Source organism: Pseudoalteromonas sp. NZS11_1 (assembly GCF_015864275.1).
In the GTDB taxonomy this organism is placed as follows: domain Bacteria; phylum Pseudomonadota; class Gammaproteobacteria; order Enterobacterales; family Alteromonadaceae; genus Pseudoalteromonas; species Pseudoalteromonas arctica.
In genome coordinates this window covers 1-99,866 of sequence record NZ_JADYXK010000015.1, presented here as the reverse complement: position 1 = coordinate 99,866, position 99,866 = coordinate 1, and the positions used below count along the sequence as shown (strand labels likewise).

The 99,866-nt window shown below is 39.1% G+C and carries 88 protein-coding genes, 11 tRNA genes and 1 other RNA gene; 40 read left to right on the top strand and 60 right to left on the bottom strand.

All coding sequences use genetic code 11. The features are described 5' to 3' along the window. Positions 1 to 303: 303 nt before the first annotated feature. Positions 304 to 1,539 carry a TMEM143 family protein gene (locus I6F44_RS12195; protein ID WP_197173849.1) on the top strand — a complete coding sequence of 412 codons (1,236 nt, stop codon included), beginning with the start codon at positions 304 to 306 and terminating at the stop codon, positions 1,537 to 1,539. Positions 1,540 to 1,625: 86 nt separating this feature from the next. Here the strand turns inward: I6F44_RS12195 and I6F44_RS12190 are convergent, their stop codons facing one another. From I6F44_RS12190 to I6F44_RS12170, 5 genes are all read right to left on the bottom strand, one after another. Continuing rightward, complete coding sequence (locus I6F44_RS12190) at positions 1,626 to 4,772, bottom strand: efflux RND transporter permease subunit (RefSeq protein ID WP_197173848.1); 3,147 nt, start codon at positions 4,770 to 4,772, stop codon at positions 1,626 to 1,628. An 8-nt stretch (positions 4,773 to 4,780) separates the two neighbouring features. Continuing rightward, complete coding sequence (locus I6F44_RS12185) at positions 4,781 to 6,028, bottom strand: efflux RND transporter periplasmic adaptor subunit (RefSeq protein ID WP_197173847.1); 1,248 nt, start codon at positions 6,026 to 6,028, stop codon at positions 4,781 to 4,783. Further along, entirely contained in the window at positions 6,025 to 7,278 is a 1,254-nt protein-coding gene (locus I6F44_RS12180) for a TolC family protein (protein ID WP_197173846.1), read from the bottom strand. The genes I6F44_RS12185 and I6F44_RS12180 overlap by 4 nt, the downstream gene beginning before the upstream one ends. 149 nt (positions 7,279 to 7,427) lie before the next feature. Then, a complete protein-coding gene (locus I6F44_RS12175) occupies positions 7,428 to 7,748 on the bottom strand; it encodes a hypothetical protein (RefSeq protein WP_008135125.1) in 321 nt (106 codons plus the stop codon). 80 nt (positions 7,749 to 7,828) lie between these two features. Beyond that, positions 7,829 to 8,647 (bottom strand): AraC family transcriptional regulator, encoded by an 819-nt coding sequence (locus I6F44_RS12170; RefSeq protein WP_024594100.1) that lies wholly within the window; start codon positions 8,645 to 8,647, stop codon positions 7,829 to 7,831. Positions 8,648 to 8,759: 112 nt separating this feature from the next. On the opposite strand from I6F44_RS12170, the gene I6F44_RS12165 reads away from it, so the two are divergent. Continuing rightward, positions 8,760 to 11,846, top strand: coding sequence for a beta-galactosidase (locus tag I6F44_RS12165; RefSeq protein ID WP_197173845.1), 3,087 nt, complete (start codon positions 8,760 to 8,762; stop codon positions 11,844 to 11,846). Positions 11,847 to 11,907: 61 nt separating this feature from the next. On the opposite strand, the gene I6F44_RS12160 is transcribed toward I6F44_RS12165, so the two are convergent. Both I6F44_RS12160 and I6F44_RS12155 read right to left on the bottom strand, forming a co-directional pair. After that, positions 11,908 to 12,354, bottom strand: coding sequence for a DoxX family protein (locus I6F44_RS12160; protein WP_165743284.1), 447 nt, complete (start codon positions 12,352 to 12,354; stop codon positions 11,908 to 11,910). Between the two features lie 217 nt (positions 12,355 to 12,571). Then, the gene (locus tag I6F44_RS12155; protein WP_007587207.1) at positions 12,572 to 13,717 is read right to left on the bottom strand and encodes an iron-containing alcohol dehydrogenase; all 1,146 of its coding nucleotides are present in this window, start codon (positions 13,715 to 13,717) and stop codon (positions 12,572 to 12,574) included. 184 nt (positions 13,718 to 13,901) lie between these two features. On the opposite strand from I6F44_RS12155, the gene I6F44_RS12150 reads away from it, so the two are divergent. After that, on the top strand, positions 13,902 to 14,786 hold the full coding sequence (locus tag I6F44_RS12150; protein WP_024594102.1) for an AraC family transcriptional regulator: 885 nt from the start codon (positions 13,902 to 13,904) through the stop codon (positions 14,784 to 14,786). Between the two features lie 22 nt (positions 14,787 to 14,808). Here I6F44_RS12150 and I6F44_RS12145 read toward each other — a convergent pair whose 3' ends face one another. Both I6F44_RS12145 and I6F44_RS12140 read right to left on the bottom strand, forming a co-directional pair. Then, a complete protein-coding gene (locus I6F44_RS12145; protein WP_197173844.1) occupies positions 14,809 to 15,627 on the bottom strand; it encodes a hypothetical protein in 819 nt (272 codons plus the stop codon). 193 nt (positions 15,628 to 15,820) lie between these two features. Then, positions 15,821 to 16,240 carry a VOC family protein gene (locus I6F44_RS12140; RefSeq protein ID WP_007587216.1) on the bottom strand — a complete coding sequence of 140 codons (420 nt, stop codon included), beginning with the start codon at positions 16,238 to 16,240 and terminating at the stop codon, positions 15,821 to 15,823. A 273-nt stretch (positions 16,241 to 16,513) separates the two neighbouring features. Here I6F44_RS12140 and I6F44_RS12135 point away from each other — a divergent pair, with 273 nt between their 5' ends. The 4 genes from I6F44_RS12135 (at position 16,514) to I6F44_RS12120 (ending at position 19,775) form a co-directional block, all read left to right on the top strand. After that, entirely contained in the window at positions 16,514 to 16,819 is a 306-nt protein-coding gene (locus I6F44_RS12135; protein ID WP_166378174.1) for a hypothetical protein, read from the top strand. Further along, on the top strand, positions 16,816 to 17,205 hold the full coding sequence (locus I6F44_RS12130) for a hypothetical protein (RefSeq protein ID WP_007587227.1): 390 nt from the start codon (positions 16,816 to 16,818) through the stop codon (positions 17,203 to 17,205). The genes I6F44_RS12135 and I6F44_RS12130 overlap by 4 nt, the downstream gene beginning before the upstream one ends. Positions 17,206 to 17,374: 169 nt before the next feature. Then, positions 17,375 to 17,857, top strand: a complete 483-nt coding sequence (locus I6F44_RS12125) for a DUF3015 domain-containing protein (protein ID WP_024589733.1) — start codon at positions 17,375 to 17,377, stop codon at positions 17,855 to 17,857. Positions 17,858 to 17,936: 79 nt separating this feature from the next. Then, positions 17,937 to 19,775: an Lnb N-terminal periplasmic domain-containing protein gene (locus I6F44_RS12120; protein WP_197173843.1), complete on the top strand. Its 1,839-nt coding sequence runs from the start codon at positions 17,937 to 17,939 to the stop codon at positions 19,773 to 19,775. An 11-nt stretch (positions 19,776 to 19,786) separates the two neighbouring features. Here the strand turns inward: I6F44_RS12120 and I6F44_RS12115 are convergent, their stop codons facing one another. Then, positions 19,787 to 20,608, bottom strand: coding sequence for a sterol desaturase family protein (locus I6F44_RS12115; RefSeq protein WP_024605805.1), 822 nt, complete (start codon positions 20,606 to 20,608; stop codon positions 19,787 to 19,789). Continuing rightward, on the bottom strand, positions 20,605 to 21,051 hold the full coding sequence (locus tag I6F44_RS12110) for an SRPBCC family protein (RefSeq protein ID WP_197173842.1): 447 nt from the start codon (positions 21,049 to 21,051) through the stop codon (positions 20,605 to 20,607). The genes I6F44_RS12115 and I6F44_RS12110 overlap by 4 nt, the downstream gene beginning before the upstream one ends. A 97-nt stretch (positions 21,052 to 21,148) precedes the next feature. On the opposite strand from I6F44_RS12110, the gene I6F44_RS12105 reads away from it, so the two are divergent. From I6F44_RS12105 to I6F44_RS12095, 3 genes are all read left to right on the top strand, one after another. Continuing rightward, positions 21,149 to 22,162 (top strand): AraC family transcriptional regulator, encoded by a 1,014-nt coding sequence (locus I6F44_RS12105; protein WP_024605807.1) that lies wholly within the window; start codon positions 21,149 to 21,151, stop codon positions 22,160 to 22,162. Between the two features lie 92 nt (positions 22,163 to 22,254). Beyond that, positions 22,255 to 23,028, top strand: coding sequence for a substrate-binding periplasmic protein (locus tag I6F44_RS12100; protein WP_197173841.1), 774 nt, complete (start codon positions 22,255 to 22,257; stop codon positions 23,026 to 23,028). Between the two features lie 358 nt (positions 23,029 to 23,386). Next, on the top strand, positions 23,387 to 24,484 hold the full coding sequence (locus I6F44_RS12095) for a polysaccharide lyase family 7 protein (protein ID WP_121955074.1): 1,098 nt from the start codon (positions 23,387 to 23,389) through the stop codon (positions 24,482 to 24,484). Here I6F44_RS12095 and I6F44_RS12090 read toward each other — a convergent pair whose 3' ends face one another. Then, on the bottom strand, positions 24,485 to 24,886 hold the full coding sequence (locus I6F44_RS12090; protein ID WP_024589726.1) for a nucleotide triphosphate diphosphatase NUDT15: 402 nt from the start codon (positions 24,884 to 24,886) through the stop codon (positions 24,485 to 24,487). A gap of 186 nt (positions 24,887 to 25,072) precedes the next feature. Between I6F44_RS12090 and I6F44_RS12085 the strand changes: the two genes are divergently transcribed. From I6F44_RS12085 to I6F44_RS12070, 4 genes are all read left to right on the top strand, one after another. Then, positions 25,073 to 26,956, top strand: coding sequence for a propionyl-CoA synthetase (locus I6F44_RS12085; protein WP_121955075.1), 1,884 nt, complete (start codon positions 25,073 to 25,075; stop codon positions 26,954 to 26,956). A 135-nt stretch (positions 26,957 to 27,091) separates the two neighbouring features. Beyond that, on the top strand, positions 27,092 to 28,174 hold the full coding sequence (locus tag I6F44_RS12080) for a methyl-accepting chemotaxis protein (protein WP_121955076.1): 1,083 nt from the start codon (positions 27,092 to 27,094) through the stop codon (positions 28,172 to 28,174). Positions 28,175 to 28,293: 119 nt separating this feature from the next. Next, on the top strand, positions 28,294 to 29,151 hold the full coding sequence (locus tag I6F44_RS12075; RefSeq protein ID WP_197173840.1) for an MBL fold metallo-hydrolase: 858 nt from the start codon (positions 28,294 to 28,296) through the stop codon (positions 29,149 to 29,151). Positions 29,152 to 29,332: 181 nt separating this feature from the next. Further along, complete coding sequence (locus tag I6F44_RS12070; RefSeq protein WP_121955078.1) at positions 29,333 to 29,566, top strand: hypothetical protein; 234 nt, start codon at positions 29,333 to 29,335, stop codon at positions 29,564 to 29,566. Between the two features lie 541 nt (positions 29,567 to 30,107). On the opposite strand, the gene I6F44_RS12065 is transcribed toward I6F44_RS12070, so the two are convergent. The 3 genes from I6F44_RS12065 to I6F44_RS12055 all read right to left on the bottom strand — a co-directional run bounded on the left by I6F44_RS12065 (position 30,108) and on the right by I6F44_RS12055 (position 33,001). Continuing rightward, on the bottom strand, positions 30,108 to 31,346 hold the full coding sequence (locus I6F44_RS12065) for a tetratricopeptide repeat-containing diguanylate cyclase (RefSeq protein ID WP_197173839.1): 1,239 nt from the start codon (positions 31,344 to 31,346) through the stop codon (positions 30,108 to 30,110). Positions 31,347 to 31,450: 104 nt separating this feature from the next. Further along, a complete protein-coding gene (locus I6F44_RS12060) occupies positions 31,451 to 31,939 on the bottom strand; it encodes a hypothetical protein (protein ID WP_197173838.1) in 489 nt (162 codons plus the stop codon). A gap of 144 nt (positions 31,940 to 32,083) precedes the next feature. Then, positions 32,084 to 33,001 carry a LysR family transcriptional regulator gene (locus tag I6F44_RS12055; protein ID WP_197102782.1) on the bottom strand — a complete coding sequence of 306 codons (918 nt, stop codon included), beginning with the start codon at positions 32,999 to 33,001 and terminating at the stop codon, positions 32,084 to 32,086. Between the two features lie 80 nt (positions 33,002 to 33,081). Between I6F44_RS12055 and I6F44_RS12050 the strand changes: the two genes are divergently transcribed. From I6F44_RS12050 to I6F44_RS12035, 4 genes are all read left to right on the top strand, one after another. Further along, positions 33,082 to 34,221, top strand: a complete 1,140-nt coding sequence (locus I6F44_RS12050; protein ID WP_197173837.1) for an alkene reductase — start codon at positions 33,082 to 33,084, stop codon at positions 34,219 to 34,221. A 378-nt stretch (positions 34,222 to 34,599) separates the two neighbouring features. Next, on the top strand, positions 34,600 to 34,857 hold the full coding sequence (locus tag I6F44_RS12045; protein ID WP_197173836.1) for a hypothetical protein: 258 nt from the start codon (positions 34,600 to 34,602) through the stop codon (positions 34,855 to 34,857). A 379-nt stretch (positions 34,858 to 35,236) separates the two neighbouring features. Next, positions 35,237 to 36,001, top strand: a complete 765-nt coding sequence (locus I6F44_RS12040) for a DUF6515 family protein (protein WP_024589716.1) — start codon at positions 35,237 to 35,239, stop codon at positions 35,999 to 36,001. Between the two features lie 171 nt (positions 36,002 to 36,172). Then, a complete protein-coding gene (locus I6F44_RS12035) occupies positions 36,173 to 36,673 on the top strand; it encodes an RDD family protein (protein ID WP_024589715.1) in 501 nt (166 codons plus the stop codon). Positions 36,674 to 36,774: 101 nt separating this feature from the next. Here the strand turns inward: I6F44_RS12035 and lptG are convergent, their stop codons facing one another. Both lptG and lptF read right to left on the bottom strand, forming a co-directional pair. Then, entirely contained in the window at positions 36,775 to 37,842 is a 1,068-nt protein-coding gene (gene lptG / locus I6F44_RS12030) for an LPS export ABC transporter permease LptG (RefSeq protein ID WP_007587278.1), read from the bottom strand. Continuing rightward, complete coding sequence (lptF, locus tag I6F44_RS12025) at positions 37,839 to 38,951, bottom strand: LPS export ABC transporter permease LptF (protein WP_007587281.1); 1,113 nt, start codon at positions 38,949 to 38,951, stop codon at positions 37,839 to 37,841. Before lptF ends, lptG begins: the two co-directional genes overlap by 4 nt. Before the next feature lie 309 nt (positions 38,952 to 39,260). On the opposite strand from lptF, the gene pepA reads away from it, so the two are divergent. The 3 genes from pepA to I6F44_RS12010 all read left to right on the top strand — a co-directional run bounded on the left by pepA (position 39,261) and on the right by I6F44_RS12010 (position 44,278). Then, the gene (gene pepA, locus I6F44_RS12020) at positions 39,261 to 40,772 is read left to right on the top strand and encodes a leucyl aminopeptidase (protein WP_007587283.1); all 1,512 of its coding nucleotides are present in this window, start codon (positions 39,261 to 39,263) and stop codon (positions 40,770 to 40,772) included. 150 nt (positions 40,773 to 40,922) lie between these two features. Beyond that, on the top strand, positions 40,923 to 41,369 hold the full coding sequence (locus tag I6F44_RS12015; RefSeq protein ID WP_197173850.1) for a DNA polymerase III subunit chi: 447 nt from the start codon (positions 40,923 to 40,925) through the stop codon (positions 41,367 to 41,369). A gap of 53 nt (positions 41,370 to 41,422) precedes the next feature. Further along, entirely contained in the window at positions 41,423 to 44,278 is a 2,856-nt protein-coding gene (locus tag I6F44_RS12010) for a valine--tRNA ligase (RefSeq protein ID WP_197173835.1), read from the top strand. Positions 44,279 to 44,391: 113 nt separating this feature from the next. Here I6F44_RS12010 and I6F44_RS12005 read toward each other — a convergent pair whose 3' ends face one another. Continuing rightward, a complete protein-coding gene (locus I6F44_RS12005) occupies positions 44,392 to 45,654 on the bottom strand; it encodes an outer membrane protein transport protein (protein ID WP_197173834.1) in 1,263 nt (420 codons plus the stop codon). Between the two features lie 294 nt (positions 45,655 to 45,948). On the opposite strand from I6F44_RS12005, the gene I6F44_RS19620 reads away from it, so the two are divergent. Then, positions 45,949 to 46,272 (top strand): hypothetical protein, encoded by a 324-nt coding sequence (locus tag I6F44_RS19620; protein ID WP_024600722.1) that lies wholly within the window; start codon positions 45,949 to 45,951, stop codon positions 46,270 to 46,272. Here I6F44_RS19620 and I6F44_RS12000 read toward each other — a convergent pair. Beyond that, a complete protein-coding gene (locus I6F44_RS12000) occupies positions 46,232 to 47,446 on the bottom strand; it encodes an HD-GYP domain-containing protein (protein WP_007587289.1) in 1,215 nt (404 codons plus the stop codon). The genes I6F44_RS19620 and I6F44_RS12000 overlap by 41 nt on opposite strands. 352 nt (positions 47,447 to 47,798) lie before the next feature. On the opposite strand from I6F44_RS12000, the gene I6F44_RS11995 reads away from it, so the two are divergent. After that, complete coding sequence (locus I6F44_RS11995; RefSeq protein ID WP_101216773.1) at positions 47,799 to 49,562, top strand: lysophospholipid acyltransferase family protein; 1,764 nt, start codon at positions 47,799 to 47,801, stop codon at positions 49,560 to 49,562. Positions 49,563 to 49,670: 108 nt separating this feature from the next. Here the strand turns inward: I6F44_RS11995 and I6F44_RS11990 are convergent, their stop codons facing one another. From I6F44_RS11990 to I6F44_RS11980, 3 genes are all read right to left on the bottom strand, one after another. Further along, complete coding sequence (locus I6F44_RS11990; RefSeq protein ID WP_101216774.1) at positions 49,671 to 50,375, bottom strand: NRDE family protein; 705 nt, start codon at positions 50,373 to 50,375, stop codon at positions 49,671 to 49,673. A gap of 1 nt (position 50,376) precedes the next feature. Continuing rightward, positions 50,377 to 50,910, bottom strand: coding sequence for a hypothetical protein (locus tag I6F44_RS11985; protein ID WP_024589710.1), 534 nt, complete (start codon positions 50,908 to 50,910; stop codon positions 50,377 to 50,379). A gap of 214 nt (positions 50,911 to 51,124) precedes the next feature. Beyond that, a tRNA-Arg gene (locus I6F44_RS11980) sits at positions 51,125 to 51,199 on the bottom strand. 246 nt (positions 51,200 to 51,445) lie between these two features. Between I6F44_RS11980 and I6F44_RS11975 the strand changes: the two genes are divergently transcribed. Next, positions 51,446 to 51,628: a hypothetical protein gene (locus I6F44_RS11975; RefSeq protein WP_007587299.1), complete on the top strand. Its 183-nt coding sequence runs from the start codon at positions 51,446 to 51,448 to the stop codon at positions 51,626 to 51,628. 3 nt (positions 51,629 to 51,631) lie between these two features. Here the strand turns inward: I6F44_RS11975 and I6F44_RS11970 are convergent, their stop codons facing one another. The 3 genes from I6F44_RS11970 to I6F44_RS11960 all read right to left on the bottom strand — a co-directional run bounded on the left by I6F44_RS11970 (position 51,632) and on the right by I6F44_RS11960 (position 53,512). Then, on the bottom strand, positions 51,632 to 52,438 hold the full coding sequence (locus I6F44_RS11970; RefSeq protein WP_197173833.1) for a phosphotransferase: 807 nt from the start codon (positions 52,436 to 52,438) through the stop codon (positions 51,632 to 51,634). A 3-nt stretch (positions 52,439 to 52,441) separates the two neighbouring features. Next, entirely contained in the window at positions 52,442 to 53,059 is a 618-nt protein-coding gene (gene pnuC, locus I6F44_RS11965; RefSeq protein WP_101216777.1) for a nicotinamide riboside transporter PnuC, read from the bottom strand. Between the two features lie 201 nt (positions 53,060 to 53,260). Further along, positions 53,261 to 53,512, bottom strand: a complete 252-nt coding sequence (locus I6F44_RS11960; RefSeq protein ID WP_007587304.1) for a hypothetical protein — start codon at positions 53,510 to 53,512, stop codon at positions 53,261 to 53,263. 107 nt (positions 53,513 to 53,619) lie between these two features. On the opposite strand from I6F44_RS11960, the gene I6F44_RS11955 reads away from it, so the two are divergent. After that, positions 53,620 to 53,859 (top strand): DUF2960 domain-containing protein, encoded by a 240-nt coding sequence (locus I6F44_RS11955; protein WP_007587305.1) that lies wholly within the window; start codon positions 53,620 to 53,622, stop codon positions 53,857 to 53,859. 19 nt (positions 53,860 to 53,878) lie between these two features. Here I6F44_RS11955 and alr read toward each other — a convergent pair whose 3' ends face one another. The 9 genes from alr to rpsF all read right to left on the bottom strand — a co-directional run bounded on the left by alr (position 53,879) and on the right by rpsF (position 60,277). Further along, the gene (alr, locus tag I6F44_RS11950; protein ID WP_007587306.1) at positions 53,879 to 54,958 is read right to left on the bottom strand and encodes an alanine racemase; all 1,080 of its coding nucleotides are present in this window, start codon (positions 54,956 to 54,958) and stop codon (positions 53,879 to 53,881) included. After that, the gene (gene dnaB, locus I6F44_RS11945) at positions 54,958 to 56,337 is read right to left on the bottom strand and encodes a replicative DNA helicase (RefSeq protein WP_007587308.1); all 1,380 of its coding nucleotides are present in this window, start codon (positions 56,335 to 56,337) and stop codon (positions 54,958 to 54,960) included. The genes alr and dnaB overlap by 1 nt, the downstream gene beginning before the upstream one ends. 113 nt (positions 56,338 to 56,450) lie before the next feature. Next, positions 56,451 to 57,389 (bottom strand): DUF4097 family beta strand repeat-containing protein, encoded by a 939-nt coding sequence (locus I6F44_RS11940; RefSeq protein WP_197173832.1) that lies wholly within the window; start codon positions 57,387 to 57,389, stop codon positions 56,451 to 56,453. Positions 57,390 to 57,398: 9 nt separating this feature from the next. After that, on the bottom strand, positions 57,399 to 57,881 hold the full coding sequence (locus I6F44_RS11935; RefSeq protein WP_010554893.1) for a hypothetical protein: 483 nt from the start codon (positions 57,879 to 57,881) through the stop codon (positions 57,399 to 57,401). After that, the gene (locus tag I6F44_RS11930) at positions 57,868 to 58,416 is read right to left on the bottom strand and encodes an RNA polymerase sigma factor (protein WP_101216067.1); all 549 of its coding nucleotides are present in this window, start codon (positions 58,414 to 58,416) and stop codon (positions 57,868 to 57,870) included. The genes I6F44_RS11935 and I6F44_RS11930 overlap by 14 nt, the downstream gene beginning before the upstream one ends. A 430-nt stretch (positions 58,417 to 58,846) precedes the next feature. Next, positions 58,847 to 59,299: a 50S ribosomal protein L9 gene (gene rplI / locus I6F44_RS11925; RefSeq protein ID WP_002962755.1), complete on the bottom strand. Its 453-nt coding sequence runs from the start codon at positions 59,297 to 59,299 to the stop codon at positions 58,847 to 58,849. 35 nt (positions 59,300 to 59,334) lie between these two features. After that, positions 59,335 to 59,562, bottom strand: coding sequence for a 30S ribosomal protein S18 (gene rpsR / locus I6F44_RS11920; RefSeq protein ID WP_007378475.1), 228 nt, complete (start codon positions 59,560 to 59,562; stop codon positions 59,335 to 59,337). Between the two features lie 12 nt (positions 59,563 to 59,574). Next, positions 59,575 to 59,892, bottom strand: a complete 318-nt coding sequence (gene priB, locus I6F44_RS11915; protein ID WP_004588456.1) for a primosomal replication protein N — start codon at positions 59,890 to 59,892, stop codon at positions 59,575 to 59,577. A gap of 43 nt (positions 59,893 to 59,935) precedes the next feature. Further along, entirely contained in the window at positions 59,936 to 60,277 is a 342-nt protein-coding gene (gene rpsF / locus I6F44_RS11910; protein ID WP_007378473.1) for a 30S ribosomal protein S6, read from the bottom strand. A gap of 377 nt (positions 60,278 to 60,654) precedes the next feature. On the opposite strand from rpsF, the gene I6F44_RS11905 reads away from it, so the two are divergent. Then, a complete protein-coding gene (locus tag I6F44_RS11905; RefSeq protein WP_197173831.1) occupies positions 60,655 to 61,854 on the top strand; it encodes an alpha/beta hydrolase-fold protein in 1,200 nt (399 codons plus the stop codon). Between the two features lie 128 nt (positions 61,855 to 61,982). Next, on the top strand, positions 61,983 to 62,642 hold the full coding sequence (locus tag I6F44_RS11900) for a hypothetical protein (protein WP_197173830.1): 660 nt from the start codon (positions 61,983 to 61,985) through the stop codon (positions 62,640 to 62,642). 112 nt (positions 62,643 to 62,754) lie between these two features. Here I6F44_RS11900 and I6F44_RS11895 read toward each other — a convergent pair whose 3' ends face one another. Genes I6F44_RS11895 through I6F44_RS11880 form a run of 4 tightly spaced genes read right to left on the bottom strand, consistent with a single transcriptional unit; the run spans position 62,755 to position 67,040 of the window. After that, on the bottom strand, positions 62,755 to 63,924 hold the full coding sequence (locus tag I6F44_RS11895; protein WP_197173829.1) for an FAD-dependent monooxygenase: 1,170 nt from the start codon (positions 63,922 to 63,924) through the stop codon (positions 62,755 to 62,757). Beyond that, a complete protein-coding gene (ubiH, locus tag I6F44_RS11890) occupies positions 63,921 to 65,108 on the bottom strand; it encodes a 2-octaprenyl-6-methoxyphenyl hydroxylase (protein WP_197173828.1) in 1,188 nt (395 codons plus the stop codon). The genes I6F44_RS11895 and ubiH overlap by 4 nt, the downstream gene beginning before the upstream one ends. A gap of 15 nt (positions 65,109 to 65,123) precedes the next feature. Continuing rightward, positions 65,124 to 66,446: a Xaa-Pro aminopeptidase gene (gene pepP / locus I6F44_RS11885; RefSeq protein WP_197152617.1), complete on the bottom strand. Its 1,323-nt coding sequence runs from the start codon at positions 66,444 to 66,446 to the stop codon at positions 65,124 to 65,126. Positions 66,447 to 66,476: 30 nt separating this feature from the next. Next, positions 66,477 to 67,040, bottom strand: a complete 564-nt coding sequence (locus tag I6F44_RS11880; protein ID WP_197173827.1) for a UPF0149 family protein — start codon at positions 67,038 to 67,040, stop codon at positions 66,477 to 66,479. Positions 67,041 to 67,233: 193 nt separating this feature from the next. Here I6F44_RS11880 and ssrS point away from each other — a divergent pair. Continuing rightward, positions 67,234 to 67,416, top strand: a non-coding RNA gene (gene ssrS / locus I6F44_RS11875) — 6S RNA. A gap of 186 nt (positions 67,417 to 67,602) precedes the next feature. Here the strand turns inward: ssrS and I6F44_RS11870 are convergent. The 13 genes from I6F44_RS11870 to I6F44_RS11810 all read right to left on the bottom strand — a co-directional run bounded on the left by I6F44_RS11870 (position 67,603) and on the right by I6F44_RS11810 (position 75,791). Then, on the bottom strand, positions 67,603 to 70,686 hold the full coding sequence (locus I6F44_RS11870; RefSeq protein WP_007587324.1) for an efflux RND transporter permease subunit: 3,084 nt from the start codon (positions 70,684 to 70,686) through the stop codon (positions 67,603 to 67,605). Further along, positions 70,683 to 71,999 (bottom strand): efflux RND transporter periplasmic adaptor subunit, encoded by a 1,317-nt coding sequence (locus I6F44_RS11865; protein WP_010554901.1) that lies wholly within the window; start codon positions 71,997 to 71,999, stop codon positions 70,683 to 70,685. The genes I6F44_RS11870 and I6F44_RS11865 overlap by 4 nt, the downstream gene beginning before the upstream one ends. Further along, positions 71,989 to 73,404, bottom strand: a complete 1,416-nt coding sequence (locus tag I6F44_RS11860) for an efflux transporter outer membrane subunit (protein ID WP_197102764.1) — start codon at positions 73,402 to 73,404, stop codon at positions 71,989 to 71,991. The genes I6F44_RS11865 and I6F44_RS11860 overlap by 11 nt, the downstream gene beginning before the upstream one ends. Before the next feature lie 544 nt (positions 73,405 to 73,948). Further along, a tRNA-Thr gene (locus tag I6F44_RS11855) sits at positions 73,949 to 74,024 on the bottom strand. A gap of 102 nt (positions 74,025 to 74,126) precedes the next feature. After that, a tRNA-Phe gene (locus I6F44_RS11850) sits at positions 74,127 to 74,202 on the bottom strand. 213 nt (positions 74,203 to 74,415) lie between these two features. Then, a tRNA-Thr gene (locus tag I6F44_RS11845) sits at positions 74,416 to 74,491 on the bottom strand. Positions 74,492 to 74,593: 102 nt separating this feature from the next. Further along, positions 74,594 to 74,669: transfer RNA gene (locus tag I6F44_RS11840), tRNA-Phe, on the bottom strand. Between the two features lie 55 nt (positions 74,670 to 74,724). After that, a tRNA-Thr gene (locus tag I6F44_RS11835) sits at positions 74,725 to 74,800 on the bottom strand. Positions 74,801 to 74,857: 57 nt separating this feature from the next. Further along, positions 74,858 to 74,933, bottom strand: a tRNA-Phe gene (locus I6F44_RS11830). Positions 74,934 to 75,146: 213 nt separating this feature from the next. After that, positions 75,147 to 75,222 (bottom strand) — tRNA-Thr (locus tag I6F44_RS11825). Between the two features lie 57 nt (positions 75,223 to 75,279). Further along, positions 75,280 to 75,355: transfer RNA gene (locus tag I6F44_RS11820), tRNA-Phe, on the bottom strand. 213 nt (positions 75,356 to 75,568) lie between these two features. Continuing rightward, positions 75,569 to 75,644: transfer RNA gene (locus tag I6F44_RS11815), tRNA-Thr, on the bottom strand. A 71-nt stretch (positions 75,645 to 75,715) separates the two neighbouring features. Next, a tRNA-Phe gene (locus I6F44_RS11810) sits at positions 75,716 to 75,791 on the bottom strand. A 341-nt stretch (positions 75,792 to 76,132) separates the two neighbouring features. Between I6F44_RS11810 and I6F44_RS11805 the strand changes: the two genes are divergently transcribed. Beyond that, positions 76,133 to 78,910, top strand: a complete 2,778-nt coding sequence (locus tag I6F44_RS11805) for a hybrid sensor histidine kinase/response regulator (RefSeq protein WP_197173826.1) — start codon at positions 76,133 to 76,135, stop codon at positions 78,908 to 78,910. A 52-nt stretch (positions 78,911 to 78,962) separates the two neighbouring features. Here the strand turns inward: I6F44_RS11805 and I6F44_RS11800 are convergent, their stop codons facing one another. Both I6F44_RS11800 and mutY read right to left on the bottom strand, forming a co-directional pair. Continuing rightward, positions 78,963 to 79,235: an oxidative damage protection protein gene (locus I6F44_RS11800; RefSeq protein ID WP_007582954.1), complete on the bottom strand. Its 273-nt coding sequence runs from the start codon at positions 79,233 to 79,235 to the stop codon at positions 78,963 to 78,965. A 35-nt stretch (positions 79,236 to 79,270) separates the two neighbouring features. Further along, entirely contained in the window at positions 79,271 to 80,332 is a 1,062-nt protein-coding gene (gene mutY / locus I6F44_RS11795) for an A/G-specific adenine glycosylase (RefSeq protein ID WP_024594521.1), read from the bottom strand. Positions 80,333 to 80,493: 161 nt separating this feature from the next. On the opposite strand from mutY, the gene trmB reads away from it, so the two are divergent. The 4 genes from trmB to arcA all read left to right on the top strand — a co-directional run bounded on the left by trmB (position 80,494) and on the right by arcA (position 85,276). Then, complete coding sequence (gene trmB / locus I6F44_RS11790) at positions 80,494 to 81,219, top strand: tRNA (guanosine(46)-N7)-methyltransferase TrmB (RefSeq protein ID WP_007582957.1); 726 nt, start codon at positions 80,494 to 80,496, stop codon at positions 81,217 to 81,219. A 66-nt stretch (positions 81,220 to 81,285) separates the two neighbouring features. Beyond that, positions 81,286 to 82,311: a methyltransferase gene (locus I6F44_RS11785; protein WP_165722087.1), complete on the top strand. Its 1,026-nt coding sequence runs from the start codon at positions 81,286 to 81,288 to the stop codon at positions 82,309 to 82,311. Positions 82,312 to 82,462: 151 nt separating this feature from the next. After that, positions 82,463 to 84,067, top strand: a complete 1,605-nt coding sequence (locus tag I6F44_RS11780) for a sensor histidine kinase (RefSeq protein ID WP_007582962.1) — start codon at positions 82,463 to 82,465, stop codon at positions 84,065 to 84,067. A 492-nt stretch (positions 84,068 to 84,559) separates the two neighbouring features. Beyond that, the gene (gene arcA, locus I6F44_RS11775) at positions 84,560 to 85,276 is read left to right on the top strand and encodes a two-component system response regulator ArcA (RefSeq protein WP_002962549.1); all 717 of its coding nucleotides are present in this window, start codon (positions 84,560 to 84,562) and stop codon (positions 85,274 to 85,276) included. A gap of 16 nt (positions 85,277 to 85,292) precedes the next feature. Here the strand turns inward: arcA and arcB are convergent, their stop codons facing one another. Continuing rightward, a complete protein-coding gene (gene arcB, locus I6F44_RS11770; RefSeq protein WP_165722089.1) occupies positions 85,293 to 87,611 on the bottom strand; it encodes an aerobic respiration two-component sensor histidine kinase ArcB in 2,319 nt (772 codons plus the stop codon). 232 nt (positions 87,612 to 87,843) lie between these two features. Here arcB and folE2 point away from each other — a divergent pair, with 232 nt between their 5' ends. The 4 genes from folE2 to I6F44_RS11750 all read left to right on the top strand — a co-directional run bounded on the left by folE2 (position 87,844) and on the right by I6F44_RS11750 (position 91,252). Continuing rightward, entirely contained in the window at positions 87,844 to 88,764 is a 921-nt protein-coding gene (gene folE2 / locus I6F44_RS11765) for a GTP cyclohydrolase FolE2 (RefSeq protein WP_024589695.1), read from the top strand. A 116-nt stretch (positions 88,765 to 88,880) separates the two neighbouring features. Then, a complete protein-coding gene (locus tag I6F44_RS11760) occupies positions 88,881 to 89,477 on the top strand; it encodes a DUF2726 domain-containing protein (protein WP_007582968.1) in 597 nt (198 codons plus the stop codon). Between the two features lie 122 nt (positions 89,478 to 89,599). Beyond that, entirely contained in the window at positions 89,600 to 90,307 is a 708-nt protein-coding gene (gene mtnN, locus I6F44_RS11755) for a 5'-methylthioadenosine/S-adenosylhomocysteine nucleosidase (RefSeq protein ID WP_024594517.1), read from the top strand. Beyond that, entirely contained in the window at positions 90,308 to 91,252 is a 945-nt protein-coding gene (locus I6F44_RS11750) for a cobalamin biosynthesis protein CobD/CbiB (RefSeq protein WP_197173825.1), read from the top strand. A gap of 96 nt (positions 91,253 to 91,348) precedes the next feature. On the opposite strand, the gene tyrS is transcribed toward I6F44_RS11750, so the two are convergent. Beyond that, positions 91,349 to 92,548: a tyrosine--tRNA ligase gene (tyrS, locus tag I6F44_RS11745; protein WP_007585427.1), complete on the bottom strand. Its 1,200-nt coding sequence runs from the start codon at positions 92,546 to 92,548 to the stop codon at positions 91,349 to 91,351. 322 nt (positions 92,549 to 92,870) lie between these two features. Here tyrS and I6F44_RS11740 point away from each other — a divergent pair, with 322 nt between their 5' ends. After that, positions 92,871 to 94,184: a peptidoglycan DD-metalloendopeptidase family protein gene (locus I6F44_RS11740; RefSeq protein WP_007585425.1), complete on the top strand. Its 1,314-nt coding sequence runs from the start codon at positions 92,871 to 92,873 to the stop codon at positions 94,182 to 94,184. Positions 94,185 to 94,258: 74 nt separating this feature from the next. Here I6F44_RS11740 and I6F44_RS11735 read toward each other — a convergent pair whose 3' ends face one another. The 5 genes from I6F44_RS11735 to I6F44_RS11715 all read right to left on the bottom strand — a co-directional run bounded on the left by I6F44_RS11735 (position 94,259) and on the right by I6F44_RS11715 (position 98,742). Next, on the bottom strand, positions 94,259 to 94,435 hold the full coding sequence (locus I6F44_RS11735; RefSeq protein ID WP_007583822.1) for a hypothetical protein: 177 nt from the start codon (positions 94,433 to 94,435) through the stop codon (positions 94,259 to 94,261). A gap of 13 nt (positions 94,436 to 94,448) precedes the next feature. Then, entirely contained in the window at positions 94,449 to 95,420 is a 972-nt protein-coding gene (locus I6F44_RS11730; protein ID WP_007583820.1) for an aldo/keto reductase, read from the bottom strand. 142 nt (positions 95,421 to 95,562) lie between these two features. Beyond that, complete coding sequence (locus tag I6F44_RS11725; protein WP_002961942.1) at positions 95,563 to 96,693, bottom strand: sodium ion-translocating decarboxylase subunit beta; 1,131 nt, start codon at positions 96,691 to 96,693, stop codon at positions 95,563 to 95,565. 13 nt (positions 96,694 to 96,706) lie between these two features. Further along, complete coding sequence (gene oadA / locus I6F44_RS11720; protein WP_197173824.1) at positions 96,707 to 98,488, bottom strand: sodium-extruding oxaloacetate decarboxylase subunit alpha; 1,782 nt, start codon at positions 98,486 to 98,488, stop codon at positions 96,707 to 96,709. 11 nt (positions 98,489 to 98,499) lie between these two features. Continuing rightward, positions 98,500 to 98,742: an OadG family protein gene (locus I6F44_RS11715; RefSeq protein ID WP_007583814.1), complete on the bottom strand. Its 243-nt coding sequence runs from the start codon at positions 98,740 to 98,742 to the stop codon at positions 98,500 to 98,502. 519 nt (positions 98,743 to 99,261) lie between these two features. On the opposite strand from I6F44_RS11715, the gene I6F44_RS11710 reads away from it, so the two are divergent. Together I6F44_RS11710 and I6F44_RS11705 are read left to right on the top strand one after the other, a co-directional pair. After that, on the top strand, positions 99,262 to 99,435 hold the full coding sequence (locus I6F44_RS11710) for a DUF1328 domain-containing protein (RefSeq protein WP_002961939.1): 174 nt from the start codon (positions 99,262 to 99,264) through the stop codon (positions 99,433 to 99,435). A gap of 58 nt (positions 99,436 to 99,493) precedes the next feature. Continuing rightward, positions 99,494 to 99,685, top strand: coding sequence for a hypothetical protein (locus tag I6F44_RS11705; protein WP_007378921.1), 192 nt, complete (start codon positions 99,494 to 99,496; stop codon positions 99,683 to 99,685). Positions 99,686 to 99,866 lie beyond the last annotated feature (181 nt).

The following is a 99,866-nucleotide window of genomic DNA, read 5'->3' as shown; positions in this document are numbered from 1 at the left end:
TGTACTTAATGTTTTTCTTAAGTACCTACCTATGACATCCATGTAGGCAACAAAGAGTTAATCGTCCCTAGAAAGAACCCAGAGGGCAGCGCATGTTTGGTATTTATGCTGCGTTATCGCCTTATTTATGGGGAATAACCACACTACATAGGCTCTGCCTTGCCTAAAAACCAAACACACAGCTGCAAATTCAACCACCAATGATCAATACGCCCTACTGCATTAACAAATTAGTAATATCCATAAGAATATTTTATTATGTGCCCATGCAGTTAGATTCCCTATCACAGTAGTTATTAATTTATGCAAAGTGCGCGTTTTATTCCCTTTAGAAAGCAAGATATTGTTGATATGTGTAGCGAAGAGCTTAAAAGCAGTACACAAAAAACATCGTTTAAACAATTTTGCGATTTACTAGCAAGCCTTATTCATTACGATTACCACTCAACACTTGAGTCACTTAAAAACAACTACGCCCCTTTTGATCCCAACAGTGACACGCGATCGTTAGCGCCAGTATCGGCGGATCAAAAAGCGCAGTGCCAACATGAGTTTGCTAAAGATTTTGCTAAGGTGCTTAATGCCGCTAATTTTGAAGTGATCACCAATGAAGACTTACAAGATGCATTAAACGAAGAGTCACTATTTAAGGTGCGCCTTGAAGTTGAATTTGACGACTTTGAAGAAGTGGTTTTTTATCGCCGTGGCGAGTCGCAACTCACTGAAACCATTACCAGCTTTTGGGGCTTGCGTAAAAAGCCGCTGCACTTTACTAATTACGACCGTGTTGCCGTGTTTATTCGCTTTAAAGACAGCGCTTATTTTGAAACTAAAAATAAAACGCCAATGGGATTTGAGCCAAGCTCAACCATAGTAAAGCTGTTTCAAAATGTGCCAAAGGCCGATCTCGAAATGCTATTTCCTAATAGCGAAGTACGCATGCGCCCTATTGATAAAGCAATTATTGGCTCATCGGCTTTAGTTGGCGGTGCAGTGGTACTTATAACTAAACTTGGCGCATCAATCGTATTATTGCTTGCTTTGTTTGCTTTTTGGGGTGGTTTTAGAAGTGAAGCTGTAGAAATGACCCAACAACATTTTATTACCTTTGCTATTGGCATGGGAGTATTTGGCAGCTTTATTTTTAAAGAATGGAGTAAGTTTAAAAACCGTAAAATTAAATTTATGAAAGCGCTTAGCAATAACCTCTACTTTAAAAACCTTGATAATAACGCGGGTGTTTTTCACACGCTTATTGACGCTGCCGAAGAAGAAGACATAAAAGAAGCCCTGCTTGCGTATACCTTTTTACTAAAATCAGAAAGCGGCTTAACCGCCCAAACGCTTGATGAACAAATAGAGCATTGGTTTAAAAGCAAATACCAGTGCGATCTTGATTTTGAAATTAGCGACGCACTTGAAAAGCTGGTACGTATGCGTTTGGTAACGTGCACTAGTGATGTGTATAGCGCAATAAATTTAGAACACGCAAAAACGATATTAGATGAGCGTTGGGATAATCTGTTTCAATATAATTAATGTAGTATTTTTGCTAAATAATACCCAAATAAAAAAGCAGCTGTAAGTACAGCTGCTTTTTTTATTACATTATCAATAGCTAGTATTTAAACTAATTCAGCTTCTGCTTTTTTAGTAAATTTAGAATGTACTAACTTATAAAGCGCGGGCAAAATTAACAGTGTTAGTAGAGTTGATGAAATAATCCCGCCAACCACTACTGTCGCGAGAGGTTTTTGCATTTCAGAACCCGTTCCCGAATTAAGCGCCATAGGTATAAAGCCTAAACTTGCCACCAGCGCAGTCATCAATACTGGGCGCAGGCGCTGTAATGCACCGCTGTGAATTGCATCAAACAAGCTTAAACCATCGCTTCGTAATTGCTTAATAAACGACAGCATAACCACGCCGTTTAATACCGCGACACCGCTTAGGGCAATAAAGCCGACACCCGCTGATATTGAAAGCGGCATATCGCGCAGCAATAACGCAAGCACACCACCCGTTAATGCCAGTGGCACACCACTAAATATAATCAATGAATCACGAAGCGATCCAAAGGCGCTATACAGTAAGCCAAATATAAGCAGTAAAGTGACCGGCACAACCAACGACAATCGCTTACTTGCCGATTGTAGCTGCTCAAACGTGCCGCCGTATTCAAGCCAATAGCCACTTGGTAAATTAAGTGATTCATTCATGCTCGCTTGCGCATCACTTACAAAGCTTGCTAAATCGCGCCCCTCTACATTGGCAGTTACTACTACATTGCGCTTACCACTTTCGCGGTTTATTTGATTAGGCCCTTTTTCAATGCTGATTGTTGCTACTTCGCCAAGCGGTACAAATGCAAGTTCTGGGTTACTATCTTTAGGTAAAGCAACTGGCAAACGAGCAAGTGCTGATACATCGCTAGACCAACGCTTATCAAGGCGCACTAATAACGAAAAACGTTTATCACCTTCGTAAATTAGTCCGGTTTGCACACCACCAACAGCGGCGGCAAGTGTTTGTTGAATATCGTTTACACTTAAACCCAATAACGCCATATGGTCGCGCATTGGTGTTACCGAAAGTGTTGGCAATCCTTCCATTTGCTCCAAACGTACATCGGTAGCGCCTGCAATATTACGCATTAGCCCTGTGGCTTTTTCGCCAAACTCTTTAAGTACGCTTAAGTCGTCACCATAAATACGCAGTGCCACATCGGCGCGCACGCCAGCAATTAACTCGTTAAAGCGCATTTCTATTGGTTGTGTAAATTCGTAATTATTACCCGGTACATCGTTAACACGGGTACGAATTTGCTGAACCAATTCTGCTTTAGTAAGTGCTGGATTAGGCCACTCATCTTGCGGTTTGAGTATTAAAAAGGTGTCGGCCACATTAGGCGGCATAGGATCGCTTGCTACATCGGCAGTACCAATTTTTGAAAATACGTTAGCAACCTCAGGCTGATCTAATATGGCTTGCTCAAGCTCTTTTTGCATTTGCACAGATTGCTCAATACCGGTGCCAGTAATGCGCAGCGCGTGCATAGCAATATCGCCCTCATCAAGTTTTGGTAAAAATTCTGCGCCCATGTTTTTAACTTTAAAACCAAGCACCAATACTAATGCAGTGGCTATACCCACCATCAACCACGGTAATTTAAGCGATATACCAAGTAATGGCTTATACACTTTTTTAACGCCGCGCATGACTGCGTTTTCGGTTTCATCAACCTTACCGCGAACAAACACTGCAATAGCAGCCGGTACAAATGTAACGCCAAATATAAGCGCGCCAATTAACGCCGCAACTACAGTAAACGCCATTGGCTGAAACATTTTGCCTTCAACGCCGCTTAGTGCAAATAAAGGTAAGTAAACCAGCATAATAATAACAATACCAAATACAGCCGGTGTAAATACTTCTTTGGTGGCTGCGGTCACTACATTTAAACGCTCGTTTAAAGTAAGTAGCCTGCCATGTTTATGCTGAGCTACACCGAGTTGGCGCAGGCAGTTTTCAACTACAATTACAGCACCATCAACAATTAAACCAAAGTCGATTGCGCCTAGGCTCATTAGGTTACCCGATACGCGATTACCTACCATACCTGTAACGGCAAACAACATACTCAACGGAATAACCATTGCCGTAATAAGCGCGCCCGTTACATTACCCAGCAGTAATAGCAAAATTACTATCACTAAAATGGCACCTTCAAATAAGTTGGTTTGCACGGTTGCTATGGTTTTATCAACAAGAGTAGTACGGTCGTAAACTGCCTCAACAATAACGCCAGCGGGTAAGCTTTTTTGCACATCAATTAACTTATCAGCCATAGCTTTTGCCACTACGCGGCTGTTTTCGCCAATTAGCATCATGGCGGTGCCGAGCACGGTTTCTTCGCCGTTATAAGTGGCCGCGCCGGTTCTAAGCTCTTTGCCTAAAAGCACGTTAGCCACATCTTTAATGCGTACAGGTGCATCGTCGCGCTTAGCTATAACGGTATTGGCTATGTCTTCTAGCGTTTTAAGCTGCCCAGGCGAGCGTACTAAATATTGCCCGTCAAAGCGCTCAATATAACCTGCGCCTCGGTTACTGTTATTAACCTCAAGTGCACTAATTACATCGCTAATAGTAAGCTTATAGGCAATGAGTTTTTCGGGCACTGGCGCTACTTGGTATTGGCGCTCAAAACCACCTTGGCTGTTTATTTCGGTAACGCCTTTTACTTTTAAAAGCTGCGGACGAATAACCCAATCTTGCAAAGTGCGTAAGTCTTCGGCGTTGTAAGCAGTGCCATCTTCTTTTAACGCATTAGGCGCGGCGTGCACACTATAAGTAAATATTTCGCCTAAACCACTGGCAATAGGACCCAAGTTTGGCTCTACGTTATTAGGTAAGTCGGAGCGAATACTTTGAATACGCTCACCAATTTGCTGACGCGCCCAATAAATATCGGTGCCTTCATTAAAAATAACCGTTACTTGCGAAAGCCCATAACGCGAAAGCGAACGGGTGTAATCAAGCTTAGGTATGCCCGCCATGGCGGTTTCTACCAAATAAGTAATGCGTTGCTCTACCTCTAATGGCGTAAAACCCTGCGCTTTGGTATTAATTTGCACTTGTACGTTTGTTATATCGGGTACTGCGTCTACTGCTAAATTTTGAATGTTGTATACACCAAATCCAGCAAATAAAAATGTAAGCGCAAGCACCAGCATGCGGCGTTTAACCGCAAAAGAAACTATCCAATTAATCATGGTGCCTCCTAGTGAGCGTGGCTTGCGCCGCTTTTTAAAATATCAGCTTTAATGACATAACTATTGTCTGTTACGTATTCGCTACCTGCGTTTAAGCCTGTAAGTACTTCTACCCACTCGCTATTTTTTGCACCTAAGGTAACGGGGCGCACTTCAAATACATTATTTTTACGAACAAACACACTGGGTTGACCGTTAAATTCTTGAATTGCTTGTGGCTTTACACGCACGCTGGCATTTATTTTAGCCACACTTACATCGCTATTTATATGCATGCCTGGGCGCCAATGCCCGTCTGGGTTATTAAGCTCTATACGGGCACGCGCTATGTGCCCGCCAGTCATCATTGGGGCTATAAAAAACACTTTGCCTTGCGTATTTAAATGGTGATGCAAGTCGTACACTTTAGCGCTTTGACCAATGGCTAGTTTTTCAATGTTTTCAGGAAAAGCCGATAACTCAACCCATACTTTATCAAGGTTAACTACCTGCATTAGTGCGCTGGTGCTTGCAAGCTCGCCACGCTTTAAGTATTGCTCGGTTACAACGCCACTAATTGGGCTTTTAATAGGGTAGTTTTGCAGTGTTTCCCGGTTGGTTACATTGGCAAGTACTTCGCCTTTTTTAACGTTTTGACCAATGCTTACAAAAATATCACTGATCAATCCTGTATACGGCGCCATTACTTCTACCGTGCCATGTTGTGTTGGTGCAATAACGCCAAAAAGCGTATCGGTAATATCCACTTCACCACTTTGCGCTATCTCGGTTTTAATACCTGCGCGCTCAATAGCTCGCTCTGTTAGCGTAGTTTGCCCTTCGTGTTGATCGTATTCATAGCTAATGCTCTCGCCTTTATAATTAGCAGTAACGGCAAGTGCAAACGAATGCGGTTCGTTAATTGATTGCGTGCTCACAAGGTAGTCGCCCTCAGCTGCAAACTGTATATTTTGCGGCGCTTCAACTAAGCGCTTTAAACTCATTGTTATGTTTAAGTCGTTTATATTAATTGGCTTATTCTGTTTATAGCCGTATACGCGCAGCTCAACATTACCTGCAAATTCTTGCAATTTAAGCTCAAGGGTTAATTTAGGATCAGTTAATAAAAAGCCGCCGTGTGGACCTTGCTTTTGCTCGTCTTGTTCTGTTTCTTTATGACCTGACTCGCCATGCTCAGCAGAGGCAAATGCATGTGTACTTACAAAGCTGCTGGCAAACGAAAGTGATACTAGTAATGCGATTATATTTTTATTCATGATTGATGAGTCTCAATTAAAGATTGGCCTGTTAAACGCTCAAGAGTAAGTAGCACTTGGTACAGCTCTGCGTGAGTGGTAATAAGTGTGCGTTTAGAATCAAAAAGTGCTTGTTGAGCATCAAGCAATTGCAACACCGAAATTTGTCCGCGTTGATAACTTTTTAAGCTTTGCTCAATCAATGTTTGTGCCTGAGGAATAATTTGATCAGATAATAGCTTTGCCTGATTAGCTCGACCTTGATAATAAGCGTACAAAGTACGTACTTGCTGGCGTAGCTGGATGCGCAATTGCCCTTGCTGCTCATTTAAAAGCATGAGCTGACTATTTGCAGCTGCAATATTTCCGCTATTTGAATTACTTAATTGCAGTGGCATAGAAAACGAAAACACTAATGAGCTGGAGTCGCTTTGTTGGTTATAGCGCACGCCTCCCCCTACATTAATATCGGTTTGTCCGTTTGCTTTTTGCAGTGTTAAATTAGCTGTTTGCTGTAAATATTGCTGTTGTAATAATGCAAATTCAGGGGCTTGGTTAACCGCATCTAAAAGTGCTTGCGCTGATTTAAGCGCAGTAATTGCATTAATATTGCCAGCAAAAGTATCGTAGGATTGCTCCTCACTCCACAGCTCGTTAAGCGATAAACTTGCTCGCTCAAATTCACTATTAAGCATGGCTTTATCAAGCTCTACTTGGCTAAGTGCATAACGCATGCGCGTTACATCAGCTTGCGACGCAGCACCCGCATTAGCTCTTTGTTCAATCGCTTTAAGCGCTTGAGTAACTACCTGTTTACGTTCACTATTTAAACTTAATAATGTTTGAAATTTAAGCCCTTGGTAGTATCGCTCAGCAGTGGTTGCTAATAAGGCTAAACGGGTATTTTGATACTGTATTGCTTGGGCTTTAATATTGGCGGTTGCGTAATTAATACGGCTTTGGCGCTTATCGCCCAGCTCTATTAGTTGGCTAAGCCCAAGTGTTATTTCAGCGCCTTGAATGCCACGCGCCTTGTTTGTGCCCAGTAAGTTTTCAGCTTCAATATTCAATACAGGATTAGGCGAAAGAGCAGCTTGAGATTTAAGCGCACTCAATATTTTTTGATGATACGGGTAGCGTTTTAATACCAGATTTTGTTGTTCGGTATTACTCAGTGCCTGCTTAAGGGTTAATGTTTTAACATTCGCCAAAGTACTAAAAGCAGGTAGCGCGCACATTAGCGCCACCAGCATAATTGGTTTTTTATTCATATAGCGTGTCCGTTTTTTAACAAACAGAGTTAACTTAATCACTACGCCTATTTTAAAAACAAGCGCGATCAAGCAACCTAAATATGTAAATAACTAGCCTAATAGCGCACAAGCGCAGGCAGTTTTTACAAAGTATTTAAAATTAAAAGCTAGCTATAAAAATTTGGTGGCGGTACATCTGGCGGGTAATTTAACCCGTTATAGCACGCAGGCGAAGTTGCTTTACTTTGCTCTGGACTTATTGAATGGCTAGAGGTGCTGTTGTAGCCACAATGGCAATGTTGGTGGGCATGAATCTCGGTAGTTGATGTCTTATCGCTTTGGTTATCATCGGCTGTGGAGTCGCCTTGCGATAACGAACTGGTTACGTGATCAACGTCTTCTTGCAAATGATACGCAGCACCATCACAGCTAATAAAGCTATGTACAAGCACTAATAATATCACTATTAAAAAACGGTTTGAGCGCATTACCTACCTAAAACTCTAAAATGCAATTTAAGAAATCGCACAATACCTTAAATTTATTCAAATGTAGAGAGCCGCTAACGTTATTTTCTAAATTCGCTTGGCGACACACCTACCGACTTCTTAAAACGTTTGGAAAAATTAAAAATATTAGAGTACCCCACATAACTTGCCACATGCGAAATTGGCCAAGCCGTGTTTAACAGTAAGTTTTTAGCTCGCTCAATGCGTAAATAAATAAGTTGTTGTATTGGGCTTTTACCAAATTGGGCTTGGCATAAACGGTGTAAATGCGGCGATGAATAATGCACATGTTCGCACATTACCTCTATTGTCCAATCAAACTGCAAGCGCTTGTCTACCTCTTCAAACAGACTAATTAAACGGTTATGCGCCGCACCCTGTGAGTTATTTTGCAGCGTAGCATTTAAGTAATGACTTAAAATAGGCGTTACGCTTTCGCGTAAATTAGCATTAGGCTCGCTGTATAAAAGCTCCATAGCAAGGTGTAACGGTTCAAGTTTTTGCTCGGTTAGTACCAGTGCTTGCGCTAAGTTTAAATGCTGCCAACGTTTAGTATTTGCAAGGTTTAACCAAATAACATCCCAATGTTCAGCATCAATTTTCACTTCAAAGCTTTGCTTTGCTGGTAGCACAATAAGTGTATTGGCATTAAGTGTATACTGCTCATTTTGTGTTGTTAATTTACCCTGCCCTGCAAGCGTATAAAAAAGTGTATGTTCTAGCGGTGCTGAGCGTGCTACGCAATAACGACCCGATAGGTTTGAGCAACCCGCAAGTGCTATTTCAAGGTTTGCCATTTGCGCGAGCGTTTGTGAATCAATAAAGCGCTCTATACAACGCGGACCAATATCGAGTATGTCTTTAATGTTATAGCGCATAATTACAATGATAGTTTTGGACAAATAAAGGAGAGCTTTAAGCATAACCCCTGCGATTATTTTTAGCTATATTTAGCGCATTATAATTGCCCGCTTATGCAATAGGATAAACATGACCTCTTTACAGCACATAATTAATCGCCGAGATTGGGAAAACCCAATTTCAGTACAAGTTAATCAAGTAAAAGCGCACAGCCCACTCAATGGTTTTAAAAGCGTTGAACATGCTCGCACCAATACACAGCCACAAAAACAGTGTTTAAATGGGCAATGGGACTTTAAATTATTTGATAAACCCGAAGCGGTTGATGAGTCATTGCTAAGTGAAACACTAAACAGCAACTGGCAAAGTATTACAGTGCCTTCTAACTGGCAATTACACGGCTTTGATAAACCTATTTACTGTAATGTTAAGTACCCATTTGCAGTTAACCCGCCTTTTGTACCAAGCGACAACCCTACAGGCTGTTACCGCACTGAATTTAATATAAGCGAAAGTCAGCTAACTCAGCGTAATCATATTATTTTTGAAGGCGTTAACTCGGCGTTTCACCTGTGGTGTAACGGACAGTGGGTGGGTTATTCACAAGATAGCCGTTTACCGAGCGAGTTTGATTTAAGCGAACTGTTAGTTGCAGGCACTAACCGTATTGCCGTTATGGTTATTCGTTGGAGCGATGGCAGTTATTTAGAAGATCAGGACATGTGGTGGCTAAGCGGTATTTTTCGCGATGTTAACTTACTTACAAAACCACAAAACCAAATACGTGATGTGTTTATAACCCCCGATTTAGACGCTTGCTATCGCGATGCAGCACTACATATAAAAACGGCGATTAATGCGCCGAATAACTACCAAGTAGCAGTGCAAATTTTTGATGATAAAACACCACTATGTGAGCCACAAATTCAAAGTACTAACAATAAACGTGTTGATGAAAAAGGTGGCTGGAGCGATGTTGTATTTCAAACAATTGATATACAAAGCCCTAAAAAATGGACCGCCGAAACCCCGTACTTATACCGCTGCGTTGTAAGTCTGCTTGATGAGCATGGCAATACCGTCGATGTTGAAGCCTACGACATTGGCTTTAGAAAAGTAGAAATGCTTAACGGGCAACTGTGTGTAAACGGCAAGCCGCTACTTATTCGCGGTGTTAACCGCCACGAACACCACCCAGAAAACGGTCATGCAGTTACTACCGCCGATATGATTGAAGATATTAAGCTGATGAAGCAAAATAACTTTAACGCCGTGCGTACTGCTCACTACCCTAATCATCCCCGTTTTTATGAGCTATGTGACCAGCTAGGTTTATACGTAGTTGATGAAGCAAATATAGAAACCCATGGCATGTTTCCTATGGGCAGGCTTGCAAGCGATCCGCAGTGGGCTGGTGCATTTATGTCGCGTTATACACAAATGGTTGAGCGCGATAAAAACCACGCCTCAATTATTATTTGGTCACTGGGTAACGAATGCGGGCATGGTGCAAATCATGATGCTATGTACGGTTGGTCAAAAATCTTTGACCCTTCGCGCCCTGTGCAATACGAAGGTGGCGGCGCAAACACAACGGCTACCGACATTATTTGCCCTATGTACTCCCGTGTAGATACCGATATTAAAGACGATGCGGTACCTAAATACTCTATTAAAAAGTGGCTAAGCCTACCAGGTGAAACTCGCCCGCTTATTTTATGTGAATACGCCCATGCAATGGGTAACAGCCTAGGTAGCTTTGACGATTACTGGCAAGCATTTAGAGAATACCCACGCCTGCAAGGCGGCTTTATTTGGGATTGGGTAGATCAAGGTTTATCTAAAACAGACGAAAACGGCAAGCATTATTGGGCTTACGGCGGCGACTTTGGTGATGAACTAAATGACCGTCAATTTTGTATAAACGGGTTATTGTTCCCAGACCGTACGCCGCACCCTAGCCTGTTTGAAGCTAAATACAGCCAGCAACATTTACAATTTACATTGCGTGAGCAAAATCAAAACCAATACACCATTGATGTATTTAGCGATTACGTATTTAGACATACCGATAACGAAAAGCTTATTTGGCAGTTAATGCAAAATGGCATCTGTGTTGAGCAAGGCGAGCATGTACTTAATATTGCTCCGCAAAGTACACACACGTTAACTATTAAAACTGAAACAGCGTTTGAGCAAGGTGCGCAATATTACCTTAATTTAGATGTAGCATTAGTTAACGACTCACACTTTGCAAACGCTAATCACGTTATGGATTCAGAGCAGTTTAAGCTTATAAATAGTAACAATTTAAGCAGTAAGTTATTTGTATCATCATCTGAGCAAAACGCTATAAGTGTTAGCGAAACCGACTCTCAACTAAGTATTGAAAACGATAAATTTAAACTGATTTTTAATCAACAATCAGGGCTTATAGAGCAGTGGTTACAAAACGATACTCAGGTTATTAGTAGCCCACTGGTTGATAACTTTTATCGTGCCCCACTTGATAACGACATTGGTGTAAGCGAAGTAGACAATCTAGACCCCAATGCATGGGAGGCTCGTTGGTTACGTGCAGGTATAGGGCAATGGCAGCGCACATGCAGCTCAATTCACGCAGTGCAATCAAGCGTTGATGTACGTATTACTTGTGTATTTAATTACGAATTTAATGGCGTGCTACAGGCTCAAACACAGTGGCTATATACACTAAATAATACCGGCAATATTAGCTTAAATATTGACGTGCACTTAAACGATACTCTGCCACCAATGCCGCGTATAGGGCTAAGCACAACACTTAACAAGCAAAGCGATACAAAAGTAAACTGGCTAGGTTTAGGGCCTTTTGAAAACTACCCAGATCGCAAAGCCGCCGCACGTTTAGGTTATTACAGTTTGTGCTTAAATGAGCTACATACACCGTATATATTCCCAACTGATAATGGCCTGCGTAGCGATTGCCAATTGCTGAGTATTAATAACTTAACCGTAACTGGCGCGTTTTTGTTTGCAGCCAGCGAGTATTCGCAAAGTACGCTAACGCAAGCAAAACACACTAACGAACTAATTGCTGATGATTGCGTACATGTACACATTGATCATCAACATATGGGTGTAGGTGGCGATGATTCATGGAGCCCAAGTACTCATAAAGAGTATTTACTTGAGCAAAAGCAGTACAGTTATTCTTTAACTTTTTCAGCTAAATAATTTAGTAGTTAACCTACAAAAATAGCGGCCAAATTGGCCGCTATTCTTCAATTAATAAACTCTATTTATTAGCTAGTTTTTTAGCTAATACGTTATCAAGCGAAAAGCTTCCCGCTCCTTGAATTGCTAAAACTACAGTTACTACAAGTAACGTTAATGCGTATTCGTAGCCATTGTTTGCCATAAATAAGCCATTACTAATATGTACGCTAAAAATAGCAATCAGCAAAGTAAAGCCGGCAACTACAGCAGCTGGGCGAGTTAACAAACCAATTGCTAATGCAATGCCACCAAAAAACTCAGCGCTACCTGCCATCATTGCTAACCAATAGCCAGGCTCTAAACCAATACTCGCCATCCATTGACCTGTACCTTCAAGCCCGTAACCGCCAAACCAAGCAAATAGTTTTTGTGCACCATGCGCCGCTAAAATAAGGCCAACTGGTACTCGTAAAATTAATGCTGCTACGCCTGCTTTTGAGCTAAGTAATGTGTTTAGTAATTTCATGAGTTTAGTCCTGTTTTAATTTATTTAATCGTTAGATTTTTCCTAACCGTTGAGCACAGTTTACTATCATCATTAAAAAACATTAATACAGACTTTATTGGTTAATTAGCAACACAGTATTTATAATAAACCATAAAAAAACCGCCAACCTAAAGGTCGACGGTTTTTTATTAACGCTAAAACTTAGTATATTTAAGTAAGCGCTTAGCTTTGAAAATTAAGCAACTGCTTGCTCTAAAATTTCGCGGCTTTCTTTAAGCGTAATAGCTTGGTTTTCACCAAGTGCCAGCATGCCGTGTGCTTCAAGTTTGCCAATAATATTGTCAATAGCAGCGGCTTTATCATCGCCATGCTCAGTAAGCTGGGTCGCTACGTCAAGGCTGTGGTAAAACGCTTCGATTGCTAAAATTGTTTTCTCAGCTAAATCGTCAGATTGCTCAAGACCAAATACGTTTTTACCCATTTGCTCTAGTTTTGCTTTTTTAACTGCAAATTGGTTGCGTAGTAAAGAAGGCTGAACAATAGCAAGTGAACGAGCATGATCAACGCCGTAAGCGGCTGTAAGCTCGTGGCCAATCATGTGTGTTGCCCAATCTTGCGATACACCAGAACCAATCAAACCATTAAGTGCTTGGTTAGCTGCCCACATAAGGTTTGCACGCCATGCGTCGTCTTGGTTTTCAAAGTTATCGCCCAGTGTTTTAAGCGTTCTTAAAAGTGCCTCTGCGTAACCTTCTTGAACCAATGCTGTTTCAGGGAATGTTAGGTACTGCTCACAGGTATGAACCCATGCATCTACTAATCCATTCACAAGTTGGCGCTGTGGTAATGTTTTCATTACATCAGGGTCCATAATCGCAAATTTAGGAAGTACTTCTGGTGATGCAAACGGTAGTTTTTGCTTTGTTGCTTCTTTGCTCACAACTGAGTTTTGGTTAGACTCTGAACCCGTTGCAGGCAATGTTAATATTGCACCAATTGGTAATGCGCTAGTAATAGTGTGCTTACCAGTAGGAATATCCCAACCTTCGCCATCATAAACTGCAGATGCTGCAATGTATTTAACGCCGTCGATTACTGAACCGCCGCCTACACCTAGTACAAAGTCGATGCCTTGTTCTTTACAAATTTTTACTGCTTGGTCTAGTACTTCTATAGTTGGGTTAGCGCCAACACCCGAAAACTCAACCCAGTCAAAGCCTTCAAGTGCTGCTGCAACTTGGTCGTACACGCCGTTCTTTTTAATTGAACCGCCGCCGTACACTACAAGTACTTTTTGATCCTTTGCGATCAAATCAGTTAGTGAGGCAATTTGTTCTTGGCCGAACTGGATAAGTGTTGGGTTTACGTAGCTAAATTTCATTATTTTGCTCCTAGGTGACGGTTAAATACTAAATATAATGCTTAGTTACTAACTAAGCTAAACTTCAATGAGTGCATATTAGTGGCAAAACAAACATAAAAAAAGCCCAATAACTCGCAAAAGCTTGCCTAAAACTGTCAAGATTGATATTTTACGCAAAATTCGTACGATAGTAGAAGTTTTAATGTCCTCAATAGCCAACATGATGCAAAAATTTGCAGAGCACAATAATTTACTTAACTTTGAAGGCAACATGGAAACCATTATTCCAGGTGTGTATTTTCATCGTGCAAGTAAAAGCTCGCCGCGCCAGCCACTTATATATAACTCAGGTATTATTATTGTTGGGCAAGGACATAAGATAATTCATTTTCCTGATCATCAAATAAAATATGGTGAAGGCGACTACCTTGTTTTAGGTGTACCAGTGCCACTTGAATGCGAAGCTTTTACCGATAACAACCAGCCTGTTATGGGTATTGTTATAGATATAAACCCGGTAATGTTACATAAATTAGTAAACCAAATTGGTACACATAAGCCATTCACCACTGGGCAAATGAGTGGCGTTCAATCGGCTAAAATAGATGGCGCAATGGAGCAAGTAACCCACCGTTTACTTAGCGTGCTTAATAACCCCATTGAGGCTGACGTTTTTGGCGAAGATATAGTAAAAGAATTGGTATATCGTGTACTTTGTGGTCCACAAGGACATACTTTAATAGGGCTTGCTATGCATGATGGGCATTATGCGCGTATCGCCCGTACGCTCTCAACTATGCACAGTAGTTATGCCAATCAAATTACAGTTGAGGGGTTGGCTGAAGATGTAAACATGAGCGTATCGTCGTTCCATCGTGCTTTTAGGCAAGTAACGTTTGAGTCACCTTTGCAGTATTTAAAAAAAGTACGCTTAGCTAAAGCTAAAGAGCTTATAACCAGTAGTGGAAGCAAAGCCAACGAAGCTGCATTAAAGGTTGGCTATACCAGCCCATCGCAATTTAGCCGCGAATTTAAACGCCACTTTAATAAAACCCCCAGTGAAATGTTAATTCAACTACATAACTAGGTAATGGCTTTAGATATGTAAGTTAACCGAGCGAGTCAATCTTAAGCACTGCTTTTTTGGTGTTTAGCATAGCTTGCTTGGTAAATTGGCGATTAATAAATTGGCTAAAAATAATAGTAAATAACGTTGAGAAAATGGCAGCTGTTGCGTACACCTGCCAAATCATAAAGTTATGTTTTAACATAAACGCAATCACCGCAAAAAATACACATCCACCTAATGAACCAATAATACCGCCATTAAGAATTTTAAACGTTGAGGCTTGTTTGTCACTAAAATGGGCAACACTGCCCATTACCGCCAAAATAACCGAAAAGGTAGATATTAACCCGCTCCATGCAGACCCTATATGCTGCGATATAAACGTAACAAGCACGATAAAGCTCGTCACTAATATCATTTTTACCGGAAGCTCCCAGCGGGCATTTAATGGTTTTGCATCAACTGATATATTTAGCTTTGTAGAGATAATAGTTAAACCGAGTAAAATACAAAGCGAAACCACACTCGCCACAATAATATTCACTGGTAAAAATAAAGTAATAACGCTAAATACACACCAAATACTCAACGCTGTAAAAAGCGATTTAAGCATTCCAAACCTTCGTGATACAACCAAGTAACTAAAACAAAATAAGCCTATACCGCTCATACCATAAAGAGAGGCCACCGCTGAGTTAGCTGCAAATAATTTACCTTGCTCTAATGCTATAAAATAAGAAATAGGCCCAGAGGTAATAGGCAAGCCAGGAATTATGCCGCTAACAAAACTACCAAAGCGTTTTTGGGCGAATGTTATTAGTAAAATAAGCAAAGGTGCAATTATGAGTTTAAGCAGCATAAATAACAATAAAGTATGAGAGTTGAAATTAAGTCTACGTGTCTATACCTACATTGTAGAGTGAATAAAAATCATGCATGTATTGTAATTTTTTTCACCTGTAAATATTAACTAATTTATCAAAACACTGATTAATAGTTATAAAAAAACCACTTATTAAAGTGGTTTTTTAGCTTAACTTAAACAACAGCATTTATACTTTTTTAAATAAAACCTCTGGGTTTACCATGGTTTTCATTTCAAGCACATTGCCATTTGGATCTTCAATAAAAAACGTTTCTTGCTCAAACTCATCACCAATAAATCGGCGGTATGGTTTATCTAAGTATTCAATACCCGCATCTTCAATACGTATTTTTAACCCGTTAAATTCATCTTCAGATAAGTGAATCCCAAAGTGAGGTACTGCCACAGCTCCCATATCTACATCATGGCGAACTGTTGGTAAGCGCTCAACACTCTGGTGCAAGGTAAGTTCATTACCCCAAAAATCTATATCTACCCAGCGACCTTCTTCACTGTTACCCGTTTTACAGCCTAGTACGTCACAATAAAACGCTTTAGCCACTTTTAAATCGCCAGCCGGAATAGCCAGATGTAAACAGTTAGACATAAATAACCCTTGGTTAACACTTTAATACATTAAATTATCGCCATTATACATAACTTGTGATTTATAGAACATTAACAGCGGCACTATTAAGCATATTTAATACCTAAAAGCCGTTTAAAAAACACGCTTTTAAAGTTTGTAATTACTTATAACATTTATTTGTTAGAGAGTATTAGAAAGCGCAAAAGGATTAGTTTAAAATGCGCCGCTATGATTAAATTCTTATTTTTAAAATTCATCACTTTCTTTTTAGGCTTTGTAGCTTGCTTTGCTATGCACACTACTTTTGCATTACCTTTAGTGATTTCTGCTGCGCTAACGGGGCTTATTGGCTCGTTTATTCCTTTTCCTGCACATTATAAAAACCATCCGTATGCTGCAATTTATGCTGGTAGCTTTGCAGGCATGTGTTCAACTCATTTAATTACCAGTTACTGGGAAATTGCTATTATTTCGCTTATTGGCTCAAGTTTGTATGTGCTTACTATAAATATGTTTACAGGTTTTGGTGGCAAGCTTGGCAGTGTTGCCTTTGCAAGCGTGGCACTTTTTGTATTAGCCAAAGGAATTGTATTATGAGTATTGAATACCCATTACTTGTACTGCTTGGGGCTTTTTTAACATTTTATTTAGCTAAGCATAGTCGCTTTGACGGGGTTAGAGCGTCGTCTTCACTTTCTATTATTGCTTATTTAATTTTTAGCGCCTTAAATTTGAACCCCGATTTATACGCAATTGTATTTTTTGGCGGCACATTCATAGGTATGAGCGCCCCACATCGATTTGGTATTTATACTGTAGCAAGCTCATCTATTTTGTTTTCAATCTTATTTGAATTCCTTGTACCAAAACTTGACGGCTATGGCGGTGCATTGGGTATTAGTGCATTTTTATCTGTATGTATTTGCCATACTTGTATTTTATTAGGTGCCCCAAGAAGTAAAAAACCGCCACCAGTTCAATAAAAAGTGGAAACTAGGCTGATTTTTATCCTGACATTAACTTTAATATATTTAAAAATTAGAGTGTAAAATATTCATGTTTTAGCCTGTTCCTTTTTTCTGCAAGTCTGTTAGAATCTTCCGCGAACTTTATTTACCCTAAATAAAGACAATCATATATGGATTTATGAAAATGAAAAAACTAATCGCAGTAGCAGCTCTATCTTTACTTCCTTTCTCAAACGCAATGGCTGACCAAGATATTGGTTGTGGTCTTGGTTCTATGTTATTTGCTGGTCAGCAAGGTAAAGGCGTTAAAATTTTAGGCGCTACAACAAATGGTACATCTGGTAACCAAACTTTTGGTATCACTTTTGGTACTCTTGGTTGTGATGGTACTGGTACAGTAACTTCTTCAGAAAAAATTGCTTTATTCATTGACGGTAACATGGAGCAACTTGCTCGTGATATGTCAAAAGGTGAAGGCGAAACTTTAGCTACTCTAGCTGAAGCTTGGGGTGTTGCAGATCAAGATAAAGCAGCGTTCAATAAGCTTGCTCAAGCACAGTTTTCTTCAGTATTTACTTCTGAAAACGTGACTTCACAAACAGTTTTAGAAAACCTAAACACTGTTCTTGCAAGTAACGCACAACTTGCTTCTTATACTCTTTCTTAATCAGCTAAATTAGCCGGTTTTATACGTATAAATAAAGCCGCTGGAGTATTTCTCTAGCGGCTTTTGTAATTTAGTGATTATGAAAAAAATATTATTTGGTTTACTGCTCGCTCTTTTTAGTACTTACTCAAACGCTCAAAGTATTGAAACAAATACATTAGCAACACACCCTTACTGGCTTAAATTAGGTCACTACCGCTTGGCCACATTAGGTGATTGGAAAAGTGAAGTAGACAGTGCTGAGTTTTTTTTATCTCCTACAGGTAAAACAAGCCCATATGACGAACTTAAAGCCACTATAGCTGCATTTAGTGGTAAAAATACTGACCCAAAAACAACACAATATCGTTGTCAGTTTCCTGCACGTTATAAATGGCTAAAAACAAAAATTAAAAATAACTGGCCCGAACTTAATTGCCCAGAACTACAGGCGTGGCAAAAAATAATAAACCCTAAAGGGGTTACGTTAGTTTTTCCAACTGCATTTATGAATAGCCCATCATCAATGTTTGGCCACACTTTACTTCGTATTGATGCAAAAGATCAGACTCGCCATAAAGAGTTGCTCGCATTTGCCGTTAACTTTGCAGCAGAGCCTGATGGCTCAGATAACGCAGCCGTGTACGCATTAAAAGGCTTGATTGGCAGCTACCCAGGTAAGTTTTCGCTTATGCCGTACTATAAAAAAGTACGCGAATATAATGATTTAGAATCTCGTGATATTTGGGAATACAAACTTAATTTATCAGAGCCACAGGTAGAGCTTATTTTATTGCACTTGTGGGAGCTACAATTAGCTACATTCGATTACTTTTTTATTGATGAAAACTGCTCTTACCAATTACTTGCATTATTACAACTTGCACAAGAGGACCTTGATTTAACATCGTCATTTAATATGCAAGCTATTCCATCAGATACCGTTGCAGTACTAAGAAATAACAACTTATTACAAACACCTAATTACCGCCCTGCTTTTGGTACTAAGCTATACCATTACTCTACTCAAATGACTGACGAACAACTTGATGATGCAAGAGAGTTAATGCAAGGTGGCTCCCTCAATACTCGTAATTACTCACAGTCGCAATTAGTCGCTATTTTAGAAATGGCGTATGAATGGTTAAATTTTGAATTTTACGATAAAGCATTAAATCGTAAAGAAATTGCCCCGCGACTAACTAAGCTACTCCTAATGCGCAGCAAATATAATGTAGCTTCGCCATTTACTAAGCCAAGCCGCCCTATTGCTTCCCCAGAGCAAGGTCATGGTTCTTCTAAAGTATCGCTAGGTAGGGTACAAAATAATAACCAAGCAAACCTTACAGATTTTGGTTATAGGCTTGCGTATCATGACTTACTAGATAGGCCTGAAGGTTTTATAGCGGGTGCACAAATTAGTTTTTTTGATTTGGAAGCCGCTATTACTGACGAAGGAAATGCAGATATTGAACATTTTTACTTATTAGATGCTATGTCGCTTGCACCCGATAACCGCGTATTTGATAGCTGGTCGTGGAACTTTAAAATGGGCTTTGACCGACAACCAAGTGACAATAAACGTTTAGGCCGCTTTTTTACAAAAGGAGGTTATGGTAAATCTTATGGCGATCCTAATAATGTACACGGCTATATTCTTGGTCAATTTGAGCTAAATACAGGCGATATAACCGACCAACTTAGTACAGGAATAGGCAGCGAAACCGGTGTAATTTGGCAAATAAACAATAACCATAAACTTGCTTTAACTGGCAATATATTATGGCTAACTGATAACGCAGCAAGTAAGCACAGCGAAATAGCTATAACATGGAATTACGCTGTTTCTCGCAATGTATCGCTGCGCAGCAAAGTACAGCATGCTCAATGGCATAGCCATAATTCATCAATGAGTTTAGCTATGCAGTTTTACTTTTAACTTTTTCAATATTATTTATATTTAATGCTACTTGTAGGGTAGCCAAATAGCACTCTACATTTAGCTTTTATTCCCGATGCCTTATAAACACTTTTCAATAAGTGCTCCCACTGATGAAACGTAATAACGACTGGGTTATTGCTATTAAGCTGCCCTATAATGCCGTATTTACAAGGCTTTGATTTATCTTCTTCTACAAAGGTGCCAAATAACTTATCCCAAATAATAAGTACACCTGCAAAGTTTTTATCAAGGTAGCCTGTATTTATTGCGTGATGAACTCGGTGATGCGAAGGCGTATTAAATACTTTTTCAAACCAGCCTAACTTACCCACTATTTGAGTATGTACAAAAAATTGATACGCCAAATTTAATGCAACCACGCTAAATACTGTTAGCGGTTCAAATCCAATTAAAATCATAGGTAGCCAAAACACCCACATACCGGCTACGGGGTACATTAAGCTTTGCCTAAATGCGGTGGTGAAATTCATTTTAGTTGAGCTGTGGTGCACCACATGTGCAGCCCACAACCAATGAATATGATGCGATGCTTTATGAAACCAATAATACAAAAAATCTTGCAGTAAAAATGCAAATGCAATACTTAATACACTCACTTCAATATCAAACAATCTATAGTCATACAACCAATTAAATAAAGGCATTAACAGCAGTAACGCAATAGCATCTGCGCCTTGGTGTAATAGCGCTAACACTGTATTTGCTAGGCTATCTTTTATGTCGTAATAGCGCTTAAACTTAATAAACTCACAGCAAACAAATATCAAAAATAACGGGCTAAGAGCGAGCAAAATAATTTCTGAGTTCATGCTTTACCCGCCAAAAAATAATTATTTAAATTGTTTAACGCTTGGGTTATATCTTTTGTAATAGCATATTTAAGTAATGCATTTGGCATCCACCACGGAGCTGAGCAGCTTATGCAATAGTTAAGTTCGGTAACTAAAGTATTGATGTCTTTATTTGCAGTGAGGTATATATCGCCTCGATGATTAGCTACTGGTTTATCGCCTACTATTTGGTAACTGATCTGATTTTGATCGGCACTGATTATTTGCTCTGAAAAAGTTATTTTACATATTTTCACTTGCCTAACAGATCCTTTTCCGCCTTCTATTTGCCCTTCGTCTTGTGCTTGTAGCAGCGTAAATTTGGCATTAAAAAATCGATGCAACTGTTGATGATCCAATAGTGTGCTTATTATTTGTTTTGGCTGTGCATTAAGCGTTTGTTTTATTGTTATAAGTATCATTTTTACAGCAAGAGGTTATTAGGCATTCAACTAGCATATAAAAATTTAACGTGGCAAACTTGCTAATACACGACTATTTTTTAGCTTTAGATGACAAATGCACACATTGGCTGATCATTACTTTTCAAGTATTCTTGATTACTTACAAGCGCAAGGCATTAGTACTAAAACGGCTTTGCACGCTATTAGCTTTGACGAATTTAGTAATCAGCGTACCCATCAATTAGCGCCGCGTATTAGTTTAAATAGTTACAATGCCTTATTAGTTTATGGCAAAAAAACACTTAACGATCCTCTTTTTGGTTTTACCCTAGGTCAGCAAATTCGCACTGCTGACTACGGCGTTTTAGGTTACTTAATTGAATCAAGCGATAACTTAAGCAGTGCCATTAAAGCATTGTTAAGCTACGACAGCTTGGTGGCTGATATTGGTAAAGCCAAGTTTGAACTAAATACTGATACAGCAACTATTCGTTGGATTGCTCACCAAAGTTGTAATGAGCATGTTGTTTTACGAAACATGACCGCGTGGGTAAGTGTGATTCGCCAGTTAATAAATTTAACGCTTTCGCCAAGTAGTATTAGTTTCACTTATAATTGGTTGCCATCACAAAGGCGCGCCCTTGAATCATGGTTTAAATGCCCTGTAAAAAGCAGTGCTGAATATAATCAAATTAGCTTTCCGAGCGATTATTTAACGCTGCCCTTTAAAACCGATAACGCCATTATTAATTCTACTTTTAAGCAATTGTCAGAGCAGCAACTCTCTAACTTTAAAAGCCAGCAGTGTATTGATGATAAAGTTAATCAGTTACTTACAGCTAAAACTACCTTGCAAAACTGCAACCTAATAGGCATAGCTGATGCGCTTAATTTAACACCCCGAACGCTACAACGACGCTTAAAACAACAAGACTTAACCTTTGCTCAGCTACTTGAAAAAGAACGTAAAAAACGTGCAGATACATTAATAGCCAGCATGCCACTTGCTGATTTATCTAATATTTTAGGATTTAAAGATCAAAGCTCTTTTAATCGAGCTTTTTTACGCTGGCATAAATGCTCGCCATTACAATTTATAAAATACAAAACAGCAAGTACAGCCAAGTAAATGCAAATTATTTACGTTATATAAACATAATATATATATGTTTTAGTTAATACTCTCTACACTAGGTGTATTATTGCTTTAAAAGATTTTTTATGTTTTTGCGTATTTTATTAAGTGCTTTTGTATTTATTTTATATAGCCCCCTGTGTAACGCCGATTCGGTTACTTTTATAGCTGAAGACCTTCCTCCTTATCACTTTAAAAATCAGCAAGGTGAAGTAAGCGGCGCTTTAGTCGACATTGCCAAAGCAGTTGTGAAGCAAACAAACTTAACCGCTAATTTTGAAATAATGCCTATGGCCCGCGTTTTTAAGGAGCATAAAACAAATACCAACGCCATAATGTTGTCTTTGTTAAAAACCCCAGAGCGGATTAATAAATATACATGGTTAGGCGAAGTGTATTTTGCAGATGCTTATTTAATTAGCTTAAAAAGCCATGTAGATGAAGTTGTTCACTTAAATTTTGCTAAAGAGTATAAAGTAGCAACCATTCGTGGCTACCTGAGCGAAGCCTACTTAAAGCAAAAAGGCTTTACCGAAAATAACAACTTAATACTGGTCAGTTACTATAATCAACTTTGGCAAATGCTTTATAAAAACCGAATCGACTTTGTAGTAACTAATACACTTACACTTAATAACGAGCTAAAAAGCCTAGGACTCGATCCTAGCCTAATAACAAAACGAATTCATTTAAGCGATCTTCCCTCCTCACTTAATTTTGCAGCAAGTAATCAACTTAATCCTACAACAGCTAAAGCACTCTCTGACGCATTAAGTAGTATTAAAGAAAATGGTGAATACCATGCCATTTTAAACAAGTGGCAACTTTTATTACCAAACACGACTAACATACAGCACTAACCATAGTTAAAGCCCGACATTAGTTATTGGCAGTGGTTATTTAGTTATTTGCTAAACGCGGCAAAGCAAACTACAAAATTAAAAATCTCCTCCCCCCCAAAAAATAGACTACACATTAGCGCCAAAATCTACGTTAAACATCACTAAATGAAGAGCCAAGCACATAAAAAATACATACCGCAAACACTTCCATAAAAGCCGTTAAAAAACACCTAAACCAAATTGGTATAACAAAAAATCATTTAAAAAATATTTAATTTTACTAATTGGTAAGTTTTAATTGTTAAATTGGTATGCTAGATTGAGATTAAGCGATGCCTGTACCGCACAATTTTTACTTCATCACACAGAGACAATAATGATAAAAAATACATCCACATTTAAACTTACGGCTTTAGCCGTTATCACCCCTTTACTTTTTACCGCTTGTTCAAGTACCCAAAGCACTAATCAGCAAAGCGATGCGCCGGTACCTGCAACAAAGTTTGATTTATCACACTGGAAAATAAATGTACCAGTAGATTTAAACAACGACGGTAAAATTGATGAAATAGATGTAGAAGAAATTCAGACTTACGCACACCCTGATTTTTTCTATCTTGATGGTAAAGGCTACATGGTATTTACCTCCCCTAATAAAGCGCTTACAAGTGCTAACTCTACTAATACCCGTAGTGAACTTAGACAAATGATCCGTGGATCAAATACTAAAATTAAAACTAAACACTCTAAAAACAACTTTGCTTTGGCTGTTCACCCGCTATCTGACCGATTTGGCTCCGTTGGTGGAAAAATGGAAGCAACGTTAAAAGTAGATCACGTTGCGCTACGTGCGACTGATCCTGATAAAAAAGCAGCTTACTCGGTTGTTGTAGGGCAAATTCACGCAGGTAAAGATCAAGCACTTATTGATACCAAGCTTGGTTATGGCTGGGGCAATGAGCCACTTAAAATATATTACAAAAAATGGCCAGGACATAAAACAGGCTCAGTTTTTTGGAACTACGAACGTAACTTAGCTAAAACGAATCCTGACCGTACAGACATTACTTACCCTGTTTGGGGTAATACATGGGAAAACCCTAACGAGCCAGGCGGTGCCGGTATTGCACTAGGTGAAGAATTTAGCTACACGGTAAATGTGTATAAAAATGTTATGCACCTTACATTTAGCGCACAAGGCAAAGAAGACGTTAACTACTCTATTAACTTAGGTAATAACGTAGATGCTTATGGCAAAGTGGACGAAAAAGATCATCCACATGGCTACGCAGCAGATTGGCATTACTTTAAAGCAGGCGCTTATAACCAATGTAGTACTAAAAGCGCGAAAGGTATTTGGTACCCAGGTTGTTTAGGTACTGGCGATTGGTCTACAGATAAACAAAATGGCGATTACGCTCAAGTAAGCTTTAGTAAACTAGAGTTAAGCCCAGCGACACCGCCAACAAAATAACTAGGCTAGTACAGCCTCAGATAAGTAATTTTTTAGTGATGTAAACAGTGGCGTTGGTAGATTATTAATATCGCACCAGCGCCACTTTAAACATTTATTAGGCTCTTTAAGCTCAGGCTCTCCGCCTTCAAAGTCAGCTTTTACATACAGCGTAATATAGTGCTTGTTCTCTGCTGTAAAAATATCATTGGTAAAATCAAGCTTAGTAATTTTACTTACCTTTAAACCAGTTTCTTCAAACACTTCTCGTATTGCACATTGCTCAACACTTTCACCAAACTCTAAATGTCCACCAGGTGTTGCCCATGTATTAGCACCATGCGCGCCAATGCGCTCACCTAGTAAAATTGTGTTTTGATGCTTTATGATAACCGCCACACCAACTCTTACTACGTTACTCATATCGTATTTTCTCTTATTTTTACTGCCCGCCATGCTGAACCACACGCTTTGTATTGTCAATTTTGTATTTTTAAAACCAGTGTGTTGATTAACTTTTAACCGACCAAGGTCGAATAGCTTGCTTGCTAAAAAAAGCCTACATTTTGTAAGGTCTCTCACACACAAATTTAGTTTTAGGAGCCTTACATGTCAGGCGAATATCAACAGCAATATAATGCCTTTAAGCAAAACCCAGCCCAATTTTGGCTCGAACAAAGTAAAAATATTCCGTGGTATAAAACCCCCTCAAAAGCATACACACAAGACGACGACGGGCTTTATCATTGGTTTAGTGACGGGCAATTAAACACCAGTTTTTTAGCACTAGACCAACACGTTATTGCCGGATTTGGCGAGCAAACAGCACTTATTTACGACTCCCCAGTCACTAATACAAAGCAAACTTATAGCTACTCACAACTACAACAAGAAGTTGCTAAATTTGCAGGCGTAATACAATCGTTAGGTGTTACAAAAGGCGACCGCGTTGTTATTTATATGCCAATGATCCCACAGGCGGTTATTGGTATGTTGGCGTGCGCTCGCCTTGGTGCTATTCATTCGGTGGTATTTGGTGGGTTTGCTGCACACGAATTAGCAGTACGCATTGATGATGCCAAGCCCAAACTTATACTTAGCGCCTCATGCGGTGTTGAAGTAAACAGCATTATTGAATACAAACCACTTATTGATAACGCAATAGACTTAGCTACGCACAAAGTAGAACACTGCGTTATTTATCAGCGTCCACAAGTCAGGGCCACTCTTAAGCCTAAACGAGACATAGATTGGACTCAGGCAATGCAAACGGCTGCAAGCGCAGATCCGGTACCTGTAAATGGTAGTGATCCGCTTTATATTTTATATACCTCAGGCACGACAGGCACACCCAAAGGCGTAGTGCGCGAAAATGGTGGTCACGCAGTGGCAATGCAATACAGCATGGAAACCGTTTATGGTATGAAGCCCGGCGACGTATTTTGGGCAGCGTCTGACATTGGCTGGGTAGTTGGGCACTCTTATATAGTTTACGCGCCGCTAATGTATCGCTGCGCGACCGTATTATATGAAGGTAAACCGGTTAAAACGCCCGATGCCAGTGCATTTTGGCGCGTGGTTGAAGAATATAAAGTAAATGCATTATTTAGTGCCCCCACTGCATTTAGAGCGATTAAAAAAGAAGACCCAAATGCCGATGGTTTTAATCAATACGATACCTCTAGCTTAAAACGTTTGTTTTTAGCAGGCGAGCGGTTAGATCCTCCCACTTACGAGTGGCTTAAAGAAAAAACCAAACTGCCAGTGCTCGATCATTGGTGGCAAACCGAAACCGGCTGGGCTATTGCTTGTAACCCTGTAGGGCTTGAGTACTTAGCAACAAAACCTGGCAGCTCTACCGTGCCTACTCCAGGTTTTGACGTGCGAATATTAGATATGGATGGCAATGAATGCGCAGCTAACGAGCAAGGCGCCGTGGTAATTAAACTGCCACTTCCACCGGGTTGCCTACCAACAATTTGGCAAGATACCCCGCGCTTTAAAGCAGGCTATTTAACGCAGTACCCTGGCTATTATCTTTCAGGCGACGGCGGCTACCTAGATGAAGATGGGTACTTATTTATAATGGGACGCACCGATGATGTAATTAACGTAGCAGGCCATAGACTTTCTACCGGTGAAATGGAAGAAATAGTAGCCGCACACCCTGCTGTTGCTGAGTGCGCCGTGTTTGGGATAACCGACACACTAAAAGGCCAACTACCAATGGCAATGATCGTGCTTAAAAATGACTTTATGGGCTCAAGTACCGATGTAGAGCAAGAACTTATACAAACCGTAAGAAACCAAATAGGCGCTATAGCGTGCCTTAAAACCATTATTAGCGTAGAGCGATTACCCAAAACACGCTCAGGTAAAATACTGCGTAAAAATTTACGCCAACTAATTGATGGCGACAAACTGCAAATTCCTTCAACCATAGACGATGCAGGTATTTTTGAAGAAATAAACCAACAAATTTCACTGCGTTGATCCAACAAGTTCTCGTGAAGCCATTTTAAAAAATGGCTTTTTTTTGTATAAAAATAAGATAATTACAAATATTTAAAGTAAAGTATTAATAGCAACTATAATAAAAATATACCCATAACATTTTAGGAACTATGAATGTTTGTTTTAAGTAAAAAGTATCTATCGGCTAAAAATGATAACGAAGAACTTGCAAAAAAAATTGCAGAATTAACTGCTCATAACGAACTCTTAGCACAAGAAAACAAACACTTAGAACAACAATTAAGCTTTACTCAAACCGAAAATGATGAACAATTTACCGAAAATTTACTTTCAAGTTCTATAGATTGCATAAGCCAAATTGAAGGTGTCCGCCAAACTGTGCTTGAGTCTTACTCAACCATTGAGCAAGAAAGCCAAGTTAGCTATAAAATAAATGACCTTTTAAATAACTCAAACGAATCATTAATACATATAGCCAGCGAGATGGAACTTATGACCCATAAAATGGGTAGCATGAGTGAAAATATATCTGGCCTTTCAAGCCTTGCAGGTAGTATAAACACCTTTGTATCGACCATTTCAAAAATATCTGATCAAACAAATTTATTAGCATTAAATGCAGCCATTGAGGCAGCTCGAGCAGGCGAAGCTGGTAGAGGCTTTAGCGTGGTAGCTGATGAAGTACGAGTACTGGCAACTAACACCAATAAATCAGCTCAAGAGGTTGCAGATCTTGTTAAAGAAATAATAGAAAAAACAGATGTAACCGTTAATTCAGCCGACGATATACAAAAAAACAATGCACAGCTTTCAAGTAATTTTGAATCACTAAATAGCGATTACGCATCCATTATTAGTTTTTGCACAAACATGAAGAACACTATATCGCAGGCTTCTATTCGCTCATTTATTCAAACCGTTAAGTTAGATCATATTGTATGGAAAGGTGAGGTTTATGCGGTTGCTAATGGCAAAAGCAATAAATCGGTAGACGATTTCACCAATCACACTATGTGCCGCTTAGGTAAGTGGTATAAGTCTGATGACTCTAATGAATACAAATCGTTAAATGCATTCAAACAAATAGATAAACCGCATAGCGAAGTACATAAAAACGGCGTACAAGCGCTACAACTAATTAAGCAAGGCAAAAAAGTAGAAGCAGTTAAACATATACACTTAATGGAATCAGCCAGTGAGCAAGTAATACATTTACTCGATCAGCTAGTTCGTTAAAACCATTAACGGGTTAAGTTAGTCTTAACCCGCAATCTTTCCTATAAAAAATTGAAATTTTTTACTTATTGGCACTTTCTTACTTAACTAACCTATAAAAACGTTAAACAGGAATGTGCATGTCTCGCTTATTACAAACACTAATCGCTACCAGCCTATTACTTATTGGTTTTATGGCTCAAAGTTACGAAATTGAAGACTTAGGCGATGGCCTCCACCGCTTTATAGATGACAGACATCGCTCAGTATTTTTAATCACTCCTGAGGGTGCAGTTGTTACCGACCCGCTTAATAAAAAAGCAGCCACCTGGTTAAACAATCAAATTAAAACTCGCTTTAACGTACCGGTAAAATACGTAATTTATAGCCATAATCACAGCGATCATATTTACGGCGCCGAGGTATTTAAAAGCCCGCACACCACGTTTGTAGCACATAAACTTACCGCGCAAGATATTAAAAACACACAAATGAACACGGTCATGCCCACTCTTACCTTTGATGATGAGCTGACTCTTAATTTAGGTGGTTCATCGGTAAAGCTAAATTACCATGGTCCAAACGATGGGCGGGGTTCGGTTAGTATATTATTCGAAAAGCAAAAAACGTTGTTTGTAGTTGATTGGATTGTTATTGGCAGAATGCCGTGGCAAAAACTCTGGAGTTACGATATTCAGGGCATGATTAACTCAACCCAAGCGGTACTCAAATACGACTTTAATACTTTTGTAGGTGGACATGCCGATATTGGCAGCAAGGCTGATGTAGCGCGTTACTTAAGTTATATAGAGCTTTTATATAGCCAAGTAACAGCAGGCATTTTAGCAGGCAATACGCTTGACGAAATTAAACAAAATGTAAAGTTAGACCAATTTAGTGACTTTAAACAGTTTGGTGCATGGTTACCACTTAACATAGAAGGCGTGTACGAGCGTTTAATGGAAGAGTCTGGTATGGGTTGGCGCAGCGATTTATAGGTTTTTTAGGCCTTACTTTTTTGTGCAAATCTAATATTCAAATACAAAGGCATTAGCTTTAAATGCGCTATTGCCTTAGTGAACATTAGCAACATTTACACTCCACTTACGTTTATTGACAGCACTATACAAAAAAAGATTTATCTTAAAGCTTATACAAAGCCAAAGAGGATAAATACCTATGAACTTATCTTTAAAAATTATTAGCGTAGCAGCAATAGCATTTACCATGAGTGGCTGCACTGTATATCAACATAGTCCCAGTGCGCATAAACCACATAAAAAAGCAGTTAAAGTAGTTACGCCTGTTTTAGTAACTGAGCACAACTCTCCAAGCATTGTGATCGTAAAAGCCAAGCCCACAAAACAAGCCTGCACTAAACATGATGATCATTGGCATTGCAGGGCTCGCTAACAGATACTTTGCTAAGTAAATCACTAAGTTTTTATATTCTCAGCGTTAAATTAAATATTTTTGAATGTAAAAAAACCGCGCTAAAGCTTTTTTAAAAGTGCCTTAGCGCGGTTTTTATATTTCAAATCTAAGTATTAAAAAAGCTCGTTAACTAAAATCGACCAGCACTTCATGATGCCCTAGCATGTCGCTTACTTGATATACTCATCGTGCCATTTTATTATTTTTTTGCTTAACTCCAGCCCTAAACCGCAGCCAATATTGGCAGGCCTGTTTGTGTTATGAGTCGCGTGTTGCATATCAGCTTGTGCGCTGTATTTACTTATAGAGATCTCGCTGTGCAATATGCCATTATCTTGATAGCTTGGCTGGCTGCTACATGCAGCAAGTGTGCAAGTAAAAAACCGGTTGAGTGCTTTTTAAAATAAACCATTTAATTATGCCTAATTCGTACCATTACATTAAGTGAATTAGCTTGCTATATTTTTCAATAATAAATAAAAATTACTAGCCGTTTAACAGCTCAGTAATTATTTAATTATTAAACCATTACTTTATTACGACCTGCATTTTTAGCTGCGTATAATTTTTCATCAGCTCGTCGAGATGCATCTTTTGGGGCTTCGCCCGCTTTAACTTCTACTACACCAATACTTACTGTTGATTTTATATGGAGTGAGGTATGAGTAACATTCTCAATATTTTCGCGTATACGCTGGGCAACTTCATGCGCAAAACTAAGTGCTGTATTAGGTAAAACAACTAAAAATTCTTCTCCGCCGACCCTACCTGCGCAATCTGTTTGACGAATGTTTTTTTCTATAAATTTAACAGTAGAGATAATAACTTCATCGCCAATATCATGTCCGTATGTATCGTTTACTTGTTTAAAGTGGTCTATATCAATAACAATTAATGAACACGCGCTTCCTAAGAACTCGCTTTTTTTAATCGCGTTGTATTTAAATGCAAATATTGCTCTACGATTAGCGATGTCTGTTAATTCGTCTTTTAATGCAAGTGTTTTGAATCGCTGTTTATGCTGAGTTTGTTTATAAGTTATGTAAGCTAAAATCAATATTAACCCAATAGAAAATAGCAACGATGCGATTTGCCAAAATGCTTTTTCATTAGCTAAATTTAATAACTGCTCTTTTACCTCTGACGATTCTTTTAGCCTTGTTATTTCTCGTTTTTGCTGTTCCCAATCAAATGCTAAACGTTGAGAAAGTAATGTATTATCTGCAATTTCTTGCACTTTTTTATCTGCGATTTTTAATAACTCTCTTTGAGCTAAGGCTTCTTGCTGATAATTACTTTTTTGCACTGCTAATTCACGCTTAAATTCTAAAAAACGAGTTAAAGAGTCAACTGACCATACTTGAGAACTATTTTGTTCAAAATCTAAATAAAGAAGTTCTGCTTCATCTAGGCGGCCCTTTTTAATTAACCACTCAGCTGTTGTTATTGATTGAATAAATTTAATCCACTCACTATTTAGCGTTAAATCCCTAGCTTGATTTAAGTATTGTTTAGCCTCTTGCAGCTCATTTAATTGAATATTTATTTGTGCGATTTTAAAGAGTAGGTAAGCACTCCCTTCATCGTCTTCATACTTAATAACGGCTGGGAGTATACTGTTGTACAGCATTATCGCTTTTTGGTAATTACCTTGGGCTTCATAAGCTTGGGCTAGGATATCTGTGGCTATGTACCACTCTTGCTCATTGTAATTTGTCAGCTCATTAATCGCTCTTTGTAATTGTTCTTCAGCCAGCAAAAAATTGTGAAGATCGGCATGAATAAGCCCTATCTCTTTAAGTATGAGCGCTTTGTCGTAAGAAAAGCCGCCTTGTTCAAAGGAATTATAAGCTTGCTGAAATGCTAAAAAAGCTTGCTGATACGAGCCTTGCGAACGAAAATCCTTCCTAAAATTAAGTTAGCTGTCGCATGTTGGTAATAAAGTTCTGGATTTTTAGAGGTGTCACTAATAACATTTTTGGTCATTGAAGTGGCCGCACTTACTTTTCCTTGTTGGTATAAATTAAATGCCTGGCATGTTTGTAAATCGAGTTTTAATTTAGGGGAGTCAGCTTTTTTGATTGCTTGATTAGCATCTGACAGTAAATCATTTAATGCTATATGATTCTTGTCATTTTGGGGGTCATAAAACCAACACTTTACAGTTTTAACTCGAGCAGTATCGAGCACTGAAGGATAAGGTAGGTTGCGCTCTAACTTATCCATAAGCCCACGACTTTGATTACTCGTTAAATGACCACTTAGTATTTTTTCAACATCTTCTTTTACTGCGTTAGCCAAAGTGCCGAAACAAAGTAGACAGCAAAAAACACCAAAAAATAACTTAAACATTTAGCTTTATAATTCCTTTACCGCACTTAAAACACAATTGAAGGACACTGCAATTAGCTGACGACAATCTTTAATAACCATCGTTAATTATGGTAACAGTATTTGCTTTAATACTTACATTAATACTTGCATTAAAGTTTACTGTTATAGGTTTTGCAGCTGCTCTATCAACCATTTATGGATTGGGCTGTTATTGGTACGCGGATGCCATGCGGCTATTACTTTAAATGTAGGAGGCAGAGCTTCTATTTTTAGCTGTTTAACTTTGCTGTTTGGTAATAATCTTGATGGGTAAAACGCTAGCATATCAGTAGTATGTAAAATATCGGGCACTGCTGAAAAACTCGGTACCGACATTACAATATTACGTTTTAGCCCTTGGCTTTCAAACCACCGATCGTGCGATCCGCGCAAATTAGCGCGCGATGGCGACACCACTAGCTGTGAATGCTTTGCAAATTGCGCCAAACTCAAAGGTTCAGTGTAAGTAGTATTACCTATACCGGTAATACACAAATGCTGTTCTTCAAACAAAGTGATATAAGAAAGATTGTCGGGTATAAATTCTGGAAAGCTAATCAATAAATCAAGCTCGCCTGCCGTTATAAGTTGATTAACGTTGTCAGACGCAAAGTCGCGCACAATCAGCTTTAAACCTGGCGCTTCGCGGCGGGTAATATTAAATAATTGCGGCAATAAAGCCTGCGTGGCGTAGTCGGTTGCGCTTATGGTAAACACACCTTTATAAGTTTGCGGACTAAACAGCTCGGGCTCTAGTAACGATTCTAATTGCTTTAAAATATGATTAACAGGCGCCTTGAGTCCTTGCGCTTTAGGAGTAGCAACCATGTTATTACCTTGGCGAATAAACAAGCGATCGTCAAATAAGTCTCGTAGTTTTCGTAGTTGCTCACTAATAGCTTGTTGCGTTAACCCCATTTTCTTGGCTACTTGCGAAAGATTTTGCAGTTCTAATAAGCTACTGAGTACTCTTAACTGTTTTATATCGAGCCGACTAATACCATTCATAATTGTATGCTGCACAAAAAAGTGTTGTTTCAAATTGTATCCTTAAATCTCTATGCTGCCAATGTTGCTTAACCACTATTTAAGCCTTTGTTTGCTTTATAAGAGAATTTAAAATGAAATCAGAATTAGTTAATACCGCCCCTTTATTCTCATCAATTGAGCTTGGCCCTTTTACACTTAAAAACCGTATTGTGATGCCACCTCTTACTCGCTCTCGCAGCACTCAGCCTGGCAATATTCCTAATGAATTAATGGCTGAGTATTATGCGCAGCGGGCATCGGCTGGTTTTATGGTTACCGAAGGCACACAAATAGAACCTCGTGGACAAGGTTACGCTTGGACCCCAGGTATTCACTCGCAAGCACAAATTGAAGGCTGGAAAAAAGTAACACATGCAGTACATACTAAAGGCGGTGTTATTTTTGCTCAGCTTTGGCATGTAGGGCGCGTATCGCACGCCACACTACAACCAAATTCAGGTAAACCGGTTGGCCCTTCAGATATTATTGCTGACAACGTAAAAGTATTTATTGAAACCGCACCTGGTGAAGGCGCATTGGCTGACCCAAGTGCCCCCCGTGCACTAAGTACTACTGAGGTTGGCGAGCTGGTAAACATGTATGCGCAAGCTGCACGTAATGCTCTAGAAGCAGGCTTTGATGGCGTAGAGCTTCATTGTGCTAACGGGTATTTAGTTAATCAGTTTATTTCTGAACATACTAATAACCGTGACGATCAATACGGTGGAACGCTTAGTAATCGCCTGCGCTTTTTAAAAGAGATAGTTGAAGCGGTAAGTGACGTTGTAGGCTCTGATCGTTTAGGTGTTCGCTTTGCTCCTTTATTTGAAAGCACAGATGAAACACGAGTGTATCTAGGACTTGTAGAATCAAACCCTCATCATACTTATGTACAAGCCGTTAAAGTGCTTGAGCAAGCTGGCATTGCTTACTTATCAATAGCGGAAGCTGATTGGGAAAATGCTCCTGATTTACCACAAGAATTTTATAAAGCAGTACGAGCTGAATTTTCAGGTCGCATTATTTATGCTGGTAAATACACAGTAGAAAAAGCGGTACGTATTTTAGGTGAAGGTTACGGTGACTTATTTGCATTTGGTCGCCCATTTATAGCTAACCCTGATTTACCAGAGCGTATAGCGAATAATTGGACGTTTAACGAGGCCGATGCAGCCACTATGTATGGCGGTACTGAAGTCGGTTATAGCGATTATCCTTTTTATCAAAAGTAGTCAACCTAAACGATATATGGAATTGGTATAGAACCAATACGGTTTTATACCAGGTAGCTTAATTAAGCTACCTGTTTTGAGGTAAGAAAACGGTGTTGATAACACTGCTGAATTTGTTATTAGTTGTTCTCGACAATTGCTCTTTCATTTCTCTACCTTCTGCATTTATGCAGCCATATATCAGTCATTTTTTAATAGAGTGAGCGTTAGATTTAATCTCTCAAATTGATTAAGTATTACTGCGAATTGGTATTAGCGTCAAGAACAGTAAAGATAAGTAAAAGGGTGTAAAGCCTCTCTACAGTTGCCCTTACATGCAGTTGGCATTCAGTTTCAAACGTCAATACTAGCCATGTTAACCACAAACGAGGCAATATTATGAAACTTACATTTATACTACCTGCACTATTAGTTATTGGCACTTTATCTAGTTCTGCATTTGCAGCACCACATGATAGATATACAAAGCAAGAATATAAAAAGGTTCAGCTAAAACGAGAACTGAAAAAAATTAACCAAACTAAGGTAATCAAGTATGTTCCAGTTAAAGTTGTTAAAAGAAACGTTAATAACACAGCATTTGTTAAAGTTAATACCATAACGTATCACCCAAACCTTAAATTTATTAAAAGATAGATGCGTACTTTAAAATATAAAGTCATGTTTGCGGCAATAAACAACGTGCCGCAAACTTAGCTTTTTACACCATTTAAACTCTATTATTGGTATTTTCCCATCTAAAAATGCACGGAAATAACGTTTTCTAAGCACAACAAAAAAGTCCAAATATATAATTTAATAGCAGTATTATTAAAATATCTCTCGTAATAACCCCCCTTAAAAAGAACAGAATTACCCTTAAAAATCGTCAAAAACTAGATATTATGTCAAGAACCGTCAGTAAAATGTAAAAAGCTGTAAGCATAGCTCCGTTTGCTGTTGTATGTCAGTTAACATTCAGTTTGAACCGCTAGTATTGAACCCAGTTATGTAAAAACATAAACGAGGCAATACTATGAAACTTACTTTTTTACTACCTGCACTGCTCGCCATTGGCGCAGTATCAGGCTCTGCGCTTGGAGCACAAAACGAGCGAGAGAATGATAAAAGCTTTAAACGTGACCACGACAAACGTGTTGAATATAAACGCGATGAACGCCGCCATGAAAAAAAGCAGCGTATTGAGCATAAAAAAGAAAAACGAGAAGACCGTAAGCAAGAAAAACGTAAACTTGCTAAGTACAAGCAGGAAAAGCGTGAACAATACCGCTACAACCAGCGCAAATATAACTACTTAACAAACCATAATAATTCAGTCGCTTACAGACAAAATCGATTTATAAACCATTTACCACGCAATAGCGCATCGATTAGATTTAATGGTATTTCGTTTACGTTTAACGACGGCCTTTACTACCGTAAAGCTAAAAGAGGCTACCATGTAGTTACGCCACCTAGAGGCCTGCGTATAAATACGCTACCAAGAAATTACAGGCATTTTAAGCATCACAATACCACCTACTACACATATCAAAACGTGTATTACGTCGCAAATAATGACGGTTATACAGTGGTTGATGAGCCACCAACCCGTCTTAATCAGGCAATAAAAGTGGGGAATGTGAATGATTATAGCTTGGGCCAAACTTACGATTCATTGCCTCAAGCAGCGCAGGCCGTAATAATTAACTCGCAGCAGTATTTTAAATACGGCGATATTTATTTTTTACCGCAAATAAGTGGTGACGACATAAAATACCTTGCTATAAAGCTAGGTTAAATCCGCTATAAATTAAAAGGCTTTGCTACCAATAGCAGGGTCTTTTTCATTTCCCCTGTAGGTAATAACTTAAAGCAATAAAATCAATTCCCTCTCTAAGCATTAACATGTCTTAGTATTTGTAAGCTTTTTTGCTAAACTAGCTCGCATATTAATAGTGAGAGTGTATTTATGTCGGGTGAGTTTCCACGTGCTGGTTTTTGGCGCCGTTTTGCGTCGTTAGTTTACGATACGTTAGCCATTATTGCGTTTGCGATGTTAACTGTAGTGCTGTATTTATTTGCAGTACAAGGGCTTATTTCTCTCGATGTAATTAGTTTAAATGGCGCAGAGGATGTATCTGCCTTTATTCAAAATTCAAATCTTCTTTCGGGTATTCGTACCGCTCTTTTAATTATTGTTACCTTAGTATTTTTTGGCTACTTTTGGACTAAAAGCGGGCAAACCATTGGCATGCGTGCATGGCGTTTAAAAGTACAAACTATTGAGGGTAATTTAATTAGCTGGCCGCAATCAATTATCCGCAGCGTTAGCGCTTTACTCGGTTTAGGTAATTTGGTGGTGTTAGTAGATTTTAAAAACAAAAAAGCACTGCAAGATTACATCTCTAAAACAGAAGTTATTGCACTTACTAAAGAAGAAAACAGACGTATTTATAGTGAGCTTGATTAATACCAACTTTTCAAATCGTGAGTTAAGCGGTAACTAAGCAGTAGTTAAAAAGCAAAAAGGGTGACCAGTGGTCACCCTTTTTAATGCTTTGAATAGGTACTCTATACCCGTTTATTCATCAAATATGTCGCAAAGCCTATAAATATAATACTGGGCAATACCGCACCTATAATGGCTGGTATTTGGTAAACCATAACTACAGGGCCAAATATTTCATTAGTTAAGTGAAACACAATCCCCGTTACAACACCCATAATAATACGTGCGCCCATAGTAACGGTACGTAGTGGGCCAAATATAAACGAGAGCGCCACCAGCAGCATTACCGCAACAGATACTGGCTGCATCAACTTACGCCATAGAGCAAGCTCATAGGTACTTGTGTCTTGTTCGTTTTGCTCTAAGTAACTTAAATACGACCAAAGCCCAGTAAATGAAAGTGACTCCGGTTTTACCGAAACAACCCCTAACTTTTCAGCTGTGAGTTGCGAAGGGTAAAACTCTTCTGGTAATTGCTCGGTTGTGGTTTTTTCGCTAGTAATAATAACCTTATTTACGTCACGAAGCAGCCAGCCTTCTTTTCGGCTCAGTGCATCTCTTGCTTTAGTAATTTGGGTAAGCTCTAACGATTTATCAAAGTGGTACATGTGTACCCCGTTGAGCCTGCCGTTTTCATCAACATCTTCAATATTAATAAAATTATTGCCGTCTTTAGCCCATACACCTTTTTGTGTATTAAACACATCGCCGCCATGTATTGCTTGGTTACGCATTTCTTTAGCGTGTAATTGCGCTTCAGGTGCACCCCATTCGCCAAGAGCCATCATGCATACAGCCATAAATATGGCAGTTTTCATCACAGAGCCAATTATTTGTAAGCGCGACATACCGGCGGCTTGCATCACTACCAGCTCACTGTTTGAGGCAAGTGCCCCTAAACCCGTTAAGCCACCAATTAGCGCAGCCATCGGAAAAAAAACCACTAAATCGCCAGGTATTGTGTAAAGCGTGTAAAGCATTGCAGTCATTAAATCGTAACTGCCGCGCCCTACCGACTTTAACTGGTCGATAAATTTAATTAAGGTGCTAATACCAACAAGTACCAACAATGCAAAGCCGGTAGTTTGTAAAATACTGCGGCCTAAATACCAATCAAGCGTTTTCATCATGAGCCTAACTCCCGCTTAGTTACTACGGCTTTAAGCCAAGCGCCCAGCGGTCGCCCTTTTATAATTAATAACCCACCTATAAACAAGGCACTTAGATGAATCCACCACAAGCCGATTGAAGGCGGGATTTTGCCATCTTCAACTGCAAATTTAGCGGCATTTAGTAAAATAAAGTAGCCTAAGTACAAGCTAATAGCAGGTACTAGTTTTGCAAATTTACCTTGTCGAGGATTAACCACACTTAGCGGCACTGCCAGTAAGGTAAGTAGTGGGATTGATAACGGAATAGCGAGTCGCCATTGCCATTGAGCAATAGATTCAGGAGTATTTATAGCCAATAATTGGTTAGTTGGCACAGCCTCTAATTTACGGCGTTGATGCTCTATTTCTTGTTCTCGTATTTGTACGCTATAACCATCAAATTCTGTTAAATTAAGTGCAGGCGTTGTGCCGTCTGTTTCGTAACGTTTTCCATCAGTAAGCACTAGCTGTTGCTCACCATTTACAGCTTCAACCACAACACCTTGCTGTGCATATACTAAGCGCGCTAGATTGCCTTTTTCGCTATCAGGTAACTGTGCAACAAATACCTTATTGAGCTCTTTGCCGCCTTTTTCAATATTATGAATAAACACCACGGCTTTTTCGTTACCGGTTTCTTGGAACCGCCCAGCTCTGAGTGCAGATAACCCTGCATCGGCTTTGGCTTGTTCTTTCAATTGATACTCTTGCTCGCTTGCCCACGGCGCTATATACATAGTCAATGCAGCGGCTAATATGGCAAGCCCAACGCTTGATATAAGCGTTACGCGCACAACATACCATTCACTTACGCCACAGGCTTTAAGTACGGTCATTTCGCTATCGGCGTAAATACGGCTGTAAGCCAAAATAATGCCTAAAAATATACTCAGCGGAAGTATTAGCGAGGCCAGTTGTGGAAGCTTTAGTGCAATCATCGATAGCACTAATTTAGCAGGAATGCTGCCCTCAGAGGCATCACCTAAAATACCAACTAACTTTTGTGACAAAAATATTGTCATTAAAGTTAAAAATACGGCGACCTGCGATTTTAAAACCTCAGCGGTCAAATAACGGAAAATTAGCAATGCTCGCCCCTGTTAAACATGGAATTTCACTACGATAGTGAGAATTGAATAGTTAAATAGCTATTTTACCCAATTAATACCGGCAAATAGGCTATTATTATAAGCCATCAAATTTAATTATCCTACCTAAGTGCACGATATAATGTTGCATTAGTAGCCCTTAAGCATATAAAGTTCAATTACACAGTAAGAGTCTAACAAAATCAGCTAAAATAAGAATTATCCGCACATAAGTTACGTAGATAAGACTAGAAAATACTTTTTTAGCCCCAACTTACTAACTTAAATGACTCAAAATCAGGAGTGACAATGGAATTTAACGTAAAAAGTGGTAGCCCAGAAAAACAGCGCAGCGCATGTATTGTGGTTGGCGTTTACGAGCCACGTAGGTTATCCCCCATTGGTGAACAACTCGATAAAATTAGTGATGGCTATATCTCTAATTTACTTCGCCGTGGCGACTTAGAAGGTAAGCCAGGCCAAGTTTTATTATTGCATCATGTACCTAATGTATTAAGCGAGCGTATATTGCTTGTTGGTTGTGGTAAAGAGCGCGAGCTTGATGATAAGCAATATAAACAAATTATTTCTAAAACTATTAATACCTTAAACGAAACAGGCTCTATGGAAGCAGTCTGCTTTTTAACAGAGCAACACGTTAAAGGTCGCGACACTTACTGGAAAGTTCGTCAAGCAGTAGAAACAACGCAAGATTGCTTATATACGTTTAACCAATTAAAAAGTAAAAAAGTAGACCCTCGTCGTCCACTTCGTAAAATGGTGTTTAACGTACCAACACGACGCGAACTAACGATTGGCGAAAGTGCCATTGAGCATGGTTTAGCCATTGCTGCAGGTAGTAAGCTGTGTAAAGACGTGGCTAATATGCCACCAAATATTTGTAACCCAGTGTACTTAGGCGAGCAAGCACAAGAGTTGGCAACTAATTTTGACAACATCACTGTTGATATTATTGGCGAAAAGCAAATGGCAGAACTAGGTATGAATTCTTACCTAGCTGTTGGCCGAGGTAGTGATAACGAATCAATTATGTCGATTATTAACTACAAAGGCGCCGCTGACGACCAAGCCCCTATTGTACTTGTTGGTAAAGGCTTAACGTTTGACTCAGGCGGTATTTCATTAAAACCAGGCGAAGGCATGGACGAAATGAAATACGACATGGGCGGCGCTGCAGGTGTTATTGGCGCAATGCGTGCACTTGCACAAATGCAATTGCCAATTAACGTTATTGGTGTTTTAGCTGGCTGTGAAAACATGCCTGGCTCAAACGCGTATCGCCCAGGTGATATTTTAACAACAATGTCGGGGCAAACAGTTGAAGTGTTAAACACCGACGCTGAAGGTCGTTTAGTATTGTGCGATGCACTAACGTACGTTGAACGCTTTAATCCAGATACCGTTATTGACGTAGCAACACTTACTGGCGCTTGTATTGTAGCTCTTGGCGCGCATGCGACTGGTTTACTATCAAACCATAACCCACTTGCACACGATTTATTAAAAGCGTCTGAGCAAAGTGGCGACCGTGCATGGCAGTTACCGTTATGGGATGACTATCAAGATCAGCTAGAAAGCCCATTTGCTGACTTTACAAACTTAGGTGGACGCTCTGCGGGTACTATTACTGCGGCATGTTTCTTGTCTAAATTTACTAAAAAGTATCATTGGGCGCATTTAGATGTTGCGGGTACAGCGTGGCGCAGTGGCGCTAAAAAAGGCGCAACGGGTCGTCCTGTTCCAATGCTTACTCAGTATTTATTAAATAGAGCTGGCGTAAGTGAAGCCGCTCAAGATTAAACACACGGTTTAACTACTTATAAGGCGCCATTTGGCGCCTTATTTATTTGTGTATTAATTGAAGCAAACCCCGTTATATGGCAAAATCTGCCTCTTAATTTATGTATATCAATTTGGTATACATTCAATGTCATGGGAAACCCCGATACAATGAACATGAACGCTAAATTTTTCGTTCTAAAGCAACAAGATGAGTCTAAAGCCCAGGCTGACGATCATTTTGCTTTGGCTGCTCAAATTGCGGCCGATCAGTATCGAAATGGGCAGCGTGTGTTTATTTGTGTTAACGATAACGAAGCAGCCTGTGCCATTGATGAAATAATTTGGGCATTCGATCCAGATAGTTTTGTGCCACATAATTTACAAGGTGAAGGCCCTAAAGGCGGCGCACCTGTAGAAATTGGTATTACGCCACCTGTTGGCAATCGTAAAGTTTTAATTAACTTGGCTACTCAGTTACCGGATTACATTCGTCGGTTTAACCAAGTTTTTGATTTTGTACCCGTAGAAGCAGCGGCTAAACAAGCAGCCCGTGAGCGTTTTAAAAAGCTACGCCAACTCGGTGCCAATCTCACCACGCAAGATATTAATAGCTAGCCAATCAGGCAAACTAACCAACTAATTTAAGTACTTATTTAAGGTTCTGTGTAATGGATAAAACCTACAATCCGCAAGATATTGAACAGTCTCTATATCAAGACTGGGAACAAAAAGGCTACTTTAAGCCATCTGGCAAAGGCGTACCATATTCAATTATGATCCCGCCGCCAAATGTCACTGGTAGCTTACACATGGGCCACGCCTTCCAAGATACAATAATGGATACCCTAACGCGTTTTAAACGTATGCAAGGTAACAACACATTATGGCAAGTAGGTACTGACCACGCAGGTATTGCAACGCAAATGTTAGTTGAGCGTAAACTGCATGCCGAAGAAGGCAAAACACGCCACGATTTAGGCCGCGAAGATTTTATTAATAAAATCTGGGAATGGAAAAAAGAATCGGGCGGCACTATTACCAAGCAGCTTCGTCGCCTTGGCGCATCGGTTGATTGGGATCGTGAACGCTTTACCATGGACGATGGCCTATCTGAAGCCGTTAAAGAAGTGTTTGTACGCCTTCACAAAGAAAACCTAATTTATCGTGGTAAACGCCTAGTAAACTGGGATCCTAAATTACACACTGCTATTTCTGATCTTGAAGTTGAAAACAAAGACAAAAAAGGCCACATGTGGAACTTACGTTACCCACTGGCTGATGGCGTTACAACGCAAGACGGAAAAGACTACATAGTAGTAGCAACAACTCGTCCAGAAACCATGCTTGGCGACTCGGGTGTTGCAGTAAACCCTGATGACGAACGCTACATAGATTTAATCGGTAAAGAGATTTTATTACCTATCGTTAATCGTCGTATTAAAATTGTTGCTGACGAACATGCCGATAAAGATAAAGGCACGGGCTGTGTAAAAATAACCCCAGCGCACGACTTTAACGATAACGAAGTGGGCAAGCGTCATCAAATGCCGATGATCAACATTTTCGATAAAGACGCCGCTATTTTAACCCAAGGTGAAACATACACCTTTGACGGTAAAGAGCTTGAGTTTGATGCGCCAATTCCTGAGCGCTTGCGCGGGCTTGATCGTTTTGCAGCGCGTAAAGCAATTGTGGCTGAATTTGAAGAACTAGGCCTACTTGAAAAAATTGAAGACCATGGTTTAACGGTTCCTTACGGCGATCGCTCTGGCGTGGTAATTGAGCCACTACTTACCGACCAATGGTATGTACGTGTTGCACCACTTGCTGAACCGGCAAAAGACGCTGTTAAAAACGGCGATATTCAATTTGTACCTAAGCAATACGAAAACATGTACTTCTCGTGGATGAACGACGTACAAGATTGGTGTATTTCACGCCAGCTTTGGTGGGGTCATCGTATCCCAGCTTGGTACGACAATGAAGGTAACGTATTTGTTGGTCGCGACGAAGCTGAAGTACGCCGTGAAAACAACATTGCAGATAACGTAACGCTAAGCCAAGACGAAGACGTACTTGATACGTGGTTCTCATCAGCGCTTTGGACTTTCTCTACACAAGGTTGGCCAGAAAATACCGATGATTTAAAAACCTTCCACCCGTCTGACGTGTTGGTAACTGGTTTTGATATTATTTTCTTCTGGGTTGCACGCATGATTATGATGACGCTGCACTTTGTAAAAGACGAAAATGGCAAACCACAAGTTCCGTTTAAAACCGTATATGTAACTGGCTTAATACGTGACGACAATGGCGATAAAATGTCTAAGTCAAAAGGTAACGTACTTGACCCACTAGACATGATTGACGGCATTGAACTTGAAGACCTAGTACAAAAACGTACTGGTAACATGATGCAGCCAAAACTTGCCGCTAAAATCGAAAAAGATACGCGTAAAGTATTTGCAGGCGGTATTGAAGCACACGGCACCGACGCCCTTCGCTTTACCCTTGCTGCAATGGCATCTACCGGTCGTGATATTAACTGGGATATGAACCGCCTTGAAGGTTACCGTAACTTCTGTAACAAATTATGGAACGCGAGCCGTTACGTATTAATGAATACAGAAGAGCTCGATTGTGGTTTTGCAAACGATGCTGATAAAGAGTTCTCATTAGCTGACCGTTGGATTTTAGGTCAATACGAAGCTACCGTTAAAACCTACACAGAACACCTAGATAACTACCGTTTTGACCTAGCTGCTAACACGCTTTACGAATTCACTTGGAATCAATTTTGTGATTGGTATTTAGAGCTAACTAAACCAGTATTGTTTAAAGGCAATGAAGCACAGCAACGTGGTACACGCCATACGTTAATAACGGTACTTGAAAGCTTACTGCGTTTAATGCACCCAATGATGCCATACATTACTGAAACTATTTGGCAACGTGTTGCACCACTTGCAGGCCTTGAAACAGAGAACACCAGCATTATGGTTCAGCCGTTCCCTGTATATAACGAGGCAAGCGTTGATGCTAAGGCAATGGAAGATTTAGAGTGGGTTAAACAATTCATTTTAGCTATTCGGAATATTCGTGGTGAAATGGATATTAGCCCAAGTAAACCGCTTAGCGTTTTACTTGCTAATGCATCGAGCGACGACGTGCGCCGCATTGAAGAAAACAAATCATTTTTAGCGTCCCTTGCAAAAATTGAAGAGTTTACAATGCTTGAAAACAAAGATGACGCACCAGCATGTGCAACATCTTATGTTGGCAACCTTGAGATCATGATCCCAATGGCAGGCTTAATTGATGTAGAAGCCGAGCTTTCACGTATTAATAAGCAACTCGAAAAAGCAGAAAAAGGCCTAGCACAAGTGCAAAACAAACTTGCTAACGAAAAGTTTGTTAATAATGCGCCTGAAGCCGTGCTTGCTAAAGAAAATGCAAAACTGGCTGAGTTTAGCGATGCTAAAACTAAGCTACTTGAGCAAAAAACTAAAATAGAAAGTTTATAATTTTAGTTATTATGTCTGTTTAGCATTTATTAAACAGGCATTAAAAAAGCCGCTCACTTTAATAAGTGAGCGGCTTTTTTGTGCCTTGCATTTAACTACAAAGCACTTCTATGTTAGAACTTGTAGTTGTACTGAGCGCCAAGTAATACCGCGTGGCCTTTAGACTCGAAGCCCCATTGGCTGCCTGAGTCATCTGCTTCAGTAAAGGTTTGAGTTTTACCACGAATAATACTCACGCCTAAATCTACATTTGATTGTTTATCGATTGTGTAATTACCACCAAACGAGAACCAAAAACGATCTGTATCTGGAATAGAGATAGAAAGGTGTGTTTGCGATACTGGAGACTCATCAAATGCTACACCAGCACGAAGTAATAAGTCTTCGTTTAGTTGGTAATCAGCACCTACAGAGTATCTGAAAGAGTCATCAAACTGCTCTTGCTTTTCAAACGCAACAAACTTATCACCAGTTGGTAGTGTCACTTGTGCTTCTAGTGACTCAAAACTGCTCCAACCTGTCCATAATACACTGTAATGTAAGCCTAACTTGTCATCTAGCTGATGTGAGCCAGAAAACTCAGCAATAGCTGGTAGTGTTAGATCAACAGCACCTGGAAACTTAGCACCACCAGTACCGCCTACTGGTAACTCGTTTGAGAAATCACCATCAAATGTGATGTCTGTTTCGCTGCGATAGTTAAAACCAAAACGGCTGTTATCATCTAGCTGGTACATTAAACCAACGTTTAAACCAAAACCAGTATCATCACCTTGAAGATTTACTGCATCAGCACCAAAATCAATACCGCTTGCATTAGCACCCACTTTACGAATAACAGTTGCATCAGCATAGATAGCGTTTAAACCAATACCAAAGCTGAATTGCTCAGTTACTTTATAAGCAACGCTTGCATTAAGGTTAACAGTAAAGATTTCTGTTTCGCCAGCAATTTGGCCAGCTACATATTCGTCGTTAAACTCTGTAGATAAACCAAAGTTAGAAAATGCGCCAAAACCAATCGATACTTTATCGTTGTAAGGCATAGTAAAGTAAATAGCAGGTACTACAGCACTTGGTGCAATGCTGTCGTCATCTAATGCACTTGGGTTAATACCGTTATTAGTACTTTCGCCTTCAATACTTACATCTGGAATTACGCCAATAGCAGCAACACTTAGTTGCTTGTCTTTAAATAAAGTCATTAGTGCTGGGTTACGTGCAACTACAGACGCATCGTCTGCGATAGAAGCTTCACCAGCGTATGCACGGCCTAAACCCGATGCATTTTGCTCTGATAATTGAAACGCAGCTGCAAAGCTATCAGCTGAAACAAATGCAAGCGAAGCTGCAATAATAGTTTTAGAAAATTTCATTGTTGAGTCCTTAACCAAACTGACCGTCTGGGTACTATGTGTGTTGTTATTAGGATTTAAAACTTGGCTACACTACCTTAATTTTTTGTAAAAAACTCTATGAAAGTGTCAAAAAACAGCAAAAAACCCGGTTTTTAACCACATTTTAACGACAAATTAACGGTAATTTAAAACTCATCGGACTAGAAGTGTGCTATTAGAGCAAACACTCTAACTGTAATTAATTATCATTTAGATTGACTTGGGTTTAGCGGCCACTTACACTCATTATAAAATCGCAAAGGAAGTGAAACTGTGATCATTTTATTTATTATTACAGGGCTAATATTTTGTGGGGCGAGTGTGTTTTGCTTTTACAAAGCAAACTACTGCGCCTGTACTCAAGCAGGACAATGCGATAATCCCGTAAACCATTATTGGCTAGGGGCAATGTTAAATGCGTTGATCTCTTTAGCCCTGTGTTGTTTTGCATTGCACGTAGAGCTAGGCACTTTGCTATGGTTAACACTGATGGGAAGTTGCTTTTTGGGTGCATTTATTTCAGCAAAACAAACTAAAAAAAGGCAATGCAGTAAGGCTAATTCAACAAATGCTCTTTTAGCAGGCGAGACAAATTAATCTGATAATCTAAGGGCTTAACGCTTGATAGTATTTTAAGCTCTTGGGTGTGCTCACTTAAATCGATGTCTTTCGGTGTAACATGATGATTGTGCTTAGCATTATAAAATAGCTTAATTTTAGGTTTAATAGGATTTAATACGTTCCCTTCAAGCACTAAGGCTAAACGTTCATTCGTTAATTTTACAATAGTTCCTACCGGATGAACCCCTAAACACTTTATAAAACGCTGTACTAACTCACCATCAAACAATTGCTTATTGGCTAATAAGTACCGCAATGCGTTGATTGGTTCATCACCATCTTGATGCATTCTATCGGCAGTCATTGCATCGTACACATCTACAATTGCCATTATACGCGCTGGACGACTTAACTTCTCTGCCTGTAGGCCTCGCGGATAACCAGAGCCATCTAAGCGCTCATGATGATTCACTATCATATCAAGCATAAGGGGTGTTATACCCTTCTCGCCTTTAACTAAACCCAAACCTTGAGCTACATGCTTTTTAATCGCTAAGAGCTCATTATTAGTAACCTTAGTTGGCTTTGAAAATATACCCTGCGGTAATTTAGCTTGGCCTAAATCATGAAGTAACGCGCCCATGGCAAGCTCTTGCACAACAGCCATTTTGTACCCTAAGTATTTAGCAAATACAGCGGTAAAAATGGCGCAGTTGATCATATGCCGCCAGTTATAGCTGTGTTTATCTTTTATACGAGTAAGAATAGTCATGGCGTTGGCGTTACGAAAAACTGAGCTGACTATTTCGCTGGCTATTTCATCAAGCACTTTTATATTAACACTCAGGCCAGATGTTAAGTCACCGTATAACGACTGTAGCTTTCGGCCATGCTGATCGTAATTGACACTCGCTTTAGCAAATTCTTGTTCAATTGAGATTGCTATAGGTGTTTTTTCGGCTTTTTGCTGGCTATTAGATGTTTTAGGTTTGCTTTGAGGCTTATATTTGGCAGGAACTGGGGCATCGCCTTTAGCAAAATCTATAAGCAGCTCAAGCACCCCTTCAGAGACTAAACGCTTAATAATAGATCTATCGCGTACTAAGCCACTGGTCTTAATTTTTATGCTATTGATCCCTTCATGTTGCTTAGTAACACTATCAACATACATACCAGGAGTAAGCTCAGACACGGGCAAAGTAATTAGCATAAAGGCGGGATTTTTCTATTAAGGAATATGTACCTTAAATAGCATTAATTAAGCCTAAAAGTCTAGTTTTTGAGTTGTAAGTAGTTATATATAACTAAAACCATTATTTACAGCCCTATTAGAGCTGCACTGTAATTCTGATTATTTTACTTTTTAATAATTAAACGCTTTCATCTCAACTACACTAAATTGCTTATCACTAAAAAGCAGGTGATTTAGTTATAAAATTTATCTAATCATTATAAAAAAGCGAACTTTATTAACCTTTCTTGAACATAATATTGTTTTGCCTCGGTCTCAATATACACAGCACTTAATAACAACTGCTTTAAATTCTTAAGAGTACTAATATATGACAAAACTAAACCACCCCGTATCAAACCTAAGTGTGGCTGCAATAAACACAGCCTCGCCTTTGGGTCATATATTAAAAGTAGCCGCTCCACTGCTCGATAGCTTATTAGGTATAAATAAACTGCGTGATATATACCTCTCTAATAATTTATCGGGTTTAGATAAGCAGGAGTTTAGTGAAAAGCTTTTAAATGTATTGGGTATTAATGTACTTGGCGCACAAAGTGTTATTAACAAAATACCTAAGCAAGGCCCTTGCATAGTAGTATGTAACCATCCTTATGGCATGATTGAGGGCGTAATAATTGCCAAATTACTCACCCATTATCGTAGCGATACTAAAGTAATGGCTAACGTTGGTTTAAAAATATTTACAGAAATTAAAGATTATTTTATTTTTGCCAATCCGCTAAAACCAAAAGCAGCCATTAATACCAGTGCAATTAAACAGTGTTTTAAACATGTAAATAACGATGGTTTACTTGTGGTTTTTCCTGCTGGCAGGGTTTCGTTTTTTCAATCAAAAAAACAACGTGTAACCGACGGTCAATGGAATCGCTTAGCGGCTCAACTAGCCTTAAAAACACAAGCCCCTTTATTACCTGTGTTTATTAGTGGTCAAAATAGCCCTATGTTTTACAATTTGGGACGTATTTACTACCGATTTAGATTATTAATGCTAATACGTGAATTACTTAAAATTCAAAAAAGGTCCATTAATTTAGGTGCTGGTAATTTACTTACACCCAAGTTATTAAATAAATTTGAGAAAACTGACGACATTAACGATATTGCGCGCCTGCTTTGCTATTTAAACGATGAACGCTTTGTAACACCTTGGCAAGACGATGCCCAATCAATGCAACTAAAAGCGATTATGCAGGATGTCGATAAAACAAAAATGACGAGTGAACTTGCTAGCTTACCAAGCGAGCAGCACTTATTAGACTTCAAAAGTTACTCCGTTTATTACGGTTATCAAGATCAAATACCTAATTGTGTTGCTGAAATAACACGCCTTAGAGAAATAACCTTTCGTACATTAAACGAAGGAAGCGGCGAGCCATGTGATACCGATAAGTTTGACGCAAGCTACATGCATTTATTTATTTTTGATCATAAAAATGAAGAGATCATTGGAGCTTATCGAATTGGACAAACTGATTTATTACAAAAAAATAGCGACGTGAGCGCCCTTTATTTATCGCAAATGTTTAATTTTGAACCCTCTTTTATTAATCAACAACAGCCGTGCTTGGAAATGGGTCGCTCGTTTATAGTTCAAAAACATCAAGGCAGTTACCATGGCTTATTACTGCTATTTAAAGGGATCGGTGCGTTTATGGCGCATAACCCACGTTATAGGACTTTATATGGCACGGTTTCATTAAGTAAGCTTTACGACCCTCGTTCTGTCGCAATCATTGACCATGCTATGGTTAATAATAAACAAGGTGTTAGCGCCAATACGCCTTTTAATAATAAAATTCATCCAGAGTTTGAAGACTTCATTAATGATCACGCGTTAAACATAGATCATGTATCAACATTGGTTATGGGAATAGAAGAAGATAAAAAAGACATACCGATTTTATTAAAGCAATATCATAAGCTAGGCGCTCAATTTCATTGTATGGGAATTGACAGTAACTTTAATCACACCCCAGGATTACTTTTAAGTGTGCACCTACCAAGTGCGCCTGAAAAGCTACTTAAGCTCTACCTTGGTGATAAAAAAGATGATTATATAAATCACTCATAATTTTCATCTGCTGTATTAATACAGCAGATGAAAATAGAGCAACAAAAAAGTCGACGCAATTAATTGCGTCGACTTTTTTAGTTATGTAACAGCTATAAAAATATTTAGTTAAGCTGTAGCCACTTTTAAACAACTAATGCTGCTAATGAGCTGAGACTGCTTATCAAAATAATTAAAGCGTATAGTGTTACCAACTTTAATATGGCTAATACTGACTGTCATTGCATCTTCTCTTTGCATATTTACACCATATTGGCCTTGCTCGGCTTTGCTGTAATGAAATGCTAAAAACTGCTCACTTGCAGGATATCTTAAGTCAATAAGTTGCTTAAATTGTTGTTTACGCTTTTGTGTAACTGTTTCTAGCTCAACGCCAGACGACGTTGCAAGCGATTCAACTTGGCAATCGATTAATTGTTTTGTGTCCCATCGAACAAAAGCGATGTGACCATTATTTAGCGATAATTTATCCGGAAAAATACACAATTTAAAAGGCGCGTAACCCGATAAATCCATATTTTTTAATTGAGACAATGCAGGGGTATTATTGCTTAGTAAATGCGGGATTAAGAGGCCTCTGCTGTGCTTTACGGCAGTTATATCAAATGCACTTTGATAATCGTTTAATAAAGCTAACGTTTGCCCCCAATGCGATACACCAAGCCAAGTACCACCCCCTTGCGGATCGATAGGGTAAATTGCGTTATCTGTGTGCTTACTCGGGGCGAGTGCCATTTCTCGTGTTTTTTGTTCATCACGATTAAAAAACAACTCGTAGCCATCATCAGTTAGGAAGTAACTTAAAGTGCACATATTAACTTTGCAGTGATTTTAATTGGCTTTGTTGGCTTTTTTCTCTCAAAAAAGTGGCTGTACTTGGTGCTAACCCAAAGTTCTGGTCGAATGATGCTTTTTGTGCAAAGGTAATTTGTGAAATCATCGCATAGTGATGTACTGCATGGCTTCCTACAAATATAAGCTCTCGTGCTAATGAGGTTGTTACAGTTTGTACATTTTTACTTTTAATTGATACTTCGCTTGAAAGTAACAGCGGTTTATTAAAATCATCTGTACTTAGCTGTTCAATCCACGATGCTATCTCGGCAATTTTTTTTATAGCTTCGCAGGGGTTACTTTCAATATTACTGCCGCGTAGGCGACTATCGTAATCAATATTATTTATACCAAAGCCCGTCATTAAAGATTGGTAATGATCGATAATGTGGCGCATATGTGACCCAGCTGAACTAATGAAATTAGGAGCAACGATTTGCGAATAATCCTCTTTAGTTACACTTTCAAGATAAGCATGTCCTTGAGCGAGTATTTCTAACTGACTATTTAACATTGAATCGGTTTTCCTCATTTATAATTTCGTCGTATATGCATACATAACGTTAGATAACATTTTGAATAATGCAATTTTGCATTGTATAAATAACTAGAAAGCTGTTCTTACAATAAAATTTCAAAATTTATGCAGTAATACATTTTTAAATACAAAAGTAATTAATGAAAAGCTAGATAATATAGAGGGGAATATTAGTAGATGTAAAAGCAAATGGCGCTCTCGGTAGGGATCGAACCTACAACTCAGCCTCCGGAGGGCCACGTGATATCCATTTCACCACGAGAGCACATTTGTTGCCGCCACACCAACTCGCGATATCAGTGCTTTAGCATCAGCAATGATAAAGAGATCTTTAAATAAATACCAGTAACATCAGCTTATATGCTTATTAATTAAACTCTTTTAAATAAAACACTTCACAATGGCTTAAAAACACGCTATTTATTCTTATTGAATAGGAAACAGTAACGGTTTAGCAACATTGAAACTATGATTGTCGCTGTGCGGATTAATTTAATACGAGGAAATAATGATGAGTTTAATGTCTACTGAGCAAGTTGCTGAGTTTTTAGGTGTAAAAGTAGAGCGCGTAAAACGTCTCTCTAGAGAAAGTTTATTAATTGCTAAATCAGAAGATGAAAATGGTGAACCACAATTTGATACAGCCGAAGTAACAAAATACAAAGAGCTCGCCGAGCGCTTTGGTGGTCTTTAACATCTATAAAAAAGTATTATTAACGAGTTTAGTTAGCTGCGCGCGTAACATTACAGATTTACTAGTTATGCTGCGCTCTTCATACCAGCCAATACATAACACTAAAAAAAACAGCTTATAGTAATTCAGCTTATCCATTGAAGGATTAAACGTTTTTGTTTTATCGATGCTATTTTTATAGTTATTTAACAATGCGCTTTCACTGCTCTTATTAAGATTAAAGCTCACTGCAAGGGCTGCCAAATCAAAATACACATCATTAGTTTGTGCATATTCAAAGTCAATTAAATACATGCCTGAAGCATTTACAATAATGTTATCTTTTACTAAGTCGTTATGACAAAAGCCTGCATTAAATGACATAGCTGCAACGGCTTTGAGTGCCTTCTCTATTTGAGGTTTATATTGCGTATAGACGTCGGTGCTTTGATAAAAATGAAGCTCTTTAGCTATATCCATTGGCGCGGTAGACATTTTGTAATTGTGCACTTGAGCAAGTTTATTAATAAAGCTAAGCGTTATATCCGATTGCGCGCTCTTGCCTTCAATATAATTAAACACCGCACGACCATTTTCTTTATCAAGCCAAATAGGCGCAGGACATATATTAAAGTCACTTAAAAAGCGCTGCGCTTCAAGGCCGTCACTTGGCCAATGGCTTTTATAACACTTTAACAAATACCCTTGTTGCTCGGTACGTATTAAAAAGTTATCGTTACTAAAGCCATTAAGTAATCGCTCGCTTGAAACAATGCTTGTAGGCTCTATAAACGCACTACACATTTTTACTAACTGAGTATGTGCAATCATTGATTAAAGCTGTGCTAGAGGCTTAGCTTGGCTTTGTTCGTACTCTTCGTACCAAGTTTTAAAGCCCCACGCTGCCATAATCGTATAAAATATAAAGAGTGCTAGCGTTGGGTAATAGCCTTTTTCGTAATATAAATACATAGAAGCGGCATCTATTACAATCCAGTACAGCCAGTTTTCGAGGACTTTTTTAGCCACTAAGTAAGTAGTTACTACGGCAAAACACGTTGTAAAACTATCAAGATAAGCAAAATCGGCATGAGTATAGTTTTGCATAACGTAACCAATACCTATTGCAGCTACGGTTGTTAAACTAATTAAAACAGCATGACGGTTTATCGACCACGATGTAATATTTAAATTTGCAGCCTTGCCTTTACGCCATACAACCCAGCCAAATACAGCCATATACATATAATAAAAATTAAGTAATGACTCCATAAGCAATGCGCCATTCCAATACATTATTGTATAAATGAGCGTGCTAAAAAATGCCGCTGGCCAACACCATAAGCTTTCTTTTATTGCTAATAATAAATAAGCCATCGACAACCCTACCGCAATATATTCCCAATGCGACATTGCTGTAAAACCACTTAAGGTTTGTGTTAAAAAGTCCATATTATGCAGTTACCGTTTAGTTGTGCCGATTGTTATACCAATCTGCTTATATACGGGGTCTATTTAACGTTAAGGGAATTACGCTAGAACTAGGCAAAAATTTTTGTATCTAGTTGTTCTAAATAAAAAATTTTTAACGACGTTATAGTGCAATTTAATTCGTTAAATTGATCAAAGATTTATGCAGGTTGGTATTATAGGTTATTCAGGCGATAAGTCGCCAGAGAGAAACTTACATACAAAAATAGCTTTACCAAATTCTTCATATGAGCGCTTAATTTCGGTATTTAACACCTGCATTACTAAATCGTAATCACCAAAAATTTGCGTTGATAACGTGTTAGTAATCACTTTTAAATCATCGTATTCGTTTAATCTGTCAATAAAGCCCTGAATAAACGGGATATAATCTTGGTGAAGTGGGTATTTACTGATCTCTACTGATAATTTCATTTTTGACTCTTTATTTTAATTACCGATTACAACAAGTCATTCAATGCTAGAGCCGTTATTAAATACAGTGTAAAATCGCTGCAACACTCAATTGAAATGAGCTTAAAATGGCACGTAGAATAACCTACAAATATAAAAACGAACCGCGCGAGATTAATTTCGCTAAAGATAAATACCACGACATGTATCAAGCAATTGCTGCCGCCGAAGGTATTGATCTAACTAATTACTTAAGCATGGTACAGCAAATAGAAATGACCTCAAAAGGGTCTGCTTCTGTTCGTAACTTTCGCGACCAAGAATTTGCCCGTATGGGCTTTAGCGACGTTTACTTTATAAAAGAGTAAATACCGCTTTATAGCTGTATTAACGCTGATACTCATAACTTACGCGCGGTGTAATATTACATAATAGCTCGTAAGGGATAGTATCAGCGCATAATGCTATTTCTTCAACTGGTAGCTCAGGGCCCCACATAGTGACTCTGTCGCCCACTTTGATATTGTGCTCATTAGCGCCTATATCTACGCTAATCATATCCATAGCAACACTGCCAACAATACCATAACGCTGCTTACCAATTATTACTGGTGTGCCCTCTTTAGCGTGCCGAGGATAACCATCGCCATAACCCATAGCCACAACAGCTAATTTGGTTGGTTTATCGCTTTTCCAACGTCCGCCATACCCTACCGCCTCATTGGCTGGTACATTACGCACCGCAATTACGCGCGTAGTTAAGCGCATAACTGGTTTTAATTTATGTTGTTGCCCAATACTATTTGCCATTGGCGATACGCCATATAGCATAAGCCCAGGGCGCACCCAATCACCATGACCGCTCGGCCATGCAATAATACCAGCAGAATTTGATAAACAATGTGCTTGGTCAATGCCATTCACTAAGTTATCAAATAACGTGATTTGTTGAACCGTTTTGGCATTATCAACATCATCAGCACACGAAAAGTGTGTCATTAAATTAACGGTATTTTTGGCGTTAGGTGTTTTTTGTAAGCGGTTATAAAACTCTTCAAACTGCTCTGGCGCAATACCTAGTCGATGCATACCTGTATTTACTTTTAACCAGCATGTTATTGGCGCATCGAGCTTTGCTTTTTCAAGCGCGGCTAATTGGTATTCGTCATGAATAATAGTTTGAAAGTTATTAGCGAGTAAAATAGGTAAGTCGGCTTTGTTAAAAAAGCCTTCTAGTAAAACTATTGGCTTTGTTAAGCCCCCAGCTCGAAGGGCAAGCCCTTCATCTATTCGCGCCACAGCAAATGCGTCAGCATTATTTAAATGCTGCGCAATCGTTACTAAACCATGCCCGTAAGCATTTGCTTTTAGCACCGCCATTACTTTGCTGTTAGGTGCAAAGCACTTAACTTGCGCTAAATTATGCGCAAGTGCAGCTAAATTAATTTCAGCAGTGGCTAGGCGCATTAGTAATCATCATCTACCGCTGGTCCCGCGTAATTATCAAAGCGAGAAAATTGACCTTGGAATGTTAAACGCACTTTACCAATTGGGCCGTTACGTTGTTTACCTATAATGATTTCGGCAATACCTTTGTCAGTACTGTCTTCGTTATAAACTTCATCACGGTAAATAAACATGATTAAATCAGCATCTTGCTCTATCGACCCCGACTCACGTAAATCTGAGTTAATAGGACGTTTATCGGCACGTTGCTCTAGCGTACGGTTAAGCTGCGAAAGCGCAACAACCGGACATTTTAGCTCTTTTGCTAGTGCTTTAAGTGAACGTGAAATTTCAGCAATTTCTAGCGTTCGGTTATCAGCAAGGCTTGGTACACGCATTAACTGCAAGTAATCGACCATGATCATACTAATGCCACCGTGGTCGCGGGCTATACGCCTTGCACGTGAACGTACATCGGTAGGTGTTAAGCCCGATGCATCATCAACGTACATTTTACCTTTTTCCATCAACAAGCCCATTGTTGATGAAAGTCGTGCCCAATCGTCATCATCTAATTGACCAGTACGTACCTTAGTTTGGTTAATACGGCCAAGAGACGCTAACATCCTCATCATAATTTGTTCTGAAGGCATCTCTAGAGAGTAAATTAATACTGGTTTGTCTTGAGTCATTGCAGCATGTTCTGCAAGGTTCATCGCAAAAGTGGTTTTACCCATTGATGGACGCGCTGCAACAATAATTAAGTCAGAAGGCTGTAAGCCCGTCGTCATTTTATCAAGATCGGCATAACCTGTACTTACACCCGTAACACCATCTTGTGGTGATTGATAAAGCTCTTCTATTTTATCAACGGTTTTTTCAAGGATGCTATGAATGCTTTGCGGGCCTTCATTATTTTTTGTTCGTTGCTCAGCTATTTTAAACACTTTGCTTTCGGCAAAATCGAGTAAGTCGTGACTGGTACGTCCTTCGGTGTTAAAGCCGGCTTCTGCAATTTCGTTCGCTACGCCAATCATTTCACGTACAACAGCACGTTCGCGTACAATACTTGCGTAAGCGTCAATGTTAGCAGCACTTGGCGTGTTTTTAGCTATTTCTGCTAAATAAGCAAAGCCACCAATTCCTGCCAGTTTATTATTTTTTTCTAAACTTTCAGAAATAGTGATTAAATCTATCGGATCGCCAATCTCAGCAAGTGCCGTCATCGCCTCAAAAATTAACTTGTGCGTGCGGGTATAAAAATCCTGTGATACAACAAGCTCCGCTACGCGGTCAAAAGCTTGGTTATCAAGCATTAAGCCACCTAAAACAGATTGTTCAGCTTCTATTGAATGGGGAGGAACTTTAAGTGTATCGACTTGCTTATCTGGTTTGGCCATAACTTCACAGTAGTAAAATTGAATGGCTCTATTCTATCGACTTGAAGGGGCTGTGCAAATAGAAAAGCAGGAAATCTTTTCCTGCTTTTTGTAATCGTGAAGGTGAATGAGCGTTATTTAATACGAAGCTCTATGCGTCCACTAATTGTATCCATTTCAACATTAGCATTACCGCCATTAATGCTAAATTCTAAATCACTGGCTGGGCCGTATTTAGCTTTACTGACTTTATCGCTAGTAACTTTATTAATGATTTTTCCATTAGCGTGCGCTTTAATTTCAAAATTTGCAGATATGCTGTCAGGAAAGTAAAAATCACCATCGCCACTTACCGATTCAAAACGTACATCACCGCCTTTTAAAAGCTCTTTAATATGTACTTCGGCTTCGCCATTTACCGTGTTAATACGTAAGTTTTTAATTGACGATAGCGTAAAATCTATATCGCCATTTACATTTTCAAGGCGCACATCATTGGCGCTTGAGGTTGATTTAATATCACCATTAACAGCGCTAAAACGTAGTTCACCACTCGATTCCCTATCGTTAATTTCGCCATTTACGGTTTCAAATTGAATATTCCCACTTAGGTTTTCTGCATTTACATCACCATTTACGGTGGTGAGCTTAATGTTGCCAGTAATATCATCTACCGTAATTTCGCCATTAACCACATCAACTTCAGCGCCGTTTTTTAGCACTTTCGCAGTCACCGATACATTAACGCCAGCAAACTCTAAACTACTGCTTTTAGGCATAAATATGGTTAGGCTTGAGCCATCGCCATTATTACTCCAATTTGATTTACGTGGCATTTTTACAATAAACTGAGTTTTATCGCCATTTGTTTTAAGCTCATAACCCTCGGCTTTGTCATCAAGCTCGCCAGATACTTTAAATTCGTTTTTATCCCAGCCTGTAATATGTATATCACCGCGTTGGTTTTCAATAAAAATAGTGCCGCCACTTGGTACGTCTATTTGCTTATCTATTTTTTCACCCGCTAATACCGCCAACGGAAATAAGCTCAGTCCTAATAAAATCGCTTTCATGTCGTACTCCTAAATGTGCTGCCAACGTGGCGCATGCACCTTGTTAATTAAATCAAGTTGTTGTTGATATATTTGCGCTAACATTGTTAGTAGCGCTTGGTTTTGTGGCTCATTTTCAAGAACTTGCTTTATTGCTTGCTCTGCATTTTCAAGCTCTTGTAGCTGCGTTTGCCAGTTAGTGGTCAATGCTTCTTTATTTTCATATTCAACCAACAAACTGTTTTTTTGCGCCGAAAAGTAATCACTTATAGCCACTACGGGTTGTGGCTCGGGCGCTATAACAAATAAATTTACAGCAATTAAAGCCGCTAATGTGCAGGCAGCTATTGCTGTTAGTTTTGGCCAAATAGCAGTGCCTTTTAGGTCCTGCTTATTACTAACCATTGCTCGCTCAATTCCCGCCCACAGGTCTTTTTGTGGCGTAATGTCTTTATCAAGCGTGTTTAATGACTCATTTAAATAGTCGTCAAAATTTGGTTTATTCATTTTCATACCACTCTTGTAGTAGCTGCCTAGCACGATGATATTGCGATTTACTTGAACCAACAGCCATACCTAATTGCTCGGCTATTTCCTCGTGCCTGTAACCTTCGATTGCAAACAACACAAACACCATACGTGCGCGCTCAGGGAGCCTTACTATTAATTTATCGAGACCATTTAAGCCTTTGCAGTCATTAGCTGATTGCTCATCCATACCGCAGTGTTCAATGCTCACTACTTTTTGCAGCCAATTTTTTTGCTTGCGTAAGTAACTAATTGCTACATTACTGGCAACGCTGTAAAGCCAAGTAGAAAACTGCGAGCGACCGTCAAATTGCGCTATTTTACGCCATACCTGTACAAACACTTCTTGGGCTGCATCTTCAGCATGCGCTTGGTCCGCTAATAAGCGTAAACATAAACCGTAGACTCGTTTTATATGTAACTCATAAAGCGTTGTGTATGCGCCTTGATCACCTGATTTAATACGCTCAATGAGTTTAGCTTCGCATAAAGGCGTTTGTTCGGGTTTAACGTGTAACATCCGTGATGTCGCCTTTTAATTATTATTATTGAGTTAGTGTATTGATAAGTTAGACGTAATAACAGTTCGAAAAGGTTTAAAGCGAATGAAAAAATAATTGAATAAAAAAGGGGCTTGTACGAGGCTTTATACCAATTCGCTTAATTAAGTGATCTATTTTGAGGATGGAAAAACGTGTTGATAGCTAGACAAAAAATTCGCTATTTAGTTGTTCTCGGCAATTGCTCCTGCATTGCTCTACCTTCTGCATCCATGCAGTCGTAAATGAGAATTTTTTAACACAGGTAGCGACACGTTTAGCCCCGCAAAATGATTAAGTATTATTGCGGATTGGTATTATTTAACTGCGCCCTTAACTAATTAAAGTTAGCCAAATTATAGACACAAAAAAGCCGTGCTAATAGCACGGCTTTTGTCGCTTAATTAAAAATTAAGCTTCAGCGATTACGATTACTTTAATAGTAGCCGTTACGTCTGAGTGAACTGAAATTGATACGTCAAATTCACCTGTCTCACGGATAGTACCTAGAGGCAAACGAACTTCTGACTTAGCAACTTCAACACCAACAGCTGAGATAGCGTCAGCGATGTCACGAGTACCGATTGAACCGAATAACTTACCTTCGTCACCAGCTTTAGATACTAATGTAACTTCTGCTAATGCTTCTAGTTTTTCAGCGCGTGCTTGTGCAGCAACTAACTGTTCAGCGATTTTCGCTTCAAGTTCTGCACGACGAGCGTCAAACGTTTCAATGTTAGCTTTAGTCGCAGGAACTGCCTTACCTTGAGGGAAAAGGAAGTTACGTGCGAAACCAGATTTAACTACAACCTGTTCACCTAGGCTACCTAGGTTAGCGATCTTATCTAGTAGAATAACTTGCATGTTTCTACACCTTTTAAAAACTGTTAATCCGCTGCTTACTTATGTAAGTCAGTGTATGGAAGAAGGGCTAAGTAGCGAGCACGCTTAATAGCAGTTGCTAGCTGGCGCTGAAATTTAGCGCTAGTACCTGTGATACGGCTAGGTACGATTTTGCCACTTTCTGTAACATAGTTTCTAAGAGTAGCTAGATCTTTGTAATCGATTTGTTTTACGCCTTCCGCTTTAAAGCGGCAGAACTTACGACGTCTGAAATAACGTGCCATGAGATTAATTCCTCAAATAATTCTTTCTATATGCTGAGCATGCAAAACCAATTGGCTAAGGCCGTTACGACCTTCGTGGCGATTTAAAAAACCACTCACTTGCAATGCCTGCCCAACGTGCAAATGTTGAGTCTGTTGTTGCATTTGCTTTCCACTGGCAACTACCTGAAGCCTCACGTAACTATTACGGTTAAGGTCTGCTTCGGTTTGCATCGATTTATGTTCTACAACAAAAATACAATGCGGGATGCCAGCAGGGCTTTGGCTAAACTTGGGAGTTTTACAAACTACCCCAGATATAACCAGCTGATTCATATATGGGCTAACCATTATAGTAACTGCTGATTACATGCCATGCTAGGACTCAAAACAATTAAGCAGCTGGTGCTTCTTTCTTCTCTTCTCTTGCAAGAGGAGACGCTTCAGTTTCAGCAGTTTTAGTGCGGATAACTAAGTTACGAAGCACTGCATCGTTGTAGCGGAAAGTAGTTTCTAGCTCGCTGATTACTTCAGTTGGTGCTTCAACGTTCATAAGAACATAGTGAGCTTTATGAAGCTTGTTAATTGGGTAAGCCAATTGACGACGGCCCCAATCTTCAAGACGGTGGATAACACCACCAGCTTCAGTGATAGAACCAGTATAACGTTCGATCATACCAGCAACTTGCTCACTCTGATCTGGGTGAACCATGAATACGATTTCGTAATGACGCATGGATATTCCTTACGGTTAATAGAGCCTTCTACCGTTTCGGCCGGTCGGTTTAAGGCAAGGAATTAATAGTTTAAAAGCCGAAATGAGCGCGCATTTTACGCTTAGACGGATAATTAAGCAAGCAGGTTTTTTAAGCTTTTATAGATAAGAGTTAAAAGGTAATTATTACGAGCTTCGCTCATCGCGTCAGCAAGCTGCTCGCCTATCGAAAAAGTTAAGCACAGAGTGCAATGCCTCTTGTAGAAGTCGAGCTTACTCGCGTGAAAAACGATATCTTTTAATTACTTAAGCTTTATGTTTACCCCGAAAATATAAACATTTACTCAAGCTTAAAGCCGTGCAATTATTAAGCAATACATTATTAAATAAGGATATTTATGAAGCTCTTACTATCGCTTGTATTAATACTTACTTTTAGTACACCATTTTTAAGCCACGCAAAAACCAATACAACTGACATAACCGTTGGTAAAAAAGTCATTCTGCAGTCAAAAATACTTAACGAAGACAGACCCATTAAAATTTTCATACCTGACACTGTAAAAGACGATCAGCCGCTTTATGTTATTTATTTACTTGATGGTGTTGAGCACTTTCATACGGCGTCTGGTGTTATTAAATCCCTTGTTGATTACGAGCAGATACCTAACGCAATGCTCGTTGGTATTGATACAACTAACCGTGTTCGTGATTATTTACCAAAAGTAGAAGGCGAGCCTAAAACAGAGTTTCAAACTTTTGTTAAAAACAAATGGCCTGACGCAGGACAAACCGACAAGTTTTTAAAGTTTGTGTCTGATGAACTCATGACTTATATAAACAGTAATTACTCAACTAACGGCTACAACACCTTAATTGGCCACTCTAATGCAGGTACTTTGGCGCTTTATACTTTAGTTAATCAGCCTGAGTTATTTAATAACTATATAGCTATAAGCCCAAACAGTTGGTGGAGTGATGAGGAATTAAAAAATAATATTATAAAATACACTAAAAACCCTAAAGGTGATCAGTCGTTATTTATTAGTGTAGCAAGTGAAGGGTCACGCTTTTATACAGGTGTTTTAAATACTTTAGTAAATTTAGAACAACAAACGCCCTCGCAGCTTAAATGGGAATATAAGCATTACCCCGCTTTTACTCATATGGGCACCATACTACCAGCGCTTAGCGATAGCCTAATTCACTTATTTAGCGACCTAATATTTAAGGTTACTGACGAGCACGGAAAGTTTGCTGATGTATCGCTTATTACCGGTTACTATCAAGCACTGAGTGATAAGTACGGATTTGAGCTTAAAATTCCACAAGATGTGTACGTAGAATTTACGCATAGCCAGCAAAAATTTGGTAACACGGCTAAAGCTATTACCACGCTTAAACAATTTACTACCGATTACCCTAATGCTGCATACTCCCACATGCGTTTATCGCAAGGCTACACCGCTAACAAACAGTTTAAAGAAGCAGTAACTAGCATGAAACAGGCACTAGAACTTGCTAAGCAAAACTCGCGAGACCCAATGTTAGTTGATGCGCTAAAAGATATGGTGAATGAAGCACAAGCCAATTTGTAGCTTATTAATTTAAAGCGCTTTTTAACAAACGAGATGCTTAAAAGGTTTTACCTGCGCTAATTAATTAGAGACCATAGTTAAAGATAAAAATGAAAATATGGAGCGCTTAAAGTGAGGAATAATAATCAATGACTAAATTTGACTTCCCCGTGGGTTTTACTTTTGCTGCTTTGGTGTCCGTATGCTTTTCAGCTGGTTTTATAGTTGGCTCAAGCTCAATAGGTTCTGCAATTAGCGCAATAGTTATATCAATGCTCTCAAGCTATATATTTTTCTTTTTAACAATTACTTTAAAGGAACGTTCTGAGAAGAAAAAAGTTAAGGATATTAGTAACCCATTAATTACTCAGATCATAAGAACCCTAGAAGCAGGGATTCATAATTCAATTTTATTGCCAAATAAATCTATTCGATCAATACCTAATAAAAAAAATTTAACCGAGGAACAACTTTATAATTACTTAACAGATAGTGTTCTAAACGCTCCTATTAGCGGACCTAGAACCTACTACCCTAGAAACAAAATTTCGGCTGCAATAGAAACCAACAGTGATGCGTTAATATTAAATACAACTTCTCCAATCAAAATTATGCTAGAAGATCTTAAGCCTTACCTCTACTTGTTGGATATAAACCTAGTAAAACTAATTTATGAAATTGAATATTCAAATTATATGAGATTTTGCGGAGACAACTTGGAACACTGTGGAAGGTTTACTTTTGATAAGGAATACTTTGTTGAGTTCTTTATACTTGTGAAAAAACTAGAAAGCTCCATTAAAATATAAATAAAAACCGATGTTTAAACTAAACATCGGTTTTTCTTTGCTGAAAGCTGACAGCTAAAAACTGACTAATTTACTTACTCGTTGGGTTTAGTTTCGCTCTTCCCAAGCTACGTTATTTGCCTATCGCTTCTTTGGCGAACAGGTGCTTGATTGGCCCAAGATTATCAACTAATGATAGCCCTACTCCGCGAATAAGTTTTTTAACCGGGTTTGCACCTTCAAATAGCTCTTTTAGCCCTTGCATCATAGCTATGTGCTTTTGTGCATCGAGCTTACGAGTGCGCTCGTAATCGCGCAGTGTGCGAGTGCTTGCAAACTCCTTGCTGCTATCGCTTGTTAAAAGCTCAATTAAATAAGCCGCATCTTTTAGGCCTAGGTTCATACCAAGCCCTGCAAGTGGATGGATTGTATGTGCAGCATCGCCAATGAGTACCACTTTGCCTGACACCCATTGCTGGGCGTAGCGCATTTTAAGTGGGAAAGCCGCGCGCTTACTTTGCACTTCACACAAGCCACATTGACCATCTATTGCAGCCATTACGGCTTTATTAAAGGCGGTGTCGTCCATTGCTAATAATTCATCACAATGATTGGGGCTGGTAGACCACACAATTGAATGAGTATGCTCATCGCTCAATGGTAAAAACGCGAGTGGCCCTGTTGGTAAAAAGACTTGGCGTGCGGTGTTTGCATGTTGCTCTTTAGTTTTAACTGTCGCGACTAGCGCATGGTGATCGTAATCTTTAAAGCTAAGCGCCATATTAAATTGTTTACGTATAGCTGAATTTGCACCATCAGCCGCCACCAGCAGTTTTGCAATAATTGGCTCGCCGCTTTTAAGTGTTATAAATACATCAGATTCGCTTTGATGTATTTGCTGATACTGTGTATCAAACATTAGTGTTACACTGCTTTGTTGCTCTAGCTCTTTTATAAGCGCAAAGCGGATAATGTCGTTTTCAACAATATGGCCTAAATGTTCAAGCTCAAGTTGCTCGTTATTAAACGCTATTTTGCCAAAGCTGTCGGCATCACGTACATCCATATGTGTATAAGCGCACGCTCGCTGTGCGATAATTTCGGGCCATACATTTAATTGTTCAAGCAAGGTTTGGCTTGCAATGCTTAACGCACTTACACGCAAACCATATTCGTCAGTTGGTAACGCTTGTGTTGGTGCGCCGTCGAGTACAACGACGCTTATATCGGCTTTTGCCAATCCAAGTGCTAGTGTTAGCCCTACACAGCCGCCACCTACAATACAAACCTGTGCTTGCTTCATAAACGCCTACCTTGTTTAACTTGCCCCATTAACTGTTTAGCTAATGGCGCTTTTAATGCGGGAAATAAATCCATCGAAAACAACCCAATACTGCGCCCCAATGCGAGCACTCGCGATGAGTTCGAAAAAAGCCTAACAAGTGCATCGGTTAAACTCATTACGGTTTTTATATCATCACTGCGCTTTTTTGAATATTCACGTGTAAACGCATAGCTGCCTAAATCGTGCTGGCTATCTGCTATTAAATTACTAAGTACTTGTACGTCGCGAAGACCTAAATTAAAACCTTGCCCTGCAATAGGATGAATAGCATGTGCAGCATTACCAATAACCACTGTACGGTGCGCAGTTAAAGACTCAACTTGCCCGTAAACGAGCGGGTAACTCGTGCGCATGCCCACTTTAGTAAATTGACCACCGCGATAACCAAACGCGCTTTGCAGGGCACTTAAAAAACCTTGTTCACTGAGTGCCATGTGCTGTTCAACCTGATCTTGGCGCATACACCACACTAACGAATAACGGTTATTGCTCATGGGTAATAACGCCATAGGCCCGTTTTGTGTAAAACGCTCAAAGGCATGATTATTATGCCCACCAGCCACTTCTACATTAGCAATAATAGCGCCTTGTTCATAAGGCTGGGTATTAAAACCAAGCCCAAGTAAACTACGTGTTGGTGATTGTGCGCCATCAGCAATAACCAATAGCTTGGCGTTTAATTGCTCGCCGCTTTGTAAGGTGAGTGTATTGCTATGCAAAGTTTGCTCAATGGCAATTACGCTATCGGGGCACAAAAGCGTAATATTTGACTGCGTTAAACGCAGGTGAAGCGCTCGGCCAAATGGATTTACTTCTACTACGTAACCAAGTGAGAGCTTAGCAAATTCGTCGCAATTAATGTGCGCTTTGCCAAAGTGGCCTCTATCAGACACGCTCACTTTTTTAATCGCTGCGGTGTAAGGGGCATTTTGCTCAAATAAATTGAGGCTTTGTAAATACTCTACCGATTGCTGAGCAAGTGCAATGCTTCTGTCGTCAAAGCTTGGGTGATAGTCGCCGGTTACTTGATTCGCTTCTACAACGGCAATATTTAACGCGGGATTAGTTTTAGCCACACTTAATGCGCAGCTTGCTCCCGCTAAACCACCGCCAATAATAACTACATCAAACTGCTTAGCCACTATACTCTCCGAGCTTTATACGTTTTTAGCACTTTGCATAAGTGCTTCTATATCGCTAATTTTTTTAGGTACGCTTAGGGTCAAGTTTTCATGGCCGGTTTCGGTAACTAGCAAGTTATCTTCGATACGAATGCCAATGCCTTTGTATTTTTGCGGTGCGCTTGAGTCTTCGCTTATATAAAGCCCTGGCTCTATAGTGAGTACCATACCCGGCTCAAATGCCCGCTCAGCGTTATTTACTTTGTAATCGCCAACATCATGTACATCTAAACCAAGCCAATGCCCAAGCCCGTGCATGTAATATTCTTTACACGCACCTTTTGCCATTAGCTCGTCAAAGTCGCCGGTTAAAATACCTAAATCAAGTAAACCTTGGGTCATTACTTCCATTGCTAGTTTATTAGCATGCGACATATAACCACCGGGTTTTACCTCATCAAAAGCAACTTCTTGCGCTTTAAGTACAATATTATAAAGCGCGGCTTGCTCTTCGCTAAATTGACCATTTACCGGAAATGTACGAGTAATATCGGCGGCGTAACCTTGCAACTCGCACCCAGAGTCTATAAGTACCAGATCACCATTTTTTAATACGTCGCTATTTTGCGTGTAATGTAAAATATTGGCGTTGTCGCCACTACCAACAATTGTGCCGTACGCAGGATGAGGCGCACCGTTCATTGCATAATGATGATGTAGCTCTGCCTCTAGCTGAAATTCAGTAGCTCCCGCATGCGAATAACGCATAGCGCGCATGTGCCCTCGCGCACTAATTTCACAGCCTTCTCGCATAACATCTATCTCGCTTGGCGATTTAAACAAACGCATTTCGTGAATAAGGCCGCGTATTTCTTTTAAATTACTCGGTGCTTTGAGGCCTTTTCGAGAGCCACTTCGAAGCGTACCTAGTAACGAAAACACTTTGGTATCAAATGAGGGGTAAGCACCTTGTGCAAAATAGAGCGCATTTTTTGCATTTAGCATATCGAGTGTTTTATCGTTTAATTCACTTAGCGGGTAAGCTTCATCAAACAGGTAGTCACTTTTAGCTTTATCAAAGCCAACTCTGCGGCCATGCCAAATTTCTGCAAGCTTGTCTTTATCTAGGCAAAATAAAGTACTGGGTGCATCGCTGTTATTACAGAGTACAAGTACGGCGTCGGGTTCGTTAAAGCCAGTTAAGTAAAAAAAGTCGCTATCTTGTCTAAATGCATATTCGGTATCGCGGCTGCGCGTCACTTCGCTCGCAGCGGGAATAATAGCAACGCTATTTTCATCCATTTGAGCAAGTAAGCGCTCGCGACGTGCTTTAAATTCTGACTTTTGTACTTCAACCATTATTAACCAACCCGTTTTACTTTTTAAAAGTTAATGAAGTGTTTTTTTAGTACTTTGCGTACTTTGCTCTTTACCAAGCTCTGCAAAACAAAGTAGTGCTGATACACGCACATATTCAATCACTTCGTGCAGCGCTTGGCTGTCTTCTTCGGTTTCTTCAAAAGTAGTATCTAGGCGAGTGATTTCGCCAAAGTCAGTAATAACCTCTTTAACATCACTCGATAGTTTACCGTAGTCTTTTTGCTTTAAACCAAAACCAAGCATAAAACCCGCTACCCATGATACGAGGCCATTAGCCTGATCGATGAGTGTTTCGTCGTCGCTTGGTAAAAATAAATCAAACTGAAATTCATCATCATTAAAGCTCGCGACTACTTGCTTATAAATAGTGCCAAAAAACTGCTTTAAATCGTTACTAAACGATTCACCATCGTTAAACACATCGCTCAAAAGGCCTAAGTATTCTTTGTCGTCAATGGTTAAACCACACGCAAGTAAACCACTAATCACGCCATGCGCTTCGGCAGGTGATACAAATATTTCGTTTTTTTCTAAAAGCAGTTGAGCTTTTTCGTAATCGGGTAAATCGTTCATAATCGAATCTTCGCTTTGCAAGTTAAGGCAATGCTACCACTCGATAAAAAGCAACTCCAATTAATTGTATGATCAAGCTCAAAAACCATGCGATAAAGTAAATGATGAGTTAAAGGTGCGGAAAAACTAAGCGAACGATATAATTTTTTACGTTTGGGGTTTAAGGATTGGATTATGTCTTATATACTTAAATTGTTCCCTGGGGTACCGGAGCTTAGTTAAGTCCCTGAGCCGATAAATTTTATACCAGGGTTTCTGTTCGTCTACTATTGTGCAGGCTCGGCATGTACCGAGAAGCCTACGGTAAACCGCAGATTCCCGCCCTGAAACCTTCTGGTTTCAGGACTGAAACCGAGTACCGTATCTTGGGGAACACCTTTTTAGCAAACCCTCGCCTTTAAAAGGCTTTATCAAAAAAAATTAACCTTCCTATTTACTCTTATATTTATCTAAATTTTTTATTCACTTATCTTCAATTGTCTAATATTACTTTTAACTTATAAAAAAAGCCGCAGGTAATTACTTACCTACAGCTTTAATAATCACGTATTTAAGAGTGAAGTTATTTAAACCAACCTTGAAAACGCTCCATTAGCATGTAGTTTATTGGTACTAACAATAAAGTAATAAAGGTAGCAAAAATAATCCCAAACCCTAAGCTCACCGCCATTGGTATTAAAAACTGTGCTTGAGTGGCTTTTTCAAACAGTAATGGCATTAAACCAATAAAGGTCGTTAAACTAGTTAGCATTACAGGGCGAAAACGCGATGCACCTGCAATTTTTATAGCATCGAGAACTTTACCACCTTCACTGCGCTTTTTATTAATAAAATCAACGAGTACAAGCGAATCATTTACCACCACCCCGGTTAGCGCAAGCATACCGAGTAAACTCATAATAGTTAAGTCCATTCCCATGATCCAATGCCCTACTACAGCACCTATCATGCCAAATGGAATAACACTCATTACTATGATTGGTTGTAAGTAAGATTTAAGCGGTATTGCTAATAGCGCATAAATAATAAAAAATACAAACACAAGTGCCCAAGCCAACGACCCAAACGACTCTCTTTGCTCTTTAGCCTCACCTTCTAGTTTGTAATCTACTCCAGGATATTGCTGCATTAACCCATCTAAATACTCCGTTAGGTCAGCCTGCAGTATGGTCATGTTGGTATTATTTTTTTCGATATCGGCTGTTACGTTTAATGTGCGGTAACGGTCTATTCGATTAATAGTTGATGGACTTTGCCCAGCAGTAAGTGTTGCCACGTGCGATAAAGGCACTGAGCCTCCATCAGGCGTATTTATAAGTATGTTTTGTAGGTCAGCTACAGAGCGGCGCTCATCTATAGGTAAGCGTACCATTACACGTACGTCATCCCTGCCTCGCTGAATACGTTGTGCTTGCGAGCCAAAAAACGAGTTACGTACTTGTCCTGCTACATTGACTCTATTTAAGCCCAGCGCTAAACCTTGTTGCGTAAGCTCTATTTGTAACTCTTCTTTACCGTCGGACATACTATCGGCAATATCAAATACCGTTGGATAGGTCGATAAACGGGTTTTAATGTGATCAGCCACGTCTTGTAAAATAGTCAACGAAGTGCCGCTAAGCTGAACATCAATGGGGTCTGAACTTCGGCCAATTTCGGCTCTAAACGTTAAACTTTCGGCGCCTGGTATCACACCAATTAAATCGCGCCATTCGCTGGCAAGTTCTCGTGATCCTATGTCTGATTCACGCTTTTCAGCCGGTGTTATTTCAAAGCGTACAGAGCCTGAATTAGATACACCACCACGCCCGCCTGTTGTGGCTAATATATTTAAAATAACGCTTTCGCCAGTATCCGGATCGCGGTACTTTTCTTGTAATTGCTGCGCCTTTTGCGACATGTCAATTACGTATTTATTAGTTACTTCAAACGGTGTACCTGTTGGTAGTGTTAAGTTAACGCGGACTGTTTCGCTTGGTATGCGCGGGAAAAATACAAACTTAGTCCAACCGCTGGTGATCATGGTTAAAATTATAACAAATACACCAATAAACAAGCTTACCGAAGCCAATTTATGGCGCAGTGCTAAATTTAAAGTGGGTTGATAGTATTTTAAAATCGCGTTTTCAAATCCATCTGCAAAACGCTGTTGAATAACATCAAACTTTGAAGGTTCGCCTTTTTCGTGGCGTAGTTTTATATATTTTAAATGTGCTGGTAGTACAAATTTAGATTCAATCAATGAAAACAATAATACCGGAATAACCACTACCGGTATTTGTGCAAACAAGGCACCACGCGCCCCTTCAATAAAGGCCAAAGGTAAAAAGGCAGCAACGGTAGTCAACACACCAAATGTTACTGGTGTTGCTACTTCTTGAGTACCTAAAATTGCGGCCTGCTCGCCCGACGTAGCTGTTTTTAAATGGGTGTAGACGTTTTCACCGGTAACTATGGCGTCATCAACAACAATCCCCAGTACCAATATAAAGCCAAATAAGCTCATAATATTAAGGGTTACGCCAAAAATAGGCATCGCTATAAACGCGCCCATAAACGAAACCGGAATACCAATAAATACCCAAAATGCAATTGCAGGGCGTAAAAACAAAGTAAGTAAAGCCAGTACTAAAATACCGCCTTGTAAAGCATTGGTAGTAAGGGTCGAAATACGACTTTTAACCAGCTCCGAATCATCATCCCAGTAACTTAGTTCAAACCCTTGCGGGAGAGAGCTTTGTTGCTCTTTTATGTAGTTTTTAACATCGTCAGCAACTGTAATCGCACTTTGTGGACCAATTCGATATACGTCGATAAATGCAGCTTGCTTACCATTAAAGCGAGTACGTACTGGTGTTTCTTCAAAATCATCTTTTATAGTCGCTATATCACCTAAGCGAATAATAGTGCCATCGGCTTGGTTTTTAACAACAATGCTGGCAAATTCATCTTTACGATATGCTTGCCCTTTAGAGCTTATAAGTACGTCCCCGCCTTCTGTTTTTAAGTTACCAGCAGAAATATCTGAGCTTGAGTTTGAAATAGCACTCGATATTTGTGCCAAGCTTAAATCGTACTGACGAAGAATATCTTGGCTTACTTCAATGGCTATTTCGTAATCACGAACGCCACTTAGCTCTACCTGCGTTACATTAGGTAAACGTAGGATTTGATCGCGTACTGTTTCTGCGTATTCGCGGGTTTCTTTTTCGCCATAGTCACTCGATACGGTAACCGCGATAACTTCACGAATTCGCTCAGCAAGCGCTACTATCGGCTTTTCAGCATCGGCTGGAAAAGTGTTAATTGCGTCTACACGACTTTTTATATCAGCTAAAAGCTCACGAGGGTCGTAACCGCTTTCCACTTCTATTGTCACAGAGCCAGAACCTTCAGAAGAGCGACTAAATATTTGCTTTATGCCCTCTAAATCTTGTACTGCTTCTTCTATTCGTATAGTTACACCTTGCTCTACATCCTCTGGTGTTGAACCACGCAAACTTACATTTACGCTTATCATGTCAGTTTCGAATGAAGGAAATACCTCAAGCGGTATTTTGCTTGATAAGCTAAAAAGTCCCGACAGTAACAGCGTTACTAGCAATAAGTTAGCAGCAACATGGTTTTTGGCAAACCAAGCGATCATGGCTTATCTCCTTGCTTTGCTGCGCGGCGTTTTTTTAGCTCTTCAACACTAATACCCTGCTCTTTTGCTTTTTGCTCAAGCTGCTCTGGCGTCGGGCGCTTTCCTTTACCTTGCCCATTAGCTCCTCGGCTTTTAGGTTGCTCTGTGCTTTGTTCGCCTAAAATACTTACCTGAGTTCCAGAACTCACTTGCCCTAGTGGAGTAATAACCAGTTTATCATTTGGATTTAATCCCGTTTTTATCATCGCTTGTGTCGCATTTTGCCAAGCAAGTGTAATGTCTTTACGCTTGAGTACACCCTCTTCAACAACATAAACATACGTCCCTTGATAAATAGTACTGTTAGGGATTATAAGTGCGTTAGGAACTGTTTTACCGGTAATTTGCGCCTTTATGTATTGCCCTATTTTTATTGGGTACTGGTTATTAGCCGTTGCTTTATATGGGTCGTTAATTTTAGCAACTACGTAAAGCTGTTGTGCACCTTCATCTATAGCACCTTCGGTACGCGCTAGCTGCCCTTGCCACGTTTGCTCACCCACTAAGTCAGAGGTAAATTTAACAATTGAACCTGCTTGATTTTTGGCGCCATCACGATATTGCTCTGGTAAATTTACGAACGGAAGATCTTTATTTTTAATCGGTAAACGAATCTCTACGCTATCGATTGCGTAAATAGTGGCAAGCTGGGTATTGTTAGTAACAACTTGCCCCAAATCAACACTACGGCTAAGTATACGACCCGCATATGGCGCGGTTACTTTAGTGCGCTCTAAATCAAGCATGGCTTTTTCAAGTACTGCTTGCGCCGATAAAACTTCTGCTTCGGCTGCTGCAAGTTGTGGTTCACGCAGTACTAGGCTGCTTGCCTGATTTGAGCCGCCAAGGCGTTTCCAATCAGTAATAGCTTGTTGTCCACGCGCTTTTTCTTCTAATAAGCCTTGCTCTGCCGTTAATAAATTGGCTTGAGCAGATTTAACTTCAGCTTGATGATCTCTATCGTCTAGCTTTAAAAGTACGTCGCCCTTTTCAAAAAAGCCGCCTTCTCTAAAGTCATCACTTACTTCAATTATTTGCCCAGATGCCTGAGCAACTAATAAACTTTGTGTACGTGGTTTTACCGTACCGTAGCTATCAATCATCACTTGGTAATTTTGTGGTTTAAGCTCAAGCGCAGCCACACTTATTGATGCTTTAGGAGGTGAGCCAAAGCGTTTAGCCTCTGGCGGATTACCTTTAATAAACATAACAATTAAAATAGTGGCAATAATAACCACCGCTGGAATAATAATTTTTGCTGTTTTAGTTTTCATCATTATTGCTCTTTAGTTCACTTGAGGGCTTTGCAAAATCACCACCAAGGGCAACGTGTAAGTTAATTCTGTTAGCTATTAATTGGTTTTTAATGTCGATTAAGGAGCTTTGTGCATCGAAAGACCTATCTTGTGCGTCAAGCACCGTAGTGTAAGTTACCAAGCCACTTTGATATTGCTCAAACGACAACTGCTCTGCTGCAAGTGCGTTTTCTTGCGCCTCAAGGGTGCTGCTATATTGTGATTTAAGAGACTGCTGCTGTGAAATCGCATTTTCTACATCACCAAATGCATCGTAAAGCGTTTGCAAATAAAGTTGCTCTTGCTTTTGAGTATTAAGGCGCGCTATTTCTTCATTCGCTTTTAAGCGTCCGCCCTCAAAAAGTGGTGCTGAAATACTACCTAATAACGACCATGCAAGGCTTGATGGAGAAAACAAGTCGCTTACTCTGTCGGTGCTATCACTTAGTGAAGCTGTTAAATCTAAACTTGGAAAGCGTTGTTTGTGCGCATACGCCAATGAAGCGTCGGTGGCTAAAAGATCATACCAACTTGCTCGCAGCGTAGGTTTACGTGTTATAAGTTCAGAAGGTAAGCCTAGTGGAATATCGGTATTAATAACGGGTAAGTCGCTACTAGCAGTAATGGCACCTTTTGGGTATTCACCCAGTAAACGCTCAAGTGCACGTGCTGAAGCCGATAGGTTTGCCGTTTGAGTGGCAATGCGAGCGCGTTCAGTATTGAGCTCATTACGGGCTAAATATACATCGAGTGCTTCGTTTATACCTTGGCGATAGCCAGACTCGATAATATCTAGGTTTTGCTGTGCGTTGGCTTCGCGACGTTTAAATAAATCGAGTAATTGTTGCGATGTAACAACATCAAACCAGCCAGTTACTACATCAGCAACGAGTTGCTGTTTAGCTTGCTCAAACCGGGCCTGTTGCGCTAAATAGTTAAGATTAGCTTCGCGTTTTGAATCAGAAAGCTTACCCCATAAATCAACCTCGTAAGTTAAGTTTAAACTAACTGAACTTGCGTTGTCGTAGCTCACTGGGCGGTTGTCTTTACTACGGCTAGTACGCGTTGATAAATCGAGGCTAGGCCAAAGCGCTGCACCCGATACTATAAGCTGTTGTTTTTGAATTTCTACATCGTAACTAGTTTGTAAAAGCTGTTGGTTGTTTTTAAGTGCTTGTTGTACAAATTTGTTAAGCGTAGGGTTTTGTAGTTGTGTAAGCCATTGCTCTTGTACTTTTAATACCGAGCTTGATGCTTCTTGCTGCCATTGCTGTGGCATATTATTAGGCGCTTGCATGCGCTGCGACGAGTTAAAATCACTCGCACAGCCGCTAAGCAGCATCACACTAATTGCCAATAGGGTTGGCTTGCATTGCCAAATCATAATTAAACCTAAATTACTGCTATTTATGAACGTAATTCAAGCACTTTGGCAACTTTTGCTCAACCTACTTTACATAACATTACATAGCTAGCGATGAACTAACATAATAGCCAGTTATACGGTAAAAATGAGCAAATGATCAGCAATTTTTAATAATAAAAAATTAACTTTTTGTAGTGTGTCTAAGAGATTATACCAATTCGCTTAATTAAGTGATCTATTTTGAGGTAAGAAAATCGTGTCGATAACAAGGCAAAAATTTCGTTATTTTTGTCTTATATCAGAAATTTTTAACGCAGTTAACGGCAGATTTAATCCCTCAAATTGATTAAGTATTATTGCGGATTGGTATTAGACATATAGAAACAGAAAAGCCCCGCTATAAGCGAGGCTTTTGAATAAATGCTGCCGACTAACTAAGTCGAACGGATAACTTATACAGACTACTGATTACAAGTCAGTTGCTTTGCTCTTAACTATGGGTATTTTTAATTCTCAAGTTGAAAACAAAAAAGCCTCGCTATAAGCGAGGCTTTTGAATAAATGGTGCCGACTAACCGAGTCGAACGGTTGACCTACTGATTACAAGTCAGTTGCTCTACCAGCTGAGCTAAGTCGGCACACAAAACTGTGTGCTAAGGCACGTTCAATTTTAAAGATTGAGAACTTTTATAAAGCACTTAAAATAAAAAAACCTTGCATAAGCAAGGCTTCTCAATAAATGGTGCCTCGACGCGGAATCGAACCACGGACACGAGGATTTTCAATCCTCTGCTCTACCGACTGAGCTATCGAGGCACATAAACTGTGCTAACTAAAAGTAAAGTAATTATTTAACTTTTAGCTTTATAAATTGTGCCGACTAACCGAGTCGACGGGTAATTTGAACAGACTACTGATTACAGCTTTCTTTTCAAACTACTTTAAATAAATGGTTCCGACTAACCGAGTCGACGGGTAATTTGAACAGACTACTGATTACAGCTTTCTTTTCAAACTACTTTAAATAAATGGTGCCGACTAACCGAGTCGAACGGTTGACCTACTGATTACAAGTCAGTTGCTCTACCAGCTGAGCTAAGTCGGCACACAAAACTGTGTGCTAAGGCACGTTCAATTTTAAAGATTGAGAACTTTTATAAAGCACTTAAAATAAAAAAACCTTGCATAAGCAAGGCTTCTCAATAAATGGTGCCTCGACGCGGAATCGAACCACGGACACGAGGATTTTCAATCCTCTGCTCTACCGACTGAGCTATCGAGGCACATAAACTGTGCTAACTAAAAATAAAATAATTATTTAACTTTTAGCTTTATAAATGGTGCCGACTAACCGAGTCGAACGGTTGACCTACTGATTACAAGTCAGTTGCTCTACCAGCTGAGCTAAGTCGGCACACAAAACTGTGTGCTAAGGCACGTTCAATTTTAAAGATTGAGAACTTAAAGTAAATGGTGCCTCGACGCGGAATCGAACCACGGACACGAGGATTTTCAATCCTCTGCTCTACCGACTGAGCTATCGAGGCACATAAACTGTGCTAACTAAAAGTAAAGTAATTATTTAACTTTTAGCTTTATAAATTGTGCCGACTAACCGAGTCGACGGGTAATTTGAACAGACTACTGATTACAGCTTTCTTTTCAAACTACTTTAAATAAATGGTTCCGACTAACCGAGTCGACGGGTAATTTGAACAGACTACTGATTACAGCTTTCTTTTCAAACTACTTTTAATAAATGGTGCCGACTAACCGAGTCGAACGGTTGACCTACTGATTACAAGTCAGTTGCTCTACCAGCTGAGCTAAGTCGGCACACAAAACTGTGTGCTAAGGCACGTTCAATTTTAAAGATTGAGAACTTAAAGTAAATGGTGCCTCGACGCGGAATCGAACCACGGACACGAGGATTTTCAATCCTCTGCTCTACCGACTGAGCTATCGAGGCACATAAACTGTGCTAACTAAAAGTAAAGTAATTATTTAACTTTTAGCTTTATAAATTGTGCCGACTAACCGAGTCGACGGGTAATTTGAACAGACTACTGATTACAGCTTTCTTTTCAAACTACTTTAAATAAATGGTTCCGACTAACCGAGTCGACGGGTAATTTGAACAGACTACTGATTACAGCTTTCTTTTCAAACTACTTTAAATAAATGGTGCCGACTAACCGAGTCGAACGGTTGACCTACTGATTACAAGTCAGTTGCTCTACCAGCTGAGCTAAGTCGGCACACAAAACTGTGTGCTAAGGCACGCGTAATAATGTTTAAACTGTTGATTAAACACCACTACTTTAATAAATGGTGCCTCGACCCGGAATCGAACCAGGGACACGAGGATTTTCAATCCTCTGCTCTACCAACTGAGCTATCGAGGCACTTAAACAGTGCTAATTAAAAATCTTAAAGGATTTTTAATGCAATTCCCACTCATCTCTAGCGACTGAGCTATCTGGGCGTGCGGCGTATTAAACGAGTTTTGCCCTTACAAGTCAACTTTTTTTTTCTTCTTTATAACTGTTTGAACGGTTTTCAGACAACTCAGTACATTTTTTATTAATAACGTTCATTTTTACCACAAATCGGGCTATAACTATAAATAAATATAACTAAATCAGACTAAAACCGTAGTGAATTATTTTTTGTAAATGTTACGATTAGCTTAGATACGTACGATAGGGACTTATCGTAGTAAAAACACATCAATTGGAAACAATCAATGCAGAGTAAATTCTCATCGCCAGTTAAAGGCTTACTGCCACTTTTTTTAATCATTAATATTGCTGTAACAGCGCTCGCCATTGTTGCCCACTCATTTTATACACAAACTGAAGTTAAGACAGCCCAACCAGCATCATCTATTAATATTGTAACGCTTGCCGATAGATTAGACTTACCTATGGTTGATGCATTAACTATGTATGGTCAAGGTAAAGTAAAACAGTTACTTGATTTAACCTCCTTATTAGACGGTGACTTTGAATATACTCTATATCGCTTCAATGCTACATCAGATACTCAGTTGGTATATAGCAGCAGTAAACCAGCCATCGCTTCTGTTAAAACTGAAAAGCACTTAAAAGAAGAAGGTATTCTGCATCACCTACTATTGTTAAACGATCAACCCATTGGCGAGCTTATTATTAAGCAAAACATACCAGCCACGCCTTTAAGCGCTCAAGATTCTCAAGTTATCGCTTACATCATCGCGATAGCGAGTGTTGCTGCATTATTTATACTTACTTTAATGTTTAATATGTACATTAATACGCGCTTACGTAAAAGTACTGACACTCTTACTCAAGAGTTACAGGCAATCACTGAAGATGCTAATTACAATAGTAATGTTGATGAGCAACTTGATATTGGTTTAGGTGTAGTAGCAAAAAACATCAACTTATTGCTACAAAAAGTACAAACTGCAATGAGCGAGAATGACTCTGCACAAAAAGAGCTTTATAAATTACAAAATGGCCTAGAAGCCGAAGTGCAAAATCGTACCTTAGCGCTTGAGCAAGCCACATTAAAAGCAGAGCGAGCAAGCGAAACTAAAACAACATTCTTAGCAACGATGAGTCACGAAATAAGAACACCGATGAATGGTGTTATAGGTACTATTGATTTACTGCGCCAGACCGAACTTGATGGCGCTCAGCATCGTTTAAGTACGATTATTCGTGAATCAGCATTTTCGTTATTGAGCATTTTGGATGATATTTTAGATTTTTCTAAAATTGAGGCTGGAAAGCTAAATATTGACCCGATCCCATTTTCGGTAACCGATACTATTGAAGAAGTTGCTCGTGTGCTCTCATCTGTTGCTAAAAAACGTGAGCTTGATTTAGAGCTAGCAATAGCACCAGATATTCCTATAAATCTTACCGGTGATAGCGTACGTGTACGTCAGGTTCTTTATAACCTATGTAGCAACGCAATTAAATTTACGAGCACTGATGAAAAAACCCAAGGGCATGTAAAAATATCAGTAGAGGTGGTACATAATACGACTGATCACTTTACCTTACGCTTTTGCGTAACTGATAACGGTAAAGGCATGTCGCAGGCACAACTACGCGAAATATTTAATCCGTTTATTCAAGCCGAAAATTCGATTACCCGAGAATATGGAGGGACAGGTTTAGGTCTTTCTATTTGTAAAAGCTTAACTGAGCTTATGCTAGGTACTATTCATGTAACTAGCCATACAGGAATTGGCAGTGAGTTTACTGTTGAACTGCCGTTTAGCACATCGGGTAGAATTAAGTACGCACACAAAGGTGCATTAAATGGTAAGCAAATTGTTGTAGTTAGTAATCACCTAGAACGTGAAAAAACAATGTACCGTTATTTATCGTTTATGGGCGCTAAAATAGTTTATGCACACACAGAAGAAGAAATTGAAGAGCATCAACATTCGCAAGATATTATTTGGGTGGCTGATGGCATAGACAATATGGATAAAACAAACGCGCTGCTAAGACGCTTATTTTATTCATTAGAGGATTATAACCAACAAGTTGTTGTACTAAGTAAGCTTGATGAAGCGGCTATAAATCATAATAATATTTTTTATATTAATGCCTCTCCTTTATGTAAGTCTAACTTTATGCTGTCTATTTTAGTCGCTGCAGGTTTGCATACACCTAAACAAATTAAAAAAACCAAAACACTTAATAACTATTTAAATGTTGAGCAAGCTCGTAAATCAAACAAATTGGTTTTACTTGTTGAAGATAACCTTCTAAACCAACAAGTGCTGACCGATCAATTACACATACTAGGTTTTGGCGTTGAGATAGCAAACAACGGTGAAGAAGGCTTAGATATGTGGAGAAAAGGTGATTACTCACTTATTTTAACCGACTTACACATGCCTAAAATGTCGGGTTACGATATGGTCGAAAAAATCCGTAACGAAGCAGAGCTATTAGAATCAATTGATGCACAGCCTTACATTATTGCTGTAACAGCAAACGCACTTAAAGGCGAAAAAGAGCGTTGCTTAGCCGTAGGTATAAACGACTTCATTACCAAACCTATAGAGCTAAACGCGTTAGAGGACACTTTAAAACGCTGGAGCGATAAGCAAAGCCAAAACCCAAATGTAGTTATCCATCAAACCATGGCGCTACCTATTGATATGGAAGCAGTTGCTAAATATGTAAATGGTGACGAAGCTAAACAGTTACGCTTTTTCAAAATGTATTTAGAACAAAGCCAAGGGCTAATTAAGGGGATTAATTCAGGCGTTATGGTTAACGATTTAGATGAGATTATTGAAGGGTGTCATCAATTAAAATCGATCTCTAAAACAATTGGTGCCCTAACGGTGACTGAACTTTCAAGTGCATTTGAAGATAAATGTAAAAAAGGTGAACTCACTACCGATGAATTAATAGACTTAAGAGATAAGTTAGAAATTGAATACTCTAAGGCAGCTCAATTTTTAAAAGAACAAATTAAAATCTCTGAGCAAGAAGATGAGTTAAGTGATTAAATAATCGCACACAAAAAAAGGGCTATTTAGCCCTTTTTTAATGTTTAAAATATTACTTTTCAGGCGGTCGATAACCTTCAATTTCTACATCTTTGTTTTCAAACAAAAAGCCAACCATTTGCTCTTCTAAAAATGTGCGGTGCTCTGGGTCCATCATATTTAAATGCTTTTCGTTAATAAGCATTGTTTGCTTATGCTGCCACTGACCCCACGCTTCTTTAGAGATGTTATTAAAAATCTTTTCACCAACTTCACCAGGGTATAACTGAAAGCCAAGCCCTTCGGCTTCTTTTTGTAACTTTTGACAAAATACTGTACGTGCCATGATTGATTCTCTCTAACGCTAAATATGGGGCTATTCTATACTATTGCTGTAATTTGTTTAACCAACTTTTTAGTTGGCGCTGCTAGGCCAACCTCTATTGATTGATCAAGCGGATACCACACTAATTGTTTGTCATTTACTACATCAGGAATGTTCTTAACATTGAGCACATGCGGATTAATCTTCAGCTCAAAATGTGAAAACACATGAATAAACGCTTCAAGCTCTACTAAGTTGGCTTCTAATCCTTGCTGAGCTAAAAATATTTGAAGCTCCTCGTACTCATTAAATTCAAAAAAGCCAAATAGTCCTCCCCAAATACCGCTGTTAGGGCGTTTTTCCATAAGCACTTTATCGCCGCACTGAATAATTAACTGATGACAACTCTTCTTCGGCACTGCTTTTTTAGGTTTAGAATGTGGAAACTCTTTTACTTTACCTGCATTAAAAGCACCACAACCTGAATTTAATGGGCAAGCCTCGCAATCAAACCGGCTGCGTGAGCAAACACTCGCACCTAAATCCATCATAGCTTGATTAAATTCGGTGACATTATTTTTAGGTGTTAATTGCTCTGATAAATGCCAAAGCTGGTTTTCGACTTTTTTAACACCGTACCAACCTTCTATCATAAAATAGCGCGCTAAGACTCGCTTAACATTTCCATCTAAAATTGGATGATGCTGCCCAAGCGACAATGATAAAACAGCCCCGGCAGTAGAGCGTCCTATTCCCGGTAAATCCATTACTTCATCAAGCGTTTGCGGAAATTCGCCTTGGTACTTGTCACGTACTATTTTAGCTGTTTTATGTAAGTTACGCGCACGAGCGTAATACCCTAAGCCGGTCCAGTGATGCAGTACTAAATCTTCATCAGCATCGGCTAAAGCAATAATATCTGGAAAGCTTTGCATAAATTTTTCAAAATATGGGATAACAGTAATAACTTGAGTTTGCTGGAGCATCACCTCAGACACCCACACTTTATAAGGTGTTTTGCCCAACTGCCATGGAAGTGTTTTACGCCCATGAAGGTGATACCAATCAACGACTTGATTAGAAAACGAATTAGACTGTTCTTTATTTAAATCCAACATATTGTACTTTTACTGATGCTCAATGGCGGCTCAGTCTATTGTAGTTAATAAAAAGATCAAGCTATAGGGCGTGTAAAACCAGCTAATACTTGTGATTGCGGGCTCGGTCAGGGATAATATGCAACCATTTTTAAACACATTGTTTTTGTCAGGCCAATAATATGAGTGAATCAAGCAACACTAACCTTGAGCAAGCTAAGCAAGAAGGTAAATACATCCGCACCATTCGCAGTTTTGTAAAACGCGAAGGTCGATTAACCAAAGGCCAAGCCGCTGCAATCGAAAAATGCTGGCCAACAATGGGCCTAGAGCATAAAAACGGTATGCTTGATTTAAGCGAAGTTTTTGGCAACAACAACGATGTAGTAGTAGAAATTGGTTTTGGTATGGGTAAATCGCTTGTCGAAATGGCAACAAATGCCCCTCACCTAAACTTTATTGGTATTGAAGTACACCGCCCAGGCGTTGGTGCTTGTTTAATGGATGCCGATGAAGCAGGCATTACTAACTTACGTATTTTTGAACACGATGCAGTTGAAGTACTTGCAGACTGTATACCTAATGAAAGCTTAACAACACTACAGTTGTTTTTCCCTGATCCTTGGCATAAAAAGCGTCATCATAAACGCCGTATTGTACAAACTGAGTTTGTTGAAAAACTAAGAGCCCAACTGAAAATGGGTGGCGTTTTTCATATGGCAACAGATTGGGAAAACTATGCAGAGCATATGCTCGAAGTAATGAATGTAGCTCCTGGTTTTAAAAACCAATCAGAAACAAACGATTATGTTCCACGTCCAGATTTGCGCCCGCTTACTAAGTTTGAGCAGCGCGGACATCGCCTAGGTCATGGCGTGTGGGATTTAATGTTTGAACGTACTGAGTAATTTGTAACTTTAAGCACTCACTTTTATTTTTAATAAAACTAAACATACTGTAAGGCAAAGCCATTTATGAGCGTACTAACCAACCCAAGTTTACTGTTACTTCGTAATAGCGAGGCACTAACGGGCAAATCTATCTTGGTGGTCAACTTTGTTCAAGATGGCTTTTTAACAGAGCTTAAAAAACTTAACCCGCAAAGCAAGGTAACTGCATTTAGCTACAACCATGCTAACGGTGAGTTTGCTAAAAACACCAAAGACGTTGAGATTTGTGTAAATCACACAATACCTGGTAACGGCTACGATTTAGTTATTCTTTACTATCCTAAATCAAAACCTGAGTTATTAATGGCGCTTGATAATATTAGATCTGCTATTACTGACGATGCCGAACTATTGGTGGTAGGTGAAAACAAAAGTGGTGTTAAATCAATTGAAAAGCAATTAGCTGGTAAAGCTGAGTTTAGTAACAAAATTGATTCAGCTAAGCACTGCGTTCTTTACTCATTTGCTGAGATTACCCAGCATCCTGATTTTGATATTACGACCTACCATAAAAAGTTTGTTGTTAATGTTGCCGACACCGAGTTTACAGCTATTAGTGTCCCAGGGGTGTTTAATCACGGTAGTTTAGATATGGGAACGAAAGTTCTACTCGAAAACGCACCGACAATTAAGCAAGGTAGGGTTCTCGACTTTGGCTGTGGTGCAGGTTTAATAGCAACCTTTTTAGGGCTGCATAATCCAGCACTTGAGTTTGTGTGTAGTGATGTAAGTGCACTGGCAACTTACGCAACACAGCAAACTCTAAAGCTTAACAGCATCAAAGGCGAAGCGATATTAAGTGACGGCCTTAAAAGCATTACCGGTAAGTTTGATTTAATTATTAGCAATCCACCTTTTCATACAGGTATTGCAACCGACTACACAGTAGCAGAAACATTTTTAGCAAATGCAAAACAGCATTTAACTAAAGTAGGAAAGCTGAATATTGTTGCTAACAGCTTTTTAAAATACCCGCCTATTTTAGAAACGCAATTTGAAAGCTACCAAACGGTATTTAAAAATAACAAGTTTGCCGTATATAGCAGCTAGTATTATTTTTAAAAATGCTTGAGTGCAAACGCGCTCAAGCTAACCTTCGCATAAATATAAGAATTAATTTAGCTTTTTTCCTTCATTTTCTCCCGTCTTTGCTAAACTAAAACTCTAAATAATCAAAATTAATTCAGGCGATAACGAAATAATGCCTAAAAAAGTTCATCAAAGTAGCATTCGCAAAGCACTCATAAATTTAATTATGCTTATTACAGCTATTTGCTTGTCGCTATCTATTTCGATATCTACTTATTTAAGCGTAAAAGAGCAAAAGCAATTAATCATTAATAAACTCGTCATCCTTTCTGAAATTGTAGCTTTTGATGCTGGTAAATCAGTAGTTGAAGATGATAGAAAAACAGAAGAAAAACGCCTCAAGTCATTTGAAAATATCCCCCTTGTAAAAAACATACATATTTATTCAATAGAAAAAGCATCTCAAAAACCTGTTTTTTTTATTAGCTTTAATGCAAAAAAAACGCCTCCGGTGCCGTTAAGAATAGACAGTGTTGATGAGCTAAAAACGCCACGAATTACGAGCGATCATATTGAACTAACCCGCCCTATTTACGATAACGAAAAGTTGGTAGGTTATGTATATATGCGAGGGAGCCTCGAAAGTTTAGAGACTTATATTGAGAGAAAAATATTAATAGACGTGCTATTAACTCTATTAATTTTAATCGTTGTTTACTTTATTGCTATAAAAGTTCAACGACGTATAGCCAAGCCAATAGAGCAGTTAAGCATGCTATTGCAGGATGTATCTAAAAATCATAACTATGATGCACGCGCGCCAATAACCGATGTAAAAGAAATAACCGCTCTTTCAAATAGTTTAAATATCATGCTTACACGTACCAAAAAGCAACTTGAGCGCCACGAAAAAGATAAACAAGAAATAAAACAACTAAACCAGAGCCTTGAAGAAAAAGTAAACCAGCGAACAATCGCTCTCAGAGAAGCAAATCAAGAGCTTTTATCAACCCTTGAGAGAATGCATCAGTACCAAACGCAAATTGTTGAAAACGAAAAAATGGCATCGCTTGGGCAAATGGTTGCTGGGGTTGCCCATGAAGTGAATACACCAATAGGGCTAGGTATTACAGGCTCTACATTACTTCGAGATAAACTGGCAGATATACAGCAAAGCTTTGACGATAAAAAACTGACCTCAAGCCATCTAAAACGCTTTATAGATGAAGGTATTGAAAACTTAGACTTAATTTATCGTAATCTAAATCGTGCCGCAGACCTGATATCTAACTTTAAAAAAGTGGCCGTTATTCAAGATGACGGTGTTAATACCTATATTAATGTACATAAATTAATAAGTGATGTTTTAACATCGATTCAATCTGAACTACTGCCTAAAAAGCCTGTCGTTATCATTAACTGTCCGACCGACTTGGCTATTCATAGTAAGTCTGAACCTCTGCAACAAGTGTTTCAGCAGTTGCTTATGAACTCTGTGATTCATGGATTTATAGGTAAAGAAAATAATGAAATTCGCTTTGACGTAGAACTGGTAGGGAAAAAATTAACAATAGTTTATTCTGACAATGGTCAAGGCGTTGATAAAAACATTAAAAATAGAATTTTTGACCCGTTTGTAACTTCAAAGCGCGGACAAGGCGCAAGCGGCTTAGGCATGCACTTGGTCTACAACCTAGTAACACAAGCACTTGGCGGAAGAGTTATGTTTGATCTTGAAGAAAAACACGGTGCTCGCTTTATAATTACTATTCCTTAAATAAAGATCACTAAAAAGTGCATATATTTAAAATTTATCCTTGAATTAGCATTTAATGACCTCATTAATGAGGCATGTGATAAGCGCGTAATATTTATTTAATTGCATTAAATAAATATTACCAAGCGATTTATGAACTTTTTTATCTTTGCTGTATCACATACATTGATGAAAGGTTAGAAAGTGATATAGTTTTGCTTTGAATTAGTCTGATTATTTTAAGTACCTTGTTTGATTGAATGATGTATCAATTATTAAAGGAAAATGGCTTCGACTTTATGATTCAAATAGCTACATCCACGTATATATCAATTAAACAGTAGTTTTTGCACTGCCCTTTTTAGTAGACTTTGGACACCCTACTGTTTTATTTTTATCCAATTTGTTTTTTCCTTGTTAACAAATGGGTATAATCCTATAATCTCTAGTAATCGGTTATAAATTCGTCACCGGTTTTTTTATAAATAAAATATTCCAAAAGGTTAATTAATAATGCAAACGCCAGTCATTCTAATCGTAGAAGATGAAGACGTAACTCGACTGAACCTAGTTAGTTTATTTGAAGCTGAAGGGTACAAAGTTATTGAAGCCATTGATGGCGATGATATGCATGACAAGCTTACAAATAACGATGACGTTAATCTTGTAGTTATGGATATCAACCTTCCTGGTAAAAACGGTCTTATTTTAGCCCGTGAATTACGCCAAAAGCGTAAAGTAGGTCTTATATTCCTAACGGGTCGTGACAACGATGTTGACCGTATTTTAGGTCTTGAAATTGGCGCAGATGACTACGTTACTAAGCCATTCAACCCGCGTGAATTAACTATTAGAGCTCGCAACCTTATTACTCGTACTGCTTTAGGCGGTGAAGAGTCAGCACTAGAAACAAATGGTGTTATTACGTTTAACGGTTGGGAACTTGATGAAAATAGCCGCTGTCTTACTTCTCCAAATGGCGACGCTAAACGTTTACCAAAAGGTGAGTACAGAGCACTTCGTTTAATGCTTGATTCTCCAGGTCGTATTTTTAGTCGTGAGCAATTAATCAAGCACATGACAGGCCGTGAGCTTCGCGCAAATGACCGTACTGTTGATGTTACTATTCGTCGCATTCGTAAGCATTTTGAAAGTGATAACTCAACGTCAGAGTTAATCAGCACCATCCATGGTGAAGGTTACCGTTTCATTGGTAAAATTGACGCTTAATTAGAGCTAATTAGTTTTACTCTAATTGCTGTAAAAATAAATGAAGGGCTTTTTGTCCTTCATTTATTTTATCTGCTAAAACATCTAACCACTGCTTTAACATTTCATCAGATTCATCAATCGCACCATGCTCCATTATTTTGGCATGAAGCTGCACATCATTTAAACCTACCGATCCAGCCGCACCTTTAAGTTTATGCGCTACTGATTCATACTCTTCTCTATCGCCGGTATTTAATGAGGTAAGTAATTCTTGCTGATATTGTGGACTTAGCTTTTCGAATAACTGACTACTGCGTCTAAATACAACCAAGCCCATCGAATTTACAAAGTCTTCTATTGTTTCAATATCTAATAAGTGTGCATCAATGCCCTCTAGCGCCTCTTCACTTACTTTTAGCTGTGGCTCTGTGCACTCACTTTGCTTAATTCCAAATAAGTCAGCCAGCATTTTATCAAGCTTGACTGTGTTAATTGGTTTAGCCAACGCACCTTGTATTGATATACCTTCAAGCTCTTTTTCAGCACTGCGTACATTGGCAGTTAGAGCAACAATAGGTAATTTATCGAAGTGGCTATCTGAGCGTATTTGTTTAGCAACCACATCACCGTTTATATCTGGCAATTGCATATCAAGTAGTACTAAGTCTAAGTCATCTTCGGTTTCGACAAACGAGAGTGCATCTTCACCGGTTTCAGCCCATAACACTTCATGGCCGCGTTGCTCTAATAGGTTTGTAGCAATTTCGGCATTAAGAGGCACATCTTCTACTAGTAGAATATACAAACCACGGCCAACATAACTTTGCTCTGTTGGTGCAACACATAAACTAAGCGGTATTTGCACTGTAAAACAACTTCCTTCGCCTTCAGTACTATTTACCGTAATTATCCCTTTCATTGCACTTACAAGTGCCTTGGTTACAGCTAAACCAATACCTGAGCCTATTGCGTTAGTGCCTTTTAAATCCGGCGCTTTGTAATACATATCAAATATATGGGCAAGCTGCTCTGGTGGAATACCTTGACCGGTATCTAGTACCTTAATAACTAACCATGGGCCTTCTACACGATTTTCTCTGCTGCATTCGAGTGTTACTTTGCCTTGCTGAGTAAACTTAACGGCGTTGTTAATTAAGTTCCAAACAACTTGGCGTAATCGAGTCGGATCGAGCTGGGCGTAAACATCAAGTATGCCATTGCGTTTAATATCAAACTCAAGCTCTTTTTGCTCTGCTATTAAGCCTGCAAAATTAACTACATCGTTTATAAAGTCTGACACATTAATAGAATTGGTTGCTATATCGAGCTGATCCCTATCTATTTTATCTAAATCTATAATATCGTTAAAAATATTACCGAGTGTTTCAGCACTCGAAAAAATAGTATTGCCCCAACTACGCTGCTGCTTATTAAGCTCTGTGTCTAATAACATACGCGTTAAACCAACAATGCCATTTAAAGGAGTACGTAGTTCATGGCTCAGCGTAGCAATAAACTTACCTTTGTCTTTATAGGCAGTTTCGAGTGCCTGTGCTGCTTCTTTACGGCTAGTGATATCACGACCAAAACCCAGTAAACCAATGTAGTCACCGTCATCATTTATAAAAGGTAATTTACGCAGCTCAAACCAACGTGTTTCACCATTTACTTCATAACCTACATCTATAGTCAGCGCTTTATGGCTTTGCTCTACTTCTTTATCGGTTGCCAAAACTTCAGCTAAAAAATGACTCGGGAATATCTGCTCAACCGTTTTCCCTATTAACTCACTACTTGATTTTCCCATTACCTCTTCAAACATTTTATTACAGCCGGCAAATACACCGTTGTTATCGCGGTAATAAAATAGATCGGGAGATGAATCAACGATTGAGCGTTGCAACATACTTTGTTGGGCAAGTTCTTGTTGTGTTTTTTTACGCTCAGCAATTTCTCGGCGCAGCTCTTCAATAGCGCGATGCTTGGCATGAAATGCCATTTTACGCTCATCAATTTCAATATTTAAACGACTAATGTTGTCTTTTAAGGTTTGGTTTAAGAGCTTTTCCTGCTTGGTTGCGCTATCTAAATAAGCATACGAGGCATCTAATTGACGAATTGAATTAAGTAATACACTTATAATTAAAGGAGAAACTACAGCCGTAAAAAATACCACAGCCAAAATATCAACAAGGTGTAATTCGCCTATCGCCACATAATAAAACATGCTCGATAAAATAAGAGATACAGTTAAAAATAAAGTGTAACAAATAGCTGCGGTTTTAAATTCACCAAATCGCGTTATTGAGCTGGAAAGTACCCGAGCCCAAGGGCTCAAAGAATAATCGGTCATACGTAATTTTATCTCTTAGCTGTGTGCTTAAATATAAAGAAGGCAATGCGCATGTATAAACATACCATTTTCCCAGATTTTAGCATTTTTCTCCTACCACTACCCATGTTGTGCGATAAAAACAGAATTTTTCATGTTTGATTTTGCTCATCTCTTAAACTCATCATTTCAGCAATAAATTATTTAGTGTAAAATGCCCCGCTTTATTATCTCCAAAATACGAGTAGCGCACATGCAAACCAATATGCCAGATATAGCAGACACTGCACCCGCTTTACAAACAGGTAAATTAGACTGGGTTGGCATGGGCGAAATCGAACTGCCATTTATTTTTGAGTCACGAGACTTATCTCCAGTTACAGTAAATGCCAAAGCTCGTGCATTTGTAAATTTGCATAAAGAAGATGCCAAAGGCATTCATATGTCACGTCTATTTTTAGCACTTGACCTGCTTTCAACTGAGCAGCAAGTCAATCCGCAAACAATAGCGCAAGCACTCGATACCTTTATAACTAGCCACGAAGGGCTGAGCGATAAAGCACAAATTGAATTTAAATTTGAATTACCGCTACGCCGTAAATCACTATTAAGTGGTAAAGCGGGCTGGAAAAGCTACCCAGTTGTACTTACCAGTACAATTGAAAATAACATTATTAGCTACGAGCTAACTGTAGATGTTACCTATTCTTCAACGTGCCCTTGCTCTGCAGCACTTGCACGCCAGCTTATACAAAACGCGTTTAACGAAAAGTTTAACCAAGAAACCTTAAGCCAAAAAGATGTGCACGAATGGCTAGGCACTACACAAGGCATAGTGGCTACACCTCACTCGCAGCGCTCTATTGCCAACGTAAAAGTAAAGCTTGATAGCAATATTCAAGAATTTGACGTAGTGACTCTAATAAACACCCTCGAAGCTGAACTTAAAACACCGGTACAAGCGGCAGTTAAGCGCGAAGACGAGCAAGAATTTGCCCGTTTAAATGGTCAAAACCTTATGTTTTGTGAAGATGCAGCGCGTAAAATTAAAGCTTTATTAGAAACAGATAATTACAGCGATTACTGGCTGCAAATAAACCATTATGAATCACTCCATGCACACGATGCTGTAGCTATTGCGGTTAAAGGTATTGAAGGTGGATACAAAGCTTAATAGCTACATCGTTTTAGCTTTTACAAACAGTTGGTAATTATTTTATAACTCATACTTTTTAGGCACGTAAATTGCTTTATTTGAGCAGTGTCAATTTATTGTTATGGAGTTACCGTATGGAATTCGCTTTATTATTAATTCTAGTATTAGTTGTCGGGGCTTCTGTTGTTGCGTCAAAATTTAATGACGATGGCGGAAACCCGTATCCTTTTACCCGCAAGCAAACTGTTTTTACGCAGGTTGAAGGCGCTTTTCTAAATCTTCTCGAGCGTGCTGTAGGCGATCAATATAAAATTGTTAGTCGCGTTAAGCTAATTGACGTTATTGACTGTAAGCAAGGTCTTTCTATTAAATCTAAACGTGCTGCTTTAGCTAAAGCTAAAAATAAGCAACTCGACTTTGTATTAATCGATAAAGAAAAACTAACTATTGTTGCGGCCGTTGACCTAGTTAACAATGCCAATAAAGATGGCCACAAAGCTCAACGCGACTGGTTTGTAAACGGTGCACTAGAGTCTGCGGGCATTCCACATATTCGTATGAAAGTTAAATCGGGCTACCGTCCTTCTGAAGTACGCGATGCAATTATGTTTAAACTTGGTAAGCCTGCAGCAACACAAACGCAGCGCCCTGTTCGTAATCGCTCACATAAGCCAGCGGTACTTTCACCTTCTCAAGCCAAAGCACAAACAACTGCTTTAGCTGAAATTTAAAAACCAAATTAAATACTCTCCTAAAAAGTATTTAAAGCGAGCTCATAAACAAGCTCGCTTTTTTGTTTTTTATTGCTAACTTCACGTATAATCAAGTGATTCAAACTCAGGAATTAAACATTATGAATGTTGGTATTATTGGCGCAATGGAGCCAGAAGTTAAAATTTTACGTGAAGCGATGCAAAACCCACATATTTTAACTAAAGCAGGTTTCACTTTTTATACTGGTGAATTGGCTGGTAACACAGTAACACTTGTTCAATCTGGTATTGGTAAAGTAGCATCAACAATTGCAACTACCTTACTGATTGATAACTTCAAACCTGATTGCGTAATTAACACAGGCTCTGCCGGTGGATTCGATCCTTCTCTAAGTGTTGGCGACGTAGTAATTTCGTCAGAAGTACGTCATCACGATGTAGATGTTACTGCTTTTGGCTACGAAATTGGCCAAGTACCACAAATGCCAGCAGGTTTTACAGCACACCCTAAATTAGTTGAAGCAGCACAACAAACAATCGAACAAATCAGTGATGTTAAAACACTTGTTGGCTTAATTTGTACTGGTGACACATTTATGTGTGACCCTGTGCGTATTGATAAAGCACGCAGTGATTTTCCTACAATGCTTGCCGTTGAAATGGAAGGCGCTTCGATTGCACAAACGTGTTTTACGCTTAACACACCGTTTGTTGTAATTCGCTCAATGTCTGATATTGCAGGTAAAGAGTCACCACAATCATTTGAAGAATACCTAGAAACTGCATCAATCAACTCATCTAAAATGGTTGTCGCACTTTTAGAAAAGCTAACTGCAGTGTCTCTGTAAATGCTTAGCAATATTGTTCAAAACCACTTGGACTTTATTGCCTTCATACTAGCGCTCCTTGCTGAGCGCTTTATTCCCCTTATTAGCTGGTATCATCCTAATACAGCGTTAAATGCTGTTTTTAGTGCTATTGGCAAGCGCATATACAAAAGCAAAGAACCTAAAAGCTATCAATATTTGGCAGCTATACTCGCAAGCACGCTCATTTTAAGTGTCATTCTCATTATTGTAGTGCTACTACTCGAGTTTGCTTTTTATCCTGAATTACTCGCTGGCCTTATTTTATACTTATGCTTAGAAAGTAAGAGTATTGATAAAAAAGCACTTCGCATTGCAAAGCTAACTAAACAAAATCAAAAATCGACAGCACGCGAATTACTAAAACCACTGCTTGCCCGTGAAGTTAATAGGCTTTCATCTCCTGGTATTATCAAAGCATTAATTGAAAGCTTAATACTGCGCACTGCTCGATACTATTTCGTAGTTATATTTATATTTTTAGCCTTTGGCCCTATTGCGGCCCTCGCCTATCGATTACTTACTTTAATACAACAAGCCTGGCGTAGTGATACATCCCCAAATAGCTACTTTTTAAAACCGCTTAAAACTCTGTTGTTTATTATTGAGTATATTCCAATGCGCTTACTCGCTTTAACTATTGCAGCAAGTAGAGCGAGCAAACAAAGCATGCATTACATAAAGCATTATGGCAGACATTTTTATCAAACAAATACAGGTTGGCTACTAAGCACATGCTCTGCATCACTTGGCGTGCAGCTGGGCGGGCCTGCAGTTTATTTAGGTACTCGCTTTAATAAAATGCGTATAGGTACTGATAGACTACCTACACCCGAGGATGTACCTGTAATAATTAATAGATTAAATCAGGCGCGTGTATTTTGGTTGTTAGTAATTGTAAGTATTGAAATATTAAAAGTGATTTAGTGACTATTTAGTGACTACCTCGTAACTATTTACAGACCCCAAAATACGAGCACAAAAAAACCAGCCTAGGCTGGTTTTTTAGTTTTCAAATGGTATTTAAGCTACAGTGATGTTTGCAAACTTACGTTTACCTACTTGGTAAATAGCCGTTGTGCCTTTTGCTATTTCAAGTTTGGTGTCAGTGATTTTATCTTCACCGTTAAGTTTAACTGCACCTTGCTTAATCATACGCATTGCTTCTGATGTACTTACTACTAAATTTGCTTCTTTAAGCAAGTTAGCAATTAAAATAGTATCTTCTGCAATAGTGATTGTCAGCTCTGGGATTTCATCTGGTAACGCTTTTTTCTGAAAACGCTGAATAAAATCATCATGTGCACCTTGTGCATCAGCTTCACTATGAAAACGAGCAATTAACTCTTTAGCTAGTTCTATTTTAATATCGCGCGGGTTAGTACCTTGCTCAACACGTTCTTTTTGAGCTGCAATTTCTTCAATAGAAAGCGCGCTTAATAAATCGTAATAACGCCACATTAGCACATCACTAATTGACATTATTTTACCAAACATATCGTTTGGCGCATCAGTAATACCAATGTAGTTACCAAGCGACTTAGACATTTTTTGAACGCCGTCAGTACCTTCAAGTAATGGCATCATTAATACTGTTTGCGGCTTTTGCCCTTCAACTTTTTGTAGCTCACGGCCCATTAACAAGTTAAAGCGCTGATCAGTACCGCCCAGTTCAACATCTGACTCTAGTGCAACCGAATCCCAACCTTGTACCAGTGGATATAAAAACTCATGAATTGCAATTGGTTGGCCGCTGCCGTAACGCTTTTTAAAGTCATCACGTTCAAGCATACGTGCTACAGTTTGGTTTGCAGCAAGTTTTATCATACCTGCAGCGCCTAACTTTTCCATCCAAGTAGAGTTAAATGCAACAGTGGTTTTAGCAGGATCTAGAATTTTGAATACTTGTTCTTTATATGTTTCGGCATTGGCTAGTACGTCTTCGCGAGTAAGTGGTTTACGCGTTACGTTTTTACCTGTTGGGTCACCAATCATGCCAGTAAAGTCACCAATTAAGAAAATAACCTCATGACCTAAATCCTGAAAGGTTTTCATTTTATTAATTAGTACAGTGTGCCCTAAATGTAAATCAGGGGCTGTAGGATCAAAGCCAGCTTTTATTTTTAGCTTTTTGCCCGACTTTAGTTTTTCAACTAGTTCGTCTTCAATTAATATTTCTTCTGCACCGCGTTTTATCTCTGCTAGAGCGGTTTGTAAATCCACTTTGTGTTACTCCAAAATTCTGCCTACGAAGGGGCGGACTAGTTACTTGTAATCACGGTTTAATATAGGTTTAAACCGAATATATATATGTAGCTAACATAACAAATTTCTACCTAATTAAAATAACTTTTTAAGTTATTAATGCAACTAAACAAAATGAATTGAGTCTTAGTTAGATAGGACGTTAAAAAAGGCTTCCTAACCCTGATTTTAGCGTAGTTTAAGGTTAGTTTAAATCTACAAAGCACTAGTATTCGTACATTATTAAGTATATCCTGCAATATTATGTATTTATTATCTTGACAGCAGAAAAAGGCACGTTATGGTTCACGTGGTTAACACTCTCCCAAAAAAACACAAATTGCTTATTTTAGGTTTAGTTTCTGCTATTGCCGGCTTGGCATTTCTTCCTTCTGAAAAAGCGACTGCTTCTAAAGACAATAATGCAGATGCATTAGAGATAGGCAAGCGCTATGAGTTACAAGTTAAAGTTGATGACAACGAAAAATTAACTGAGTTAAATTCAGAGCAAGCAGCAGAAAAATTACCAGAATACGACTTTGTCGATCATAAAGTTAAAAATGGCGACAATTTAGCAATTATCTTCAAACGTGCTGGTTTTTCAGCTCAAACGCTCCATAAACTAATTAACACTAACGCAGAAACGCGCAAGCTAACTAAAATTCACCCCGGTGAAATACTTAGCTTTGCGACAGCTGAAGATGGCTCTTTGGCTCAACTGCGCTATGTAATTTCAAAAACCGATACTTTATTTGTTACCTTAAATGAAGAAGGTAACTACGATACAGCTATTGATAGTAAAGAAATTGAAACGCTAACCAAAACCGCTGGCGGCGAAATATCTAACAACTTTTGGACTTCAGCAATAGCGGCTGGTTTAAGCGAACGTCAAATAATGAACTTTGCTGACATATTTGGTTGGGATGTTGATTTTGCAAACGACATTCGTAAAGGCGATGTGTTTGGCTTAATTTATGAGTCTCATTATGTTGATGGCGAGTTTATTGGTACCGGTAAAATTATTGCCGCTGAATTTGTAAACCAAGGTCAGCGCTTTGCAGCGATTCGCCATACCGACGGCAATTTTTATACGCCTGAAGGGCGTAGCATGAAAAAAGCATTTTTACGTGCACCTGTAAGCTTTAAGTATATTAGTTCGAGCTTTAATCCTCGTCGCTTACACCCAGTTACTGGGCAAGTTAGAGCGCACCGTGGTATCGACTTTGCGGCACGCACTGGCACACCGGTGGTTGCATCAGGTAACGGTAAGGTAGTTAAAGCGGGTTACAGCAAGTACAACGGTAACTACGTATTTATTAGCCATGGCACACAATATGTAACTAAGTACTTACACCTAAATAAGAAACTAGTTAAAACGGGCCAAAAAGTTAAACAGGGCCAACAAATTGGTACTGTAGGTTCTACGGGTCGTGTTACTGGCGCGCATTTACACTATGAATTTTTAGTAAATGGCGTTCACCGTAATCCTAAAACAGTAAAACTTCCTAAGTCAGAGCCACTACCTCGCTCAGAACTTGCTAAGTTTAAACCGATTGCAGATAACTTTATTGCCCAACTTGAGCGCAATCGCGAGCTACAGTTAGCACTTAAATAAAGTTTATTAATAAACATTAAAAAAGCCTTTGCAGGTTAAACCTGCAAAGGCTTTTTTGTATACGCTAAAAACCATTAATACATTAATACATAAATGAGCTGAATCACTAAGGACACCATCACTAATGGCCAAATATATTTGCTGTATTTGGTTGCACCGTTGAGCCCTATTTTACTTTGATATTTTTCAAGCAGTGGAATAAGTATCGCTAGCGCGACAAACAAACCAATTAAAATAACGAATATATTCATATCAATGCCCTACTTATGGTAGCTCATGGCCTTTAGCGCTTACATAAAGTGCATACCAATGCTCACGAGTTAGTTGTACGTTTACAGCATCACAAGAGGCTTTAATACGCTTGGCATTAGTTGTTCCAATAATAGGCTGAATAGATGCGGGATGGCGCAGTAACCATGCAATAACAATAGCCTCAGCAGAAGTATCATAAAGTGCAGCCAGCTTATTAACTAAAAGACTGGTGTTTATATCAGCCTGCGATGCGTTTGATAAATCACTGCCGCTGTATAATCCTTGGCATAAACTGCCCCAGCTTTGAATTTGAATTTCAAAATGGCGACAGTACTCAATACTACCTGGCGTAAAATTAAGATCCTTACCGTCACTGTTACCGGCATATACACCTTCATCAACAAACTGATGTTTTTGTAAACTAGCCTCAATTTGATTAGCCACAATCGGCATATCAAGTGCATGCTGTAAAAAATTCATTTGATGTTGCTGCATATTCGATACTGCAAAATTGCGCACTTTACCGCTTTCTTTTAAGCAACTAAATATACGAGCAATTTCGTTAACTTCCATGAGTGGATCAGGACGATGCAGCATAAGTACGTCTAAATAGTCTGTATTTAATCGCTTCAAGGATGCTTCAACTGATTGCTCAATCCACTTTGATGAAAAATCATAGCGCTTGGGCCCTAAGTCATCTTCAAAACGAATCCCACACTTAGATTGAATATACATGTGCTCTCTAAGCTCTGGTCGCTCGCTTAATGCTTTACCAAAAACCTGCTCCGCTTTACCAAAAGTATAAATATCAGCATGGTCAAAAAAGTTAATGCCACCTTCAATAGCGTTATCTATGCATTCATGAGTTTGCTTAACATGTGCATCAGTGATTGCGTCTTTATTCCAACCGCCTCCCAGACCCATGCATCCGAATACAAGTTTACTAACATGAGGTAAGTGCTTTGCTAAAGGTGTGTGAAGCATGATAACTATCCTTAAAATTTTGAAGAGCTGTTACTGTAAACAAAAAGCGCTGAACAAGAAACCATTTAGCGGTGAACAAATTAAGAACAAAAAAAAGCGCAGTAAACTGCGCTAAATCATTTATTAACTACCACGTTAATTATTAGCCAACAAGTGCTAATAAAATACCCGCAGCAACTGCACTACCAAGTACACCCGCTACGTTGGGTCCCATAGCATGCATAAGTAAAAAGTTATGTGGGTTGCTTTCAAGGCCAACTTTATTAACTACTCGTGCCGCCATTGGCACAGCCGATACACCTGCTGCCCCAATTAATGGGTTTATAGGTGTTTTAGATATGCGGTTAAGTCCTTTTGCCATAAATACGCCAGATGCCGTACCAATTGCAAAAGCCAGTGCGCCAAGCACTAAAATACCAATCGTCTCAACAGTTAAAAACTTATCTGCAGCAAGCTTTGAGCCTACAGCTAAACCTAAAAATATAGTTGTAACATTGATGATTTCGTTTTGAGCACTGTTACTTAATCTATCAACAACACCCGACTCTCGCATTAAGTTACCCAAACAAAACATACCTACAAGCGGTATAGCAGCCGGTAAAAACATAGCCGTTAAACTAAGCACCATAAGAGGGAAAATAATCTTTTCCTTTTTAGATACTTTGCGAAGCTCTGGCATCTTAATTTTACGTTCTTCTGGGGTTGTTAACGCACGCATAATTGGCGGTTGAATAATTGGTACTAATGCCATATATGAGTATGCTGCTACCGCTATTGCGCCTAGTAAATCAGGTGCCAGTTTTGACGCTAAAAATATTGCAGTCGGTCCATCTGCACCACCAATAATGGCAATAGCCGATGCGTCCTGTAGAGTAAACTCAAAACCTGGCACATAGTTAAGTAATATAGCGCCAAACAATGTAGCAAAAATGCCAAACTGTGCAGCCGCACCTAATAACAACATACGTGGGTTTGCAATAAGCGCGCTAAAGTCGGTCAGCGCCCCTACTCCCATAAATATCAACAACGGAAAAATCCCCGTATCAATACCCACGTAATAAACGTAATACAAAAGCCCACCTGGGTCTGACAAACCTGCCACTGGTACATTTGTTAAAATTGCACCAAAACCAATTGGTAATAATAATAGTGGTTCAAAGCCTTTAGCTATCGCTAAAAACAGTAATAAACACCCTACCGCAATCATAATTAATGATGGGATTGTAAAGTTAGCAATGCCAGTAGCATTCCAGAGGTTTAAAATACCTTCCATCCTCTATTTACTCCTAAGCTAATGCAATCATAGCGTCGCCGGTAGTTACAGCATCGCCTTCACCAACCAACACTTCGGCAATAGTTCCGGTATGCATTGCGCGTATTTCGGTTTCCATTTTCATGGCTTCCATAATAATCACTACATCACCTTCGTTAACAACTTGCCCAGCTTTTACCTTAATCTTAAAAATATTACCGGCTAAAGGGGCATTAAGTGTTTCACCTGATGCAACTGAAGCAGACTGAGGAATGTGCTCAGAGTCTTTTAATGTTACTTCTTTTAGCTCACCACCTTGCGCCACTACTACGTCGTAAACTTTACCATCTACTTTTACGCTGTATTGCTCAGCTTTAACGCTACTATTATTTGATCCCGATTTTGGTGCTGCCTTATTGCTCTTATCTTCAACGGTAGGAATAGGCTCAAATGCATCAGGGTTATTACGATTTTTAATAAATTTCAAACCAACTTGTGGAAATAATGCATAAGTTAGTACGTCATCAATTTGCTCATCAGCAAGTGTTAAACCTTGCTCTTGCGCTTCTTTTAATAATTCAGCTTCAAGCGTTGCAAGCTCTGGTGCAATGTTATCTGCAGGGCGACAAGTAATAACCTCTGCTCCATCAAGCACACGCTCTTGTAGCTCTTTATTCATTGGTGCTGGTGTTAAGCCATATTCACCTTTTAATACGCCAGCAGTTTCTTTAGTGATTGTTTTATAACGCTCACCGGTTAGCACGTTAAGTACTGCTTGAGTACCTACAATTTGCGACGTGGGTGTTACTAAAGGTAAAAAACCAAGATCTTCACGTACGCGTGGGATCTCAAGCAAAACTTCATTAAGCTTATCTGCCGCGCCTTGCTCTTTAAGTTGGTTTTCCATGTTTGTAAGCATGCCACCTGGTACTTGAGCTAGTAAAATACGACCATCAACCCCTTTTAAGCTACCTTCAAATGCCGCATATTTTTTACGTACATCTCTAAAGTAAGCAGCAATTTCTTCTAGGTGGTTTAAATCAAGGTCGGTATCGCGCTCAGTTCCTTCAACTATCGATACAATAGTTTCAGTTGCTGTGTGTCCGTAAGTCATACTCATTGATGAAATAGCGGTATCAAGCATATCAATGCCTGCATCAATCGCTTTTTGATAAGTCGCAGTACTTAAACCTGTTGTAGCGTGGCACTGCATAGCAATAGGAACCGATACGGTTTCTTTAAGTGCTTTAATTAGTTTTTCAGCATCGTACGGCTTTAATAAACCCGCCATGTCTTTAATACAAATTGAGTGACAGCCTAAATCTTCTAATTGCTTAGCAAGAGTCAGCCACATATCAAGCGTATGAACAGGACTTACTGTGTACGAAATAGTACCTTGAGCATGTGCGCCTACTTTTATAGCCGCTTTAATCGCTGTTTCTAGGTTACGTACATCGTTCATTGCATCGAAAATACGAAATACGTCAACGCCATTTTTATGTGCGCGTTCTACAAACTTTTCAACTACATCATCAGCGTAATGGCGGTAGCCTAATAGGTTTTGACCGCGTAATAGCATTTGCTGTTTAGTATTAGGCATCGCTTTTTTAAGCGCTCGAATACGCTCCCAAGGATCTTCGCCTAAATAACGAATACACGAATCAAATGTAGCACCGCCCCACGATTCAATAGACCAATAACCTGCATCATCTAGCTTGCTAGCAATAGGTAGCATATCGTCTAGGCGCATACGTGTTGCGAGCAATGATTGGTGCGCATCGCGTAATACCAATTCTGTTAATTTTAATTTAGCCATGTGTGTGCCCCTTATTTATTATTTGATTTGTACTGAGCAATGGCAGCACTAATAGCAGCGATGTGCTCATTAGGCACACCTTGAGATTTAAAAGACGGTGATTTAGCTGGTGATGCCTCTGGTTCGCTATAGCGCGTCACCAAATTAGACATAAGCGTTACTGCACCAATTAATATCGACAGAAATACAAACACCCCAACCATACCAGTTAGCATTAAGCTACCAGCCGTTGTGAGTAGAGCACCTATATCCATTTTTCTCCCCCTTGAAACCCATATCGAAAATAAAAAATCGATTTAATTAAATATTTATTCACTGGATAATAACAAAACTAGTCGCTTTGTCTACATCTTGTAAATTGGTAAAACCAATTAAACTATAAACAACATAACACTCAACAAATTTACATGCCATAACCCAGCAATCATGCGCCCTACAATACATACAGAAAATAACGACTATAGCTAATAGTTATATGGAAGTTGTTAATTAACTATTCAACTTAATAAAAATAACCGCCAAATTTTATAATAAGTACAAAAACACACATCAATTGTTAATTGGTCTTACCAAAAACATTATTTTTAGTGAATATTTACCAGTAACTTGTAACAGTGTGAATAACTTACATAACAAAGCGTAAAAATTACTAACTAACTAATAACTAAAAACACAGTTAAAAACCATAACTGTCTGATATAAAACAAAAATAAACTTTGGCATATAACTGGCATTAGTTATTGTGAGCAAATTTGATAACCAAGGAGAAAACAATGTTACGCTGGACAATTACATTTTTAGTTATTGCTTTAATCGCTGCAGTGTTAGGTTTTGGTGGCATCGCAGGTGCCGCAGCTGGTATAGCAAAAATTATATTTTTTATATTTTTAGTACTTTTAGTGATCTCATTAGTTTCAGGTGCACTACGTGGTAAATCACCCAGGTAGATAAAGCATTCAACTAACAAACACTAAAATTTAATTAATACTTACAAGGAATTACATTATGAATTCAACAACTGTAAAAGCAGCACTAATCGGTCTATTCGCAAGTTTCTTTATCATGGGTTGTGAAGACAATCATGCAGAAGACGCAGGCGAACGTATTGACGAAGCAGTAACTGACGTGCAAAACAAAGTAGAAGATGCATGTGAAAATGTTAAAGAAGGCGTAAACGCTGAAGAAACTAACTGTTAATTCTTCTTGTATCGCTAAAAAACGGCCTTAGGGCTAACACCATTCAGTTAAGCATGCTTTACTTAATGGTGTACCGAGTTTTTGAAATTCGAACGGTCCTACTTTTGGGCCGTTTTCTTTTTTCTGGAAGAATATAACGTTTCACTCGTTCTCGCATTGCCCTTAATTTCTTTGGAATTGA

Excerpts from the sequence above, each read along its gene's own strand:
- I6F44_RS12115 (WP_024605805.1), bottom strand. The coding sequence starts at position 20,608 with ATGAACTCAGAAATTATTTTGCTCGCTCTTAGCCCGTTATTTTTGATA.
- I6F44_RS12050 (WP_197173837.1), top strand. The coding sequence starts at position 33,082 with ATGAAATCAGAATTAGTTAATACCGCCCCTTTATTCTCATCAATTGAG.
- I6F44_RS11750 (WP_197173825.1), top strand. The coding sequence starts at position 90,308 with ATGCTTAGCAATATTGTTCAAAACCACTTGGACTTTATTGCCTTCATA.
- I6F44_RS11710 (WP_002961939.1), top strand. The coding sequence starts at position 99,262 with ATGTTACGCTGGACAATTACATTTTTAGTTATTGCTTTAATCGCTGCA.
- rpsR (WP_007378475.1), bottom strand. The coding sequence starts at position 59,562 with ATGGCACGTTATTTCAGACGTCGTAAGTTCTGCCGCTTTAAAGCGGAA.
- priB (WP_004588456.1), bottom strand. The coding sequence starts at position 59,892 with ATGGTTAGCCCATATATGAATCAGCTGGTTATATCTGGGGTAGTTTGT.
- I6F44_RS12035 (WP_024589715.1), top strand. The coding sequence starts at position 36,173 with ATGTCGGGTGAGTTTCCACGTGCTGGTTTTTGGCGCCGTTTTGCGTCG.
- I6F44_RS11970 (WP_197173833.1), bottom strand. The coding sequence starts at position 52,438 with ATGATTGCACATACTCAGTTAGTAAAAATGTGTAGTGCGTTTATAGAG.
- I6F44_RS11865 (WP_010554901.1), bottom strand. The coding sequence starts at position 71,999 with ATGAAAACTAAAACAGCAAAAATTATTATTCCAGCGGTGGTTATTATT.
- I6F44_RS12155 (WP_007587207.1), bottom strand. The coding sequence starts at position 13,717 with ATGAAATTTAGCTACGTAAACCCAACACTTATCCAGTTCGGCCAAGAA.
- I6F44_RS12150 (WP_024594102.1), top strand. The coding sequence starts at position 13,902 with ATGTCCTCAATAGCCAACATGATGCAAAAATTTGCAGAGCACAATAAT.
- I6F44_RS11785 (WP_165722087.1), top strand. The coding sequence starts at position 81,286 with ATGAGCGTACTAACCAACCCAAGTTTACTGTTACTTCGTAATAGCGAG.
- I6F44_RS11705 (WP_007378921.1), top strand. The coding sequence starts at position 99,494 with ATGAATTCAACAACTGTAAAAGCAGCACTAATCGGTCTATTCGCAAGT.
- I6F44_RS11895 (WP_197173829.1), bottom strand. The coding sequence starts at position 63,924 with ATGAAGCAAGCACAGGTTTGTATTGTAGGTGGCGGCTGTGTAGGGCTA.
- alr (WP_007587306.1), bottom strand. The coding sequence starts at position 54,958 with ATGCGCCTAGCCACTGCTGAAATTAATTTAGCTGCACTTGCGCATAAT.
- I6F44_RS11955 (WP_007587305.1), top strand. The coding sequence starts at position 53,620 with ATGGCACGTAGAATAACCTACAAATATAAAAACGAACCGCGCGAGATT.
- I6F44_RS12185 (WP_197173847.1), bottom strand. The coding sequence starts at position 6,028 with ATGAATAAAAATATAATCGCATTACTAGTATCACTTTCGTTTGCCAGC.
- I6F44_RS12085 (WP_121955075.1), top strand. The coding sequence starts at position 25,073 with ATGTCAGGCGAATATCAACAGCAATATAATGCCTTTAAGCAAAACCCA.
- I6F44_RS11935 (WP_010554893.1), bottom strand. The coding sequence starts at position 57,881 with ATGAAAATGAATAAACCAAATTTTGACGACTATTTAAATGAGTCATTA.
- I6F44_RS11870 (WP_007587324.1), bottom strand. The coding sequence starts at position 70,686 with ATGATCGCTTGGTTTGCCAAAAACCATGTTGCTGCTAACTTATTGCTA.
- I6F44_RS11900 (WP_197173830.1), top strand. The coding sequence starts at position 61,983 with ATGACTAAATTTGACTTCCCCGTGGGTTTTACTTTTGCTGCTTTGGTG.
- I6F44_RS12080 (WP_121955076.1), top strand. The coding sequence starts at position 27,092 with ATGTTTGTTTTAAGTAAAAAGTATCTATCGGCTAAAAATGATAACGAA.
- arcA (WP_002962549.1), top strand. The coding sequence starts at position 84,560 with ATGCAAACGCCAGTCATTCTAATCGTAGAAGATGAAGACGTAACTCGA.
- I6F44_RS12095 (WP_121955074.1), top strand. The coding sequence starts at position 23,387 with ATGATAAAAAATACATCCACATTTAAACTTACGGCTTTAGCCGTTATC.
- I6F44_RS11735 (WP_007583822.1), bottom strand. The coding sequence starts at position 94,435 with ATGAATATATTCGTTATTTTAATTGGTTTGTTTGTCGCGCTAGCGATA.
- I6F44_RS11880 (WP_197173827.1), bottom strand. The coding sequence starts at position 67,040 with ATGAACGATTTACCCGATTACGAAAAAGCTCAACTGCTTTTAGAAAAA.
- I6F44_RS11990 (WP_101216774.1), bottom strand. The coding sequence starts at position 50,375 with ATGTGCACTTTAAGTTACTTCCTAACTGATGATGGCTACGAGTTGTTT.
- I6F44_RS12125 (WP_024589733.1), top strand. The coding sequence starts at position 17,375 with ATGAAAAAACTAATCGCAGTAGCAGCTCTATCTTTACTTCCTTTCTCA.
- I6F44_RS12190 (WP_197173848.1), bottom strand. The coding sequence starts at position 4,772 with ATGATTAATTGGATAGTTTCTTTTGCGGTTAAACGCCGCATGCTGGTG.
- pepP (WP_197152617.1), bottom strand. The coding sequence starts at position 66,446 with ATGGTTGAAGTACAAAAGTCAGAATTTAAAGCACGTCGCGAGCGCTTA.
- I6F44_RS11715 (WP_007583814.1), bottom strand. The coding sequence starts at position 98,742 with ATGGATATAGGTGCTCTACTCACAACGGCTGGTAGCTTAATGCTAACT.
- I6F44_RS12060 (WP_197173838.1), bottom strand. The coding sequence starts at position 31,939 with ATGTTTAAGTTATTTTTTGGTGTTTTTTGCTGTCTACTTTGTTTCGGC.
- I6F44_RS11760 (WP_007582968.1), top strand. The coding sequence starts at position 88,881 with ATGGAATTCGCTTTATTATTAATTCTAGTATTAGTTGTCGGGGCTTCT.
- rplI (WP_002962755.1), bottom strand. The coding sequence starts at position 59,299 with ATGCAAGTTATTCTACTAGATAAGATCGCTAACCTAGGTAGCCTAGGT.
- I6F44_RS11740 (WP_007585425.1), top strand. The coding sequence starts at position 92,871 with ATGGTTCACGTGGTTAACACTCTCCCAAAAAAACACAAATTGCTTATT.
- I6F44_RS12130 (WP_007587227.1), top strand. The coding sequence starts at position 16,816 with ATGAGTATTGAATACCCATTACTTGTACTGCTTGGGGCTTTTTTAACA.
- dnaB (WP_007587308.1), bottom strand. The coding sequence starts at position 56,337 with ATGGCCAAACCAGATAAGCAAGTCGATACACTTAAAGTTCCTCCCCAT.
- pepA (WP_007587283.1), top strand. The coding sequence starts at position 39,261 with ATGGAATTTAACGTAAAAAGTGGTAGCCCAGAAAAACAGCGCAGCGCA.
- I6F44_RS12180 (WP_197173846.1), bottom strand. The coding sequence starts at position 7,278 with ATGAATAAAAAACCAATTATGCTGGTGGCGCTAATGTGCGCGCTACCT.
- trmB (WP_007582957.1), top strand. The coding sequence starts at position 80,494 with ATGAGTGAATCAAGCAACACTAACCTTGAGCAAGCTAAGCAAGAAGGT.
- folE2 (WP_024589695.1), top strand. The coding sequence starts at position 87,844 with ATGCAAACCAATATGCCAGATATAGCAGACACTGCACCCGCTTTACAA.
- I6F44_RS11960 (WP_007587304.1), bottom strand. The coding sequence starts at position 53,512 with ATGAAATTATCAGTAGAGATCAGTAAATACCCACTTCACCAAGATTAT.
- I6F44_RS12015 (WP_197173850.1), top strand. The coding sequence starts at position 40,923 with ATGAACATGAACGCTAAATTTTTCGTTCTAAAGCAACAAGATGAGTCT.
- I6F44_RS12120 (WP_197173843.1), top strand. The coding sequence starts at position 17,937 with ATGAAAAAAATATTATTTGGTTTACTGCTCGCTCTTTTTAGTACTTAC.
- I6F44_RS11975 (WP_007587299.1), top strand. The coding sequence starts at position 51,446 with ATGAGTTTAATGTCTACTGAGCAAGTTGCTGAGTTTTTAGGTGTAAAA.
- I6F44_RS11940 (WP_197173832.1), bottom strand. The coding sequence starts at position 57,389 with ATGAAAGCGATTTTATTAGGACTGAGCTTATTTCCGTTGGCGGTATTA.
- rpsF (WP_007378473.1), bottom strand. The coding sequence starts at position 60,277 with ATGCGTCATTACGAAATCGTATTCATGGTTCACCCAGATCAGAGTGAG.
- arcB (WP_165722089.1), bottom strand. The coding sequence starts at position 87,611 with ATGACCGATTATTCTTTGAGCCCTTGGGCTCGGGTACTTTCCAGCTCA.
- I6F44_RS12110 (WP_197173842.1), bottom strand. The coding sequence starts at position 21,051 with ATGATACTTATAACAATAAAACAAACGCTTAATGCACAGCCAAAACAA.
- I6F44_RS12040 (WP_024589716.1), top strand. The coding sequence starts at position 35,237 with ATGAAACTTACTTTTTTACTACCTGCACTGCTCGCCATTGGCGCAGTA.
- I6F44_RS11930 (WP_101216067.1), bottom strand. The coding sequence starts at position 58,416 with ATGTTACACGTTAAACCCGAACAAACGCCTTTATGCGAAGCTAAACTC.
- mtnN (WP_024594517.1), top strand. The coding sequence starts at position 89,600 with ATGAATGTTGGTATTATTGGCGCAATGGAGCCAGAAGTTAAAATTTTA.
- mutY (WP_024594521.1), bottom strand. The coding sequence starts at position 80,332 with ATGTTGGATTTAAATAAAGAACAGTCTAATTCGTTTTCTAATCAAGTC.
- I6F44_RS11985 (WP_024589710.1), bottom strand. The coding sequence starts at position 50,910 with ATGTTAAATAGTCAGTTAGAAATACTCGCTCAAGGACATGCTTATCTT.
- I6F44_RS12075 (WP_197173840.1), top strand. The coding sequence starts at position 28,294 with ATGTCTCGCTTATTACAAACACTAATCGCTACCAGCCTATTACTTATT.
- I6F44_RS12170 (WP_024594100.1), bottom strand. The coding sequence starts at position 8,647 with ATGCGCTATAACATTAAAGACATACTCGATATTGGTCCGCGTTGTATA.
- I6F44_RS12160 (WP_165743284.1), bottom strand. The coding sequence starts at position 12,354 with ATGAAATTACTAAACACATTACTTAGCTCAAAAGCAGGCGTAGCAGCA.
- I6F44_RS12045 (WP_197173836.1), top strand. The coding sequence starts at position 34,600 with ATGAAACTTACATTTATACTACCTGCACTATTAGTTATTGGCACTTTA.
- I6F44_RS12145 (WP_197173844.1), bottom strand. The coding sequence starts at position 15,627 with ATGCTGCTTAAACTCATAATTGCACCTTTGCTTATTTTACTAATAACA.
- I6F44_RS12005 (WP_197173834.1), bottom strand. The coding sequence starts at position 45,654 with ATGAAATTTTCTAAAACTATTATTGCAGCTTCGCTTGCATTTGTTTCA.
- I6F44_RS12000 (WP_007587289.1), bottom strand. The coding sequence starts at position 47,446 with ATGCTAATTACTTTGCCCGTGTCTGAGCTTACTCCTGGTATGTATGTT.
- I6F44_RS12010 (WP_197173835.1), top strand. The coding sequence starts at position 41,423 with ATGGATAAAACCTACAATCCGCAAGATATTGAACAGTCTCTATATCAA.
- I6F44_RS12195 (WP_197173849.1), top strand. The coding sequence starts at position 304 with ATGCAAAGTGCGCGTTTTATTCCCTTTAGAAAGCAAGATATTGTTGAT.
- I6F44_RS11805 (WP_197173826.1), top strand. The coding sequence starts at position 76,133 with ATGCAGAGTAAATTCTCATCGCCAGTTAAAGGCTTACTGCCACTTTTT.
- pnuC (WP_101216777.1), bottom strand. The coding sequence starts at position 53,059 with ATGGACTTTTTAACACAAACCTTAAGTGGTTTTACAGCAATGTCGCAT.
- I6F44_RS11730 (WP_007583820.1), bottom strand. The coding sequence starts at position 95,420 with ATGCTTCACACACCTTTAGCAAAGCACTTACCTCATGTTAGTAAACTT.
- I6F44_RS12175 (WP_008135125.1), bottom strand. The coding sequence starts at position 7,748 with ATGCGCTCAAACCGTTTTTTAATAGTGATATTATTAGTGCTTGTACAT.
- I6F44_RS11725 (WP_002961942.1), bottom strand. The coding sequence starts at position 96,693 with ATGGAAGGTATTTTAAACCTCTGGAATGCTACTGGCATTGCTAACTTT.
- oadA (WP_197173824.1), bottom strand. The coding sequence starts at position 98,488 with ATGGCTAAATTAAAATTAACAGAATTGGTATTACGCGATGCGCACCAA.
- I6F44_RS12070 (WP_121955078.1), top strand. The coding sequence starts at position 29,333 with ATGAACTTATCTTTAAAAATTATTAGCGTAGCAGCAATAGCATTTACC.
- I6F44_RS11905 (WP_197173831.1), top strand. The coding sequence starts at position 60,655 with ATGAAGCTCTTACTATCGCTTGTATTAATACTTACTTTTAGTACACCA.
- I6F44_RS12165 (WP_197173845.1), top strand. The coding sequence starts at position 8,760 with ATGACCTCTTTACAGCACATAATTAATCGCCGAGATTGGGAAAACCCA.
- lptG (WP_007587278.1), bottom strand. The coding sequence starts at position 37,842 with ATGATGAAAACGCTTGATTGGTATTTAGGCCGCAGTATTTTACAAACT.
- I6F44_RS11800 (WP_007582954.1), bottom strand. The coding sequence starts at position 79,235 with ATGGCACGTACAGTATTTTGTCAAAAGTTACAAAAAGAAGCCGAAGGG.
- I6F44_RS12100 (WP_197173841.1), top strand. The coding sequence starts at position 22,255 with ATGTTTTTGCGTATTTTATTAAGTGCTTTTGTATTTATTTTATATAGC.
- I6F44_RS11780 (WP_007582962.1), top strand. The coding sequence starts at position 82,463 with ATGCCTAAAAAAGTTCATCAAAGTAGCATTCGCAAAGCACTCATAAAT.
- I6F44_RS11860 (WP_197102764.1), bottom strand. The coding sequence starts at position 73,404 with ATGATTTGGCAATGCAAGCCAACCCTATTGGCAATTAGTGTGATGCTG.
- I6F44_RS12105 (WP_024605807.1), top strand. The coding sequence starts at position 21,149 with ATGCACACATTGGCTGATCATTACTTTTCAAGTATTCTTGATTACTTA.
- I6F44_RS12140 (WP_007587216.1), bottom strand. The coding sequence starts at position 16,240 with ATGTCTAACTGTTTACATCTGGCTATTCCGGCTGGCGATTTAAAAGTG.
- I6F44_RS12135 (WP_166378174.1), top strand. The coding sequence starts at position 16,514 with ATGCACACTACTTTTGCATTACCTTTAGTGATTTCTGCTGCGCTAACG.
- I6F44_RS12090 (WP_024589726.1), bottom strand. The coding sequence starts at position 24,886 with ATGAGTAACGTAGTAAGAGTTGGTGTGGCGGTTATCATAAAGCATCAA.
- I6F44_RS11995 (WP_101216773.1), top strand. The coding sequence starts at position 47,799 with ATGACAAAACTAAACCACCCCGTATCAAACCTAAGTGTGGCTGCAATA.